We start from the raw sequence: 113,498 nt of genomic DNA, 5'->3' as shown, positions 1-113,498 counted from the left end.
CCGCGAGTCGCCGACGCCGCCGGTCGCCAAGGCCGAGCTGATGGCCCGCAGCTGGGACAGCCAGCTGGTGCGCGAGATGCTGACGCGCGCGCGCGAGGACGGCAGCGTGGTCAATGCCGACGACTACCGGCCCGAGGGCCTGGACAGCACCTACGGTATGGGCGCCGACGGCCTGTACCGCCTGTCGGACACCCAGGCCCAGGAAATCCTGCAGATGCGCCTGCAGCGCCTGACCGGCCTGGAGCAGGACAAGATCGTCGCCGAATACAAGGAAGTCATGGCCGAGATCGAGGACCTGCTCGACATCCTGGCCCGGCCGGAGCGCGTGTCGGTCATCGTCGGCGACGAGCTGACGGCCATCAAGCAGGAGTTCGGCCAGACCAAGCTCGGCGCGCGCCGCAGCCACATCGAGCACAGCTCCTACGACCTCAGCACCGAAGACCTGATCACGCCGACCGACATGGTCGTGACGCTGTCGCACTCCGGCTACATCAAGAGCCAGCCGCTGTCCGAGTATCGCGCCCAGAAGCGCGGCGGCCGCGGCAAGCAGGCGACCAGCACCAAGGACGACGACTGGATCGACCAGCTCTTCATCGCCAACACGCACGACTACATCCTGTGCTTCTCCAACCGCGGCCGGCTGTACTGGCTCAAGGTCTGGGAAGTGCCGCAGGGCTCGCGCGGCTCGCGCGGCCGGCCCATCGTCAACATGTTCCCGCTGGCCGAAGGCGAGAAGATCAACGTGGTGCTGCCGATCACCGGCGACAACCGCACGTTCCCCGCCACGCACTACGTGTTCATGGCGACGTCGATGGGCACGGTCAAGAAGACGCCGCTCGACGAATTCAGCAACCCGCGCAAGGCCGGCATCATCGCCGTCGACCTCGACGAGGGCGACTACCTGGTGGGTGCCGCGCTGACCGACGGCGAGCACGACGTGATGCTGTTCAGCGACGGCGGCAAGGCCGTGCGCTTCGACGAGAACGACGTGCGCCCCATGGGCCGCAACGCGCGCGGCGTGCGCGGCATGGCGCTGGAAGAAGGCCAGAGCGTGATCGCGATGCTGGTGGCCGAAGACGAGGCCCAGAGCGTGCTGACCGCCACCGAGAACGGCTATGGCAAGCGCACGCCGATCGCCGAATACACCCGCCACGGCCGCGGCACCAAGGGCATGATCGCGATCCAGCAGAGCGAGCGCAACGGCAAGGTCGTGGCCGCCACGCTGGTGCATGCGGACGACGAGATCATGCTGATCACCGACAAGGGCGTGCTGGTGCGCACCCGCGTCGGCGAGATCCGCGAACTCGGCCGCGCCACGCAGGGCGTCACGCTGATCGGCCTGGACGAGGGTTCCAAGCTCAGCGGCCTGCAGCGCATCGTCGAGAACGACGCCGGCGAGAACGGCGACAGCGGCGAAGGCGCCACGCCCGCGGGCTGACGCCGCCCTGTCCGGCCCCGGCCTGCGCGAGCGGCCGGGGCTTTCTTCTTCCACGCCAACGGAGTGCCCATGCAGCAGCGCCCCTACAATTTTTCCGCCGGTCCGGCCGCCATCCCCGAGGAAGTGCTGCGCGAGGCCGCCGCCGAGATGCTGGACTGGCACGGCAGCGGCATGAGCGTCATGGAGATGAGCCACCGCGGCAAGGAGTTCATCTCGATCTGCGAGCGTGCGGAAGCCGACCTGCGCGAACTGCTGGCCGTGCCGGCGGACTACCGGATCCTCTTCATGCAGGGCGGCGGCCTGGGCGAGAACGCGATCGTGCCGCTGAACCTCTCGCGCGGCGGCACGGTGGATTTCGTCGTGACCGGCAGCTGGAGCCAGAAGTCCTTCAAGGAAGCCGCGCGCTACTGCAGCACGCACCTGGCCGCCGGCAACGCGGCCGGCCAGCACACCACCCTGCCCGACCCGGCCGGCTGGCAGCTCAGCGCCAAGGCCAGCTACCTGCACATCTGCAGCAACGAGACCATCCACGGCGTGGAGTTCCAGGCGCTGCCGGACCTCCAGGCGCTGGGCTCGGACACGCCGTTGGTGATCGACTGCTCCTCGCACGTGGCCAGCCGCCCGATCGACTGGTCGCGCGTGGCGCTGGCCTTCGCCGGCGCGCAGAAGAACCTGGGGCCGGCCGGCCTGACGCTGGTGATCGTGCGCGAGGACCTGTTGGGCCACGCGCTGCCGATCTGCCCCAGCGCCTTCGACTACAAGACCGTGGCCGACCACGGCTCCATGTTCAACACCCCCCCGACCTATGCGATCTACATCGCCGGGCTGACCTTCCAGTGGCTGCGGCGCCAGCGCGAGGGCGAACTGGCCGGCGTCGCCGCGATGGAGCAGCGCAACCGTGCCAAGGCCGAGCTGCTGTACGGCTTCATCGACGGCTCGCAGTTCTACGAGAACAAGGTCGCGCCGGACTGCCGTTCGCGCATGAACGTGCCCTTCTTCCTGCGCGACGAAAGCCGCAACGAGGCCTTCCTGGCCGGCGCCAGGGCACGCGGCCTGCTGCAGCTCAAGGGCCACAAGTCCGTGGGCGGCATGCGCGCCAGCATCTACAACGCCATGCCGCTGGCCGGCGTGCAGGCGCTGGTGGCCTACATGCGAGAATTTGAACAATCCCACGCCTGACCAGGAGACGCGTGCCGCCATGAGCATTGACGCCAGCATCGTTGCCACCCCCGACCTCGCGGCGCTGCGCCAGCAGATCGACGCGCTGGACCAGGAGCTGCTGGCCCTGCTGAACAAGCGCGCCCACGTGGCCGAGCAGGTGGGAGAGGTCAAGCGCCGCGAGGGTTCGGCGTTCTACCGCCCGGACCGCGTGGCCCAGGTCATCGCCCGGATCCAGGCCGGCAACACCGGGCCGCTGAAGAACGAGCACGTCGGCGCGATCTGGAACGAGATCATGTCGGCCTGCCTGGCACTGGAATCGCCGCAGCGCGTGGCCATCCTCGGCCCGGCCGGCACCTTCAGCGAAGAGGCCGCGCTCAAGTACTTCGGCAGCGCGGTCGAACTGGTCTACTGCGCCAACTTCGACGAGGTGTTCCACGCCACCGCCTCGGGCGCCGCCCACTTTGGCGTGGTCGGCATCGAGAGCTCGGCCGAGGGCGGCGTCACGCGCTCGCTCGACCTGCTGCTGCACACGCCCACGCACATGGTCGGCGAGGTCAGCCTGCCGGTGCGCCACAACCTGCTGCGCCAGAGCGATGCGCTCGAAGGCATCGAGACCGTGCTGGCCCACCCGCAGGCGCTGGCGCAGTGCCAGGGCTGGCTGTCGCGCCACCTGCCCAGGGCCGAGCGGCGCGCCGTCTCCAGCAATGCCGAGGGCGCGCGCCTGGCCACCACGAATCCGGCCTGGGCCGGCATCGCCAGCGAGCGCGCAGCCCGGCAGTACGGCCTGCACATCGCCGCCCATGCGATCCAGGACGACGCCCACAACCGCACGCGCTTCGCCGTGATCTGCTTGCCCGAGACGCTGGACGCGCCGCCGGCCTCGGGCAAGGACTGCACCAGCCTCGTGGTCTCGGTGCCCAACCGCCCCGGCGCACTGCACGACCTGCTGATGCCGCTGAAGCGGCACGGCGTCTCGATGACGCGCTTCGAATCGCGTCCGGCCCGCACCGGCCAGTGGGAGTACTACTTCTACATCGACCTGGACGGCCATCCGACCCAGCCGCCCGTCGCCCAGGCGCTGGAAGAACTGCGCAGCCTGTGCGCCTTCTACAAGCTGCTGGGTACCTACCCGGTCAGCGCCTGATGTTCGAGCGGCTCGCGCTGATCGGCTGCGGCCTGATGGGCGGCTCGTTCGCGCTGGCGCTGCGCGAGGCCGGACTGGTGCGCCGCGTCGCCGGCTTCAGCGCCACGGCCGCGACGACCGAACGCGCCCTCGGGCTCGGCGCCATCGATGAGATCGCCACCTCGGTCGGCCAGGCCGCCCGCGGCGCCGACCTGGTGCTGGTGGCCGTGCCGGTCGCGGCCACCGAGAGCACGCTGGCCGCGCTGCGCCCGCACCTGGCGCCGGGTGCCCTGGCCATGGACGTCGGCTCCACCAAGAGCGACGTGGTCGCCGCGGCCGAGCGCGCGCTGGGCGAGCGCCTAGCCTGCTTCGTGCCGGCCCACCCGATCGCCGGCAAGGAAAAATCCGGCATCGGCCATGCCGAGCCCGCGCTGTACCGCGGCTGCCGCGTGATCCTGACGCCGCTGCCCGCCAACCCGCCGGCGCAGGTCGCGCGCGCGCGCCAGGTCTGGACCGCCATCGGCGCCCGCGTCGTGGAGATGGCGCCGCAGGCGCACGACACCACCTTCGCCGCCGTCAGCCACCTGCCGCACCTGCTGGCCTTCGCGCTGGTCGACGGCATCGTGCAGCAAGACGGTGGCGACGCCATCCTGGCGCTGGGCGGGCCGGGCTTCCGCGACTTCACGCGCATCGCCGCGGCCGACCCGCGCATGTGGCGCGACGTGTTCCTGGCCAACCAAGCGCAGCTGCTGGCCCAGCTGCAGGCGCACCGCGAGGCGCTGGCGCGCTTCGAGGCGCTGATCCTGGCCGGCGACGCCGACGGCCTCGAACGCCTGATCGCACAGGCCAGCGGCGTGCGCGCACGCTGGCAGATGAATTCCTTCACCCCCGGGACCTAAGCATGTTCAGCACCGCCTTTCTGGATCTCCCCCCGCTGCAGGGAGCCGCCGGAACGGTGGCCCTGCCGGGGTCCAAGAGCATCTCCAACCGCGTGCTGCTGCTGGCGGCGCTGTCGGCCGGCCGGACCGTCGTGCACGACGTGCTGGACTCCGACGACACCCGCGTGATGCTGGCCGCGCTGCAGGCGCTGGGGTGCGGCATCGCGCGCGAGGGCAACCGCGTCGCGGTCACCGGCCTGGCCGGCCGGCTGGCCAATACCCGCGCCGAGCTGTTCATGGGCAACGCCGGCACCGCGATCCGGCCGCTGACGGCCGTGCTGGCCGTGCTCGGCGGCGACTTCCGGCTGACCGGCGTGCCACGCATGTACGAGCGGCCGATCGGCGACCTGGTCGACGCGCTGACCCAGCTCGGCTGCGCCGTCGCCTATGCCGGCAACCACGGCTATCCGCCGCTGCAGATCGGCACGCCGGCCGAGCTGCGCCTGGCCGACCCGATCCGCGTGCGCGGCGACGTGTCCAGCCAGTTCCTGACGGCGCTGCTGCTGGCGCTGCCGCTGGTCGCGCGGCAGGACATCGTGGTCGAGGTCGTCGGCGAGCTGATCTCCAAGCCCTACGTGGAGATCACGCTGAACCTGCTGGCGCGCTTCGGCATCGCCGTGCGGCGCGAGGGCTGGCAGCGCTTCACGATCCCCGCCGGCAGCCGCTACCAGTCGCCCGGCGAGATCCACGTGGAGGCCGACGCTTCCTCGGCCAGCTACTTCGTCGCGCTCGGCGCGATCGCCGCCGCGCCCGGCCAGCCGCTGCGCATCGAAGGCGTGGGCGCGGCCTCGATCCAGGGCGACATCCGCTTCGTCGAAGCCGCCGAAGCCATGGGCGCGGCGGTCGAGGCCGGCCCGAACTGGCTGGCCGTGTCGCGCGGCGCTTGGCCCCTGAAGCCGATCGACCGGGATTGCAACCACATCCCGGACGCCGCGATGACGCTGGCCGTCATGGCCCTGTACGCCGACGGCCCGAGCCGGCTGACCAACATCGCCAGCTGGCGCGTCAAGGAGACCGACCGCATCGCCGCGATGGCGGCCGAGCTGCGCAAGTTCGGCGCCGAGGTCGAGGAAGGCCCGGACTTCCTCGCCATCGTGCCGCCACCGCCGGACCGGCCCTGGCCGCCCGCCGCCATCCACACCTACGACGACCACCGCGTCGCGATGTGCTTCTCGCTGGCCGCGTTCCACCCGCTGCGCCCCGGTGCCGCCCCGTCCGACGCGCCGGTGCGCATCCTGGACCCGAAGTGCGTGGCCAAGACCTTCCCGGACTATTTCGAGGCGCTGCTGGCGGTCTGCCGCGCGCCTGCCGAGCAAGTGCCCGTGCTGTGCATCGACGGGCCGACCGCCTCGGGCAAGGGCACGGTGGCGGCTGCGGTCGCGCAGCGGCTGGGCTACCACTTCCTCGATTCCGGCGCGATGTACCGGATCACGGCGCTGGCCGCGCTGCAGGCCGGCCATCCGATCGCGCCCGAAGGCGAGGCCGCGATCGCCCGCATGGCCGCGACGCTACCGGTGCGCTTCGAGAACGGCCGCATCCGGCTGGCCGACGAGGACGTGACCGACGCCATCCGCACCGAGGAGGCCGGCATGAACGCCTCCAGGGTGTCGGCGCTGCCGGCCGTGCGCGCGGCGCTGGTCGACCTGCAACTGGGCTTCCGCCGCCTGCCCGGCCTGGTGGCCGACGGCCGCGACATGGGCACGGTGATCTTCCCGGGCGCCCCGCTCAAGGTGTTCCTGACCGCCAGCGCCGAGCGGCGCGCCGAGCGGCGGCATAAACAGCTGATTTCCAAAGGGATTGCGACTACAATCGCCAGCCTTCGCGCGGACCTGGAAGCACGCGACGCCCGGGACCGGTCCCGGCCCGTCGCCCCCTTGAAGCCCGCTGCCGACGCCCTCATCCTGGACAACTCCGATCTGACAGTCGACGACTGCGTGGATCGGGTGCTGGCCTGGTGGGACCGACGGCAGGGTTTTTCCGGCTCCTGAAGTCCGCCGAAGAACAGGTCCATCGCGCCAGCACGCGCAGCAAGCGCAACGCGCGATGGTGGTGCAACCCAACCGTCGCGGGACGCTCCCCGCAACCTCACCGCCACGACAGTCTTAGAAACCGGCGCAATGGTGCGCAGGTAGAACCTGCTCCGTGGTCAAGGAATCACATGTCTGAATCTTTTGCCGATCTGTTCAACGAATCGCTGCAGCGCACGGAAACGCGCGTCGGCGAAGTCGTGACCGCCGAGGTCGTCCGCATCGAGCACAACTACGTCGTCGTCAACGCCGGGCTGAAGTCCGAGTCGTACGTGCCGATCGACGAGTTCAAGAACGACCAGGGCGAAGTCGAGGTGGAGATCGGCCAGTTCGTGCCGGTGGCCATCGTCGCCATCGAGAACGGCTACGGCGACACCATCGTCAGCCGCGACACCGCCAAGCGCCTGGCCTCGTGGATGGCCCTGGAGAAGGCGCTGGAGTCCGGCGAGTTCGTCACCGGCACGACCAGCGGCAAGGTCAAGGGCGGCCTGACGGTGCTGGTCAACGGCATCCGCGCCTTCCTGCCCGGCTCGCTGATCGACACGCGCCCGGTCAAGGACCTGACGCCCTACGAGAACAAGACCCTGGAATTCAAGGTCATCAAGCTCGACCGCAAGCGCAACAACGTGGTGCTGTCGCGCCGCGCCGTGGTGGAAGCCTCCATGGGCGAGGAACGCGCCAAGCTGATGGAGACGCTGAAGGAAGGCGCCATCGTGCAGGGCGTGGTCAAGAACATCACCGAATACGGTGCGTTCGTCGACCTGGGCGGCATCGACGGCCTGCTGCACATCACCGACATGGCCTGGCGCCGCGTGCGCCACCCGAGCGAGGTGGTGCAGGCCGGCCAGGAAATCACGGCCAAGATCCTCAAGTTCGACACCGAGAAGAACCGCGTCTCGCTGGGCCTCAAGCAGATGGGCGACGACCCGTGGCTGGGCGTGTCGCGCCGCTATCCGCAGGGCACGCGCCTGTTCGGCCGCGTCACCAACATCGCCGACTACGGCGCCTTCGTCGAGCTGGAACCCGGCATCGAGGGCCTGGTGCACGTGTCCGAGATGGACTGGACCAACAAGAACATCGCGCCCTCCAAGCTGGTCTCGCTGGGCGACGAGGTCGAGGTCATGGTCCTGGAGATCGACGAGGACAAGCGCCGCATCAGCCTGGGCATGAAGCAGTGCAAGCCCAACCCCTGGCAGGAATTCGCGCAGAACACCAAGCGCGGCGACCGCGTCAAGGGCCCGATCAAGTCGATCACCGACTTCGGCGTGTTCGTCGGCCTGGCCGCCGGCATCGACGGTCTGGTGCACCTGTCCGACCTGTCCTGGAACGAGCCCGGCGAATCGGCCGTGCGCAACTACAAGAAGGGCCAGGAAGTCGACGCCATCGTGCTGGCCGTGGACGTGGACCGCGAGCGCATCTCGCTGGGCATCAAGCAGCTCGACGGCGACCCGTTCACGACCTTCGTGACGGTCAACGACAAGGGCCAGACCGTGACCGGCAAGGTCAAGAACGTGGACCCGCGCGGCGCCGAGATCGACCTGGGCGGCGACGTGGTCGGCTACCTGCGTGCCTCCGAAATCAGCCGCGACCGCGTCGAAGACGCGCGCAACGTGCTGAAGGAAGGCGACGAGGTCACGGCCGTGGTCGTCAACGTGGACCGCAAGACGCGCAACATCCAGCTGTCCATCAAGGCCAAGGATGCCGCCGACCAGAACGAGGCCATGGCTTCCCTGGCCCAGCAGTCGGCGCGCGAGAACGCCGGCACCACCAGCCTGGGCGCCCTGCTGCGCGCCAAGCTGGACAGCAACAGCGGCAACAACTGATCCAGCGTTGCCCCGGTGCGGCGGCCCTTCCGGGGGCCGCCGCCGGCCCGGTCCCGAAGCAGAACGATATCCATGACCCGATCCGACCTCGTTGAGGAACTGGCCGCCCGCTTCGGCCAGCTGACGCACCGCGACGCCGAACACGCGGTCAAGACCATCCTGGAAGCGATCGGCGACGCGCTGGTCAAGGGCCACCGCGTGGAGATCCGCGGCTTCGGCAGCTTCTCTATCAGCCGCCGCCCGCCGCGCATGGGCCGCAACCCGCGCAGCGGCGAGGCCGTGGCCATCCCCGAGAAACGCGTGCCGCACTTCAAGCCCGGCAAGGCGCTGCGCGAGGCCGTGGACCGCAAAACGGCCGGCCGCGACCCGGGCTGACCGCCTCTTCGGGCTGCGGAGCCCGACCGTAGAATGCCTCCGATGAGGACATTCGCTTCATGAAGAATCTGGTGTGGCTGCTCAAGTGGATACTGAAGGCAGCCATTTTTTTTACCCTGTTCGCGTTCGCGTTGAACAACCAGCAGGAAGGCGCGGTCCGCTTCTTCTTCGGCACCGAGTGGCGCGCGCCGATGGTGCTGGTGGTGCTGGCCGCGTTCGCACTGGGCTTGGCAGCGGGCGTGCTGGCGATGCTGCCGGGCTGGTGGCAGCGGCGCAAGAAGACACGCAGCGTCGCGGACGAGCCCGCCGCCGCGGCCCCGCCACCGGCACCGGCCGCCCCGGTCGCCGCCGAAGCCGCGACGGACACCGCCCTGGCCAGCATCCCGCGCCATGGACTTTGACATCGGCCTGATCCTGCTGGCCGTGCTGGTGGCCTTCGTGCTGGGCTGGCTGGCCTCGCGGCTGGACCTGCGCCAGATGCGCATCGAGAACCGGCGCGCACCCAAGGCCTATTTCAAGGGCCTGAACTACCTGCTCAACGAACAGCAGGACCAGGCCATCGACGCCTTCATCGAAGCCGTCCAGAAGGACCCCGACACCACCGAGCTGCACTTCGCGCTCGGCAACCTGTTCCGCCGCCGCGGCGAGTACCAGCGCGCCGTGCGCGTGCACGAACACCTGCTCTCGCGCGCCGACCTCACGCCCGCCGACCGCCAGCGCGCCCAGCACGACCTGGCACTGGACTTCCTGAAGGCCGGCCTGCTCGACCGCGCCGAGGACGCGCTGCGCAAGCTCGAAGGCAGCCGGTACGAGCCCCAGGCGCTGCTGGCGCTGCTGGCGATCTACGAGCGCTCGCGCGACTGGCCGCAGGCCACCGAGATCGCGCAAAAGCTGCAGGACCACGGCGAAGGCAGCTTCGGCGGCCGTATGGCGCACTACCTGTGCGAGCAGGCCGCGGCCCGCAACGCCGCCGGCGAGACCGATACCGCCGCGCAGCTGCTGCAGCGGGCGATCCAGACCGCGCCGCAGGCGCCGCGCCCGCGCATCGACCTGGCGCTGATGCGGGTCAGGGCCGGGCAGCACGCCCAGGCGCTGGAAGGCCTGCTCGCGCTCGGCGAGGCCGCCCCGCAGGCCATGCCGCTGATCGCCCAGGTGCTGGCGCAGTCCGCCAGCGCGTGCGGCGAGGCCGGCCGTGCGTTGGCCGCGCTGCAGGCCAGCTACGCGCAATTCGCCTCGCTAGACGTGCTGGACGCCATCGTCGCCCTGGAGAGCGCCGACGCCGGCCGCGCCGACGCCGCGCGCCAGCGCTACCTGCAGCACCTGGAGCGCGAGCAGTCGCTGGTCGCCACCGCGCGCTGGCTGGCCGGCGAGAAGCTGGAGCACGAACAGTTCCATCCCCAGGTGCAGCGCGCGATCGAGCACGCCACGCGCCCGCTCACGCGCTACCGCTGCGCCGCCTGCGGCTTCGAGGCCAAGCAGCATTTCTGGCAATGCCCGGGCTGCCAGGCCTGGGACAGCTACCCGCCGCGGCGGGTGGAGGAACTATGACGCCCACGGCCGCGCTGCTGCGCCATCCCCTGCCGACCCGCGAACAGCTCGCCGAAGCCCGCGTGCTGGTGGTCGGCGACGCGATGCTGGACCGCTACTGGTACGGCGCGGTCGACCGCATCTCGCCCGAGGCGCCGGTGCCGGTGGTGCGCGTCACACGCGAGGAGGAGCGCATCGGCGGCGCCGCCAACGTGGCCTACAACATCGTCACGCTGGGCGCACAGGCCGCGCTGCTGTCGGTCGTCGGCGAGGACGAGGCCAGCCACCGGCTGGAGCAACTGGTGGCCGCCACCGGCATCGCGCCCCATTTCGGCCGCGATCCGCGCATGCGCACCACGGTCAAGCTGCGCGTGATCGGCCGCCAGCAGCAGTTGCTGCGCATGGACTTCGAGACCACGCCCGAGCACGAGACGCTGGCCTCGCAGTCGGCCCGCTTCGCCGAGCTGCTGCCGCAGCACGCGGCCGTGCTGTTCTCCGACTACGGCAAGGGCGGCCTGGCGCACGTGGAGCAGATGATCGCGGCCGCCTGCGCGGCCGGCAAGGCGGTGCTGATCGACCCCAAGGGCAGCGACTATTCGCGCTACCGCGGCGCCACGCTGATCACGCCGAACCGCGCCGAGCTGCAGCAGGTGGTGGGCAGCTGGCGCAGTGAGGACGAGCTGCGCGAGAAGGCCCAGGGGCTGCGCCGCCAGCTGGCGCTGCAGGGCCTGCTGCTGACGCGCAGCGAGGAAGGCATGACGCTGTACGACGCGCACGGCGACACCCACGTGGCGGCCCGGGCGCGCGAGGTGTTCGACGTGACCGGCGCCGGCGACACCGTGATCGCGACCATGGCCGCGCTGGTCGCCGCCGGCTGCAGCCTGCGCGACGCCATGCCGCTGGCCAACAAGGCCGGCGCCGTCGTGGTCGGCAAGTTCGGCACGGCCACGGCCAGCTACGACGAACTGTTCGGGAGCGAATGAGATGACGAGATACGTGGTCACCGGCGCGGCCGGTTTCATCGGCAGCAACATCATCAAGGGCCTGAACACCCGCGGCGAGACCGATGTCATCGCGGTCGACGACCTGACCCAGGGCGACAAGTTCCGCAACCTGGTGGATCTGCAGATTTCCGACTACGTGGACGCGGGCGACTTCTACGACCGCTTCGACCAGGGCCGGTACGGCTGCGTCGAGGCCGTGTTCCACGAGGGTGCCTGCAGCGACACCATGGAGACCAACGGCCAGTACATGATGGCCAACAACTACACGCTGACCTGCCGGCTGTTCGAGGCCTGCCAGCGCCAGCGCACGCGGCTGCTGTACGCCTCCTCGGCCGCGACCTACGGCGGCTCCGCCGTGTTCCGCGAGGAGCCGGCCAACGAGACGCCGCTGAACGTCTACGGCTATTCCAAGCTGCTGGTCGACCAGCACCTGCGCCGCGCGCTGGGCATGCAGTTCGAGCGCGCGCGCGTCCAGGTCGTCGGCTTTCGCTACTTCAACGTCTACGGTCCGCGCGAGCAGCACAAGGGCCGCATGGCCAGCGTGGCCTTCCACCAGTACCACCAGTTCAAGGCCGAGGGCCAGGTGCGGCTGTTCGGCGAATACGGCGGCTACGGGCCGGGCGAGCAGGAGCGCGATTTCGTCTACGTGGACGACGTGGTCGCCGTGAACCTGTGGTTCCTCGACCATCCGGACCGCTCGGGCCTGTTCAACCTGGGAACCGGCCGTGCCCAGCCGTTCAACGACGTGGCGCTGGCCGTGGTCAACGCCCGCGGCGCGCAGCTGACGCTGGAACAGGCGCGGCAGCGCGACGCCATCGTCTACACCGCCTTCCCCGACGCGCTGCGCGGCAAGTACCAGTGCCATACCCAGGCCGACCTGACGGCGCTGCGCGCAGCCGGCTGCACGCACGAATTCCTCGACGTGCAGGCCGGCGTGACGGCCTACATGCAGGCGCTGGCGCTGGCCGGCGCTTGAGCGGCCGGAGCGGGCTGGCGTCCGCTCAGCGCCGCCAGCCGCCCCCGCGATGCCGGGGCCCGTGGAACCGCGGTGGCGGCGGGCCGTAGGGCCCGCCATAGAACACCGGCCGCGGCGCATAGACCGCCGGCGGCGGCATGTAGACCACCGGCGGTGGCGCGACCACCACCCGCGGGGCGTAATAGACAGGCGGTGGCGACCGGTAGTAGCGCGGCGCCACGTATACCGGCGGCGCCATGTAGACCGGTGCATTGCCGACGACGACCTGCGCCCCGGGTGCGCCAACGCCGACCGACCACACCACGCCGTGCGCCTGCGCCGGTCCGGCGGCTGCCAGCAGCGCCGCGGCCGTCGCGGCGCCGGCCAACCATTTCCCGAGATACGGGGACATCATGTGCTCCTTTTCGACAGCGTATTGGAACGCGGCAGCCTGTCGTAGTTGCCAGGCATCCGGTTAAAGGCTTGACCAGACGTAACAATCTCGCCCCGCCTCCTAGAATCCATGGCATGAATTCCCCTGCGTCCGCGCCGACCGAACACAAGCACAGCAACTTCCTGCGCCAGATCATCGAACACGACCTCGCGCAAGGCACCTACGCCGGCCGCCACTGGGGCGGCAGCCCCGGCGACGCCGCCCACCACGCCCAGGGGCCGCTCGACCCCGCGCCCGTGCGGCTGCGTTTCCCGCCCGAGCCGAACGGCTACCTGCACGTGGGCCATGCCAAGAGCATCTGCCTGAACTTCGGGCTGGCGCGCGACTACGGCGGCATCTGCCACCTGCGCTTGGACGACACCAATCCCGAGAAGGAAGACGAAGAGTACGTGCGCGGCATCATCGATGCCGTGCGCTGGCTGGGCTTCACCTGGGAAGCCGGTGGCGCCAGCCACCTCTACCAGGCCAGCGACTACTTCGACTTCATGTACCGCGCGGCCGAATACCTGGTGCAGGCCGGCCATGCCTACGTGGACGAGCAGACGCCCGAGCAGATGCGCGCCAGCCGCGGCGACTTCACCACGCCCGGCACCGACAGCCCGTTCCGCAGCCGCACGCCCGCGGAGAACCTCGCCCGCCTGCGCGAGATGCGCGACGGCAAGCTGGACGACGGCGCCGCCGTGCTGCGCGCGAAGATCGACATGGCCAGCCCCAACATCAACATGCGCGACCCGGCGATCTACCGCATCCGCCGCGCCACGCACCACAACACGGGCGACCGCTGGTGCATCTATCCGATGTACACCTACGCGCACCCGATCGAGGACGCGCTGGAGCAGATCACGCACAGCATCTGCACGCTGGAGTTCGAGGACCAGCGCCCGTTCTACGACTGGGTGCTGGAACGCCTGATCGAAGGCGGCCTGCTGGCCGCGCCGCCGCCGCGGCAGTACGAGTTCGCGCGGCTGAACCTCAGCTACGTGATCACCAGCAAGCGCAAGCTCGCCCAGCTGGTGAACGAAGGCCGCGTCAGCGGCTGGGACGACCCGCGCATGCCCACCATCCTCGGCCTGCGCCGGCGCGGCTACACGCCCGAGGCGCTCCAGCTGTTCGCCGAGCGCATCGGCGTCACCAAGAGCGACAGCTGGATCGACTACAGCACGCTGGAAGGCGCGCTGCGCGACACGCTGGATGCCACGGCCACGCGCGCGATGGCGGTGCTCGACCCGGTCAGGCTCGTCATCACGAACTGGGACGCGCTGCACGGCGCCGGCACGCTGGACGCGTGCAGCGCGCCGGCGAACCCGCACGATCCGCACCAGGGCCGGCGCTCCTTCCAGTTCGGCAAGGAACTGTGGATCGAGCGCACGGACTACGAGGACCGGCCGCCCAAGGGCTTCCACCGCCTGTATCCGCCGCAGCCGCAGGCCGATGGCAGCGTCAAGCCCGGCAACCGCGTGCGCCTGAAGTACGGCCACGTCGTGCAGTGCACGGGCGCGGTACGCGATGCCCAGGGCCGGCTGGTCGAGGTCCACGCCGAACTGGTGCCCGACACCAAGAGCGGCACGCCGGGCGCCGATGCCGTCAAGGTCAAGGGCGTGATCACCTGGGTCGGCGTGCACGACGCCGTGCCGGCCGAGATCCGGCTGTACGAGCGGCTGTTCAACGACCCGCACCCGGACGCCGGCGGCAAGAACTTCCTGGACAGCCTGAACCCCGACAGCCTGCGCACCGTGCAGGCCTATCTGGAGCCGGACATGGCGCGCGCCGGCGTGGACGACCGCTTCCAGTTCGAGCGGCACGGCTACTTCGTCGCCGACCGGCACGACCACCACCCGGACCGGCCGGTGTTCAACCGCACGACCAGTTTGAAGGACAGCTGGGGCAAATGAGAAAAGGCCGGGATCGCCCGGCCTTTCTTCTTCGCCCGCGCCCCGCGCGGCGACGGTCATTGCGGCTGGAAGCCGCTCTCCTTGATGATCCTGGCCCACACCCTGGTGTAGGCGCGCTCGCGGCTGGCCAGCTGCTGCTGGGGCATGTAGCCCACGGTCAGGCCCATGGCCGTCAGCTTCTCGCGCACGTCGGGCAGTGCGACGACCTTGGCCAGCGCGGCCGAGAAGCGGTCGATCGCGGCCTGCGGCGTGCCCGCCGGCGCGAACACGCCGTAGTACGGCACGTCCTCGAACCCGGCCACGCCCAGTTCGGCGAACGTCGGCACCTCGGGCATCGCGGCCTGGCGCGCGGAGCCCAGCACGGCGACGACGCGGATCTTGCCGGCCTTGTGGTTCTCGATGAAGTCGGGAATGGAGCCGGTGCCTGCGCTGATCTGGTTGCCCAGCATGTCGGCGATCATCGGCGCACTGCCGCGGTAGGGCGCGGCCTGCAGGTCCATCTTGTATTTGTCGGCCAGGATCTTCACGAGGAACTCCGGCACCGAGGTCGGCGCCGGCACGCCGATGGTGCCCCGGCCACCCTGGCTCCTGACCCAGTTCAGGTACTCGGGCAGGGACCTGGCTGGCGTGCCGCCGGAGACGGCCAGCGCGTTCACGAAGGTCGCGAAACCGGCCACGGCGACGAAATCCCTGGCCGGATCGAAGCCGGCGTTCTTGGTCACCAGCGGCAGGATGGAGATCGTGTGGTCGTGCGAGAGGAAGAAGGTCGTGCCGTCCGGCGCAGCCGCCTTCAGCGCATGGGCGGCGATCTGGCCGCCAGCGCCGCCGCGGTTGTCCACGATCACGTTCTGGCCGAGCTCGCCCTGCAGCTTGTCGGCCAGCAGCCGTGCGATCGCATCGGTGCCGCCGCCGGCCGGGAAGCCGACCAGGATGCGCACGGTCTGCTGGGCCTGGGCCGCACCGGCCGCCAGCAAAGCGCCGACGGCCAGCGCCTGGCACAGGCGTCTACGGATCAGGGACGAAAAGCTCATGCGGTCTCCACGGACGGATGGCAAATAACGGATCGGGGCGAAAAGCAGGAACGATACCAGAGCCCTCTCCCCGGCTTCGGTGCGGTTCCTGCGGACGCCTGCGCCGGCTGCGGCACACTGGCGGCCGAAAGGAGATCCCCATGCAAGTGCAAGTGAACACGACCGGCCTGCCCAACAAGGAGTCGCTGGACCGTTGGGCCGAGAACTATCTGCACGAGGAGCTGGCGCGCTTCCGCCAGGACCTGACCCGCATCGAAGTGCATCTGTCCGAGGAAAGCGCGGCCAAGGGCGGCGCAGCCACCAAGCGCTGCACGATGGAAGCCCGGCTGGCGCACCACCAGCCGCTGGCCGTGCACCACGACGGCGACAACCAGGACGCGGCCCTGCGCGGCGCCACCGAAAAGCTCAAGCGCCTGGTCGAGAGCACGGTCGAGCGCGAGCGCGACAAGAGCCACCGCGAGCGCGACTCCATCCGCAAGGAAAGCCCGTGAGCCGGCAACCGGCCGGGCGCAGCGCGGACCTGGCCTGGAAGAGCGGGATATGCATCGCCATCGGGCTGGTGGTGCTGCTGGCGCCGCGCTTCATGGGCCCGACGCCGCTGCACGACATGATCGCGCAGTCGTCGGTGGTCGGCTGGTTCGCGCTGGTGCTGGGCCTGGCCTTCGGCGTCCTGTACCTGCGCCACCGCTGACGCTCAGATCGCCGCGGCCGGCACCGCGCGGTCGCGGCGGCGCGAGCCGAGGCCCAGCCGCTCGGGCCGCAGGTATTCCTCGCGGTACACGTCGAAGGGCATGGTGTCGGCGGCCTCGATGCGCTTTTGCTCCTCGATCGAGGCGGCCGAGGCCTCGGCGAAACGCCGGCGCAGCACCTCCGGGAACGGCAGCCCCAGCAGCCGTGCCTGCGTGGACTGCGAGCGTTCCAGCACGAAGTGCGCGAAGCTGCCACCGTGCTCGCGCTCGATGTGCTGCAGCACGCGGGCCGACGGCAGCGTCTGCGGCGCCAGCACGGCGGCACGCGCGGCCGCCACCGCCTGCGCATGCGCCTGCCCGCCGTGCGCGGCATCCAGCCGGGCGGCGATCGGCCGGCATTCGTCGATGAGTTCCAGCGCCCATTCCGCCAGCGGCCGTTCGCGCCGGCCCTGCTCCAGCAGCAGGCCGCTCTCGCGCCCGCGCGCGGCCACGCGGTGCTGGTTGCGCGCCAGCGCGGCGATCTCCTGCGGCGTGTCGGGCGGGCTGTCGCTGAGCAGGCAGTGCAGCAGGAACACGTCCAGGAAGCGCATGGTCGTGGCCGAGATGCCCAGCGGCTCGAACGGGTCCAGGTCCATCAGGCGGACCTCGACGTACTCCACGCCGCGCTCGCGCAGCGCATGCAGCGGACGCTCGCCCGGGAAGATCGTGCGCTTGGGCCGGATCGTGCCGTAGAACTCGTTCTCGATCTGCAAGAGGCTGGTGGCGAGCTGGTTGTAGTCGCCGCCGGGGTTGCGGATGCCGACCGCCTCGTAGGGCGGATAGGGCTGGGTCAGCGCCTGCTGCAGCGAGGCACCGTAGCCCTCCAGGCTGTTGTAGCTGACGGCCAGCGAGGACTGCGCGTCGCTCTGGTAGCCCAGCCGCCCCATGCGCAGCGAGGTCGCGTGCGGCAGGTGCATGCTGCACTCGCCCAGCGGCAACAGGCCGTGGTCGCGCCCGTCGACGAAGCTGCCGCACACGGCCGGCGACGCGCCGAACAGCACCAGCGGCAGGAAGGCATGGCGGCGGAAGTTGCGGATCAGGCCGAAGTAGGCCTCGCTCGTGACGCCGGGCATCGACCAGTTGTAGTGGATGCCCGAGATGGTCTGCATGCGCCGGCCGTAGCGGTGGCCCAGGCCCATGCGGTAGACGCTCTTGGCGCGGCCGACGTTGGATGCGCCGTAGCGGCCGATCGGGATGGTCTCGTCGGTCGGCAGGCCGCAGGGCATGCTGGAGACCCACAGCATCTCCTCGCCCTGCTCGCGCAGCACGTGGTAGACGTACTGGTGCACCTCGGCCAGTTCCTGCAGGCAGGCCTCGGCGCTGGCGTGCACGCCGGTGATCAGCTCCAGCTGCGATTCGCTGAAGTCGGTGGTGATGTGCGAATGCGTCAACGCCGAGCCCAGCGCCGCCGGATGCGGCGTCAGCGCCAGGCTGCCGTCCGGATTGGCGCGCAGGCTTTCCTTCTCAAGCCCGCGCCGGATGCCGCGCAGTCGTTCGTGGGTGAGGGCGCCCGCGCGCTCCGTGAGGGGCGTGCTGGCATGCAAGGTCGTTGTGGCCATGTCGTTTCAAGCCCCGGAATCTGTCAGGGGCCGGAAGGTATCACAGGCCTGCCGGCGCTGCAGGCGGGGCCCGAGCAGCCCCGGCGCACGCGGGTTCAGCGCTGCTGCAGGGCGCGGGCGACCTCGCGCTGGCCTTGTTCGGAACCGCTCTGCGGCACGGTCTCGCCCTCGCGTGCGCACACTTGCTCCAGCCGCTCGGCCAGCTGTTCCGGCGCATCCGGGCCAGTGCCGATCCAGGCGCCCTGCGTCAGCGTCACGTGGGCCGACTCGAACGCCCCGGCACCGGCGCACAGGATGGTGCGCGTGGGCGCCTGCTCGGATGCCAGCACCAGCATGGCCGGCACCACCGCGGCCGGATCCAGCGCCTGCAGCACCTGCTCGGGCAGCAGGCCCTCGGTCATGCGCGTGGCGGCGGTCGGCGCCAGGCTGTTGACGCGGATGCCGTGCTTGGCGCCTTCCAGCGCCAGCGTCTGCATCAGCCCGACCAGGGCCATCTTGGCCGCGCCGTAGTTGGCCTGGCCGAAGTTGCCGTACAGGCCGGAGGACGAGCTGGTCATCACGATGCGGCCGTACTTCTGCTCCGTCATCAGCGGCCAGACGGCCTTGCAGCAGTGCACCGCGCCCATCAGGTGCACGTCCAGCACGAGCCGGAAGTCGGCCAGGTCCATCTTGGCGAAGGTCTTGTCGCGCAGGATGCCGGCGTTGTTGACCAGGATGTCGACGCGGCCCCAGGCCTCGACGGCCTGGCGCACCATGGCCGACACGGCCTCGTAGTCCGTCACCGAGGCGCCGCTGGCCAGCGCCTGGCCGCCGGCGGCGACGATCTCGTCGGCCACGGCCTGCGCGGCGCTGGTCGAACCGCCGCTGCCGTCGCGCGCGCCGCCCAGGTCATTGACCAGAACGCGCGCGCCGCGCGCCGCCAGCGCCAGCGCATGCTGGCGGCCCAGGCCGCCGCCGGCCCCGGTCACGATGGCCACGCGGCCCTTGAAATCCAGTCCCATTGCAGGCTCCTCTGTCCTTGAAAGCTGTGCGACACCGGCGCACCATCGCCTCTGCTAGCCTTGCGCCAGCAAAGCCGCCCGACTGTACTGGAGACAACGGACCCCCCATGGAACTGAACATGCACCCCATCCACACCCCGGCGCTCCCGGCCGCCACGCTGATCATGCTGCGTGACGGCCCGGCCGGCATCGAAGTGCTGCTGGTGCGGCGCCACGGCAACTCGGCCCTGCTGGGCGGCGCCTACGTGTTCCCCGGCGGCAAGCTCGACGCGGCCGACACGGAGCTCGACCCCGCCCTGCACCTGGACCAGCCGCCCGACCAACTGCGCGCCAGCCTGCACGACGCCGAACTCGAGGCGCCCCAGGCCGCCGGCCTGTACGTGGCGGCCGTGCGCGAGGCCTTCGAGGAAGCCGGCGTGCTGCTGGCCGCCGGCCCCGGCGGCACCGCGCCCGACCTGCCCCGGGCCGCGGCGCTGCTGAAGGACGACACGCCGTTCAACGCGATGCTGGCCCGGCTCGACTTGCGCGTGCAGACGCAGTGGCTGGTGCCCTGGGCGCGCTGGATCACGCCGCGCCTGCCCTCGGTGATGAACAAGCGCTTCGACACCCGCTTCTTCGCCGCCGTGGTCCCGGCCGAGCAGGTCGCCCGGCACGACGACTACGAGACGGTCGAAACCGCCTGGCTGACTCCGCGCACGGCGCTGCAGCGCTACTGGGACGGCGAGATCGAAATGGCGCCGCCGCAGATCATGACGCTGGCGCAGCTGTCGCACCATGCCAGCGCCGGCGCGGCACTGGCCGCCGCACGGGCCGGCCGGCCGCCGGTGATCCAGCCGGAAAGCATCCACGAGGACGGCGTGCGCGTGGTCTGCTACCCGGGCGACGCCTGCCACCCGGTCGCCGAGCGCGCACTGCCCGGGCCGACGCGGCTGCGCTGGCAGAACAAGCGCTTCGAGCCGATCGACGGCTTCGAGGCGCTGTTCGGCTGAACCTCCTTCCACCACGATCCGCCCCATGCTGCTGACCCCCGCCTCGTTCACGCCCCTGCTGGCCGCCCGCGACCAGGAAACCGCACTGAACTTCGTGTTCTGCGGCGACGAACTGCTGGTCGCCGAAGCGGACCTGGCGCTGCCCGACGCCGCGGCCCTGGCCTGGATGGAACTGCGCGCCACGGAGTTCCTGCCGGTCGGCCTGCTCGGCGCCGCCTACTGCCGGGTGGCCTGGCGCCCGCGCGGCATCGACGTGCCGCCCGGCTACCAGACGCGCCGGCTGCGTGCGCTGTTCGGCGCCATCGACGACGGCCTGCTGGCCGTGGCCGGCCGCGCCTGGCAGATCGCCGAATGGGCCCGCACCCACCGCTTCTGCGGCGCCTGCGGCGGGCCGACCGCGCCGCTCGCGGGCGAGCGCTGCATGCGCTGCCCGGCCTGCGGACATGCGGCCTATCCGCGCATCTCGCCGGCGATGATGGTGCTGGTGCGGCGCGGCCCGTCCATCCTGCTGGCGCGGCACCGCAACTCGCCGTCGGGCTTCTTCACGGCGCTGGCCGGCTTCCTGGAAGCCGGCGAATCGGTCGAGGATGCGGTGCACCGCGAAGTGCAGGAGGAAGTCGGCCTCTCGGTGCGCGAGCTGCGCTACTTCGCGAGCCAGTCGTGGCCGTTCCCGCATTCGCTGATGCTGGCATTCACCGCCGAATACGCCGGCGGCACGCTGCGGCTGGACGAGCACGAGATCGCCGAAGCGGTCTGGGTCGGGCCCGGCGAGCCGATGCCGCCGATTCCGCCGCGGCTGTCCATCGCCGCGCAACTGATCGAAGCCCACCTACCGGGATCGTCGCCGGACCGCTAGAGCGCCCTGGCCGGCGCCGCTGCTCAGCGCCGGCGCAGCGTCAGCAGCCAGGCCAGCGTGGCACAGCAGGCCACCAGGGCCGCATAGCCGGCGATGCTGCCGTCGCGGCCCAGGATCCACAGCGCCCCCAGCAGCGCCAGCACGCCGGCCGCGCTGACCAGCAGCCATTGCGCCCACCAGCGCATGCCCCCACCGCCCCCCAGCAGCCGCGCCGCCAGCGTGGTGCCCAGGGCCACGCAGACGGCGGGCATCACGAAGCCCCCGACATGCAGCAGCGCGACGACGACGTCCATGGCAAGCGAGCAGGACTTGATCGGGATCAAGCCAGGAAAGAAGGGGCCGGATTTTATAATCCGACCCATGTCTGTCTGGGCCCTCGGCATCAACCACACGACCGCGCCGCTGGACCTGCGCGGGCGTTTCGCGTTCGCCCTGGACCAGATCGCCCCGACGCTGCACGGCCTGCGCTCGGCGTTGTCCGGCCGCACCGCGCGCGGACCCGAGGCCGCCCTGATCTCCACCTGCAACCGCACCGAGATCTACTGCGCCGCCGACCCCCAGGCCGTGGACCACACCATGGAATGGATGGCGCAGGCCGGCGGCGTCTCGCCGGCGCTGCTGCGCTCGCACGCCTACACGCTGCACGACGGCCTGGCCGCGCGCCACGTGTTCCGCGTGGCCAGCGGCCTGGACTCCATGGTGCTGGGCGAGGCGCAGATCCTCGGCCAGATGAAGGACGCCGTGCGCGTGGCCGACCAGGCCGGCGCGCTGGGCACCACGCTGAACCAGCTGTTCCAGCGCTCCTTCGCGGTCGCCAAGGAGGTACGCACCGCCACCGAGATCGGCACCCACTCCATCAGCATGGCCGCCGCCGCCGTGCGCCTGGCCTCGCAGCTGTTCGAGGACCTGCGCGAGGTGCGCGTGCTGTTCGTCGGCGCCGGCGAGATGATCGAACTGGCCGCCACGCATTTCGCGGCCCGGAGCCCCCGGGCCATCGCGATCGCCAACCGCACGCTGGAGCGCGGCGAGAAGCTGGCCGGCCGCTTCGGCGGCGAGGTCATGCGCCTGGCCGACCTGCCCGCCCGCCTGCACGAATTCGACGCCGTGGTCAGCTGCACCGCCAGCACGCTGCCCATCATCGGCCTGGGCGCGGTGGAGCGTGCGCTGAAGCAGCGCCGGCACCGCCCGATGTTCATGGTCGACCTGGCCGTGCCGCGCGACATCGAGCCCGAGGTCAAGAGCCTGGAGGACGTGTTCCTCTACACCGTGGACGACCTGGCCAGCGTGGTGCAAACCGGCCAGGCGCAGCGCCAGGCGGCCGTGGCCCAGGCCGAGGTCATCATCGACGCCGGGGTGCAGAGCTTCCTGCACTGGATGGGCCAGCGCGACCCGGTGCACGGCGTGGTGCCGCTGATCCGCCAGCTGAACCAGCAGGCCGACGCCTGGCGCCAAGCCGAGCTGGCGCGCGCACGCAGGCTGCTGGCGCGCGGCGAAGACGTGGACGCCGTGCTCGAGGCCCTGTCGCGCGGCCTGACGCAGAAGATGCTGCACGGCGCCATGGCCGAGCTGCACGCCGGCGAAGGCACTGCGCGCGAGCACGCGGCCGAAACCATCTCCCGCCTGTTCCTGCGCAAGGAACGTTAGCGGCGCCCCTGCGCCGCCGGCCCCGCGCTGCGCGAGGCCCTCTTGCCGCCAGCCCGGGCGGCGTTTCACCGGAATTCCTCTTGAAGCCCTTTCTCCGCCAACAACTCGAGCGCTATGCGCTGCGCCTGTCCGAGCTGGACTTCCTGCTGTCGCGCCCGGACATCATGGCCGACATGAAGCAGTTCATGGCCCTGTCGCGCGAGCACGCCGACGTGGCGCAGGTCGCCGGCCGCTATGCCCGCCACCAGCAGCGCGCAGCCGACCTGGCCGCTGCGCGCGAGATGCTGGCCGACCCCGAAATGGCCGAGATGGCGCAGGAGGAGATCGCCGGCGCCGAGGCCGAGCTCGCGCGGCTGGAGGACGAGCTGCAGCGCATGCTGCTGCCCAAGGATCCGGACGACGCACGCGCCGCCTTCCTCGAAATCCGCGCCGGCACCGGCGGCGACGAGTCGGCGCTGTTCGCCGGCGACCTGCTGCGCATGTACACCCGCTACGCCGAGCGGCAGGGCTGGAAGGTCGAGCTGATCAGCGAATCGCCGAGCGAGCTGGGCGGCTACAAGGAAGTCGTGGCCCGGATCGACGGCGAGCAGGTCTACGGCCACCTGCGCTTCGAGTCCGGCGGCCACCGCGTGCAGCGCGTGCCGGCGACCGAGACGCAGGGCCGCATCCACACCAGCGCCTGCACCATCGCCGTGCTGGCCGAACCCGATGAGGCCCAGGCCGTGCAGCTGAACCCGGCCGAGCTGCGCATCGATACCTTCCGCGCCAGCGGCGCCGGCGGCCAGCACATCAACAAGACCGACTCGGCCGTGCGCATCACCCACCTGCCGACCGGCATCGTGGCCGAATGCCAGGACGACCGCTCCCAGCACCGCAACAAGGCCAAGGCCCTGCAGGTGCTGCTGGCCCGCCTCCAGGACAAGGAGCGCAGCGAGCGCGCCGCCAAGGACGCCGCCGAGCGCAAGGGACTGATCGGCAGCGGCGACCGCAGCGACCGGATCCGCACCTACAACTTCCCGCAGGGGCGGCTAACCGACCACCGGATCAACCTCACGCTGTACAAGCTGGCCTTCATCATGGACGGGGATCTGGACGAGGTGGTCCGGGCGCTGCGCGCCGCGCGCGAGGCCGAGCAGCTGGCCGAGCTGGAAGTGGGCGCGGCCGCATGACGCTGGCCGACGCGCTGGCCGCGGCCGCCGCGCAGGGCCTGGCCCGGCTGGACGCCCAGCTGCTGCTGCTGCACGCGCTGGGTCGCGATCCGCTGGACCGGGCCTGGCTGCTGGCGCACGACGCGGACGCGCTGGACCCTGCCGCGGCGCAGCACTTCCAGGCGCTGTGCGCGCGCCGCCGGGCCGGCGAGCCCGCCGCCTACCTGCTGGGCCACAAGGAGTTCTTCGGCCTGCCGCTGCGGGTCGACGCCCGCGTGCTGGTGCCGCGGCCCGATACCGAGACGCTGGTCGAATGGGCGCTGGAGCACCTGCCCCGGCAGGGACGGGTGATCGACCTGGGCACCGGCAGCGGCGCGGTCGCGCTGGCGCTGGCGCAGCGCCGGCCCGATGCGACCGTCACGGCCACCGACCGCAGCGCCGATGCGCTGGCCGTGGCCCGCGCCAACGCCGCGCGGCTGGGCCTGCCGGTGCGCTTCCTGCACGGCGACTGGCTGCAGAGCATCGACGAGCGCTTCGACCTGATCGTCTCCAACCCGCCCTACATCGCGCCGGGCGATCCGCACCTGGCCGCGCTGACCCACGAGCCCCAGGCCGCGCTGGTCGCAGCCGAGGCCGGCCTCGGCGACCTGCGCCGCATCATCGCCTCGGCCGGCCGCTGCCTGCGCCCGGGCGGGTGGCTGCTGCTGGAGCACGGGCACGACCAGGCCGCAGCCGTCCTCGCCCTGCTGGCCGGCCACGGCTTCGCGGCCGTGGGCAGCCGCAGCGACCTGGCGGGCATCGCGCGCTGCTCCGGCGGCCAGTGGCCGATCCACGGATAATCGCCGCCTGCATTTCGCCGCGAGGATTCCATGAACGACACCCAACAACGCATCGCCGACCTGGTCCAGTCCAACGACATCCTGCTGTTCATGAAGGGCACGGCCAGCTTTCCGATGTGCGGCTTCTCCGGCCGTGCGATCCAGGTGCTGAAGGCCTGCGGCGTGGACGCCAAGGACATCCGGACCGTCAATGTGCTGGAAGACGACGCCATCCGCCAGGGCATCAAGGAATACAGCAACTGGCCCACGATCCCGCAGCTCTACGTCAAGGGCGAGTTCATCGGCGGCTCGGACATCATGATGGAGATGTACCAGTCCGGCGAGCTCCAGCAGGTGCTGGGCACGGCCGCCGCCTGACCCCGCCGCCGTGCCGGCGCCGCGTTGTCGGCTGGCACGGCTTATGCTGAAATTCCGTCACCTCTTTCGTCTCTCATGCAAGGAGCCTCGATGGAATCGCTCAGCACTGCCTTGACGACCACGCCCCTGCACCTGCCGGTGGCCAGCATGCGCAGCGTCTACCAGACCCAGGACGTCGAGCGCCGGCTGGCCAAGCTCCAGTCCAAGGAGCACGACCACCTGCGCAGCACCTACGAGCGCATGCTGGAACGCGGCCCCGAGCGCTTCCAGGTCAAGCCGTCCGGCTTGCCGGAGATGTCCGCGCTCTACCAGAGCCTGCCCAACTTCACCGAGGCGCTGGACGATGTGCGCCGGCACGTCGCACTCGCGCAGGACAGCTCCGACGGCCTGGAAGTCACGCCCATGCTGCTGCTGGGCCCGCCCGGCATCGGCAAGACCCACTTCGCGCGCAAGCTGGCCGAACTGCTGGGCACGGGCATGAACCTGTTGCCGATGAGCTCGATGACGGCCGGCTGGCTGCTGTCCGGCGCCTCCTCGCAATGGAAGGGGGCCAAGCCCGGCAAGGTGTTCGAGGCGCTGGTCGACGGCCAGTACGCCAACCCGGTGCTGGTGGTCGACGAGATCGACAAGGCCGGCACCGACGCGCAGTACGACCCGCTGGGCGCGCTGTACAGCCTGCTGGAGCACGACACGGCGCAGAGCTTCGTCGACGAGTTCGCCGAGGTCGCGATCGATGCGAGCCAAGTCATCTGGATCACCACGGCCAACGACGAGCGCACCATCCCCGAACCGATCCTGAACCGCATGAACGTGTTCAGCATCCCGGCGCCCAGCCCCGGGCAGGCGCGCCAGATCGCCGGCCAGCTGTACGCCGCGATCCGGGCCGAGCATGGCTGGGGCCGGCAGTTCCAGCCCGAGCCGGCCGCCGACGTGCTGGACGTGCTGGCGGAACTGGCGCCGCGCGAGATGCGCCGCGCACTGATGACGGGCTTCGGCAATGCGCGCCTCGACGGCCGCGACCAGATCCGCGTGGACGACCTGCCGCGTCCACCGGCCGCCAAGAGCCGCATCGGCTTCGTGCACTGAGCAGCCGGGCCTGAGACCGGCGGCGGCGGGCCGATGGCTACGCCGCCGCGCCGAGATTCCAGCGCCTGCGAGCCGCCAGCACCGCGTTCGGGTACGGCGCCTGGCCACGCGAGCCGTTGTAGCGCCCCAGGCCCAGGAACAGGTCGCCGCCCTCCCGGTCGAGGTAGTGCCGCAGGATCACGCAGCCGAAGCGCAAATTGGTCTGCATGTGGAACAGGCGGCTGGCATCGCCATCGGCCAGCACGCGGGTCCAGAACGGCATCACCTGGGTGTAGCCACGGGCGCCGGCGATGCTGATCGCAAAGCGCCGGAAGTTGCTCTCCACCTCGATCAGGCCCAGCACCAGCGCGGTGTCGAGCCCGGCGCGGCGGCTTTCGTACCAGACGGTGTCGAGGAATTCGCGCCGCTCGGTCGCGTCCGGCTTGCGGGGCATGAGGCGCTGGCTCGCAGCGCCCAGCCAGCGCAGATAGGCCAGGCGGGCGTCGGTGCTGTCGAACTCGGGGACGGGCGGCGCGGCATGGGCGACAGCGGCGCTGAGCGCACCGCGGACCGCATCCGCCAACGGCTCCTCCAGCTGCCCGCCCGCATGGGCGCTCGCCCCGTGGCCGATCAGGCCGATGCCCAGGGCGCTCCCCAGGACGGAACGGCGGGATAGTCCAGAGGCGGCAGGCGAAGCGGCGTTCAACTCACTCAGGCAGAGGCGGCGGCACCGAGGCGCGATTGTACGAACGCCCCGATCTCCGCCGACGCCACGCGCGTGGCGGCCACATCGCGCCGGTGCTGGTATTCGACCTGGCCTTCCTTGAGCGCCTTGTCGCCGATGACGACACGGTGCGGCACGCCGATCAGTTCCCAGTCGGCCAGCATCGCGCCGGGGCGCTCGCCGCGGTCGTCCAGCACCACGTCGACCCCGGCGGCCAGCAGTTCCTCGTACAGCACCTCGGCCGTGCGCTTCACGTCCGGGCTCCGGTCCGGTCCGATCGGGCAGATCGCCACCGTGAACGGCGCGATCGCATCCGGCCAGATGATGCCGCGCGCGTCGTGGTTCTGCTCGATGGCCGCAGCCGGCAGGCGCGTGATGCCGATGCCGTAGCAGCCCATCTCCAGCAGCTGCGGCTTGCCACCTTCGTCGAGGAAGGTGGCGTTCATCGACTTGCTGTACTTGGTGCCGAGGTAGAACACGTGGCCGACCTCGATGCCGCGCTCGATCGCCAGCCGGCCCTTGCCGTCCGGGGACAGGTCGCCAGCCACCACGTTGCGCAGATCGGCGACCAGGTCGGGCTCGGGCAGGTCGCGGCCCCAATTCACGCCGGTCATGTGGAAGTCCGGCGCATTGGCGCCGCAGATCCAGTCGTGCATCACCGCCACTTCGCGGTCGGCCACGATCTTGACCGGCCGCAGCAGGCCGATCGGCCCCAGGTAGCCGGGCTGGCAACCGAAGTGCGCCTCGATCTCGGCCACCGTCGCGAAACGGAAGCCCGCGTCCAGGCCGGGCAGCTTGCCGACCTTGACTTCGTTCATGTCGTGGTCGCCGCGCAGCAGCAGCAGCCAGACTTGGGGCCCCGCCTCGCCGTCGGTGGCGAGCACCAGCGACTTGACCGTGGTGGACAGCGGCACGCCCAGCAGTTCGGCCACGTCGGCGCAGGTGGCCTTGCCGGGCGTGGGCGTGCGGGCGATGTCCTTCGAGGGCGCGGCACGCGGTGCGGCGGGCGCCAGCGCCTCGGCCTTCTCCATGTTGGCGGCGTAGTTGCTGTCGGGGTTGTAGACGATGGCGTCCTCGCCGGTCGCAGCGATCACCTGGAATTCTTCCGACAGGTCGCCGCCGATGGCGCCGCTATCGGCCGCCACGGCCCGATAGCGCAGACCGAAGCGGTCGAAGATGCGCCGGTAGGCTTGGGCCATGACCTGGTAGCTCTGCTTGGCCGCCTCGGGGCTGCGGTCGAAGCTGTAGGCGTCCTTCATGATGAACTCGCGCCCGCGCATCAGCCCGAAGCGTGGCCTGCGCTCGTCGCGGAACTTGGTCTGGATCTGGTAGAAGTTCTTGGGCAGTTGCTTGTAGCTGCGCAGTTCCTGGCGAGCGATGTCGGTCACGACCTCCTCGCTGGTGGGCTGCACCACGAAGTCGCGCTGGTGCCGGTCCTTGATGCGCAGCAGTTCCGGCCCCATCTTCTCGAAGCGGCCGGTTTCCTGCCACAGCTCGGCCGGCTGCACGACGGGCATGGTCAGTTCGATGGCGCCGGCGCGGTTCATCTCCTCGCGCACGATGGCCTCGACCTTGCGGAGCACGCGCAGCCCCATGGGCATGTAGGTGTAGATGCCGGCGCCGAGCTTCTTGATCATTCCCGCGCGCGTCATCAGCCGGTGGCTGACGACCTCGGCGTCGGCGGGCGCCTCCTTGAGCGTGGAAATCAGGAACTGGGACGCTTTCATGGGCTGACGAAGGACAGGAAAACCAGAGGGGAATACCCGAAACCGGCGCAGCCGCAGCGGCTTGCCGCACAGGCGGCGCTGTGCATAATGGTTTCAAGTTAAGAAATTGGGGTTTGATTATGCTTGACCGGGAAGGCTTCAGGCCCAACGTCGGCATCATCCTGCTCAACCAGAAGAACCAGGTGTTCTGGGGCAAGCGTATCCGCACCCACTCCTGGCAGTTCCCGCAGGGCGGCATCGATCGGGGCGAAACGCCGGAACAGGCGATGTTCCGCGAGTTGCACGAAGAAGTCGGCCTGCGCCCGGAACATGTGCGGGTCGTGGCCCGGACGCGCGACTGGTTGCGCTACGAGGTGCCGGACCGCTTCATCCGCCGCGACGCGCGCGGCCACTACAAGGGGCAGAAGCAGATCTGGTATCTGCTGCAGCTGCTCGGGCACGACTGGGATCTCAACCTTCGCGCGACCAACCATCCGGAGTTCGACGCCTGGCGCTGGAACGACTACTGGGTGCCGCTGGACGTGGTGGTGGAGTTCAAGCGCGGCGTCTACGAGATGGCGCTGACCGAGCTCGCGCGCTTCCTGCCGCGGCACGACCACCGCAACCGCTACTTGCGCAACAGCATGCGAGCGCGCGATGGCGAGCCCACCGACCACCATGCGCGCCGCGAAGCGCCGACCCCGAGGATGGAACTGCCGCCCGGCGGCAGCTTCGAACCCGATCCGCAGACCAACCAGCGGCGCAACCCGCCGCCACACAACCACCATGCACCTTCGTAGCGGCCGCCTGGCGGCCTGGCTGGCCGCCAGCCTCATCGCCGCTGCGGCCAGCGCCGGCGCGCAGTCCATCCTGCCCGACGAGCCCGACTGGGTCGAGGCCGAGGCACCACCGCCTCCAGCGTTCAGCCTGGACAGGCTGGTCGACGTGGACGTCGATCGCCAAGGCAGCCTGCGCTATGGCGTGGACCCCGAGACCATCCGCATCGGCGAGGACGGCGTCGTGCGCTACGTCATGGTCGCGCGCAGCAACACCGGGGCCATGACGGCCATGTACGAAGCTCTGCGTTGCAGCACAGGCGAGTACAAGCTCTATGCGCGCTACAACGTCGACCGCTGGACGCCGGTCGGAACGCCGCAGTGGCAGTCGCTGTGGGAATCCTCGCGTGTCAAGTACCCGCTGGCGTTCGCGCGCCAGGGCGGCTGCGACAACCGGGCACCGCCCACCACGGTGCGGGACATCGTGCACCGGCTCAAGTCGCCGGGCACGGTCCTGCACCCGTTCTGATTCAGCGGATCAGCACCAGGTTGTCGCGGTGGACCATTTCGGGCTCCGCCGCATAGCCGAGCAGTCCCTCGAATTCGCTGGACGGCTTGCGACACAGCAGCCTGGCTTCCGCGCTGGCGTAGTTGGCCAGGCCGCGCGCGATGGTCCCGCCCCGCGTGTCGCGGACGGCGATCACGTCGCCGCGCGAGAACTCGCCCTCCACCGCCGTCATGCCGATCGGCAGCAGGCTCTTGCCCTCTTCGCGCAGCTTGCGCGCGGCGCCCTCGTCGACGACCACCGCGCCGCGCAGCTGCAGGTGGTCGGCCATCCACTGCTTGCGCGCCTGCATCTTCGGGGTCTGCGCCACCAGCAGCGTGCCGATGGACTCCCCCTGCGCCAGCCGCAGCAGCACGTCGCGCTCGCGGCCCCAGGCGATCACGGTGGACGCGCCGGACCCGGCCGCCCGCTTGGCCGCGAGGATCTTGGTGATCATGCCGCCGCGGCCGATGGACGAGCCGGCGCCGCCCGCCATGGCCTCCAGCGCCGGATCGCCGGCGCGCCCGACGTCGATGAAGCGCGCCGCCGGATCCTTGCGGGGGTCGGCGGAATACAACCCCCGCTGGTCCGTCAGGATCACCAGCAGATCGGCCTCCACCAGATTGGCCACCAGCGCGCCCAGCGTGTCGTTGTCGCCGAACTTGATCTCGTCATTGACGACGGTGTCGTTCTCGTTGATGACCGGGATCACGTCGTGCTGCAGCAGCGTCAGCAGCGTCGAGCGGGCGTTGAGGTAGCGCTCGCGGTCCGCCAGGTCCGCATGGGTCAGCAGCACCTGCGCGCTGCGCATGCCATGCTCGCGCAGCTTGGTTTCGTACATCTGCGCCAGGCCCATCTGGCCGACGGCGGCGGCGGCCTGCAGCTCGGGCAGCTCGCGCGGGCGGACGGTCCAGCCCAGGCGCTTCATGCCCTCGGCCACCGCGCCGCTGGACACCATGATCAGCTCCCGCGTACGGGCCTGGTCGGTCACCAGGGCCGCCAGCTGCCGCGACCACTCGCCCACGGCCACCTCGTCCAGGCCGCGGCCTTCGTTCGTGACCAAACTGGAGCCGACCTTGACCACGATGCGCCGCGCACCGCGCAGCACGCCGGAAACGTCGAAAGCGTTCATCGGATCATGCATCGGAAGCGTCGGCGAAGCGCGGATCGACCGGCGCCAGCTGGAGTTCAGCCGACTTCTCCGCATGCACATGCTGGTAGACCGCCTGCACCAGCGGCTCGCAGCCTTCGCGTGTCAGCGCCGAGATCTCGAACACCGGCCCCTTGAAGCGCAGCCGGCGCACGAAGTCCTTGACGCGCGCGGCACGCTCGGACGGCGCAATCATGTCCAGCTTGTTCAGCACCAGCCAGCGCGGCTTGCGGTACAGCGCGGCATCGTATTTCTTGAGTTCGTTCACGATGGCGCGCGCCTGCGCCACCGGATCGACGCCTTCGTCGAACGGCGCCAGATCGACGACGTGCAGCAGCAGCCGCGTGCGCTGCAGGTGGCGCAGGAACAGGTGGCCCAGCCCCGCGCCTTCGGACGCGCCCTCGATCAGGCCCGGCAGGTCCGCCACCACGAAGCTCTGCTCCGGGCCGACCCGCACCACGCCGAGGTTCGGATGCAGCGTCGTGAACGGATAGTCGGCGATGCGCGGCCGCGCGTTCGATACCGCGCTGATCAGCGTCGACTTGCCGGCGTTCGGCATGCCCAGCAGACCCACGTCGGCCAGCACCTTCAACTCGAGCTTCAGGTGCTTCTTCTCGCCGGGCCAGCCCGGCGTCTTCTGCCGCGGCGCACGGTTGATCGCGCTCTTGAAGCGCAGGTTGCCGAAGCCACCGTCGCCGCCCTTGGCGATCATCACCGCCTCGCCGGGCACCAGCAGCTCGAACAGTTGCTCACCCGTGTCGGCATCGCTGATGACGGTGCCCACCGGCATGCGCAGCGTGATGTCGGCGCCTGCGGCGCCGAACATGTCCGAGCCCATCCCGTGCTCGCCACGCTTGGCTTCGTAGCGCCGCGCGTAGCGGTAGTCCACCAGCGTGTTCAGGTTCGGATCGGCCACGGCGTAGACATGGCCGCCGCGACCACCGTCGCCGCCGCTCGGCCCGCCGAATTCCTTGTACTTCTCGTGGCGGAACGCGACGCAGCCATTGCCCCCGTCGCCCGAGGCGACATCGATCGTGGCTTCATCGACGAATTTCATGTTCCACCTCGCACAAGGCCGAGCTCAAAACGAAGAAGCCCCGACGAGCGGGGCTTCGGACCGGAGGGACCGACGTCCTCAGGCAGCGGGTGTGACCACCACCGTGTGCTTGTTCAGCGCACCCTTGGTGGCGAACGAGACATGGCCGTCGACCAGCGCAAACAGCGTATGGTCCTTGCCGACGCCGACATTGCTGCCAGCATGGAAACGCGTGCCGCGCTGGCGCACGATGATGGAGCCCGCGCTCACCAGTTCGCCGCCGAACGCCTTCACGCCCAGCATCTTGGGCTTGGAATCGCGGCCGTTGCGCGTGGAGCCGCCGCCTTTTTTCTGTGCCATGAGCCTTACCCCTTCTTAGCCGGCGATCGCGCCGATCTGCAGTTCGGTGAACTGCTGGCGATGGCCTTGACGTTTCTGATAGTGCTTGCGACGGCGCAGCTTGAAAATGCGCACCTTGTCGTGCTTGCCATGCGCCACGACGGTTGCCGTGACGGTTGCGCCGGACACCAAGGGCGTGCCGACCTTCAGTTCGCTGCCGTTGCCAACGGCGAGCACCTGGTCGATCACGATCTCCTGGCCAACATCCGCAGCAATCTGTTCTACCTTGATTTTTTCGCCGGAAGCAACGCGATACTGCTTGCCGCCGGTTTTTATGACCGCGTACATGTGGAACCTCTGTTGAGCCTCGTTTCGAGGAAAGAGCCTTCGGCGGACGAATTTCCGCGAAGCCCGCGAGTATAGCATCTCCCACCCCTTCACCGAGGCCGGCACCCGCGCGCCCGGCGGGGCGCATTGGCGGCTTCCTATAATTCGACGCAATTACCCTGGGTTACAACTTGTCCGACCACACTTCCAGCACCGCTGCGGCGGTCGCGCTGATCGCCGAAGACATGCGCGAAGTCGACCGGCTGATCGCCCATCGTCTGGCGTCCGGCGTCCCCCTCGTCGGCCAGGTCGCCCAATACATCATCTCGGCCGGCGGCAAGCGCCTGCGGCCGGCCCTGCTGCTGCTGATGTGCGGGGCGCTCGGCACGCGCTCGCCGCAGCGCTTCAACCTGGCGGCCGTGGTCGAGTTCATCCACACCGCGACGCTGCTGCACGACGACGTGGTCGACGACTCCACGCTGCGCCGCGGCCGCGCCACCGCCAACGAAGCCTTCGGCAACCCGGCCAGCGTGCTGGTCGGCGACTTCCTGTATTCGCGCGCCTTCCAGATGATGGTCGAGGCGCAGGACATGCGCATCATGGAAACGCTGGCCGAGGCCACCAACGTGATCGCCGAGGGCGAGGTCCTGCAGCTCGTGAACATGCACGACGCCACGCTGGACGAAGAAGGCTACCTGCGCGTCATCCGCTCCAAGACCGCCAAGCTGTTCGAGGCCAGCGCCCGCATCGCCGCCATCCTGGCCGGCAGCCCGCCCGCGCTGGAGCGCGCCTGCGCCGACTACGGCCAGGCCCTGGGCACGGCGTTCCAGGTCATCGACGACGTGCTCGACTACGACGGCTCGCCCGCCGAGATGGGCAAGAACCTCGGCGACGACCTGCGCGAAGGCAAGTGCACGCTGCCGCTGATCGCCGCGATGCGGCTCGGCACGGCACGGCAGCGCGACACCATCCGCGTCGCGATCGAGCAAGGCGCGACCGAGAACATCGACGAGATCATCGCCATCGTGCGCGGCACCGGCGCGCTGGACGTGACGCGCCAGGCCGCTGCCGCCGAGGCGCGGCGCGCGATGGAAGCCATCGAAGGACTGTCGCGCAATAGCTACACGGAAGCTTTGCTACAATTAGCGGCTCAGCTGTTGCAGCGAAGGTCCTGAAAGACTCTTGCGCAGCAGCGGAACACGGGGTGTAGCTTAGCCTGGTAGAGCGCTACGTTCGGGACGTAGAGGCCGGAGGTTCGAATCCTCTCACCCCGACCAGATTCTTCGAAGAAGACGACAAAACGGCCGCGAATTTCGCGGCCGTTTTGCTTTGTGCCCGCCCCGTCCTGCGGGCCCTGCACGCACTCCCCTCGCCGGCACCCGGCACCCCACCCGGCACGTCGTCGCCGGACGACAGCCGCATGAATCCCGCATGACCGCGCGCCACGGTCTTGTCATGCCGCCGCCACATTCGCCACCTAGATTCGGCCGCAGCTTCCCGACTCTCCACGCAAGGACTCTCATCCATGAAGTTGCATTCGCTCTCCTTTGCCGCGGTGGTGTTGTGCGCAACGCTCGCCGCCTGCGGCGGCGACAACTACCACAGCACCGCCGCACCCGCGCCCCAGAAGAACGTGCTGTTCTTCCTCGGCGACGGCATGGGCATCACCACCCTGACCGCCGCGCGCATCTACAGCGTCGGCGAAGACGGCGAGCTGACCATCGACAGGCTGCCCGAGAGCGCCTTCGTCCACACCTACTCCAACGACGGCCAGGTCACCGACAGCGCACCCTCGATGGCCGCCTACATGACCGGCGTGAAGATGAACAACGAGGTCATCTCCATGTCGGCCGACACCCGGGCCACCGACGCCGACGGCAAGCCCTACCACGTCAAGTACGACAGCACCTGCCCGGCCACCGGCAACGGCTCGCCGGTGGAAACGCTGCTGGAGCAGATGAAGGCCGCCGGCTACGGCACCGGCGTGGTCACCTCCACCCGCATCACCCACGCCACGCCCGCGGCCACCTACGCGCACGTGTGCCACCGCGATGCCGAGAACACCATCGCCGCGGCCCTGGTGCCCGGCGGCGCCGGCTACAACGCCAAGCTCGGCGACGGCGTGGACGTGATCTTCGGCGGCGGCACCAGCTACTTCACGCCCGCCGCCGACGGCGGCAAGCGCAACGACGGCCGCAACCTGATCAGCGAGCTGAAGACCGCCAAGTACGGCTTTGCGGCCGACAAGAGCGCGTTCGACAAGCTGCCGGTGGACGGCAACACCAAGATCGCCGGCCTGTTCACCAGGGACCACATGTCCTACGACCTGGACCGCGACCCGGCCAAGGAGCCCAGCCTGGCCGAGATGACCGGCAAGGCCATCGACGCGCTGTCCGCGCGCAAGAAGGGCTTCTTCCTGATGGTCGAAGGCGGCCGCATCGACCATGCGCTGCACGCCACCAACGCCCGCCGCGCGCTGCAGGACACCGTGGCCTTCGACAACGCGATCAAGACCGCGCTGGAGAAGATGGAGAAGGTGGACCCGGGCCTGAAGAACACGCTGATCGTCGTCACCGCCGACCACGACCACTCGCTGCAGATGAACGGTTATGCCGCCCGCACCGGCAAGACCGAGCCGGGCAAGCCCGGCGTGCTGGGCTTGGTCATGAACTACGTGGACAACAGGCGGCCCTCGACCGACGTGGACGGCAACCCCTACACCGTGCTGGGCTTCGGCAACGGCCCGGGCTACAAGCTGACCCGCGGCCCGATCAGCGATGCCGAGCTGGAGCACCCCGACTACATCCAGGAAGCCGTGGTGCCCATGCCCGCAGGCGGCGAGACCCACGGCGGCGCCGACGTCTTCCTGGGCGCCACCGGCCTGGGCGCCGACCACTTCTCCGGCGTGCTGACCAACCACGAGGTGTTCGGCCTCATCAAGAAGGCCATCGGCCTGTGAGCGGCCGAACACCGATCCATACGCAGGACACGCAGGAACACAGCATGAACCCGACTTTCCGCAAGACCGCGCTCGCCGCCATGGCCCTGGGTTGCGCGTTGGCCGGCACCGCCGCCCAGGCCGCCGGTGAAGCCAAGAACGTGATCTTCTTCCTCGGCGACGGCATGGGCCCGGTCACCGTCACCGCCGCCCGCATCTACAAGGGCGAGAAGGAGATCGCCGCCGGCAACCCGAACAAGCTGGTCAGCAGCGAGCGCGCCAAGCTGCAGATGCAATCGCTGCCCTACGCGGCGCGCATCAAGACCTTCTCGCGCGACGGCCAGACCACCGACAGCGCGCCCTCGATGGCCGCCTACATGACCGGCGTGAAGATGAACAACGAGGTCATCTCCATGTCGGCCGAAACGTCGGCCTACGCGCCCGACGGCTCGCAATACATCCGCGGCGAGGACACCACCTGCCAGGCCGGCAACGGCACGCCGGCCGAGACGCTGCTGGAGCTGTCCAAGGCCAAGGGCCGCTCGGTGGGCGCGGTGTCCACCACCCGCGTGGGCCACGCCACGCCGGCCACCACCTACGCCCACATCTGCAACCGCAACGCCTACAACACGATCGCCGAGCAGTCGGTGCCGGGCCATGCCAACTACAACCCCAGGCTGCTCGACGGCGTGGACGTGCTGATGGGCGGCGGCCAGCGCAACTACCTGCCCAGGGCCATCAACCCCAGCAGCAAGCGCACCGACAGCGCCAACCTGGTCGAGCAGATGCAGGCCAAGGGCTACACCTACGTCAGCAAGGGCTCGGAACTGGCCGCGCTGGACGCCACCCAGACCGGCAAGCTGCTGGGCCTGTTCTCGCAAAGCGAGATGGCCTACGAGCTGGACCGCACCAACCAGCGGCTGGACCAGCCCAGCCTGTCCGACATGGCCACCAAGGCTCTGGACGTGCTGAGCCGCAACGACAAGGGCTTCTTCCTGATGGTCGAAGGCGGCCGCATCGACCATGCGCTGCACGGCAGCAACGCCAAGCGCGCGCTGGAAGACGCGCTGGCCCTGGACAAGGCCATCGAGAACGTCATGGCCTACATGGAAAGGAAGGACCCGGGCCTGAAGAACACGCTGATCGTGGTCACCGCCGACCATGACCACGCGATCGCCTTCAACGGCTATTCCAAGATCGGCAGCCCGATCCTGGGCAAGGTGGTGGACTACCAGACCGGCAAGCTGTCCAAGGCAGCCGACGGCAAGCCCTACACCACGCTGGTGTTCGGCAACGGCGGCCGGCCCAACGCCAGCGCCTCCAGCCAGGTCAACGAAGAAGACGGCGGCAAGCCCTGGGTGGCCCCGGCCCGCGGCGCCGGCCGCGAGGACCTGACCAATGTGGACACCACGCAGGACAACTTCCTGCAGGAAGTCAACGTCAACCTGGGCACGCCGGGCTCCGAAACCCACGGCGGCGGCGACGTGATGCTGTTCGCCGGCGGCGCCGGCGCCAGGATCTTCAAGGGCACCATGGACAACATCAAGGTGTTCGGCAAGGTCAAGGAAGCGGCGGGCCTGTGATGTTCAAGCGCCGACACTGGCTGGCCGCGGCGGCGGCCGCCGGCACCCTGCTGGCCGTGCAGCCGGCGGCCCTGGCCCACGCTCAAGCCCCGGCGGCAACCGCCGCGGCCGATGCCGGCCCGACGGTGCACCTGCTGCTGCAGTACGAGAGCCACTCGATCGGCCAGGACGGCGTGCAGCGCGACAGCCGCCACACCGACCGCATGGTCCGCGACGGTGACCGGGTATGGATCGAGCGCGTGCTGCCCCAGGTGCTGCGCGACGAGGCCGCCCACGGCCACAAGCCCACGCCCGGGCCGCACGCCGGCCATGCGCATGACGAGGCCCAGAACGCGCCGCTGCTGCTGCAGCGCCAGGCCGACGGCCAGACCCTGGTGCAGATCGTGCTGCGCGAGCAGCGCCGCGTGATCGAGGTGGAGAAGGGCCACCACGGCAACGTGGGCTACGGCGGCTCGTGGGCCGCGGCCTACTGGCTGATCGACCCGCAGGCGCTGCAGCGCATGGAAAAGCTGGGCCCGCCGCGCAACGGCGTGCAGCGCTACCGCCTGCAGCAGGGCGAGCGCCGCACCGAGGTGGACTGGGACCTGGCCGGCCGCTACGTGCGCACGCTGGTGCAGCAGGACATGCACGGCCTGTCCAGCCAGCGCCTGACGGTCAAGGCCCAGCCGCTGCCCGCGCGCATGCCCTGGGACGAACTGCAGGGCTACGCCCGCGGCGACTACTCCGACCTGCTGGACTGAAAGCGGCCCGGCCCCTCCCAGCCGGGCAGCGCGGCGGCGTCCTGCCGCCGATGGGCAAGCGGGCCGGCAAGGGCAGCGGGCGGCGGCGCTGGCGCGCCTCTACACTGCCGCCATCCGCCGCACCGCCGCCGCCCCATGACGCCTTCGGACCACGACCATGCCGTCCCGCCCCACGTCCGCCACCTGCGGCAGATCCTGCTCTGGCCGCTGCGCCTGATGCCGCTGCCGGCCGGCGCCGCAGCGCAGGCACGGCCCTGGGAACTGCTGGCCGCCGACCCGCGCTGGCAGGAAGTCGTCGACGAATACACCGGCGACACCAGCCGCTTCCACGAGCGGCACTACAACGAGTTCGTCACCTTCCTGCCCTACGTGCAGCGCTTCCTCTACGGCGAGGGCCGCGGCGCCGGCAGCGCGGGGCCCGACGAGCGCGCGGCCGCCTCGCCGATGCGGGTGTTCCGCCGCCACGACATCGCCGCCGTGCGGTTGACGGCGCGGCCCGGCGACGCGCCGGTCACGATGCAGATCGTCCACGCCGACCTGTACTTCTTCCTCGACGTCGACCTGGTGCTGTTCAACCTGGAGGTCTCGGCCGACGACCTGTCGCTGCCGCATGCGCAGGAACTGCTGTACCGCTTCGGCCGCGGCTATCCGCCGGGCTGGGACGCCGAAGGCCGCGCCCAGCACTGCCTGGCCGACGCCGAATGGCTGGATGCCGAGGGCCGCGTGCTCGCGCGCTCGGACGCGCACCAGCGCGACAACTTCCTGGCCCACGTCGCCGAGCACCGCGCCCCGCGCATCGCCACGCACTGGGCCGCCATGCTGGAGCCGCTGGTGGGCGACCATTCCGGCCAGCCCGGCGCGCTGCGCTTCCGCCAGATCGAGTACTACCGCATGCCGGTCATGGCCTACCTGGCGCTGGACGAACCGCAGGCGCTCACGCGCGCGGACTTCGCGCGGCTGGGCCTGGTCACCGGCTCGGGCGGCCCGCAGGCGCTGCCGTACGCGGACGGCCACCTGGCCGACTTCGAGCAGCGCTTCTGCTACGACCGCTTCTGGGGCCCCGGCGGCGCCGCGCCGTGGACGCGCTACCTGTGCAGCGGGCATTCGCTGATCGTCGTGGGCCAGGCGGATTCGCAGCTGTTCGCCTGCCGCGACCGTGGCGTGCTGGCGCAGTTCCGCCACCAGCACTTCATGCTGTTCCTGATCGCGCACTTCCAGAAGGCCGCGCTGCTGATGGTCTCGGACAAGCTGGTCGAGGCGCTGCGCCGGCTCGACGTGAACGACGCCGACAGCGTGCGCACCTTCAAGCGCGCGATCCGCGCCAGCTTCGAGAGCTTTCTGCGCTTCACCCACCGCTACTGGTTCCACGAGATCTCCGAGCAGGCGCTGGTGCGCGGCCTGTGGCACATGTGCGCGCGCCACCTGGAGCTGGACCCGCTGTACAGCGAGGTCAAGGAGCGCATCGCCGACATGAGCCACTACCTGGAGAGCGACAGCCTGCGCCGCCAGGCCAACACCGTCGTGCGGCTGACCGTGGTCACGATCTTCGGCCTGGTCGGCACTGTGACCACCGGCTTCCTGGGCATGAACCTGCTGGCCGAGGCCGACGCCCCGATGACGCGCCGGCTCGCCATCTTCGCCGTCACCTTCGTGCTGACGACCGTGCTGACCGTCTACACCATGGTCAAGTCCAAGCGGCTGTCGGACTTTCTCGACGTGCTCTCCGACGAGCGCGCCACCGCCTGGCAGAAATGCCTGGCGTTCGCGGCCGTGTGGCGGCGCAGCGGCGACTGATCAGCGCAGCCAGTCCGCCTCCCAGCCGCCGCCCAGCGCCTGGATCAGCGCCACCGCGGCCGTTTGGCGCGACAGCTGCACCTGCGCCAGGGTGCGCCGCGCGGACAGCGCCGACGCCTGGGCGCTGACCACCTCGCTGTAGCTGACCTGCCCGGCGCGGTAGCGGTTGAGCATCTGCTGCTCGGTCCGGTCGGCCGCCTGCGAGGCGGCGCGGCGCAGGCCCTCCTGCTCGGCCAGCGCGGCCACGGCGGCGAGCTGGTCCTCCACGTCCTGGAAGGCCGCCAGCACCGTCTGCCGGTAGCGGGCCACGCTGGCCGCGTGCGCCGCGCGGGCCGCGTCGGTCCTGGCGTCGATCGCGCCGCCGTCGAACACCGTCTGCGCCACCGACAGGCCCAGCGCCCACAGCATGCTGGAGGCGTTGAACAGCTCGCCGACGCGGCTGGTGCTGCTGCCCAGCGACGCCGACAGGCCGATGCTGGGGTAGTGCGCCGCGCGCGCGATGCCGATCTGCGCGTTGGCCGCCGCCACGGCGCGCTCGGCCGCCGCGATGTCGGGCCGCCGCTGCAGCAGCAGCGAGGGTACGCCGGCCGGCACCGCCGGCACGGTCGGGCGCCAGGCAGCCGGCGCGAGCGAGAACTCGGCCGGCACGGCGCCCACCAGCACCGCGACCGCATGCTCGTAGGCGGCGCGCGCGCGCCGCAGCCCCACCCGCTCGGCCTGCGCGTTGACCAACTGCGTCTGCGCCTGCAGCACGTCGCTCTGCGCCGCGATGCCGGCGTCGTAGCGGTTGCGCGTGATCGCGAGCGCGCGCTCGTAGCCGGCGATCGTCTCGTCCAGCAGCACGATCTCGGCATCGGCCTCGCGCAGCGACAGGTAGCTGGTGGCCAGCGTGCCGATGGCCGACAGCCGGGCCGAGGCCAGGTCGGCCGCGCTGGCCTGGGCGTCCGCCTGCGCGCTTTCGACGGCCAGGCGCAGCCGGCCCCACAGGTCGGGCGACCAGTCGGCGCCCAGCGTGGCGGCGTAGGTACTGCCGGCGCCGCCGCCGCGCAGCGCGCCGCTGCGGCGCGCGCTGCCGTCCAGCGACACGCTGGGCAGCAGGCCGGCCTGCTGCTCGCGCACCAGCGCCTCGGCCTGCGCCTGCGCGGCCACGGCGGCGGCGATGGTCTGGTTGGACACCTGCACGCGCGCGGCCAGCTCGTCCAGCAGCGGATCGCCGAAGCGCAGCCACCAATCGCCGCGGTCCAGCGCGTCGCCGGGCCGGGCCGGCACCCAGCCGTCGGCGGCCGGCGTCTCCTTGAACGCGACGGCGGCGCCGGCGGCGGTGTCGGGCCGCACGTAGCGCGGGCCGATGGCGCAGCCGGCGGCCAGCAGGGCCAGCAGCAGCGGCGCGAGGAAAGCGAGGCGCGGGGAAGTGGGACGCAGAGAAACGGGGCGCAGGGATGTCATGCCGATCTCGCGAGCAGGCGTTCGTTGGGCGCGCGGTGGCGCAGCTTGTCCAGCAGCACGTAGACCACGGGCACGGTCAGCAGCGTCAGCAGTTGGCTGGCGATCAGGCCGCCGATGATGGCCACGCCGAGCGGCTGGCGCAGCTCGGAGCCCTGGCCGAAGCCGATGGCCAGCGGCAGCGCGCCCAGCCCGGCGGCCAGCGTGGTCATCAGGATGGGACGGAAGCGCAGCAGGCTGGCCTCGCGCACCGCCTCGGCGGCGGACAGGCCGCGCGCGCGCTGGGCCTCCAGCGCGAAGTCGATGATCATGATCGCGTTCTTCTTGACGATGCCGATCAGCAGGAACAGCCCGATCAGCGCGATGATGGTCAGGTCCATGCGGAACAGCAGCAGCGCCAGCACCGCGCCCACGCCGGCCGAGGGCAGCGTGCTCAGCACGGTGACCGGATGGACCAGGCTCTCGTACAGCACGCCCAGCACGATGTAGATCACCACGATCGCGGCGGCGATCAGCACGGCCTGCTGGCCGCCGGTCTCCTGCGCCGCGCGCGCCGTGCCGGCGAAGCTGCCGCGCACGCGGGTCACGGGCATGGCGATGTCGTTCTCGGCCTGGCGCACCAGGCGCTGCGCCTCGGCCAGCGTCACGCCCTCGGCCAGGCCGAACGAGATGGTGCTGGACAGCTCGGTGTCGTCGTGGCTGATGGAGCTGGGCACGGCCCGCTCGGCCAGCTGCGCGAACGACGACAGCGGCACCAGCACGGTGCTGCGCGTGGCCAGCGCCTGCCCGGTGGAGGCGCCGCGCACGCCCGGGTTGGCGGACGTGACGGTGGAGGTGCCGGTGCTGCTGTCGGTATCCGCCTGCAGGGAGCTGACCACCGTCTGCCCGGTGGCGGCGCTGGTCGCGGTGTTCAGCGTGGACGGCACGTACAGGTCGGCCAGCGCGATGGGCGAGCGCTGGAAGGCCGGCGCCCATTCCATGATCACCGAATACTGGTTCAGGTCGTTGTAGATGGTGGCCACCGAGCGCTGGCCGAAGGCGTCGTACAGCGCGCCGTTCAGCGCCGAGGTGTTCACGCCCAGCCGCGCGGCGGCGTCGCGGTCCACCTGCACGTAGGTCTCCACGCCGTTGTCGGAGGACTCGCCGTCCACGTCGGTCAGCTGCGGCAGCTCGGCCATGCGGTCGGCGAGCTTCTTCGACCAGGCGCGCAGCTCGGCCAGCGAGTCGCTCTTGAGGGTGTACTGGTAGGTGGAGTTGCTCTGGCGCCCGCCCATGCGCAGGTCCTGCACCGGGCCCAGGAACACGCGCAGGCCGGCCAGCTGGTTCAGCTGCGGCCGCAGCCGGGCGATCACCGCCTGCGTCTTCTCGCGGCGCTCGCTGCCGTAGGGCTTGAGGTTCACGAACATGAAGCCGCCGCCGGCGCGCGAGCCGCCGCTGAAGGCCACCACGGTGTCCACCGCCGGGTCGGCGCGAATGATGTCGGCCGCCTGCTTGAGCTTGCCGGCCAGCGCGGAGGAGGAAATGCTCTGGTCGGCCCGGATGCCGCCGTTGAGCTGGCCGTTGTCCTGCTGCGGGAAGTAGCCCTTGGGGATCTGCGTGAACAGCCAGGCGTTCAGGCCCACCACGACCAGCAGCGACAGGACCACCAGCGGCTTGCTGGCCAGCGCCCAGTCCAGGCTGCGGGCGTAGGTGTGCAGCACGCGCTGCCAGCCGCGCTCGCCCCAGCGCGCGAGCGCGCCGCCGATGCGGCTGCCGGGGCGGCCGCGGTAGTGGCTCTCGGCGCGCAGCAGCAGCGCGCACAGCATCGGCGTGGTGGTCAGCGAGACCACCAGCGAGATCAGCACCGCGGCCGACAGCGTGACCGCGAACTGGTTGAACAGCCGCCCGGCCTGCCCGCCCATGAACAGCAGCGGGATGAACACCGCCACCAGCGACAGGCTGATCGACAGCACCGTGAAGCCGACCTCGCGCGCGCCCTGCAGCGCCGCGGCCACGCGGTCCATGCCGGCCTCGATGTGGCGCTGGGTGTTCTCCAGCACCACGATGGCGTCGTCCACCACGAAGCCGGTGGCCACCGTCAGCGCCATCAGCGACAGGTTGTTCAGCGAGAAGCCCAGCAGGTGCATCACGCCGAAGGTGCCGAGCAGCGAGACCACGGTGGCCACGGCCGGAATCACGGTGGCGCGCGCGCGGCGCAGGAACACGCCGACCACGAACACCACCAGCGCCACCGACACCATCAGCGTGACCTCCACCTCGCGCAGCGAGGCGCGGATGGAGTTGGTGCGGTCGGAGGCGACCTGCACCTCGATGTCCTGCGGCAGCTGGGCGCGCAGCGCGGGCAGCAGCGTGCGCACGCCGTCCACGGTCTCGATGATGTTGGCGCCCGGCTCCTGCGTGACCAGCACGATCACCGCCGGCTCGCCGTTGAACAGGCCCACGGTGCGCGTGTTCTCCACGCCGTCGCGCACGCTGGCCACGTCCGAGAGCTTCACCGGCGCGTCGTTGCGCCAGGCGATCACCAGGTCGCGGTAGTCGGCCGCGCGCAGGCCCGGCGCCGGCGTGTAGACCTGCAGCCGGCGGTCGGCGCTCTCGATCGCACCCTTGGGCCGGTTGGCGTTGTTGGCCTGGATCGCGGCGCGCACGTCCTCGGTGCTGATGCCCATGCGGTTCAGCGCGTAGGGCTGCAGCTCCACCCGCACCGCCGGCAGCGAGGCGCCGCCGATCTCCACGTCGCCCACGCCGTCCACCTGCGACAGGCGCTGGCTGACGATGCTGGCGACCGCGTCGTAGATCTCGCCCGGCGTGCGCGTCTTCGACGTCAGCGCCAGGATGATCACCGGCGCGGCCGTCGGGTTGGCCTTGCGGTAGGTCGGGTTCCGGCGCAGCGTGGACGGCAGGTCCACGCGGGCGGCGTTGATCGCGGCCTGCACCTCGCGCGCGGCGGCGTCGATGTCGCGGTCCAGGTCGAACTGCAGCGTGACGCGCGTGGCGCCGGTGGAGCTGGTGGAGGTGAGCTCGTTCACGCCCGGGATCACGCCGAGCCGGCGCTCCAGCGGCGTGGCCACGCTGGAGGCCATGGTCGAGGGGCTGGCGCCGGACAGGCTCGCCGACACCGAGATCACCGGGAAGTCCACCTGCGGCAGCGGCGAGACCGGCAGCACGAAGAAGGCCATGATGCCGGCCAGCGCCACGCCGATGGTCAGCAGCACGGTGGCGACCGGGCGCTGCACGAAGGGGCGCGAGAGGTTCACGCCCGGGCCTCCCCGTCCGGCCGGCCCGGCCGCCGGCCGAAGCGCCGGCCCAGCCGGTCGAACGCCAGGTAGATCACCGGCGTGGTGAACAGCGTCAGCAGCTGCGACACCACCAGCCCACCGAAGATGGCCAGGCCCAGCGGCCGGCGCAGCTCGGAGCCCTCGCCCCAGCCGAACATCAGCGGCACGGCGGCGAACAGCGCGGCCAGCGTGGTCATCAGGATCGGGCGGAAGCGCAGCAGCGCCGCCTGGTGGATCGCCTCCTGCGGCGGGCGGCCCTGCCGGCGCTCGGCGTCGATCGCGAAGTCGATCATCATGATCGCGTTCTTCTTGACGATGCCGATCAACAGGATGATGCCGATGATGCCGATCACCCCCAGGTCGTTGCCGGTCAGCATCAGCGCCAGCAGCGCGCCCACGCCGGCCGAGGGCAGCGTGGACAGGATGGTCAGCGGGTGCACGTAGCTCTCGTACAGCACGCCCAGCACGATGTAGACGCAGACCACGGCCGCCAAGATCAGCCACAGCTGGCTGGTGAGCGACTTCTCGTAGGTGCCGGCCGCGCCCAGGAAGCGCAGCGTGATGCCGGCCGGCAGGCCGATCTGCGCCGCCGCGGCGCGGATGGCGGCCACCGACGCGCCCAGCGCCACGCCGGGCGCGGTGTCGAAGCCCACGGTGGCGGCCGGGTACTGCGCCACGCGCGTGACCTGCAGCGGCGCCGGCTGCTCGCGCACGGTCGCGAACGAGGCCAGCGGCGTGGTGCCGCCGCTGCCGGTCTTCAGCTGCAGCGTGGACAGGCCCTGCACCGATTCCAGCCCCTCGCGCTGCGCCTCCAGGATCACGCGGTACTGGTTGGTCTCGGTGAAGATGGTCGACACGATGCGCTGGCCGAAGGCGCTGTACAGCGCGTCGTCCACCGCGCTGGCGGTGACCGACAGCCGCGCGGCGCTGGCGCGGTCGATGTCCACGTAGGCCGCCAGGCCCCGGGCGCCGGCGTCGGTGGTGGCGTTGCGCACGCTGGCCTGCAGCGCGGGCGTGCGCAGCTGCTCGACCAGCCGGCGCGCCCAGTCGTCCACGGCCTGGGTGTCCACGCCTTCGAGCGACAGGCGGTATTCGGTGGGCCCGGTCTCCGCGTCGATGGTCAGGTCCTGCGTGGGCTGCAGGTACAGCGCCACGCCGGCCACCGCGTGCTGCACGCGCTCGCGCAGGCGCTGCATGGTGGCCTGCTGGTCGCCGCGGTCGGCGCGCAGGTTGATCAGCAGGCTGCCGGTGTTCAGCATGGTGTTGTTGGCCGCGTCCACGCCGGCCACGGCGCTCACGCTCTGCACCTGCGGGTCGTCCAGCACGGCGCGCGCGGTGGCCTGCAGCAGCTCGGCCATGCGCGCGTACGAGACGTCCTGCGAGGCCTGCACGCGGGCCTGGAGCTGGCCGGTGTCCTGCGTCGGGAATAGGCCCTTGGGGATCGCGACGTACAGCACCGTGGTCAGCGCCAGCGTGGCCACGGCGACCAGCAGCGTCAGCGGCTGGTAGCGCAGCACCCACTGCAGGGCCATGTCGTAGCGCGCGACGACGCGGTCGAAGAAGCGCTGCACGGCCTGGCCGAAGCGCCCGCCGGCCTGCGCCTCCGTGCGCAGCCAGCGCGCCGACATCATCGGCACCAGCGTCAGCGAGACCACGGCCGAGATCAGGATGGTGATGGCCAGCGTCACCGCGAACTCGCGGAACAGCCGGCCCACCACGTCCTGCATGAACAGCAGCGGGATCAGCACCGCCACCAGCGACACCGTCAGCGAGATGATGGTGAAGCCGATCTGCGTGGCGCCCTTGAGCGCGGCGGCGAAGGGCTTGTCGCCCTGCTCCAGGTAGCGGGCGATGTTCTCGATCATCACGATCGCGTCGTCCACCACGAAGCCGGTGGCAATCGTCAGCGCCATCAGCGTCAGGTTGTTCAGCGAATAGCCGAGCAGCACCATCAGCCCGCAGGTGCCGACCAGCGAGATCGGCACCGCGATGCTGGCGATCACGGTGGCGCGCAGGCTGTGCAGGAAGAAGAAGATCACCAGCACCACCAGCACCACGGCCAGCGCCAGCTCGATCTGCACGTGCTCGACCGAGGCGCGGATGCCGGTGGTGCGGTCGGACAGCACCTGCACCCGCAGCGCGCCGGGCAGCGAGGCCTGCAGCTCGGGCAGCTCGCGCTTGAGCGCGTCCACGGTGGCGATCACGTTGGCGCCCGGCTGGCGCTGCACGTTGAGGATCACGGCCGGGTGCAGCACGGTCTCGCCCTCCGCCTTGAGGGCCGCCCAGGCGCCGAGCTGCGCGTTCTCCGCCCCGTCGACCACGCGCGCCACGTCGCGCATGCGCACCGGCGCGCCGTTCTTCCAGGCCACGACCAGCTCGCGGTAGTCGGCCGCGGTGTCGAGCTGGTCGTTGGCGTTGATGGTGTAGGCGCGCGTCGGCCCGTCGAAGCTGCCCTTGGCGCCGTTGGCGTTGGCCGCGGCGATCGCGCTGCGCAGCGTGTCGATGCCGATGCCCATGGCCGCCAGCGCCCGGGTGTCGGCCTGGATGCGCACGGCCGGCCGCTGGCCGCCGGCCAGCGTGACCAGGCCGACGCCGCTGACCTGGCTCATCTTCTGCGCCAGCCGCGTGTTCACCAGGTTCTGCACCTCGGTCAGCGGCATGGTGTCGCTGCTGACCGCCAGCGTCAGGATCGGCGCGTCGGCCGGGTTGACCTTGGCATAGACCGGCGGCGCCGGCAGGTCGGCCGGCAGCAGCGAGCTGCCGGCGTTGATCGCGGCCTGCACCTGCTGCTCGGCCACGTCCAGCGTCTGGTCCAGGTCGAACTGCAGCGTGACGATGGACACGCCCGCGGCGCTGACCGAGGACATGCGGTTCAGCCCGGCCATCTGGCCGAGCTGGCGCTCCAGCGGCGCGGTGACGGTGCGGCTCATGACTTCCGGGCTGGCGCCGGGGTACAGGGTCTGCACCTGGATGGTGGGGTAGTCCACCTGCGGCAGCGCGGCCAGCGGCAGCAGGCGCAGGCCGACCAGGCCGGCCAGCACGATGGCCAGCATCAGCAGGCCGGTGGCGACCGGGCGCTCGATGAAGGGACGCGACGGGCTCATGTCGGCAACCGCCGGCGCTCAGCCGGGCCGGCCCGGGCCGCCGCCGCCCTCGCGGCGGCGCTGCTGCAGGTGCTGCCAGCGTTCCAGCGCCTGCGGGTCGCCCTTGTCCAGCGCGTCGAGGAACTGCTTGCGGCGCGCCAACTGCTCGGGATCGCCCTTGGCCGCGTCCAGCATGCGCCGGCGCTGCTCGGCCGTCGGCAGGGCCACGGCCCCGGCGGACGCGGCCGGCCGCGGCGCATCGGCCTGGCGCTCGCCCTGCAATTGCACCTGCGAGCCCTCGCTGAGCCGGTCGCCGCCCTCGGTCACCACCAGCTCGCCGGCCTGCAGGCCCTCGGTGATCACCACCTGCTCGACCGTGGACACCCCGCGCTTGACCGCCCGCATGGACACCTTGCGCTGCGCGTCGATCACGTAGACGTAGGGCCCCTCCGGCCCGCTGCGCACCGCCGTCACCGGCACCACCAGCGCGTCCTGCGTGCGCAGCGTCAACCGCAGGTTCACGAACTGGCTGGGGAACAGCCGGCCGTCGCCGTTCGGGAAGCGGGCCTTGGCCTTGACCGTGCCGGTGGTGGTGTCCACCACGTTGTCCAGCGTGGAGAACACGCCTCTGTCCAGCACCTCGCTGCGGGTGCGCTGCAGGGCCTCGGCCACCAGCTTGCGGCCGGCCGCGACCTCGGCCTGGATCTCCGGGATGCGGTCCTGCGGCACGGCGAACTGCACGTCGATCGGGTTGATCTGGGTGATGACCGCGATGCCGGTCGTGGAACCGGCCGACACCGTATTGCCCTGGTCCACCAGGCGCAGGCCGATGCGCCCGCTGAGCGGCGCGGTGATGCGGGTGAACTCCAGGTTCACCCGCGCCGCGGCCTCGGACGCCTGGTCGGCCAGCACCGAGCCCTCGAGCTGCTGCACCAGCGCGGCCTGGGTGTCCACGTCCTGCCGGGCGATGGAGTCCTGGCCCAGCAGCGTGCGGTAGCGCGCCAGCGTCACGCGCGCGGCGGCCAGTTGCGCCTCGTCGCGCGTGCGCACGCCGCGCGCCTGCATCAGCGCCTGCTCGTAGGGGCGCGGGTCGATGCGGGCCAGCAGTTGGCCCTGCCGGACCATCTGGCCCTCGGTGAACAGCACCTCGGTCAGCACGCCGCCGACCTGCGCCTTCAGCGTGACCGTGGCCAGCGGCGTGACCGTGCCCAGCGCGTCCAGCGTGATCGGGATGCGGGCCCGCACCACCGTCGCATGGCCCACGGTGACCAGGCCGAAGCCGGCGCCACCGGGCGGCGGTCCGCCGGGCGCCCCCGGCATGAAGCCGGCGTGCGGCCCCTCCGCCGGCGGCCGCCTGGCCAGGTAGATGCTGCCGCCGACCAGGGCGCCGAGCAGCAGCAGCGTGAGGAGCACGCCCGGCCAGCGGCGGCGCGCCGGCGGCTGCGGAGGCGGTATCGGGTTCGGTGCGGCGGGCACGGGCGTGCCGGGCGTGGGTCGGTCCATGGACAGGCAGGCGCAGGGAAGCGGGCGCGTAGTAGAGCGCCGCATCGTAGCGGCCATGCCGGCGCTTTCGTGAACGCTCCGTAAAGCCATGGCCGCGCGGCAGAATCGGCCGCATGACGACACGCACCCTGCTGGTCGCCGGCGGCGGCATCGGCGGCATGGCCGCCGCGCTGGCCTGCGCGCGCCAGGGCTGGGACGTGCGGCTGTACGAACGCGCGGCGGCGTTCAGCGAGGTCGGCGCCGGCATCCAGATCGGGCCGAACGTGGTGCGCCTGCTGCAGGGCTGGGGGCTAGGCGAGGCGCTGCGGGCCGTGGCCGCGTTTCCGGCGCGGCTGCGCGTGCGCGACGTCGCCAGCGGCCGCACGCTGGGCGAGCTGGGCCTGGCCGGCATGGCCGGCCGCTACGGTGCGCCCTACGCCACGATCCATCGTGCCGACCTGCTGCAGCTGCTGCACGCCGCCGTGCAGGCCTGCCCGAACGTCGCGCTGCAGCTGGGGCAGGCGGCCGAGGGCTTTGCCGCCGGCGCCGACGCCGTGCAGCTGCAGCTGCGCGACGCCGCCGGCCGCGCGCTGCCCGCCGCCGAGGGCGACGCGCTGCTCGGCGCCGACGGCCTGTGGAGCCGCCTGCGCCAGCAGCTGCTGCACGACGGCCCGCCGCGCCTGACCGGGCACCTGGCCTACCGGGCGCTGGCGGCCCAGGCCGAACTGCCGCCGGAGCTGCGCAGCGACGAAGTCACGGCCTGGCTGGGGCCGCGCCAGCACCTGGTCTGCTACCCGGTGCGCGGCGGCGCCCTGCTGAACGTGGTGGGCTTCGTGCACGGCCGGCTGCCCGGCATGCACACGCCCTCGCCCGATGCGCTGGCGGACTGGGACCACGGCGCCAACGCGGCCGAGCTGCGCGCCGCCTTCGCCGGCGCCTGCGCGCCACTGGCGGCGCTGCTGCAGGCCGTCGGCGCCTGGCGCCTGTGGGTCATGTGCGACCGGCCGCCGATGACGCGCGCCGCGCAACAGGCCCGGGGCCGCGTGGCGCTGCTGGGCGACGCGGCCCACCCGATGCGCCCCTACCTGGCCCAGGGCGCCGGCATGGCGATCGAGGATGCGGAAGCACTGGCCCATGCGCTACGGCAGGTCGGCCCGGCAGGCCCCGACGTGCCGGCCGCGCTGGCGCACTACGCCGGGGAGCGCTGGCAGCGCAACGCCAGCGTGCAGGCGCGCGCGCTGCGCAACGGCCGCATCTACCACGCCGCCGGCCCGCTGCGCCTAGGCCGCGACCTGGCCATGGCCGTGCTCGGCGAAGGCCTGCTGGACATGCCCTGGCTGTACGGCTGGCGGCCGCCGCGCCCGGCCGCGGTCAGAAGCCGTGAATGAACCGACCGTGCCCGGCCCGAAAGGCGATGCCCCAGCCACGGCGGCGGCAATGCGGGTGGACGCGCATCGGGGACCTCGCGCGTGGGCGCGAGGCATGCGGTCACCGCTGCTCAGTTCAGGAAAAACTTGATCAGGCCCTTGGCGGCGAAGCCCAGCATGCCCAGGCCCAGCCCCAGCAGCAGCACGAAGGTGCCGAAGCGCCCGGCCTTGGACTCGCGCGCCAGCTGCAGGATGATGAACAGCATGTACAGCATGAACGCGCCGACGCCGAACGTCATGCCGAACCAGGCGATCTGGGCTTCGGTGTAGCCGAACATCGGTGCTCAGCCCCGTTCGGTGCCGGCCGGCGGCGCCACCAGGTCGACGTAGGCATGCCAGCTGGCGTGCGCCAGCCAGGGCACGGCCAGCACCAGGCCCAGCAGCGCCGGCACCATGGCCACCAGGGTCAGCCCCATCAGCAGCATCGCCCACAGGGCCATCGGCAGCGGGTTTTCCATGACGGCGCGCCAGCTCGTCAGCACCGCGGCCAGGATGCCGATGCGCCGGTCCAGCAGCAGCGGGATCGCGACCACGCTGGAGGCGAACACCGGCGCGGCCAGCAGCGCGCCCAGCACCACCCAGCCCTCGAACAGCCAGCCGGTGTCGGCCAGCACCACCTGGCGCAGGAAATCCTCGGGCCGGGTCACCGGTGCCGGGGCGAAGCCGGTCACCAGGCCGGCCGAGGTGACGACCCACCCAGTGCCGGCGAAGGCCAGCAGCACGCCGAACAGGACCAGCCGCCCGTCGTCCGGATACCAGGCGCGCAGCGCGGTGGCCAGCGTGGCCGGCTCGCCGCGCGCCAGCGCCCGGCTGATCGCGTACAGGCCGGTGGCCGCCAGCGGCGCGACCAGCAGGAAGCCGGAGAAGGCGCCGGCCAGCAGCCAGAAGCGGTCGCGGGCCAGCAGCAGCAGCACGGCGCCGAACAGCGCGACGACCAAGCCGTGCAGCAGGCCCGGCACGGGCGCGCGCCACAGGTCGGCCCAGCCGCGCACCAGCCAGCGCAAGGGCTGGCCCGGCGTGATCGTGCGCACGACGAATCGGCGGCTCTCGTTCAGCGCGCGCGTGGCCGTTCTGTTGGGCATGCGCCATGCTCGCACCGCAGGGCGCGGCGCTTGTTGACCTGGGTCAAGCCAGGATCAGGCGCGGGCGGTCGGATGTCAGGAGGAGCGGCGCGGCGCCTTGGCCTCGACGTCCTCGACGTCCTGGGTGATGGCGCCGGGCGGGCTGTACGGCGAGGGCGCGCCCTCGGCGCGCTCGGCCCGCGCCGCGGCGGCGCCGCGCGGCCGGGTGGCCTGCTGCTGCCAGTCGCGGTAGCGGCGCCAGCTGGCGGCCGGGTCCACGCCCATGCCGCCGAAGCGCACGACGACCGGCCGCCCCGTGAGCCGGGCCCACAGCAGCCGCAGGCCGAACACCACGGCCAGCACGCAGGCGACCAGCACCAGGCCGGCCGCCACCGCCAGCCCCGCGGCCAGCAGGGCCAGCTGCAGCATCAGGCGCACCAGGCCCGCAACGAAATCACCCACGGACCCAGTACTCCTTTCCAGGCAAGCAGCCGGCATCAATGCACCACCCGGTCGAAGCGGAATTCGCCGGGATGGCGGATCGGGTCCACGTCCACCGGGATCACCGACTTGGGCGCGAACCGGCCTTCCAGCAGCAGCTTGGACAGCGGGTTCTCGATGCGCTGCTGGATGGCCCGCTTCAACGGACGGGCACCATACACCGGATCGAAGCCGACCTTGGCCAACTCCGCAAGCGCCGCAGGGGAAACCTCCAGCGCCAGATCCAGGTGCGCCAGGCGGTCGCGCAGCGCACGGATCTGGATGTTCGCGATCGCCTCGATGTGCTTGGCGTCCAGGCCGTGGAACACCACCGTCTCGTCGATGCGGTTCAGGAACTCGGGCCGGAAGTGGTTCTTCAACTCGCCCTGCACGGCTTCCTTGATGTCCTCGGCGTCGCGGCCGACCATGCTCTGGATCAGGTGCGAGCCGATGTTGCTGGTCATCACGATCACGGTGTTCTTGAAGTCCACGGTGCGGCCCTGGCCGTCGGTCAGGCGGCCGTCGTCCAGCACCTGCAGCAGCACGTTGAACACGTCCGGGTGCGCCTTCTCCACCTCGTCGAGCAGCAGCACGCTGTAGGGCTTGCGCCGCACCGCCTCGGTCAGGTAGCCGCCCTCGTCGTAGCCCACGTAGCCGGGCGGCGCGCCGATCAGGCGGGCCACCGAATGCTTCTCCATGAACTCGCTCATGTCGATGCGGATCAGGTGGTCCTCGCTGTCGAACAGGAAGCCGGCCAGCGCCTTGCACAGCTCGGTCTTGCCCACGCCCGTGGGGCCGAGGAACAGGAACGAGCCGGTCGGCCGGTTCGGGTCGGACAGGCCGGCGCGCGAGCGGCGGATGGCGTTGGCCACGGCCGAGATCGCCTCGTCCTGGCCGACCACGCGCTCGTGCAGCTTGTCCTCCATCTGCAGCAGCTTCTCGCGCTCGCCCTCCATCAGCTTGGACACCGGAATGCCGGTGGCGCGCGCCACGACCTCGGCGATCTCCTCGGCGCCGACCATGGTGCGCAGCAGCTGCGGGTGCTGGCTGCCGTCCTTGGCCTTGCCGGCCTCCTTGGCCTGGGCGTCCTTGAGCTTCTTCTCCAGGTCCGGCAGCTTGCCGTACTGCAGCTCGGCGACCTTGTTGAAGTCACCCTTGCGCTTGAGCTCCTCGATCTGGAAGCGCACGCGGTCGATCTCTTCCTTCACCTGGGCCGAACCCTGGGCCGCGGCCTTCTCGCTCTTCCAGATTTCCTCGAGGTCGGCGTACTCGCGCTCCAGGCGCCCGATCTCTTCCTCGATCAGGCCGAGCCGCTTCTGCGAGGCCTCGTCCTTTTCCTTGCGGACCGCCTCGCGCTCGATCTTCAGCTGGATCAGCCGGCGGTCGAGCTTGTCCATCGCCTCCGGCTTGGAGTCGATCTCGATCTTGATCTTGGCCGCGGCCTCGTCGATCAGGTCGATCGCCTTGTCGGGCAGGAAGCGGTCGGTGATGTAGCGGTGGGAGAGCTCGGCCGCGGCGACGATGGCCGGGTCGGTGATCTCCACGCCGTGGTGCACCTCGTACTTCTCCTGCAGGCCGCGCAGGATGGCGATGGTCGCCTCCACGGTCGGCTCGCCCACCAGGATCTTCTGGAAGCGGCGCTCCAGCGCGGCGTCCTTCTCGATGTACTTGCGGTATTCGTCCAGCGTGGTGGCGCCGACGCAGTGCAGCTCGCCGCGCGCCAGCGCGGGCTTGAGCATGTTGCCGGCGTCCATGGCGCCCTCGGCCTTGCCGGCGCCGACCATGGTGTGCAGCTCGTCGATGAAGACGATGGTCTGGCCCTCGTCCTTGGCCAGTTCGTTCAGCACGGTCTTGAGCCGCTCCTCGAACTCGCCGCGGTACTTGGCGCCGGCCAGCAGCGCGGCCATGTCCAGCGACAGCACGCGCTTGTTCCTCAGGGAATCCGGCACCTCGCCGGCCACGATGCGCTGGGCCAGGCCCTCGACGATGGCGGTCTTGCCGACGCCGGGCTCGCCGATCAGCACCGGGTTGTTCTTGCTGCGGCGCTGCAGCACCTGGATCGCGCGGCGTATCTCGTCGTCGCGGCCGATCACCGGGTCGAGCTTGCCCTGGCGGGCGCGCTCGGTCAGGTCCAGCGTGTACTTCTTCAGGGCCTCGCGCTGGCCCTCGGCGTCGGCGCTGTCGACCTTCTGGCCGCCGCGCACGGCGTCGATGGCGGCCTCCAGCGCCTTGCGCGAGACGCCGTGCTCGCGCAGCAGCCTGGCCGAGTCGATCTTGCTGTCGGCATAGGCCAGCAGGAACAGCTCGCTGGCGATGAACTGGTCGCCGCGCTTGAGGGCTTCCTTCTCGGACGCCTGCAGCAGCGTGACCAGGTCGCGGTCGGGCTGGACCTGCTCCTGGCCCTGCACCTGCGGCTGCCGCTTGACGGCCGATTCGGCCGAGGCCAGCAGGCCCTGCACGTTGGCGCCTGCGCGCTCGAGCAGCGGGCGCGGGCCGTCCTGCTGCTTGAGCATGGCGGCCAGCACGTGCACGGGGGTGATGTAGGCGTTGTCGTTCGCCAGCGCCAATGACTGGGCCTCGCCCAGCGCTTCCTGGAATTTGGTGGTGAGTTTGTCGATTCGCATGTTCGAGTTCTCCGGTTGCTCCGGACATGGGGAAGCATGCGCGCATTTCAAGGCCGGCGCCGCCGGCCCCGCCGGCAGGCTGACCTGGATCAAACCGGCGGCGCGTTGCCCGCGGCGATGCCCCAGCGCGCCGCCGCCGCGTCGTCGGCCACGCGCGCGTCGACCCAGCGCCCGCCGTCGGGCGTCTGCTCCTTCTTCCAGAACGGGGCCTGCGTCTTCAGGTAGTCCATCAGGAACTCGCAAGCCTGGAAGGCGGCGGCGCGGTGCGCCGCGCTCACGGCCACCAGCACGATCTGGTCCATCGGCGCCAGCGGGCCGATGCGGTGCACCACGCGCACCCCGAGCACGGGGAAGCGGGCGAAGGCCGCATCGACCATGGCCTCGATCGCGCGCTCGGTCATGCCCGGGTAGTGCTCCAGCTCCAGCGCCGTGACCTGGCCGGCCAGGTCCGGGTGCCGGTCGCGCACGGTGCCGACGAAGCTGCACACGGCGCCGACGCGCGGGTCCTGCGCGCGCAGCGCGGCGATCTCGGCACCGAGGTCGAAGTCCTGGATCTGGATGCGGACGCGGGCAGGCATGGCGCGATTGTCTCGCACGGCTACACTCGCGCCCCATGTTCGCCGCCCTCGCCTTCCTCGCCGCTCCGGCGGCCTGCTGCGCGAAAAAAGCGAACAAACCGCTGCTCGTCTGACCGGAGCCGCGGTTCCGTCGTCGGATGTGCGACGGAACCCCTGCCCTGCTGCTCGAGCTTCGCGCGCGCCTCCTTCGATGGCCGACCCCGCCGGTCCTGCCTTGTTCCATCGAAAGGATTGCCTGTGTCTTCTTCCCTTTTCTCCGGCCTGTGGATTCCGCTGGTCACGCCGTTCGGCGCGGCCGGCCAGGTCGACCATGCGGCACTGGCCGCGCTGGTGCGCGACCTGTGCGGCCGCGGCGTGGCCGGCTTCGTGCCCTGCGGCAGCACCGGCGAGGCCGCCGCGCTGACGGCCGAGGAGCAGCTGGCCGTGCTGGACACGACGCTGGCGTCGGCCAGCGGCCTGCCCGTGGTGATGGGCGTGGGCGGCTACCGCCTGGCCGGCGTGCTGGACGCGCTGCAAGCCGCCTGCACCCGGCCGGTGGCGGGCGTGCTGGTGGCCGCGCCGTACTACATCCGGCCCTCGCAAGACGGCCTGCGGGCTTGGTTCCGCGCACTGGCCGATGCCAGCCGCGTGCCGCTGGTGCTCTACGACATTCCCTACCGCACCGGCGTGCGGCTGGAGCTGTCCACCCTGCTGGCGCTGGCGGAGCACCCGCGCATCGTGGCCCTGAAGGACTGCGGCGGCGACGCCGCCAAGACGGCGGCGCTGATCGCCGATGGCCGGCTGGCCGTGCTGGCCGGCGAGGACGCGCAGATCTTCGGCAGCGTGGCGGCGGGCGCGGCCGGCGCCATCGCCGCCAGCGCGCACCTGCACACCGAGCGCTTCGCGCGCGTCATCGCACTGCTGCGCGACGGCGCGCTGCAGGAGGCGCGCACGCTGTGGCAGCCGCTGCTGCCCTGGGTGCAGGCCGTGTTCGAGGAGCCGAACCCGGGGCCGATCAAGGGCCTGCTGGCGCAGGCCGGGCGCATGTCGGGCACGCTGCGGGCGCCGATGACGCCGGCCTCCGGCGCGCTGCTGCAGCGCCTGCTCAGCCGCCCGTGACGGGTGGGAAGAACGCGGCCTCGGCGCCGTCGTGCAGCGGCGCGGAGGCCTCGCACATCTGCTGGTCCAGCGCCATGCGCACCGCGCGGCCGTGGGCCAGCAGCTCGGCGTAGCGGCCGCCGCGCGCCAGCAACTCGTCGCGCAGCGCGCCCAGCGTCGCGGCCTGCGTCTCGAGCTGCTCGTGGCCCAGGCCCAGGCCCTCGCGGATCGAGGCGAAATAGCGCACGGTCAGCTTCATCCCCACAGGTCCTCGAACGGCAGGAAGCGCACGCTGTCGCCGCGCGCGATCGGCTGGCCGGCCGGCGTGTCGACCAGGCCGTCGCCCCAGGCCACGGAGGTGAGCACGCCGGAGCCCTGGTTCGGGAACAGCTCCAGCGCGCCGTCGGCGTTGCGCCGGGCGCGCAGGAACTCGCGGCGCCGGTCGGCCCGCTTCCAGTCGAAGGCCGCGGGCAGGCGCACGGCCGCCGGTGCCAGCGCGGTGGCGCCCTGCAGCTTGAGCAGGAACGGCCGCACCAGCACCACGAAGGTGACCAGGCTGGACACCGGGTTGCCGGGCAGGCCGATGAAGTGGCAGGACGCGCCGTCGCCGGCGATGGCGCCGTAGGCGAAGGGCTTGCCGGGCTTGATCGCGATCTGCCACAGCTCCAGCCGGCCCAGGGCCTCCACGGCCGGCTTCACATGGTCCTCCTCGCCGACCGAGACGCCGCCGCTGGTCAGGATCAGGTCGTGGCCGCGCGCGGCCGCGCGCAGGGCCTCGCGGGTCGCGTCCAGCCGGTCGGGCACGATGCCCAGATCGCTCACTTCGCAGCCCAGCCGCTGCAGCAGCGCGCGCAGGAAAAAGCGGTTGGAGTTGTAGATCGCGCCGGGACGCATCCGCGCCGGCGGCACCTCGCCCGGCATCACGAGTTCATCGCCGGTGGAGAACAGCGCCACGCGCGGACGCCGCGCGACCGGCAGCTCGGCCACGCCGATGCTGGCGGCCATGCCGAGCGCCGCCGGCGTGAGCCGCGTGCCGCGCGCCAGCACCACGGCGCCGCGCGCCACGTCCTCGCCGGCGCGGCGCACGGCCAGGCCCGGCGCGGGTTGGACGCGGATGCGCACGCGCCCGTCCTCCAGCGCGTCGCAGTCCTCCTGCATCACCACCGCGTCGGCGCCCGCGGGCAGCGGCGCACCGGTGAAGATGCGCGCCGCCGTGCCGGCCGCCAGCGCGGTGCCGACGTCGCCGGCCGCGATGCGCTGCGCCACCGGCAGCACGGTGCCGGCGGCCGGCACGTCGGCGCAGCGCACCGCGTAGCCGTCCATGGCGCTGTTGTCCAGCGGCGGCACCTGCAGTTCGGAGCGCAGGTCGGCCGCCAGCACGCGGCGGTCGGCCTCGAAGGTCGAGACGGTGTCCTGGCCGGCCAGCGGCGCGGCATAGCCCAGCAGCTGGGCCAGGGCCTGGTCCAGCGTCTTGAGCGCGGCGGCGGGATTGTTCATGGGCGTGCGTCGTCGGGGCGGTAGGCGAACAGGGCGGCATTGTCGGCCAGCCAGCGGGCCAGCGCCGCCGGGTCGTCCAGATCCAGCACCGGGCAGGCGGGCGGCGGCTGCAGGCCCCGAGGCGCGTCCGTGGCGACGGCGCGCACCTGCGGATCCGCGGGATAGCGCGCGGGCCGCGCGTCGCCGGCGCGGCGCACCTCGATGCGCGGCAGGTCCTCGTGCTTGAAGCCCTCGACCAGCACCCAGTCCACGCCGCGCCGCAGTTCGGCGATCAGGCCGTGCGCCGTGGGCGCCTGCCCGGCCGGGTACTCGCGCAGCAGCGCCAGGCGGTGGCTGGAGGCCACGATGACCTCCTGCGCGCCGGCCTGGCGGTGGCGCCAGCTGTCCTTGCCGGGCTGGTCGATGTCGAAGCCGTGGTGGGCGTGCTTGATGACCGAGACCGTCTCGCCGCGCGCCTTCAGCAGCGGGATCAGGCGTTCGATCAGCGTGGTCTTGCCGGCCCCCGAGTAGCCGGCGAAGCCGACGACCTTCACTCGGCGCAGTGCGCGGCGATGTAGGCCTTCACGGCCTCGGCATCCGCCGGCACGCGCACGACGCGGCGCGGCAGGTCCTCGATGCCGGCGAACCGGGCCGGGCGCTCCGGCGGGCGGCCCAGCGCCTCGACGATGGTCTCGGCGAACTTGATCGGCAGCGCCGTCTCCAGCACCACCATCGGCACGCCGGGCACTACATGCTCGCGCGCGACCTTCAGGCCGTCGGCCGTGTGCGTGTCGATCATCTGGCCGAAGCGCTGCCAGGTGTCGCGGATCGTCGCCAGCCGGTCGGCGTGCGTGCTCTTGCCGCTGGCGAAGCCGAAGCGCGCGGCGGCGTCGGCGAACACCGGGTCGGCGCCCAGGTCGAAGCGGCCGCCGCGCGACAGCTGCGCGCCGAACAGGTCGGCCGTGCGCGCGGCGTCGCGGCCCAGCAGGTCGAACACGAAGCGCTCGAAGTTGGAGGCCTTGGAGATGTCCATCGACGGGCTGGAGGTCTCGTGCGTGTCGGCGCTGCCGCGCACGCGGTACACGCCGGTGCGGAAGAACTCGTCCAGCACGTCGTTCTCGTTGGTGGCCACGACCAGCCGCGCGATCGGCAGGCCCATCATGCGCGCGACGTGGCCGGCGCAGACGTTGCCGAAGTTGCCGGAGGGGACGGTGAAGCCGACCGGCTCGCCGTCCTTGCGCGTCGCCTGGAAGTAGCCCGCGAAGTAGTACACCACCTGGGCCAGCAGCCGCGCCCAGTTGATCGAGTTGACCGTGCCGATGCGGTAGCGGCGCTTGAAGTCCAGGTCGTTGGACACCGCCTTGACGATGTCCTGGCAGTCGTCGAACACGCCGGCCACGGCCAGGTTGTGGATGTTGGCGTCCTGCAGGCTGAACATCTGCGCCTGCTGGAACGGGCTCATGCGGCCGTCCGGCGAGGTCATGAACACGCGCACGCCATGCTTGCCGCGCATCGCGTATTCGGCCGCGCTGCCGGTGTCGCCGCTGGTCGCGCCCAGGATGTTCAGTTGCTCGCCGCGGCGGCCCAGTTCGTACTCGAACAGGTTGCCGAGCAGCTGCATGGCCATGTCCTTGAAGGCCAGCGTGGGACCGTTGGACAGGGCCTCCAGGTACACACCGTCCTCGAGCGGGCGCAGCGGCACGATGGCGTCGGTGCCGAAGACCTCGCGCGTGTAGGTCTTCGCGCACAGCGCCTTCAGGTCGGCGGCGGGAATGTCGTCGATGTAGAGCGACAGGATCTCGCAGGCGAGCGCGGCGTAGCCCTGCTCGGCATGCACGCGGCGCAGCTCGGCCAGGCGGGCGGCGTCGATCCGCGGGTACTGCTCGGGCAGGTACAGGCCGCCGTCGGGCGCCAGGCCCTCGAGCAGGATGTCGCAGAACTTGCGGGGGGCGGCGCCGCCGCGGGTGCTGATGTAGTTCACGCTGTGTCGATCAGGACGAGGAAAAGGAAGCCGGATTGTCGTCGCGCAAGGCGGCGAGGTTCTCGGCATGGCGGTGCTGGTCGGGGAAGCGCTCCGCCAGCAACTCGTAGATCTGGATGGCCTCGGCACGCGCGGCGGCATCGCTCACGGGGGCGTTCGCCAAGTGGCGCAAAGCGGTGGCCAGGTCTTCCAGCGCCTGGGGCGTGCTCCCCAGGCGCTCCACCAGTTGCCGGCACAGCGCCAGGCTTTCCCGGTACGCGGCTTCGGCCTGCGTCCAGTCGCCCTGGGCCTGCGCCACCCGGCCGACGTTGTTCAGCGCGACCGACAGGTCCCGCAGCGACTCCGGGGTGCCGCCCAGCCGCTCCACCAGCTGCCGGCTCAGCGCCAGGCTTTCCCGGTACGCGGCGTCGGCCTGCATCCAGTCGCCCTGGGCCTGCGCCACCTGGCCGACGTTGTCCAGCGCGACCGACAGGTCCCGCAGCGACTCCGGGACGCCACCCAGCCGCTCCACCAGTTGCCGGCGCAGCGCCAAGCCTTCTTGGTACGCGGCGTCGGCCTGTGTCCAGTCGCCCTGGGCCTGCGCCACCCGGCCGACGTTGTCCAGCGCGACCGACAGGTCCCGCAGCGACTCGGGGGTGCCGCCCAGCCGCTCCACCAGTTGCCGGCTCAGCGCCAGGCCTTCCCGGTACGCGGCTTCGGCCTGCGTCCAGTCGCCCTGGGCCCGCGCCACCCGGCCGACGTTGTCCAGAGAGACCGACAGGTCCCGCAGCGACTCCGGGGTGCCGCCCAGCCGCTCCACCAGTTGCCGGCGCAGCGCCAGGCTTTCCCGGTGCACGGCGTCGGCCTGCGTCCAGTCGCCCTGCACCTCAGCCACCCAGCCGACGTTGTTCAGCGCGATCGACAGGTCCCGCAGCGACTCCGGGGTGCCGCCCAGCCGCTCCACCAGTTGCCGGCGCAGCGCCAGGCTTTCCCGGTGCACGGCGTCGGCCTGCGTCCAGTCGCCCTGGACCTGCGCCACCCAGCCGACGTTGTTCAGCGCGATCGACAGGTCCCGCAGCGACTCCGGGGTGCCGCCCAGCCGCTCCACCAGTTGCCGGCTCAGCGCCAGGCTTTCCCGGTGCACGGCGTCGGCCTGCGTCCAGTCGCCCCGGGCCTGCGCCACCCGGCCGACGTTGTTCAGCGCGATCGACAGGTCCCGCAGCGACTCCGGGGTGCCGCCCAGCCGCTCCACCAGTTGCCGGCGCAGCACCAGGCTTTCCCGGTACGCGGCTTCGGCCTGCGTCCAATCGCCCTGCACCTCAGCCACCCGGCCGACGTTGTTCAGCGCGACCGACAGGTCCCGCAGCGACTCCGGGGTACCGCCCAGCCGCTCCACCAGTTGCCGGCGCAGCGCCAGGCTTTCCCGGTACGCGGCTTCGGCCTGCGTCCAATCGCCCCGCACCTCAGCCACCCGGCCGACGTTGTTCAGCGCGATCGACAGGTCTCGCAGCGACTCCGGGGTGCCGCCTTGCCGCTCCACCAGCTGCCGGCTCAGCGCCAGGCCTTCCCGGTACGCGGCGCCGGCCTGTGCGCCCAGTCGCCCTGGGCCCGCGCCACCCGGCCGAGGTTGTCCAGCGCCATGTGGAGATCGCGCTGGTGCTCGTACGATGGGCCTTCATCGGCGCGCTGCCGCGCCGCGGCCAGCGCATGCACCGCCACGTGCCTGGCGTCCGCGGGGCGGCCCGCGGCGAGCAGTTCGACAGTAGCGCGCGCCGCCGTGGGCAGGTAGACGGCCGTTGCGGCGCCGTTCTGCAGACGCGCCCATTCTTCGTAGGCCGGCAAGGCCATGCTGGCGCTGGTGGTCGCCGTGGCCGAGGCCGGGGCACGTGCCGGCGGCGCCTCGGCCGGCGCGCCGCCTCGGGGTGCACGCAATTCGTCGCTGAGCGCCCGCACGTGCCAGAGATCGGGCGCGATGTTGCGCGCCTCGGCGCGGAAATCGGCCGGCAGCACCAGCACCAGCGGCCGCGCCAGGTCGCGCTCCAGCAGGAAGCGCCGCTCGTTCAGGCGCGCCAGGAACCGGCGGCGCGGCGTTCTCCGCCGGCTTGACGGCATCGACCGTCAACGGCAGCTGGGCATCCTCGCGCACCGAGGGCAGGCACAGCCGCACCAGCCGGAAGAATTCACGCAGGTCGCCGCCGGAACTCAGCGCCAGCTTGTCGAGCGCCTCCGCTTCGAAGATCTCGGTCCAGGCCGGGAACCTGGCCGTGACGACCTGGCGCAGCAAGGCCAGCCCAGCCGGATCGGGATCGCGGCTGCGGTCCTGGAAGATGTGCGTGCTGACCAGCCGCCGCGTGACCGCGCCCCCCATCAGCGAACCGGCACCTGCGGCCAGCACCGAGAGGTAAGGCGGAATCGTGTAGACGAGGTGCAGCAACGGAATCCTCAGGTGCTCCGCATGGCCGAAGAAGAGGTTGCGCACGCGCTCGTAGACGGCCATCGCCTCGTTGCCGACGCCCCGGATGCGCTCCACCGAATCGAGCAGCAGCACCACCTTGCGCTGCGGATCGCGCTCCTGCGCACGCACGTGCTGCACGCTCTCGGCCAGGAAATCGTGGGCGTCGCGCACCAGCTGGGCGACATGGCCGCGCGCCGCTTCCTGCACCTTCTTCTTGAAATCGGGGTCGTTCTTCAGCGCAGCCTTGATGTCCAGGCCCGGCAACTTGATTCCCAGCTCCTTGAACTCGACCTTGGTTGCGAGAAAGTCGCCCAGCCGATCCCAATAGCTGCGGTCGCCCGGCGCGCTGCCATAGCGGCGGTGCAGCTGCTCCGACATGGCCCCGGCGACGGACACCAGGAAGTCGCTGATCTCCACTTCCTTGGTCAGCAACATGAACTCGGACAGGTCGACGTAGAACACCGTCGCGCCGTCGTCCTCCACCAGCCGCTTCAGGCGCCTCAGCTCGGTGCTCTTGCCGGTGCCGCGCTGGCCCGTGAACAGGCAGACTCCGCCGCCGTCCTGCCAGCTGATCTCGGTCGCGATCTCCGCGATCACATCCGCACCGCCGTGCTGGTTGATCTGGGCCACGTACACGGGATCGTCCGGCTCCAGCACGCGGTCCGCCAAAGCGTTGTACAGCGTCTTGAGCTTGTGTTGGGTCGATCGATCGAGCGGCATGGTCGAAGATCCCGTGGAGGGGGCGCGCGGAAGCTTCAGTGCATCAGTTCAGCTCTTCCTTGCGGATCCGCGTGATCGGCGCCAGCACGGTCGGCAGCGCCTGCATCTTCGCGATCGCGGCGTCCATGCGCGCCTCCTGGCAGTCGTGCGTCAGGATGATCACGTCGGTCTGCGTCGAGCCCTCGCCGCCGACCTCGTCGGCCTCGCGCTGCAGCACCGCGTCGATGCTGATGCCGGCGTCGGCCAGCAGGCCGGTGACCTTGGCCAGCACGCCGGCCTGGTCGGCGACGCGCAGGCGCAGGTAGTAGCTGGTCACGACCTCGCCCATCGGCAGCACCTGCAGGTCGCTCAGCGCGTCGTGCTGGAAGGCCAGGTGCGGCACGCGGTGCTCGGGATCGGCCGTGTGCAGCCGCGTGATGTCCACGAGGTCGGCGATCACGGCGCTGGCCGTGGGCTCGCTGCCGGCGCCCTTGCCGTAGTACAGCGTGGTGCCGACGGCGTCGGCCTGCACGACCACGGCGTTCATCGCGCCCTCGACGTTGGCGATCAGGCGCTTGGCCGGCACCAGGCTCGGGTGCACGCGCAGCTCCACGCCGCGGTCGGTGCGCTTGGTGATGCCCAGCAGCTTGATGCGGTAGCCTAGTTGCTCGGCGTAGCGGATGTCCTGCGCCGACAGCCGGGTGATGCCTTCGACGTAGGCCTTGTCGAACTGCACCGGGATGCCGAAGGCGATGGCCGACATGATGGTGGCCTTGTGCGCGGCGTCCACGCCCTCGATGTCGAAGGTCGGGTCGGCCTCGGCATAGCCCAGGCGTTGCGCCTCCTTCAGCACCACGTCGAAGTCCAGCCCCTTGTCGCGCATCTCGGACAGGATGAAGTTCGTCGTGCCGTTGATGATGCCGGCGATCCACTGGATGCGGTTGGCCGTCAGGCCCTCGCGCAGCGCCTTGATGATCGGGATGCCGCCGGCGACGGCGGCCTCGAACGCGACGATCACGCCCTTGGCCTGGGCGGCCGCGAAGATCTCGGTGCCGTGCACGGCCAGCAGGGCCTTGTTGGCCGTGACCACGTGCTTGCCGGCGGCGATGGCCTCCAGCACCAGCTGCCGCGCGATGCCGTAGCCGCCGATCAGCTCGACCACGATGTCGATCGAGGGATCGGCGATCACCGCGCGCGCGTCGGCCACCACCTTGGCGCTGTCGCCCACGAGTTCGCGCGCGCGCTCGACGTTCAGGTCGGCCACGGCCACGATCTCGATGCCGCGGCCGGCGCGGCGCCGGATTTCCTGCTGGTTGCGTGCCAGAACCTTGAATACGCCGCTGCCGACGGTGCCGATGCCCAGAAGGCCGACCTGGATGGGTTTCATGCGAGTGCCGCCTGGGCGGAAGAGGAAGAAGAGGAAGAAACCGGCGCCCCTGTGGCGTGGCGCTTGCGGTAGTGCTCGAGGAAGCTCGCGATGCGGCCGATGGCCAGCCGCAGGTCGTCCTCGTGCGGCAGGAACACGATGCGGAAATGGTCCGTCGCCGGCCAGTTGAAGCCGGTGCCCTGAACCAGCATCACCTTGGTTTCCTGCAGCAGTTCGAGGATGAACTGCTGGTCGTCCTCGATCGGATAGATCTTGGGGTCCAGCCGCGGAAACATGTACAGCGCGGCGCTGGGCTTGACGCAGCTGACGCCCGGGATCGCGGTGATCAGCTCGTAGGCCAGATCGCGCTGGCGGCGCAGCCGGCCGCCCTCGCCCACCAGGTCGTTGATGCTCTGGTAGCCGCCCAGCGCGGTCTGGATCGCCCACTGGCCCGGCACGTTGGCGCACAGCCGCATGTTCGAGAGCATGTTCAGGCCCTCGATGTAGTCGCGCGCGGGCCGCTTGTCGCCCGAGACCACCAGCCAGCCGGCGCGGTAGCCGCAGGAGCGGTAGCTCTTGGACAGCGAGTTGAAGGTCAGCGTCAGCACGTCGTCCGACAGGCTGGCGATGGCCGTGTGCTTGTTGCCGTCGTACAGCACCTTGTCGTAGACCTCGTCCGCGAAGATCACCAGGCCATGCTCGCGCGCGATTCCGACCAGGGACTCGAGCAGTTCGTCGGAATACAGCGCGCCGGTCGGGTTGTTCGGGTTGATGACCACGATGCCCTTGGTGTGCGGCGTGATCTTGGCGCGGATGTCCTCCAGGTCCGGCATCCAGCCGTTGGCCTCGTCGCAGCGGTAGTGCACCGGCGTGCCGCCGGACAGGCTCACGGCGGCGGTCCACAGCGGATAGTCGGGCGCCGGCAGCAGCAGTTCGTCGCCGGTGTCCAGCAGCGCATTGGTGGCCATCACGATCAGCTCGCTGGCGCCGTTGCCCAGGTAGATGTCGTCCAGCGTGACGCCCTTGACGCCCTGCTTCTGCGTCTCGTGCATGACGGCCTTGCGCGCCGCGAAGATGCCCTTGCTGTCCGAGTAGCCGGCCGAGTTCGGCAGGTTGCGGATCATGTCCTGCTGGATTTCCTCGGGCGAATCGAAGCCGAACACCGCCAGGTTGCCGATGTTGAGCTTGATGATCTTCTGGCCTTCTTCCTCCATCTGGCGCGCCGCGTCCATGATCGGGCCGCGGATGTCGTAGCAGACGTTGGAAAGCTTGGCGGATTTCTGGACGGTCTTCATGGGTCTCCCTCGTGGACTCTCAAGAAGCCCGGGATCGAAGCGAAAACCTATAATTTGACCACAGTTCGCGGCCTGCACGGGCCTTTTCGCGCCCTCTACCGCATCCTCCTTCCATGAAGCTGCAGCCCGACAAATCCGACGTCCAGACCATCACCGCCCAGGGGCCGGGATGGATCCGTGTGCAGGCCGACCGCATCGACCACAGCGCGCTGATCGGCTCGCGCGGCCAGCGCATCGCATGGCCGTGCACGCGCTTCGAGGACCTCGGCCCCGAGCACTTCGCGCAGCTCGTGGAACTCGGCAGCGAGGTCGTCATCTTCGGCAGCGGCCTGCGGCTGCGCTTTCCGCAGCCGGCCTGGCTGCGGCCGCTGATCGCCCGGCGCATCGGCCTGGAAACCATGGACACGGCCGCCGCCTGCCGCACCTACAACATCCTCGCGCAGGAGGGCCGGGACGTGATCGCCGCCCTGCTGCTCGAAACGGAGGCCTGACGCCGCCGCGCATGCGTCCGGATCCTGCGCCGAAGAGCGCAGAAAGTCGCATTTCAGGGTAAAATCAAGGGTTGCCGCAGGGGCCGCTACGCTACTTTTTTCCGCAAGTGCGCGCAGTCGGCGCAGTTGGATGTGTGCGGCCGCCGACCACTCTACGACTCCCGAGACTCAACCACATGGCGATCGTTGTCAACAAACCCATTCCTGAATTCGAAGCCAACGCCACGGGCGGCGTGAGGGTCACCAACAGCTCTCACCTGGGCCAGGTCCTGATCCTGTACTTCTACCCCAAGGACAACACGCCCGGTTGTACCACCGAAGCCATGCAGTTCCGGGACAAGTACAAGGATTTCGTGAAAGCCGGGGCCACGGTGTTCGGCGTCTCGCGCGACAACATGAAATCGCACGACGAGTTCAAGGCCAAGCTGGAACTGCCGTTCGAGCTGATCGCCGACACCGAGGAAAAGATGTGCCACATGTTCGGCGTGGTCAAGAACAAGATCATGTACGGCAAGAAGGTCAAGGGGATCGAGCGCAGCACCTTCCTGGTCGGGCCGGACGGCACGCTGCAGGCCGAGTGGCGCGGCCTGAAGGTGCCGGGCCACGTGGACGAGGTGCTCAAGGCCGTCAAGGAGCTCAAGAAGCCGGCCTGAACACCGCCCCGCGCACAGGCGGGAACGGTCGCATGGCTCATGCATAATGGGCCGATGCCTGTCGGAGCATTCCGCGCATTCCCTCGAAAAGCCGCCCTGGCGACCGGGCGGCTTTTCTGCTTCTTGCCCTCCTCCGGAACCACGACGCCCCATGCCTCTGCCTCCGCCTCCTGCCAAGCGCGCCGCCACCCTGTCGCCTGATGCCTTCGACGCGCCCGCGCGCGCGACCTCGAAACCGGCACGCGTCGCCCGCGCGAAGTTCGCGGAGCAGCCGGCCGATGCATCGGCGCAGGTGGCGCGCGAAGCCCAGGCGGAGCGCAGCGTACCCGCGCTGCGCGAGGCGGAATCGGTCGACGCCCCGGTGATGCGCGAGCAGCCCGCCGCGCCCGCGGCCCGCGCACGCCGCAACGCCGTGCCCGACGCGCCGCCGCCCGCGCGCGAAAGCAGCCGCCGGCGCCCCGCCGCCCGGGCCGAGGGCCCGGCCAAGCTGTTCGTGCTCGACACCAACGTGCTGATGCACGACCCGATGTGCCTGTTCCGCTTCGAGGAGCACGACATCTACCTGCCGATGATCGTGCTGGAGGAGCTCGACGGCCACAAGAAGGGCATGAGCGAGGTCGCGCGCAACGCGCGGCAGTCCAGCCGCACGCTCGACGCGCTGGCCGGCACGCCGAACGCCGACATCGGCGCCGGCCTGCCGCTGGACGCCACCGGCCACCGCGAGGCCGGCGGCAAGCTGTTCTTCCAGACCCGCCCGCTGGACGACGTGCTGCCCAAGGGCCTGCCGCAGGGCAAGGCCGACAACCAGATCCTCGGCGTGGTCGAGGCGCTGCGCCGCGAGCACGCGCCGCGCGAGGTCGTGCTGGTGTCCAAGGACATCAACATGCGCGTCAAGGCCAAGGCCCTGGGCCTGGCCGCCGAGGACTACCAGAGCGACAAGACGCTGGAGGACGGCGAGTTCCTGTACTCCGGCGCGCTGGCGCTGCCGGCCGACTTCTGGTCCAAGCACGGCAAGACGATCGAGAGCTGGCAGCAAGGCCAGCACACCTTCTACCGCATCGCCGGCCCGATCGTGCCGAACCTGCACATCAACCAGTTCGTCTACTTCGAGGCGCCGGGCGAGCCCAGCCTGTACGCGCGCGTGACCGAGATCCGCGCCAAGACGGCGGTGCTGAAGACGCTGAAGGACTACAACCACCTGAAGAACGCCGTCTGGGGCGTGACCACGCGCAACCGCGAGCAGAACTTCGCGATGAACCTGCTGCTGGACCCGGAGATCGACTTCGTCACGCTGACCGGCAATGCCGGCACCGGCAAGACGCTGATGGCGCTGGCCTCGGGCCTCACACAGGTGCTGGACGACCGCCGCTACACCGAGATCATCATGACCCGCGCCACCGTCAGCGTGGGCGAGGACATCGGCTTCCTGCCCGGCACCGAGGAGGAGAAGATGGGCCCCTGGATGGGCGCGCTGGACGACAACCTCGAGGTGCTGGCCAAGACCGAGACCAGCGCCGGCGAGTGGGGCCGCGCGGCCACCAACGAGCTGATCCGCTCGAAGATCAAGATCAAGAGCATGAACTTCATGCGCGGCCGCACCTTCCTGAACAAGTACGTGATCATCGACGAGGCGCAGAACCTCACGCCCAAGCAGATGAAGACGCTGATCACGCGGGCCGGCCCCGGCACCAAGATCGTCTGCATGGGCAACCTGCAGCAGATCGACACGCCCTACCTGACCGAAGGCTCCTCGGGCCTGACCTTCGCGGTCGACAAGTTCAAGGGCTGGCCGCACAGCGGCCACATCACGCTGGCCCGCGGCGAACGGTCGCGGCTGGCGGACTTCGCCAGCGAAGTGCTGTGATCAGGCGTCGAGCCTGAGGCCCTTGGGCAGCGGGAACTTCAGCGTTTCCTGCACGCCGTCCATCTTGCGCACGGCCTGCGCGCCCAGCGCGCGCAGGCGCGCGATCACCTGCTGCACCAGTACGTCCGGCGCCGAGGCGCCGGCCGTCAGGCCCACGCGCGGCCGGCCGTCGAACCATTCGGGCCGCAGTTCGTCGGCGCTGTCGACCATGTAGCTCTCGGTGCCGAGCTTCTTCGCCAGTTCGCGCAGCCGGTTGCTATTGGAACTGGTCGGGCTGCCGACCACGATCAGGATGTCGACCTGCGGCGACAGGATCTTCACCGCGTCCTGCCGGTTCTGCGTAGCGTAGCAGATGTCCTGCTGCTTGGGCTCGCGCACGTTGGGAAAGCGCGCGCGCACGGCCGCGGCGATCTCGGCCGCGTCGTCCACCGACAGCGTGGTCTGCGTGACCACGGCCAGCCGTTCGGTCTGCGCCGGCTGCACGTGGGCCACGCCCTCCACGTCCTCGACCAGGTGGATGCCGCTGTCGAGCTGGCCCATCGTGCCCTCGACCTCGGGATGCCCCTTGTGGCCGATCATGATGAACTCGTAGCCTTCGCGGTGCAGCTTGGCGACCTCGACGTGCACCTTGGTGACCAGCGGGCAGGTCGCGTCGAAGATGCGGAAGCCCCGGCGCTCGGCCGCACGCTGCACCGCCCGGCTGACGCCGTGGGCCGAAAACACCAGCGTCGCCCCTGGCGGCACCTCGTCGAGCTCCTCGATGAAGATCGCGCCGCGCGACTTCAGGTCGCCGACGACGTAGGTGTTGTGCACGATCTCGTGGCGCACGTAGATCGGCGCGCCGAACTTGGCCAGCGCGCGCTCGACGATCTCGATCGCCCGGTCCACCCCGGCGCAGAAGCCGCGCGGCTCGGCCAGGACGATCTCGCTGACGCCCGCCATCAGAGCACTCCGATCAACTGGACCTCGAAGGTCACGGGCTGGCCTGCCAGCGGATGGTTGAAGTCGAACTGCACGGCCGTGTCCTTCACCCCGATGACGGCGCCGGCGTAGCTGCCCAGCCCGTCCGGCGTGGGGAATTGCACCACGTCGCCGAGCGCGTACCGCTCGTCCGGATCGCCCAGCTGCGCCAGCAGGCTGCGCGCGACCCACTGCTGCATCTCGGGATTGCGCTCGCCGAACGCGGCGCCGGCGGGCAGCTCGAACCGCGCGTGCGTGCCCTCGGCCAGGCCCAGCAGGTGCTCCTCCACGGCCGGCGACAACTCGCCCGCGCCCAGCGACAGCGTGGCCGGCTTGCCACCGAAGGTGTTGATGAGGTCGCCGCCCGGACCGGCGAGCCGGTAGTGCAGCGTCAGGAAGGAGCCGGGGCGCACCACGGGCGCGGCGGCGGAATCTGCGGTCATGGGAGCCTCGATAAACTGGCCGCCATTGTAAAAACCCGGCCCGTCCGCCCCGCCATGGCGCTGAAAGACCTTCCCCTGGACACCCAGCCGCGCGAGAAGCTGCTGGCGCGCGGACCGCAGGCGCTGGCCGATGCCGAACTGCTGGCGCTGCTGCTGCGCACCGGCATCCAGGGCAAGAGCGTGCTGCAGATGGCCGGGGAGCTGCTCGCGCCGCCGCCGCAGGGCTTCGGCGGCCTGGCCGGCCTGCTGCACGCGACGGCCGCCGACCTGGGCCACATCAAGGGCCTGGGCCCGGCCAAGCGCGCCGAACTCGTGGCCGTGCTCGAACTCGCGCGCCGCGCGCTGGCCGAACGGCTGCGCGCGCGCCCGCTGTTCGATGCGCCGCAGCAGGTCAAGGACTATCTGCAGCTGCAGCTCGGCAGCCGACCGCACGAGATCTTCGCGGTGATGTTCCTGGACGCGCAGCACCGCCTCGTGGCGCTGGAGGAGCTGTTCCGCGGCTCGCTGACGCAGGCCAGCGTCTACCCGCGCGAGGTCGTCGTGCACGCGCTGGCGCACCAGGCCGCCGCCGTGATCCTGGCGCACAACCATCCCAGCGGCAGCGCCGAGCCTTCGCGCGCCGACGAACTGCTGACGCAGCGGCTCAAGGCCGCGCTGGCGCTGGTGGACATCCGCGTGCTGGACCACGTGGTCGTCGCGCCCGGCCAGGCCGTCTCGCTGGCCGAACGGGGGCTGCTGTGAAGGCCCGCTCGCTGCACGACCTGGGCGCCATCCGCCGCCACCTGGCCGAGCAGCAACGCCTGGCGGCCGAACAGGCCGCCGCCCGCGAGGCCGCCGCGCGCCGCGCCGAGGCCGGGCGCACGCTGTTCGCCCGCGCGGCCGGCCCGGTGCAGCCGCTGCGCCAGCCGGCGCGCGTGCGCCTGGCGCCGGAGCCGCCGCCGCCGGTCCCGGTGCAGCAGCGGCTCGACGAACAGCGCGTGCTGCGGGAAAGCCTGAGCGACGAGTTCGACGCCACCACGCTGCTGGACGTGGACGACGCGATGAGCTTCCGCCGCCCCGGCATCGGCCTGGACGTGACGCGCCGGCTGCGCAAGGGCGAATGGAGCATCCAGCGCGAGATCGACCTGCACGGCCTGCGCCGCGACGACGCGCGCGAAGCGCTGTCGGCCTTCGTGCGCGAGGCGCACCGCCAGGGCCTGCGCTGCCTGCGCGTGGTGCACGGCAAGGGCCTGGGCTCGCCCGGCCGCGTGCCGGTGCTCAAGTCGCGCGTGCAGGGCTGGCTGGTCCAGAAGCAGGAGGTCCTGGCCTTCGTGCAGGCGCGCGCCGACGAAGGCGGCGCCGGCGCGCTGGTGGTGCTGCTGAAGCCGGCGAACTGAGCGTCAGACGCTGTGCACGGGTCGATCGCGCCCTCGACAGGCCACGGGCGCAGGCACAGGCCGCCACCCTGGCTTCTCAGCCCGCGCCGCCGGCCTCGTCCAGGATGGACTGCGCCAGCAGCGCGATCGGCTTGTCGACCATCTTGCCGTCCACGGTGATGGCACCCAGCGGCCCCGCGGCCAATGCCGCGACCACGCGGCGCGCCCAGGCCACCTCGGCCTCGGTCGGCGCGAAGCCGGCGTGCACGCCGGCCACCTGCTTCGGATGGATGCACAGCTTGGCACCGAAGCCGAAGCGGCGCGAACGGCGCACGTCGGACTCCAGCTGCGCCGCGTCGTCGATCGCCACCGACACGCCGTCGATCGGCGCGCGGATGCCCGCCAGCCGCGACACCAGCACCAGCTGCGTGCGCACGCCGTTCATCTCCTCGCCCTCGCCCTGGATGCCGGAGTCGGACATGAAGTCCACCGAGCCGAAGGCCAGGCGCAGCACGCGCGGCACGCGCGCGATGGCCTGGGCCTCGAACCAGCCGGCCACGGTCTCCACCAGCGGAATCAGCCACTGGTCCTCGCGCAGCCGGCCGGCCAGCTGCGCCAGGCCCTGGGCGTCCTGCGCCTTGGGCACCATCAGGCCGCGCAGCATGGGCGCGTCCAGCAGGCTGCAGTCCTCGGCGTGCCAGGGCGTGTCGGCCGGGTTGATGCGCACCCAGACCGGCGTCTTCGCCTGCGCCAGCCATTGGCGCACGGCCTCGCGCGCCTGCGGCTTGCGCTCGGGCTGCACGGCGTCCTCCAGGTCCAGGATCACGCCGTGGGCGCCGCTGGCCAGGGCCTTGTCGAAACGCTCGGGCCGGTCGCCGGGCACGAACAGATAGCTGCGTTCTTGCATCGATGAGTCTCCTTGGTCGAAAAAACTTCAGCCGCGGCCGGCACCCGCCGCGCGCGCAGCAGCAGCACGACGCAGCACAGCGCCGTCGGCACGGCCATTGCGGGATAGCCCGCGCGGTGGCTCTGGAACAGGCTCGAGAGGCCACCGAGCATCGGCAGTCCCAGTACCACGCCGAAAAAGGTGAAGACGAGCGTACCACCGGTGGCCGCGCCGGCCATTCCCCGGGGCACCTGGCGTGCCACCTCGGCCAGGTCCACGCCGTTCCAACCCACCGCCGAGGCACCGACCACCACCACCGGCACCGGCACCAGCGCCGGTGGCAGGCCGGCCACCAGTACCACCGGTCGCCCGCTGCTGGCTGCCAGCATCGCAGCCAGCACCGCCCCCATGCGGCGCGCGTCCAGCATGCGGGCGGCCACCCAGCCCCAGAGGATGCGGCCGACCACGCCGCCGAGCGGCGCGACCGACAGCACCAGCCCGGCTTCGTCCAATCCGTAGGCCAGCCTCTCGTGCAGAGAGATCGCGAGGTAAGTCGTCAGCGACAGCCGCACCAGAACGCATGGACCGCAGGGACAGCTGGATTGACCCGCGCAGCACCGCATGTGCACACTGCGGGGCCGCACCGACGCGGACCGGCGCGGCCGGAACCACCCCACAGGACACTTCATAGGACAGAGATGCGAGAACGTCATGCCATCGCGGCCATCGGCCATTCGCCGCAGGAAAGGCGGCGCCTGCACGAGGACGGTGGCGCCGGCGCCGCCCGCCGCCCTGCATGAGCGCGCCGCCAGACACCCCGGTCGTGCTGCTGTTGCCGGGCCTGCTGTGCGACGAAGCCGTCTGGCGCGCCCAGCGCGCAGCGCTGGCCGGAACCGAATGCGTGGTGCCACGCTACGGCTTGGCCGGCTCCATCGGCGAGATGGCGCGCATCGCGCTGTCGGCCACCGACGCGCCGCGCCTGGCGGTCGCCGGCCATTCGATGGGCGGGCGCGTCGCGCTGGAGATGGCCCGCATCGCGCCCGAACGGATCCAGCGCGTGGCGCTGCTCGACACGGGTATGGATCCCCTGGCCGCCGGGGAGGCCGGCGCCCGGGAGGTCGCCGGGCGCCAGGCACTGCTGCAGACGGCGCGCAGCCGGGGCATGCGCGCCATGGGCCTGGAATGGGCGCGCGGCATGGTCCACCCCGACCACCTGGACACGCCGGTGTTCGCGGACATCCTGGCCATGATCGAACGCCGGACCCCGGACGAGTTCGCGGCGCAGATCGATGCGCTCGTCCTCCGGCCGAACGCGCGCGGAGTGCTGGCCGCCCTGCGCTGCCCGACGCTGCTGGCTTGCGGCCGGCAGGACCTCTGGAGCCCGCTGGCGCGCCACGAGGAAATGCAGCGGCTGTGCCCGGCGGCGCGGCTGTGCGTGATCGAGCACAGCGGCCACATGACCACGATGGAGCAGCCGGCGGCCGTCTCGGCGCTGCTGCGCGAATGGCTGTCCGGCTGAGCCCGGCGGCCGTGCGCCGGCAGGCCCGCCGCCCCCAGGTGCATTCGCCGCCATCGCCTGGGTCTGCCGCCCTCCGCGCTTCGCCCTCCGCGCTGCGCCCTCTGCGCTTCACCCTCTGCGCTTCACCCGCCGCGTTTCACCCTCGACGCCTCGCCCGCTGCGCTCATCCGCCGCGTTCAAATCCGACCAGGTCCGCCCCACCATGCAACTGCAGGACGTTCTGTATACCCAGGGATTCGGCACGCGCCGGGTCTGCGCCGGCCTGATCCAGCAGGGCCACGTGGCCGTCCACGACGGCACCGGCGGCCTGCAGCCCTGCACCGACCCGGCGCGCGAGTTCGCGCCGCAGGGCCTGCGCCTGCGGGTCCAGGGGCAGGACTGGGAATACTTCGAGAAGGCCTACGTGCTGCTGCACAAGCCCGCCGGCACCGAATGCTCGCACCGGCCCTCTGCCCATCCCAGCGTCTACACGCTGCTGCCGGCGCCGCTGCGCCAGCGCCCGCAGCGCGGCGCGCTGCAGGGCGTGCAGGCGGTCGGCCGGCTGGACCAGGACACGACCGGCATGCTGCTGCTGAGCGACGACGGCCAGTTCATCCACCGCATGACCTCGCCGCGCAAGGAGGTGCCCAAGGTCTACGAGGTCGCCGTGCGCCATCCGCTGGACGACCGGCAGCTCGACGCGCTGCGGCGTGGCGTGGTGCTGAACGACGACCCGCGGCCCGTGGCGACGGCAGCGGCCGAGGTCGTCGATGCCGACGGCCCGGCGCTGCACCTGCGGCTGACGCTGACCAGCGGCAAGTACCATCAGGTCAAGCGCATGCTGGCGGCGGTCGGCAACCGGGTCGAGGCCCTGCACCGCTCGCGCATCGGCGCGCTGGCGCTGCCGGAAGGCCTGGCGCCCGGCCAGTGGTGCTGGCTGAGGGCGCCGGATCTGGCGGCGCTCGCGGCCGCCTCCTGACCGGCGGCCGCGGGGCGGCGGCGGGCGGCGGATGGGCACGGCTACACTTGCGCGCTTGTTCTGAAGGGCATCGTGAAGTTGTCGTCGTCGCTCCGAGGCCGGTTCTTCGCCGCGCTGCTTGCCGCCTCGCTCCCGCTTTCCGTGTACGCGCAGCGCCCGCCGGTCTTCGTGCTGAACTCCCTGGATGCCTCGGTCAGCGTGATCGATCCGGCCTCCTGGCAGGAGGTGAACCGCATCACCACGGGCAAGGAGCCGCACCACCTGTACCTGACGCCCGACGAGAAGTCGCTGATCGTCGCGAATGCGCTGGGCAATTCGCTGACCTTCATCGATCCGCGCACGGCCGAGGTGCAGCGCGTGGTGCGCGACATCGTCGACCCCTACCACCTGCGCTTCTCGCCCGACATGCGCTGGCTGGTGACCGCCGCCAACCGCCTCGACCACATCGACCTGTACCGCTGGAACGGGCAGGACCTGCAGCTGGTGCGGCGCGTGCCGACCGGCAAGACGCCCAGCCACCTGTGGATCGACCGTCGCAGCACCACGGTGTATTCGTCGATGCAGGACAGCAACGAGCTCGTCGCGCTGGACCTGGCGACGCAGAGCGTGCGCTGGCGCGTGCGCACCGGCGAGATGCCGGCCGACGTCTTCGGCACGCCGGACGACCGGCACCTGCTGGTCGGGCTGACCGGCAGCGACAGCGTGCAGGTGTTCGACGTCTCCGGCAAGGAACCGCGTGCCGTCAAGCTCATCAAAACCGGCAATGGCGCCCACGCCTTCCGCAGTGCCGGGGACGGGCGCCACGTCTTCGTCAGCAACCGCGTGGCCAACACCATCAGCAAGATCGACCTGCAGAGCCTCGACGTCGTGGCCACCTACCCGGCGCCGGGCGGGCCCGACTGCATGGAACTGTCGGCCGACGGGCGGCTGCTGTATTTCACGTCGCGCTGGGCCCGCAAGCTCAGCGTACTCGACCTGCAGAGCGGGCAACTCCTGCAGGTCAAGGTCGGTCGGTCGCCGCACGGCGTCTGGACGCTGGACCATGCCGCGCGCTGATGCCCGCGCCCCGTTCGCCCGCACTGCGCTGGCACTCGGCCTGCTGGTCGCCGCCGCCGGCAGCGCGGCGGCGACCTGCCCCCGCCCGCTGTACCTGACCTTCGACACCGGCCACATGGGCGTGGCGCCGCTGGTGGCCGAGGTGCTGCGCCGGCAGGACGTGCGCGTGACCTTCTTCGCCGCCAACGAGGCCACGCAGCAGGGCGACGGCAGCCTGGGAGGCGCCTGGGCGCCCTGGTGGCGCGAACGCGCCCGCGAGGGCCATGACTTCGCCTCCCATACCTTCGACCACGTGTACTGGAGCGCCGACGTCGCGCCGGCGCGCGACGGCTCGCCACGCTTCCGCGTGCGCGCCTCGGCCGGCCCGCACGTGGGCCAGACCCGGCTGTTCAGTGCCGCGCAGTACTGCGAGGAGATCGCCCGCTCGGCCCGGCGGCTCGAGGAGATCACCGGCCAGCCCGCCCTGCCGCTGTTCCGTGCGCCCGGCGGCCGCACCTCGCCAGCGCTGCTGGCCGCCGCGCGCGCCTGCGGCTATGCGCACGTGGGCTGGGCGCCGGCCGGCTTCCTGGGCGACGAACTGCCGAGCGAGCGCTATCCCAACGCCGAGCTGCTGGCCAAGGCCCTGCGCGACATCCGCCCCGGCCAGATCCTGATGGCCCACCTGGGCATCTGGTCGCGCAAGGACCCGTGGGCGCCGGCCGTGCTCGAACCGCTGATCGAGGGACTCAAGGCCAAGGGCTTCTGCTTCGCGACGCTGCGCGAGCACCCCGAGTTCGCCAAGTGGATCGCGGCGCACAAGGACGAGCTGCCGTGGAGCCGCTGACCGACCTGTTCGGCGCCGCCCAGCAGTGGCTGTTCGAGACCGTGGTGCAGCCGCTGGTGTTCGCCGCGGGGCTGGGCGGCTGGGTGGAGGACGCCTTCGTCGGCACCGGCTGGCTGCTGGTGGGCCTGGTGCAGATCGCCGTGATGCTGCTGGTGATCGGCCCGCTGCAGCGGCTGCGGCCGGTCGAGCCGGTGCGCGACCGCGCCGCCATCCGCACCGACATCCTGTACACGCTGGTGCACCGGCTGGGCCTGTTCCGGCTGGCGCTGTTCTTCACGCTGGAGCCCTGGACGGACAGCCTGTTCGGCTGGCTGCGCGTGGCCGGCCTGCCGGCCTGGCAGCTGGACGACCTGTGGCCGGGCGTGACCGACGTGCCCTGGGTCAGCCTGCTGCTGTACCTGGTGCTGTTCGATTTCGTGGACTACTGGATCCACCGCGGCCAGCACGGCATGCGCTGGTGGTGGAGCCTGCACGCGCTGCACCACTCGCAGCGCCAGATGACGATGTGGAGCGACAACCGCAACCATCTGCTGGACGACCTGCTGCGCGACGCGATCCTGGTCGTGGTGGCGCAGCTGGTCGGCGTCGGGCCGGGGCAGTTCGTCGCCATCGTCGCGCTGACGCAGCTGTCCGAGAACTTCCACCATGCCAACCTGCGGCTGTGGTTCGGCCGCGTCGGCGAGCGGCTGTGGGTCAGCCCGCGCTTCCACCGGCGGCACCACGGCATCGGCATCGGCCACGAGGCGCAGCAGGCGCGACGTCGCCGCGCCGCCGGGCCACTCCAAGGCGCAGCAGCCCCCTCGGCGGGCAGCGCGGCACACGACGTGGCAAGCGTGGGGGCCAACCGTCTCGGCGGCGTGAATTTCGGCGTGCTGCTGCCCTGGTGGGACATGCTGTTCGGCACGGCCGACTTCACGCTGCGCTACGACCCGACCGGCATCCGCGACCAGGTCGAACCGGGCCCGCGCGGCCTGCGCGACTACGGCCGCGGCTTCTGGTCCCAGCAGTGGCGCGGGCTGCTGCGCTTGTTCGGGCGGGCCTGACGCGCCAGCCCGCGGGAGTATCCTCAAGCCATGCGTTTGCTGCTTGATTCCTTCTGGCGCGCGGCGGCCTACTGCCTGCATCCGCGCGTGATCGCGCTGTCCATCCTGCCGCTGGTGCTCATGGCCGTGCTGGCGCTGGGGCTGGGCTATTTCTTCTGGGAATCCACGATCGCCTGGACGCGCGCCTGGCTGAGCGGCTGGCCCTGGTTCGGCACCGTCATGGGCTGGCTGCAGGGCTGGGGCCTGGGCGAGGTCCAGACGCTGATCGCGCCGCTGCTGGTGGTGGCGCTGGTCACGCCGGTGGTGGTGGTGCTGTCGCTGCTGCTGGTGGCCTCGCTGGTCACGCCCTCGGTCGTGTCGCTGGTCGGCGAACGGCGCTTCCCGCACCTGGACAAGCGCCGTGGCGGCTCCTTCGCCGGCAGCCTGTTCGGCGCGCTCTGGGCCACGGTGGTGGCGCTGGCGGTGCTGGTGCTGTCGATCCCGCTGTGGCTGGTACCACCGCTGGTGCTGGTGCTGCCGCCGCTGATCTGGGGCTGGCTGACCTACCGCGTGATGTCCTACGACGTGCTGGCCGAGCATGCCAGCAAGCCCGAGCGCGTGGCCCTGATGCGCGAGCACCGCGTGATGCTGCTGGTGCTGGGCGTGCTGACCGGCTACCTGGGCGCCGCGCCGGCGCTGGTCTGGGCCTGGGGCGCGCTGGCCATCGTGCTGGCACCGGTGCTGGTGCCGCTGGCGATCTGGCTGTACACGCTGGTGTTCGCATTCTCGGCGCTGTGGTTCACCCACTACGCACTGGCGGCGCTGCAGGCCATGCGCATGGCGGAAGCCGCCGACGTGCGGGCCGTCGAGCCGCCCGCCTCCGCCCCGGCGACCGAGCTGCTGGTGGAGCAGGGCCCGGCCGGTTCCCCCTCCTCCACCTCCGCCTATGTCCCTCTGCCTCCCCCCTGAAGTACCGCCCCGGGCCATCGGCCTGGTCATCATCGGCGACGAGATCCTGTCCGGCAAGCGCGCCGACAAGCACCTGGCCAAGGTCATCGAGCTGCTCGCCGCGCGCGGCCTGCAGCTGGCCTATGCCGACTACGTCGGCGACGTGCCCGAACGCATCACCGCCACGCTGGAGCGCGCCTTCGGCAGCGGCGACCTGGTGTTCAGCTGCGGCGGCATCGGCGCCACGCCCGACGACCACACCCGCCAGTGCGCCGGCCGCGCGCTGGGCCGCCCGCTGGTGCTGCATCCCGAGGCCGAGGCGCTGATCCGCGAGCGCATGCGCGACGTGGCGCGCGAGCAGGGCCTGCCCTACGAGCCCGAGCGGCCGGACAACCTGCACCGGCTGAACATGGGCGTGTTCCCCGAGGGGGCCGCCATCATCCCCAACCCCTACAACAAGATCCCGGGCTTCAGCCTGGGCCACGTGCACTTCGTGCCCGGCTTCCCGGTCATGGCCTGGCCGATGATCGAATGGGTGCTGGACACCCGCTACCGGGCCTTGTTCGCCCAGGCAGCCTGGGCCGAACGCTCGGTCATCGTCTACGGCGCCATGGAATCCGCGCTGGTGCCGCTGATGGAAGCCATCGAGCGCGAGCATCCCGGCGTGCTGGTGTTCAGCCTGCCCAGCGTCGACCACCCGGAGCACGGCCACCACATCGAGCTCGGCGTGAAGGGCGCCGCTGCGGCCGTCGCGCCCGCCTATGCGGAACTGCTCGCCGGCCTGCGCGCGCACGGCCTGCCGCTCGGCCCCGAACTGGTGCGTTGAGCGTGCATCGATCTGGTGCGCAACCAGGATCGCACCATTGATGTGCGGAATCGTCCGCCTGAGCAGTAGGATGCGCGGTCTGCCGCCCGTGGAGCCGCAACGCCATGCGATCGGATTTGCCGTTTTTGGTGCGTCGGTCCGTGGCATGGAAACTGCATCCGCATCGCCGTCTTTCTTGTAGACCCCAAACCAACCCCAGGAGCTTTTGATGGCCAAGACCGTCGCAGACGTGATGAAGATGGTGAAGGAGAACGAAGTCAAGTTCGTCGACTTCCGGTTCACCGATACCCGTGGCAAGGAGCAGCACGTCACCGTCCCCGTGTCGCATTTCGACGAAGACAAGTTCACCTCCGGTCACGCGTTCGACGGTTCCTCGGTCGCCGGTTGGAAGGGCATCGAAGCCTCGGACATGCAGCTCATGCCCGACCCGAACACCGCCAACATCGACCCCTTCTTCGAAGAGACCACGCTGTTCCTGCAGTGCGACGTGATCGAGCCGGGCGACGGCAAGGCCTACGACCGCGACCCGCGCTCCATCGCCAAGCGCGCCGAGGCCTACCTGAAGGCCTCCGGCCTGGGCGACACCGCCTACTTCGGGCCGGAACCCGAATTCTTCATCTTCGACGGCGTGCGCTGGAGCAACGAGCCCGGCCGCGTGTTCAGCGAGATCGAGGAATACGAAGCCCCCTGGAACAGCGGCGCCAAGCTGGAGGGCGGCAACCGCGGCCACCGGCCCACGGTCAAGGGCGGCTACTTCCCGGTGCCCCCGGTCGACAGCACGCAGGACATGCGCGCCGAGATGTCCCTGATCCTGGAAAGCCTGGGCGTTCCGGTCGAGGTGTTCCACCACGAAGTGGCCGGCGCCGGCCAGAACGAGATCGGCACCAAGTTCTCCACGCTGGTCGAGCGCGCCGACTGGACCCAGGTGCTGAAGTACGTGGTCTGGAACGTCGCCAACAGCTACGGCAAGACGGCCACCTTCATGCCCAAGCCCTACGCCGGCGACAACGGCTCGGGCATGCACGTGCACCAGTCCATCTGGAAGGACGGCAAGAACCTGTTCGCCGGCGACGGCTACGCCGGCCTGTCGGACTTCGCGCTGTTCTACATCGGCGGCATCATCAAGCACGCCCGCGCGCTGAACGCCATCACCAACCCCGGCACCAACAGCTACAAGCGCCTGGTGCCCGGCTTCGAGGCCCCGGTGAAGCTGGCCTACTCGGCCAAGAACCGCTCGGCGTCGATCCGCATCCCCTACGTGGCCAACCCCAAAGGCCGCCGCATCGAGGCGCGCTTCCCGGACCCCTCGTCCAACCCCTACCTGTGCTTCTCGGCCCTGATGATGGCCGGCCTGGACGGCGTGGAGAACAAGATCCACCCGGGCGAGGCCGCCACCAAGGACCTCTACCACCTGCCGCCGGAAGAGGACAAGCTGGTCCCCACCGTCTGCCACAGCCTGGACCAGGCCCTGGAGTACCTGGACAAGGACCGCGCGTTCCTGACCAAGGGCGGCGTGTTCAGCGACTCCATGCTGGACGCCTACATCGACCTCAAGATGACCGAGGTGACGCGCTTCCGCATGGCGCCGCACCCGGTCGAGTTCGACATGTACTACTCGCTGTGATGCCCTGCACCGGCCTGCTGCAGCATGGCAGCGGGCCGGCCGGTCGCAGCAAAGGACGGCCCGGCCGTCCTTTTTTACTGGGGGCGGCACGGTACCATTGGCCGCGCCTCCAACCCGAACGCGATCCCTGCAGACGCATGAAGCACGCCCTCGTCCTCGCCCTTGCCGCTGCCGTGCCCATCGCCGGCGCCCGGGCCCAGGTCTACCGCTGCGGCAACGAATACACCAACAGCATCCGCGACGCGCGCGAGGCGCAGCAGCGCGGCTGCAAGCTGGTGGAGGGCGGCAACGTCACCGTGATCGAGGCGCCCAAGGCGCGGCCGGCACCGGCGCCGGTGCGCGCGCCGGCGGCCGGTGCCGCGCCGCGTGCGGAAGATCCGGCGCAGCGCGCACGCGACGGCGAGGCGCGCCGTATCCTCGAAGCCGAGCTGAAGAAGGCCGAGGCCCGGCGTGCCGAACTGCTGAAGGACTACAACAACGGCGAGCCCGAGAAGATCGGCATCGAGTCCCGCAACTACCAGCGCTACCTGGACCGCGTGGCCGAGATGAAGGCATCCATCGACCGCGTCGAGAGCGACATCGCCGGCATCAAGCGCGAGATCGCGCGGCTGCCGCCCGCACAGTGAAGCGCGCTTCTCCGCTCGCGCGCGCGGCATCCGCCCCGGCCGCGCGCTTCCACGCCTTCGACCTGCTGGCCACGCTGGTCGCGGTGCTGCGCATCGACGGCGTGGTGCTGTTCGCCAACGCGGCGCTGGAGGACGCGCTGGGCTTTTCGCGCCGCAGCATCGAAGGCTCGCAGTTCCCCGAGTTCTTCACCCAGCCCTACCTGCTGCAGAACGCGCTCGAAGGCGCCGGCGGCAACGAATTCGCGGCGCTGCGCTATGACGCCTGGCTCAAGCGCGCCACCTACGAGCCGCTGCCGGTGCATGTGGTCGTGGCACCGGCCGAGCAGGAAGGCGAGGTCATCATCGAGCTGCTGCCGCTGGAGCAGCAGGCGCGGCAGGACCGCGAGGAGCGGCTCATCGACCAGGCCCAGGCCAACAAGGAACTGATCCGCAACCTGGCGCACGAGATCAAGAACCCGCTGGGCGGCATCCGTGGGGCGGCGCAGCTGCTGGAGATGGAGATCGACTCGCGCGACCTGATCGAGTACACCCAGGTCATCATCCACGAAGCCGACCGGCTGCAGAGCCTGGTCGACCGCCTGCTCGCGCCGCACCGCCGGCCGCACGTGGTGGGCGACGTCAACATCCACGAGGTCTGCGAGCGCGTGCGTTCGCTGATCATGGCCGAGTTCCCGCGCGGCCTGCGGGTGGTGCGCGACTACGACACCTCGATCCCCGAGTTCCGCGGCGACCGCGAGCAACTGATCCAGGCCGTGCTGAACATCGTGCACAACGCGGCCCAGGCGCTGGCCGACCGCATGGCCGCCGGCGACGCCGAGATCGTGCTGCGCACGCGCATCGCGCGGCAGATCACCTTCGGCAAGCAGCGCTACCGACTGGCACTGGAATTGCATGTCATCGACAACGGACCGGGGGTCCCGGAGTCGATCAAGAGTCGCATCTTCTACCCGCTGGTATCGGGTCGCGACGGCGGATCGGGGCTGGGGCTCACACTGGCGCAGACCTTCGTGCAGCAGCACCATGGCCTGATCGAGTGCGAGAGCATCCCCGGCCGAACCGATTTCAAGATACTGATTCCGCTGCCGTGAGGCTCCGTGTCCGGCGCTGCGGCGGGATCACCCCGAGGTGACGAGGACGATGAAGCCGATCTGGATCCTAGACGACGACCAATCCATCCGCTTCGTGCTGGAGAAGGCACTGCTGCGCGAGAACCTGCCCACGCGCAGCTTCACCAACCCGCGCGAAGTGCTGGCCGCGCTGGAAGCCGCCGGCGACGACGAGGGCCCCCAGATCCTGGTCAGCGACATCCGCATGCCCGGCGGCTCGGGCCTTGACCTGCTGGCCAAGGTCAAGGAGCTGCAGCCCGGCCTGCCGGTCATCATCATGACCGCCTTCTCCGACCTGGACAGCGCGGTCTCCGCGTTCCAGGGCGGCGCCTTCGAATACCTGCCCAAGCCCTTCGACCTGCCCAAGGCCGTCGAGCTGATCCGCCGCGCGGTGGACGAGAGCCAGCGCGAGGAAGTCGCCGAGGAGCGCATGTCCGCCGCGCCCGAGATGCTGGGCCAGGCCCCGGCCATGCAGGACGTGTTCCGCGCCATCGGCCGGCTGAGCCAGAGCAACGTCACGGTCATGATCACCGGCGAATCCGGCTCGGGCAAGGAGCTGGTGGCGCGCGCGCTGCACAAGCATTCGCCGCGCGCGGGCGGCCCCTTCGTCGCGATCAACACCGCCGCGATCCCCAAGGATCTGCTGGAGTCCGAGCTGTTCGGCCACGAGCGGGGCGCCTTCACCGGCGCGCAGACCATGCGGCGCGGCCGCTTCGAGCAGGCCGAAGGCGGCACGCTGTTCCTCGACGAGATCGGCGACATGCCGTTCGACCTGCAGACGCGGCTGCTGCGCGTGCTGTCCGACGGGCACTTCTACCGCGTCGGCGGCCACAACGCAGTGAAGGCCCACGTGCGCGTGATCGCCGCCACGCACCAGGACCTGGAGCAGCGCGTGCGCGAGGGCGTGTTCCGTGAGGACCTGTTCCACCGCCTGAACGTGATCCGGCTGCGGCTGCCACCGCTGCGCGAGCGCAAGGAAGACATCCCGATGCTCACGCGCCACTTCCTGCAGCAGAGCGCGGCCCAGCTCGGCGTGGAGCCCAAGCGCATCTCCGACGCGGCGCTGGCCCAGCTCGGCCAGTTCAACTTCCCCGGCAACGTGCGCCAGCTGGAGAATGTGTGCCATTGGCTCACGGTGATGGCGCCGGCCCAGGTGATCGAAGCCAAGGATCTGCCGCCCGAGGTCCTGGGCGCCGGCAGCGCGCCATCGCCGGCCGCCCCTGGCGTGCCCCGGACGGCCGCGCCGGCGGAAACGCCCATGGCGGCTGCGGCCGCCGCCGTGGACGATCCGCACGAGCCGCCGCTGCCACTGGCGGAACCGGCGGCAGCGCCGGCCGCCGCCGGCTGGGAGCGCGGCCTGGAGGCCGAGGCGCTGGAGCTGCTGGCCGCCGACCGCCACGACGTGTGGGACGTGCTGACGCGCCGCTTCGAATCCAAGCTGATCCTGACCGCGCTACACAACACGCGCGGGCGCCGCATCGAGGCCGCGCAGAAGCTCGGCATCGGCCGCAACACCATCACGCGCAAGATCCAGGAGCTCGGCCTGGAGTGAGAAGGTGTGGACGGGCCGTTCACACCTTCTCAGCGTCAGAGTTCGAGGATGACCGGCGCGTGGTCGCTGGGCTTTGCCCACTTGCGCGGCGTCCGGTCGATCACGCAGCCCCGCACCCGCGGCTTCAGCGCCTCGCTGACCAGGATGTGGTCGATGCGCAGGCCGCGGTTCTTCTGGTAGCCCAGCATGCGGTAGTCCCACCAGCTGTAGCTCTTGGGCGGCTGCTCGAACATGCGGAAGCTGTCGGTCAGGCCCAGCGCCAGCAGCGCGCGGAAATGGGCGCGCTCCTGCTCGGTGTGGTGGATGGTGCCGGCCAGGCCCACGGGGTCGTAGGAATCCCGGTCCTCCGGCGCGATGTTGAAGTCGCCCAGCAGCACCAGCTCCGGATGCGCGGCCAGTTCGGCGCGCAGGTAGTTCTGCAGGCCGTCCAGCCAGTTCATCTTGTAGACGAACTTGTCTGAGTCCGGCGCCTGGCCGTTGACGAAATAGCCGTTGACCACGCGCAGCGGCCCCTCAGGCCCGTCCACCGTGGCCGCCAGCACCCGCGCATGCTCGTCGTCGAAGCCGACGATGTTCTTCACCACGTCGCGCACCGGCGTACGGCTCAGGACGGCCACGCCGTTGTAGGTCTTCTGGCCGAACACGGCGGCCGCATACCCCGCCTCGCCCAGCGCGTCGAACGGGAACTTGTCGTCGGTGAGCTTGAGCTCCTGCAGGCACAGCACGTCCACCGGATTGGTGGCGAGCCAAGCCAGCACGTGCTGCAAGCGGGCGGTGAGGGAATTGACGTTCCAGGTGGCGATCTTCATCGCTCGAAATTCTAGGGAGGGACGGGCACCGGCGCCCGCCCACTCCTGCCCCGGCACACGCACCGGGCGGCGGCGGTCCAAAAAACGACCGCGGCGCGCCGAAGCGCGCCGCGTGTCCTGGACCGACGTTTGGGCTTCACCACGCGGAAGCACCTGCCTGCAACCCAGCGCGCAAGGCGGCCTGCATGTCGCTGGGCAGACTGGGACACGCCCTTGAACCACGCCAGGGCCGCCGTTCCGCCAGTGCACGGGGAACCGGCGTTGCGCGGCGGCAGACTGTGGCGAGGACTCGGTGACCTGAAGGACCACCTCGGTTCCACCTTCGACGAGTGCGGCAGAGGACGAGAGCTTGACAACAGGCCCGCGTCCACGGACTTCGATCGCCACGACCCTCGTGAAATCGCCCGGCTGCTCGGCCAACTGCGCGCGGACCGCAGGTGGCGTGAGCTCAGGGACACGACGCAACTCGGTGCGCGCGAAACAGCCAGACTGGACCAGGAAGTCCGCGAGGCCCGTGCCGGCGGCTTGCTCGCGGGCGGCAACATCCTTCTGATCGTGGCGCCAGTGCGGGCCCAAACGACGAGTGCGACCGCCGAGCGGTCGCACACGGGTGCCTGGGGCGAAGGCCGGAACGCGACCGTTGTGCTTGCGCAACCGACCAGCAGGGCAAGGACGGCGGTTTCGGCAAGAGCCCGTACGGGGCTCGTGCCGTGGCTTCCACGGGCCGCCGAACTTGGCGATCAGTGGGCGGCCGGCGCCGCGCCCTTGCGGCCGGCGGCGATCTTGCCGAGCACCAGCACCAGCAGCGCACCGGCCACGCTGGCGCCGTACTTGACCACGTCGGTCTGCGGCAGCTTGAGCATCCACTTCCACTGGTCGGTGTCGGCCACGGCCGGGTCGGTGACCAGCATGCCGCCGGCGATCCAGCCCAGCAGCATGCCGCCGGCGGTGATGATGACGGGGTAGCGTTCCATCAGCTTGATGACCATCTGGCTGCCCCAGACGATGATCGGGATGGAGATCAGCAGGCCCAGGATCACCAGCAGCAGCGAGTGGTCGCCGGCGTTCTGCGCGGCGCCGGCGATGGCGATCACGTTGTCCACGCTCATGACCAGGTCGGCCACGATGATGGTCTTGACGGCGGCGAGCAGCTTGTCGCTGCCCTGGATGTCGCCGTGGCCCTCCTCGTCCGGCGCTAGCAGCTTCACGCCGATCCAGACCAGCAGCAGCGCGCCGACGAACTTCAGGAACGGGATGTTCAGCAGCGTCATCGCGAACGCGATCAGGATCACGCGCAGCACGATGGCGCCGATGGTGCCGAAGATGATGCCTTTCTTGCGCTGCGCCGGCGGCAGCTTGCGGCAGGCCAGCGCGATCACGACCGCGTTGTCGCCGCCGAGCAGGATGTCGATGATGATGATCTGCCCGAGGGCGATCCAGAAGGCGGAAGAAAACAGAAAGTCCATGGTTCCTCGTGCGTTGTCGTGGTAGGCGGCGCAGCCGATTCGGCCGCTGGCTGCAGCCGGGCACCCACGCCGCCCCTCCCCGGGCAGCGGCACCACCGGTCATCCTCTGCGATCGCATGGGCCGCGGCGGCAAAAACCCCTCGATCTGTAGGCCGATGGCGCGCCGGCGCCGCCGTCCGGGCGACCGCGGTCAGGCGCCGCCGATCGCGCCGTCCACCACGGCCTGCGCCTCGGCGAAGATGCGCTGCAGGTGCGCCTCGCCGTGCCGGCTCTCGGCGTAGATCTTGTAGACGTTCTCGGTGCCCGAGGGCCGCGCCGCGAACCAGCCGCCCGCGGTGCTGACCTTGATGCCGCCGATGGCCGCGCCGTTGCCCGGCGCGTGGCTCTGCACGCTGACGATGGGCTCGCCGGCCAGTTCGGCCGAGCCGATCTGCTCCGGCGCCAGCTTGGCGAGCGCCTTCTTCTGCGCCGGCGTGGCCGGCGCGTCGCGGCGGCTGAACACCGGGTTGCCGAAGTCGGCCGCCAGCAGCGCGTACAGTGCGCCGGGGTCGCGCCCGCTGCGGGCCGTGATCTCGGCCGACAGCAGCGCGGCGGCGATGCCGTCCTTGTCCGTGGTCCAGACCGTGCCGTCGCGGCGCAGGAAGCTGGCGCCGGCGCTCTCCTCGCCGCCGAAGCCCAGCGAGCCGTCGAACAGCCCGTCGGCGAACCACTTGAAGCCGACCGGCACCTCGTGCAGCCGCCGGCCCAGGCGCGCGGCCACGCCGTCGATCACGCTGGTGGAGACGATGGTCTTGCCGACGGCGGCCTGCGCGCTCCACTGCGGCCGGTGGCGGAACAGGTAGTCGATGCAGACGGCCAGGTAGTGGTTGGGCGGCAGCAGGCCGGCCGAGGGCGTGACGATGCCGTGGCGGTCGTGGTCGGTGTCGCAGGCGAAGGCCACGTCGAAGCGGTCCTTCATCGCCAGCAGCGACTGCATGGCGTGCGGCGACGAGGGGTCCATGCGGATCTGGCCGTCCCAGTCCAGCGTCATGAACGCGAAGCGCGGGTCGATGCGCTCGCTGACCACGGTCAGGTCCAGGCCGTAGCGCTCGGCGATGGCGGCCCAGTAGTGCACGCCGGCGCCGCCCAGCGGGTCCACGCCCAGGCGCAGGCCGCTGCCGCGGATCGCCTCCATGTCGAGCACGCTGGCCAGGTCGGCCACGTAGTGGTGCAGGAAATCGTGGCGGTGCGTGGTGGCCGCGTCCAGCGCGGCGCGCAGCGGCATGGTGCGCACGCCGGCCAGGCGGTGGTCGAGGTAGCGGTTGGCCGCGGCCTCGATCGGGCCGGTGATCTCGCCGCCGGCCGGGCCACCGTTCGGCGGGTTGTACTTGAAGCCGCCGTCGCGCGGCGGGTTGTGCGAGGGCGTGACCAGGATGCCATCGGCCAGCGCGCCGGTGCGGCCCCGGTTGTGGACCAGGATCGCGTGCGAGACGGCCGGCGTGGGCGTGGGCTCGTCGTTCGCCGACAGCATCACCTCCACGCCGTTGGCGGCCAGCACCTGCATGGCGCTGTGCACGGCCGGCGCCGACAACGCATGGGTGTCGGCGCCCAGGAACAGCGGCCCGGTGATGCCCTGCGCCCGGCGGTGGTCGCAGATCGCCTGCGTGATCGCCAGCACGTGCCAGTCGTTGAACGAGCGGTCCAGCGCGGAGCCGCGGTGGCCCGAGGTGCCGAAAGCCACGCGCTGGGCGGGCACGGACGGGTCGGGCCGGTCGTCGGCATAGGCGGCGCGCAGCGCGGCCAGGTCGATCAGCGTGTCGGCCGGCGCCAGCTGGCCGGCCAGGGGATGCAGGTGGGCGCTCATGGGGATCCTCTCGGTGTGCGCGGGCAGCATAGCAAGCGCCGGGCCGGCCGCGGCGCCCGGTTCGGCCGGAGGGCCGGCGGGTTTGTACACTGCGCGCCCATGCCTGAAGAATCCATGGTCCATGGTTCCGGGGCGGTCCTCAAGAGCCTTCCCGCCGTCGATCGCCTGCTGCGCCTGCCCGGCGTGGCGCCGCTGGTGGAGCGCCACGGCCACACGCTGGTGGCCGGCCAGGCGCGCGAACTGGTCGCCGGGCTGCGCCGGCAGGCCCAGGCCGGCGCGCTAAACGCCGCGGCGCTGGAGCCGCGGGCGCTGGCCGACGCGCTCGCCGGGCGCATCGCCGCCCGCCTGGCGCCGCGCATGCGGCCGGTGCTGAACCTCACCGGCACCGTGGTCCACACCAACCTGGGCCGCGCACTGCTGGCCGCGCCGGCCCTGGAGCACCTGGCGGCCGTGATGGCCGGGCCGAACAACCTCGAATACGACCTCGCCGGCGGCGGCCGCGGCGACCGCGACACCATCGTCGAGGAGCTGCTGACCACGATCACCGGCGCCGAGGCCGCCACCGTCGTCAACAACAACGCCGCCGCCGTACTGCTGACGATCGCGGCGCTGGCGCGCGGCCGCGAGGTGGTGGTCTCGCGCGGCGAGCTGGTGGAGATCGGCGGCGCCTTCCGCATGCCCGACGTGATGGCCGCGGCCGGCGCCACGCTGGTCGAGGTCGGCACCACCAACCGCACGCACCCGGCCGACTACGAGCGCGCGATCAACGAGCGGACCGCGCTGGTCATGAAGGTGCACACCAGCAACTACGCGGTGCAGGGCTTCACCTCCGCCGTCGACGAGGCCACCCTGGCCGGCATCTGCCGCGCCCGCGGCGTGCCGCTGGCCACCGACCTGGGCAGCGGCTCGCTGGTCGACCTCGCGCGCTACGGCCTGCCGCGCGAGCCGCTGCCGCAGGAGATGCTGGCCGCCGGCTGCGACGTCGTGACCTTCAGCGGCGACAAGCTGCTGGGCGGCCCGCAGGCCGGCCTGATCGTCGGCCGCAAGGCGCTGGTCGCGCAGATCCGCAAGCATCCGATGAAGCGCGCGCTGCGCATGGGCAAGCTGCCGCTGTCGGCGCTGGAGGCCACGCTGCTGCTGTACCTGCAGCCCGAGCGGCTGGCGCGCGACCTGCCCACGCTGCGGCTGCTGACGCGCCCGGCCGCGGCCATCCACGCGCTGGCCGAAGGGCTCGCGCCCGCCGTGCAGGCGGCCGTGGCGCCGCGCTACACCGTGCAGGTGGCCGCGATGCAGGGCCAGATCGGCTCGGGCTCGCTGCCAGTGGAGCGGCTGCCGTCGGCCGGCCTGGCCATCGCAACGGCCGCCAAGCACGGCAGCGGCCGCGCGCTGGATGCCCTGGCCGCCGCCCTGCGGGCGCTGCCGCTGCCGGTGATCGGCCGCATCGCCGACGACCGGCTGCTGCTGGACCTGCGCTGCCTGGAAGACCCGGCCCCGTTCACCGCCCAGCTCGGGCAACTGCAGCGACAGCTTTCTCCGGACGCCGGGAGCGCCTCCCCCCATCGACCCTCCACCACGGACCTGCCATGAATCCGCTCGCATCCCTCGAAGACATCGTCGTCCAGTCGGTCGACCCGCTGGCGCTGCGCACCGACGCCGAAAGCCGCTTCCCGCGCGAGGCCATCGACGCGCTCGGCGCGGCCGGCCTGCTCGGCCTGGTCTCGGCCGGCGCCGTCGGCGGCCAGGGCGGTGGCCTGGCCGATGCCGCGCGCGTGGTGCAGCGGCTGGCGCAGTCCTGCGGCTCCACCGCCATGGTGGTGGCCATGCACTACTGCGCAACCGCGGTGATCGAGCAGTTCGGCAGCGAGGCCGCGCGCCGCGCCATCGCCGGCGGCCGGCACCTGAGCACGCTGGCCTTCTCCGAGGCCGAGTCGCGCAGCCACTTCTGGGCGCCGGCCGGCACCGCGCGCGCCGAGGGCGGCGCGGTCGTGCTCGACGCGCGCAAGAGCTGGGTCACCTCGGCCTTCGAGGCCGACAGCTACGTCTGGTCCAGCAAGCCGCTGGCGGCCGACGGCGCCAGCACGCTGTGGCTGGTGGACGCGCGCAGCGCCGGCCTGTCGCAGCCAGGCCGCTTCGACGGCCTGGGACTGCGCGGCAACAGTTCCACGCCGGTGACCGCGCAGGCCACACGCATCGCGGCCGACGCGCGGCTGGGCGCGGACGGCCAGGGCTTCGACATCATGATGGGCACGGTGCTGCCCTGGTTCTCGGTGCTGAACGCGGCCTGCTCCGCCGGCCTGATGGAAGGCGCGCTGGCCCGCGCGACCGGCCACGTGGCGCAGACCCGCCACCAGCACCTGGGCACCTCGCTGGCCGACCTGCCGACCATCCGCGCCTACCTGGCGCGCGGGCGCATCCGCACCGACATGGTCCAGGCGCTGCTGCAGGACACGCTGGGCGCCATCGCCGCCGGCCGGCCCGACACCCTGCTGCGCGTGCTGGAGGTCAAGGCCGCCGCGGCCGAGGCGGCGCTGGAGGTCACCGACCTGGCGATGCGCGTGTGCGGCGGCGCCGCCTTCCGCAAGGAGGCCGGCATCGAGCGCCTGTTCCGCGACGCCCGCGCCGCCCACGTGATGGCGCCGACCACCGACGTGCTGTACGACTTCATCGGCAAGGCCGTCACCGGCCTGCCGCTGTTCTGAGGAAGATGCCGATGTCCAAGGACCTGCTGCTGATGGGCGCCGTGGCCTACGCGCCCAAGGTCGTGATCATCTGGGAGGGCTTCAAGGCCTTCTTCGCCGAGCGCGGGCTGGATTTCGACTTCGTGCTGTATTCGAACTACGAGCGCCAGGTCGAGGCCCAGTTCGCCGGCCAGATCCACCTGGCCTGGAACTCGCCGCTGGCCTGGGTGCGGGCGCGCCGCCTGGCCGCCGCGCGCGGCCTGGACGTGCAGGCCGTGGCCATGCGCGACACCGACTGCGACCTGCACTCGCTGGTCGTGGTGCGCGCGGACAGCCCGGTGCGCACGCTGGCCGACCTGCGCGGCCGGACGCTGGGCGCCGGCGCCATCGACTCGCCCCAGGCCACGCTGATCCCGCTGCAGCACCTGCACGCGCAGGGCCTGGCCGCCGGGCGCGACTTCACGCTGCGCCGCTTCGACGTGCTCGGCGGCAAGCACGGCGACCACATCGGCGGCGAACGCGACGCCGCGGTCGCGCTGCTGGCCGGCGAGGTGGACGCCTGCTGCATGATCGACGGCAACCACCTGGCCTTCGGCCAGGACGGCACGCTGCCGGCCGGCAGCACGCGCATCCTGGCGCAGACCGGCCCCTACGACCACTGCAACTTCACCACCAGCCCGGGTGCGCCGGCCGCCGCCGTGCAGCGCTTCGTGGACCTGCTGCTGGCCATGCGCTGGGACGACCCCCAGGTGCGCCCGCTGCTGGAGCTCGAAGGCCTGCGCGCCTGGAAACCCGGCCGCACCAGCGGCTACGCGCAGCTGGAACGCGCCGTGGACACGCTCGGCTTCCTGGGCCATGACGGACGATTGCTCGCTGCCGACTATCGATACTGAGGCGCTGGGCCTGGACCAGGGCGGCCTGCTGCTGGTGCGCCACGCGCTGGACGCGCTGCCGCCCGGCGCCGCGCTGCGCGTGCGCGGCCGCGCGCCGGGCTGGGCCGTGCACCTGCGCGCCTGGTGCCGCCAGCAGGGCCACGGCCTGCGCTTCGAGGACGAGGCCGGCGCGGCCATCGTCACGCGCCACGGCCAGGCCGACGGCCGCTGGCGCGGCGCGCTGCCGACCGGCCACGCCCTGCTCGCGCCCGGCGCCGAGCCGCTGCCCGAGGCCCTGCCCGAATGGGGCCTGGCCGCGCGCGGCGCGCTGGTCGAGGCCGGCGGGCCGCGGCTGGCCTTCGCGCTGCACCGGCGCGAGGAGATCTGGGCCGCCACGGCCGGCGAGCTCTACCGCCAGGCCGCCGCCGCGCAGTGGGACCCGGAGACCGCGATCGACTGGAACGCCGAGTTCACGCTGGCCCCCGCGATCGAGGCCGCCGTGGTGCAGGTCATGGCCTACCTGGTCGAGAACGAGAACGCCGCGCTGGTGCTGCCGGCGCGCCACCTGGGACAGGTGCATCCGCACTACCGCGAGGTCATGCAGCTGCTGGCCCTGCAGTGCGCCGACGAGGCCCGCCACGTCGAGGTGTTCACCCGCCGGGCCACGCTGCGCGGCGAGCCGCGCGTGCTGTCCACGGCCGGCGGCCAGGCGTCGCTGAACAGCTTGTTCGAGGCGCCGGACTTCTCCACCGCGGTACTGCTGCTGTCGGTGCTGGGCGAAGGCAGCTTCGTGCAGTTGCTGCATTTCCTGCACGACCACGGGCCCGACCCGGTCACGCGGCAGATCACGCGCCTGGCCGCGCGCGACGAGGCGCGCCACGTCGCCTTCGCGATGGCGCACCTCGAGTACCGGCTGGCGGCGCAGCCCGGGCAGATCGACCGGCTGCGCAACGCCATCGAGGAGCGCTACGACGCGCTGGCCGGCACCGCCGGCCTGAACCAGGAGGTGCTCGACGCCCTGGTGCTGCTGGCCGCCGGCGCGCTGACGCCGCAGGCGCTGGGCCGCGGCCATGCCGCCGTGCAGCAGCTGCAGCGCGACATGGCGGCCGGCCGCAAGGCGCGGCTGCTGCGGCTGGGCTTCCCGGCCGGCGAGGCGCAGCGCCTGGCCGCGCTGCACACGCGCAACTTCATGTAGGGGCCGCGGCGCATGATCATCGGCACCGCCGGCCACATCGACCACGGCAAGACCACGCTGGTGCGTGCGCTGACCGGCGTGGACACCGACCGGCTGCCCGAGGAGAAGCAGCGCGGCATCAGCATCGCGCTGGGCTACGCCTTCCTGGACGCGCCGGGGCTGGCCGAACGCATCGGCTTCATCGACGTGCCCGGCCACGAGCGGCTGGTGCACACCATGCTGGCCGGCGCCACCGGCATCGACTTCGCGCTGCTGCTGGTGGCGGCCGACGACGGCCCGATGCCGCAGACGCGCGAGCACCTGGCCGTGCTGTCGCTGTTGGGCGTGGCGCACGGCGCCGTGGCCGTCACCAAGTGCGACCGGGCCGATGCCGCGCGCATCGCCCAGGTGCGCGCCGACGTGCAGGCGCTGCTGGCCGGCACGCCGCTGGCCGGCTGCCCGGTGCTCGAAGTCGCCGCCACCACCGGCGCCGGCGTGGACGCGCTGCGCGCGCTGCTGGTCGAGGCGGCGCGCACCCACCGCCGCCAGGAGACGGCCGGCGCCGCGTTCCGCCTGGCCGTGGACCGCGCCTTCACGCTCACGGGCGCCGGCACCGTGGCCACCGGCACCGTGCACGCCGGCAGCGTCGGCGCCGGCAGCGTCGGCGCCGGCGCGCAGCTGGCACTGGTGCCCGGCCGCGCCGAACGCATGCTCCGCGTGCGCAGCGTGCACGCCCAGAACCAGGCCGTGGACGCCGCGCATGCCGGCCAGCGCTGCGCGCTGGGGCTGGCCGGCATCGCCAGGGAAGACATCGCGCGCGGCCAGTGGCTGGTCGCGCCCGAGGCCGCGCTGGCCACCGTCCGGCTGGACGCGCTGCTCACGCTCTGGCACGGCGAGGACGGCCCGCTGCGCTCCGGCACCACCGTGCACCTGCACCTGGGCGCGGCGGACGTGCTCGCCAGCGTCGCCCTGCTCGACCTGCTGCCCGCCACCGGTGCCGCCACCGCGCCGCAAAGCCTGGCGCCGGACCGCTCCGCCCTGGTGCAGCTGGTGCTGCGCCAGCCGGCCGCCGCCTGGCGCGGCGACCGCGTGGTGCTGCGCGACGCCACCGCCAGCCGCACGCTGGCCGGCGGCATGGTGCTGGACCCGTTCGCGCCGGCGCGCTACCGGCGCACGCCGCAGCGGCTGGCCGAACTGGCGGCCCGGATGCTGCCGGGCGCGCCCGAGCGGCTGGCCGCGCAGCTGGCGGCGGCCCCCTGGGGCCTGTCGCTGGCCGATTGGGCCCGCGCCGAGGGGCTGGCCAGCGGCCAGCTGCCCGCGCTGCCGCCGGGCCTGCTGCGGACCAGCGGCGGCGACGGCGCCGCCTGGGCGCTGGGGGCCGCCCAGGCCGCGGCGCTGGGCGACCGGACGGTCGCGGCGCTGCACGACTTCCACCAGCGCGAACCCGACCGCCTGGGTATGGACGCCGCACGGCTGCGCCGCCTGGCCGCCCCGCGCCTGCCCGAGCCGCTGTGGCAGGCGCTGCTGGCCGCGCTGCAGGCGCAGGGCCGGGCGGCCGTGCGCGGCGCCTTCGTGTTCGAGCCGCAGCACGCGCTGCGGCTGTCGGCCGCGGACCGGCGCATCGCCGAACGGATCGCGCCGCTGCTGGCGCAGGCCGGCAACGAAGGCAGCTGGGTGCGCGACCTCGCGCGCGCGCTGGGCGAGCCCGAGGCGGCGGTGCGCACCAGCCTGGCGCGGCTGGCCCAGGCCGGCGAACTGCACCAGGTGGTGAAGGACCTGTACTATCCGCACCCGCGCGTCGCGGCACTGGCGGCCCTGGTCCGCCGCACGGCGGCGCAGGCCGCGGGCGACGTGACCGCCGCGGCCTTCCGCGACGCCACCGGCCTGGGCCGCAAGCGCGCGATCCAGCTGCTGGAGCACTTCGACCGCATCGGCCTGCTGCGCCGCGTGGGCGACGTGCACCGGCTGCGCGGCGACAGCCGGCTGTTCATCGACGACACGGCCTGAACCGGAACCGGTTCTGGAAGGGAAACGTTCCTGGTGGAACGGCCGGGCTTCAAACCCGGTGGGTGGCGCCAAGCGCCGCCGGGTGGGTTCGACTCCCACTCCCTTCCGCCACGCCGGCGCGGCCGCGTCACGCGGTCGACACGCGCTCGACGATGCGAAAGCCCACGTCGACGATGCGCTGCTCTACCGGCTCGCCGCGGCAGCGGGCGAGCACCAGGCGCGCAGCCTGGCGCCCGATGGCGGGACCGTCGATCAGCACGGTGGTCAGCGCCGGCACCAGGTGCGCGGCGAAGTCGGCGTTGCCGAAGCCGCAGACAGCCAGTTGCCGGGGCACGTGCAGTCCGCGGGCCTGCGCCTCGACCAGAACGCCCTGGGCCAGCTGGTCGGAGCTGCAGGCCACGGCCTGCAAGGCCGGCTCGCACTCCAGCAGCTCGGCCAGCGCACTGCGGCCACGCTCCAGGCTGCTGGGCGCGGGCACCTGGGCCGTGGGCACGCGGCGGCCGAAGGCGGCCTCGAAGCCGTCCTTGCGCTGCAACGCGCGCGGATCCCCCCCGGTGGCGATGCCCACGCGCTGCCAGCCCCTGGCACGGAAGAACGCACCCACCGCCTGCCCGACCTGGGCCTGCGAGAAGCCGACCAGCATGTCCACCGGGTCGGCCGTCATGTCCCAGGTCTCCACCACGGGAACACCGGTGCGGCGCAGCCGCGCACGCACCGCCGCGCCATGCACGAGGCCGGTGAACACGATGCCGTCGGGTCGGCGGCTGAGCATGGTGTTCAGCACCGCCTCCTCGCGCGCCGCGTCGTAGCCGGTCTGGCCCAGCAGCAGCTGGTAGCCCTCGGCGGCCAGCACGTCGGTCAGCGTCTGCACCGAGGGCAGGAACTGGGCCACCGCCAGCGCCGGCACGATGCCGGCCACCATGCGGCTGCGCCGGGACTTCAGCCCGCCGGCCAGCAGGTTCGGGATGTAGCCGGTCGCCTCCACGGCCAGGCGCACCCGCTCGATGGTGCTGGCCGACACCACGCCCGGGTTGCCGAGCGCGCGCGAGGCGGTGATCAGCGAGACGCCGGCCACGCGGGCGACGTCGTGCAGCGTGGCCGGCTTGGATGGAGGCATGGGTGCGTTCATGGACGGACCTGCGGAAACCGCTTGACGACAGGAATGACAACGATATCATCCGCCTCCGTCTAAGTCATCGTACAACTAGGCCATAAAAGCCACCCAAATAACGAAGACATCTGACATCGCCGCAAATGACATCGTTGTCATCCTGTTTTGACCACGTTTTTTTGGAGACACCATGAAGAGACTCCTGTCTTTCGCCCTCGCCGCACTGGCTTTCAGCGCCTCGGCGGACACCTGGCCCGACAAGGCCGTGACCCTGGTCGTGCCCTTCCCGCCCGGCGGCTCGACCGACCAGGTCGCCCGCGCGGTGGGTCCGCTGCTGACGGCCAAGTTCAAGCAGTCCTTCCTGGTGGACAACAAGGCCGGCGCCACCGGCACCATCGGCACCACCTTCGTCAAGCGCGCCGCACCGGACGGCGCCACCTTCCTGGTCACCTCGCTGGGCCCGCTGGTCATCGTGCCGCACCTGCTCAAGGGCATGCAGTACGACCCGCTGAAAGACTTCGACCACATCACGGTGGCCGTGCAGTCGCCCAACGTGCTGGTGGTGAACCCGAGTTCGCCGTTCAAGAGCCTGGGCGACGTGGTGGCCTACAGCAAGGCCCACCCGGGCAAGATGACCTTCGCCTCGGCCGGCAGCGGCTCCAGCGACCACCTGACGGCCGAGCTGTTCTGGCAGCAAACGGGCACGAAAGGCATCCACGTGCCCTACAAGGGCGGCGCGCCGGCCCACACCGACCTGATGGGCGGCCAGGTGGATGCCTCGTTCCAGAACGTCAATGCGGTGCTGCAGTACATCAAGGGCGGCAAGATGCGCGCGTTGGCCGTGACCAGCGCCAAGCGCTCGCCCGTGCTGCCGGACGTACCGACGATGGCCGAGGCCGGCGTGCCGAACGTGGAGGTGACCTCCTGGCAGGCCGTCCTGGCGCCCAGAGGCCTGCCGGCCGACGTGCGCGAGAAGGCCCACGCCGCCTTCACCGAGGCGTTGAACGACCCCAGGATCAAGGACCAGTTCACCAGCATCGGCTTCGAGATGGTGACCAACACGCCGGCCGAGTTCGCGGCCTTCCAGCAGAAGGAGTACGCGCGCTGGAAGCAGGTCATCGAGACCGGCCGGATCACGACCGAATGAGGATGCCCGCCATGACCTCCGACAGCATCACCCATGTCCGCATTTCCTCCTGCTACCTGCCGCTGGCCAACCCGATCAGCGATGCCAAGGTGCTGACCGGCCGGCAGAAACCGATGACCGAGATCGCCATGCTGTTCGCGGAGATCGAGACCCGGGATGGCCACCGGGGCCTGGGCTTCTCCTATTCCAAGCGTGCAGGCGGTCCCGGACAGTTCGCGCACGCCCGGGAAGTGGCCCCCGCCCTGGTCGGCGAGGATCCCAACGACATCGCCAGGCTGTGGACCAAGCTGTGCTGGGCCGGAGCCTCGGTCGGCCGCAGCGGCCTGGCGGTGCAGGCCTACGGCGCGTTCGACGTGGCGCTGTGGGATCTGAAGGCCCGCCGCGCCGGCCTGTCGCTGGCCAAGCTGCTGGGCGCGCAGCGCGACTCGGTGCGCTGCTACAACACTTCGGGCGGCTTCCTGCACACACCGATCGACCAGCTCAAGGCCAACGCCGCAGCCTCGATCGCGCGTGGCATCGGCGGCATCAAGCTCAAGGTCGGCCAGCCTGACGGCAGGATCGACATCCGGCGCGTGGAAGCCGTGCGCCAGCACCTGGGCGACGACGTACCGCTGATGGTGGACGCCAACCAGCAATGGGACCGCCCCACGGCCCAGCGCATGTGCCGCATCTTCGAGCAGTTCGGCCTGGTCTGGATCGAAGAGCCGCTGGACGCCTACGACTTCGAGGGCCACGCCGCGCTGGCCGCAGCCTTCGACACGCCGATCGCCACCGGCGAGATGCTGACCAGCCTGGGCGAGCACGACGAGCTGATCCGCCACCGCGCGGCCGACTACCTGATGCCCGACGCCCCGCGCGTGGGCGGCATCACGCCGTTCCTGAAGATCGCCGCGTTGGCCGAGCACGCCGGCCTGGCGCTGGGCCCGCATTTCGCGATGGAGCTGCACGTGCACCTGGGTGCGGTCTACGCGACCGAGCCCTGGGTCGAGCACTTCGACTGGCTGGAGCCGCTGTTCAACGAGCGGCTGGAGATCGAGGACGGCCGCATGCGGGTGCCGACGCGGCCGGGCCTGGGCCTGTCGCTCAGCGAGCAAGCCCGCGCCTGGACGCGCGAAACTGCGGAAATCGGCCAGAGAGCCTGAAAACTGACGGAGCCACCACGATGAGCACACCCCTGTACATCACCATGCACGAGGCCGACAACGTGGCGATCGTGGCCAACGAGGGCGGCCTGCCCGCCGGCACGGTGTTCCCCGACGGCCTCACGCTGGTGGACAAGGTGCCGCAGGCGCACAAGGTGGCGCTGCTGGACATCCCGCAAGGCGCCGCCGTGCGCCGCTACGGCGTGACCATCGGCTACGCGCTGAAGGACCTGCCGCGCGGCAGCTGGGTGCACGAGCGGCTGCTGCAGATGCCCGCAGCGCGCGAGCTGCAAGGCCTGCCGGTGGCCACCGTGCAGCCCGCGCCGCAGCCGCCGCTGGCAGGCCACACCTTCGAGGGCTACCGCAACCCGGACGGCTCGGTGGGCACGCGCAACATCCTGGCCATCACCCAGACCGTGCAGTGCGTGGCCGGCGTGACCGACTACGCCGTGCAGCGCATCAAGGCCGAGCTGCTGCCCCGCTACCCCCACGTGGACGACGTGGTGGCGCTGGAGCACACCTACGGCTGCGGCGTGGCGATCGACGCGCCGGACGCGGTGATCCCGATCCGCACCGTGCGCAACATCGCGCTGAACCCCAACTTCGGCGGCGAGGTGATGGTGGTCAGCCTGGGCTGCGAGAAGCTGCAGCCCGAGCGGCTGCTGCCGCCGGGCAGCATCCCCATCGTGGACGAGCGCAACGTGGCCGACGTGGGCGACACCGAGGCAGCCAAGCTCGACGTGGTCTGCCTGCAGGACGAGGCGCACGTGGGCTTCATGTCCATGGTCGAGTCGATCCTGCGCCAGGCCGAACAGCACCTGGAGCGGCTGAACGCGCGCCGGCGCGAGACGGTGCCGGCCAGTGAGCTGGTGGTCGGCGTGCAATGCGGCGGCAGCGACGCCTTCAGCGGCGTCACCGCCAACCCGGCCGTGGGCTTTTGCACCGACCTGCTGGTGCGCGCTGGCGCGACCGTGATGTTCAGCGAAGTGACCGAGGTGCGCGACGGCATCGACCAGCTCACCGCGCGCGCCAGCACGCCCGAGGTGGCCCGGGCCATGGTCCGCGAGATGGCCTGGTACGACGCCTACCTGGACAAGGGCCGCGTGGACCGCAGCGCCAACACCACGCCGGGCAACAAGAAGGGCGGGCTGTCCAACATCGTGGAGAAGGCCATGGGCTCCATCGTCAAGAGCGGCAGTGCGCCCATCGCCGGCGTGCTCCCGCCCGGCGAGAAGCTCCAGCACCAGGGCCTGAAAGGCCTGGTCTACGCCGCCACGCCGGCCAGCGACTTCATCTGCGGCACGCTGCAGCTGGCCGCCGGCATGAACCTGCACGTGTTCACCACCGGCCGCGGCACGCCCTACGGGCTGGCCGAGGTGCCGGTGATCAAGGTCGCCACGCGCTCGGACCTGGCGCGCCGCTGGCACGACCTGATGGACATCGACGCCGGCACCATCGCCACCGGCGACAAGAGCATCGAGGAGGTCGGCTGGGAGCTGTTCCGGCTGATGCTGGACGTCGCCAGCGGCCGCACCAGGACCTGGGCCGAGCACTGGAAGCTCGCCAATGCGCTCGTGCTGTTCAATCCAGCGCCCGTCACCTGACACCGCAGCGCCAGACTGAGGGATCATCGCGCCCTGCCCAACAGGAGACCTCATGAGACCCAACCGCCTGCGCACCCTCTGGCAATCCGGCGGCGCCGCCGTCAACGGCTGGCTGGCCATCCCGAACAGCTTCTCGGCCGAGACCATGGCCCACCAGGGCTGGGACAGCCTGACCATCGACCTGCAGCACGGCGTGGTGGACTACCAGGCCATGCTGCCGATGCTGCAGGCCATCGCCACCACCGACACCGTGCCGGTGGTGCGCGTACCCTGGCTGGAGCCCGGCATCCTGATGAAGACGCTGGACGCCGGCGCCTACGGCGTGATCTGCCCGATGGTCAACACCCGCGAGGACGCGCAGAAGCTGGTCGCCTGGACCAGCTACGCGCCGCGCGGCACGCGCAGCTTCGGCCCGGTCCGCGCGCTGCTGTACGGCGGCGCGGACTACCCGCAGCACGCCAACGACACCATCGTGCGCTTCGCGATGATCGAGACCGCCCAGGCGCTGGACAACCTGGACGACATCCTCTCGGTCGAAGGGCTGGACGCGGTCTACATCGGCCCGTCGGACCTGTCGCTGTCGCTGGGCTGCCGCCCGGTGTTCGACGACGTGGACCCGAAGGCCCAGCAGGCCATCGAGCACATCCTGGCGCGCGCCAAGGCCCATGGCCTGGTGGCGGGCATCCACAACGGCAACCCGCAGGTCGCGCTGGCGCGCCAGGCGATGGGCTTCCAGTTCCTGACCGTGGGCTCGGACGCGCGGCTGATGGCGGCCGGCTCGCAGCAGGTGCTGTCCGCCATGCGGGCGCAGGCCGCCGCCAGGCCCGCCAGCGGCTACTGACCCAACCATCATTCCAAGGAGACACACCCGATGCACCGCCGACAACAGCAACGCCGACAGTTCCTGAAGACCGCCGCCGGCAGCGCCCTGGCAGCGGCCGGCAGCATGGCCGGCGCACAGTCCTTCGACTTCAGGCCGGCCCAGCGCTACCCCGACCCCGCAGTCTACATCCTGGACCCGAGCTTCGCCAGGTACCGCATCTACAGCAGCACCATCGAGCAGCTCGGCAGCGGCATGCGCTGGGCCGAGGGACCGGCCTACTTCCCCGAAACCGGCAAGCTGATCCTGTCGGACATCCCGAACAACCGGCTCATGCAGTACGACGAGAAGACCGGCCGGTTCTCCGTGCACAAGGAAGACGTGAACTACGCCAACGGCAACACGCGCGACCGCCAGGGGCGGCTCGTGACCTGCGAGCATTCGGTCACGCGCCGCGTGGTGCGCACTGAGAAGGATGGCCGCATGACCGTGCTGGCCGACCGGTTCGAGGGCAAGCGCCTGAACGCGCCGAACGACGTGGTCGTCAAGTCCGACGACAGCATCTGGTTCACCGACCCGCTGTTCGGCATCAGCGGCGAATGGGAAGGCTCACGCGCCACGCCCGAGCAGGCCACCACCAATGTCTACCGCATCGGCCAGGACGGCAGCGTCCGCGCCGTCGTGACCGACATCGTGAACCCGAACGGCCTGGCTTTCTCGCCGGACGAGAAGCAGCTGTACGTGGTGGAGTGGAAGGGCACGCCGAACCGCAGCATCTGGCGCTTCGACGTCTCGGCCGACGGCGCCAGCCTGTCGAACAAGACCAAGCTGATCGATGCCGGCGGCCCCGGCGCCTTCGACGGATTCCGCGTCGACCGCGACGGCAACCTGTGGTGCGGCTGGGGCTTCACCGGCGCCTTCGCATCGCAAGCCACCGACATTGGCGGCGGCATGCAGGCGCATCTGCCGGTCGGCCGGTCCGACGAGCTGGACGGCGTCAAGGTGTTCAACAAGGACGGCAAGCCGATCGGCTTCATCCGCCTGCCCGAGCGCTGCGCGAACCTGGAATTCGGCGGCCCCAAGCGCAACCGCCTGTACATGGCCAGCAGCCACTCGCTGTACGCGCTGTACGTGGAGGCGCACGGCGCGGTCTGAGCACCGCGCTGGTGTGGGTGGCAGCGGGCGTCGGTCAGTCCGTCGCCACCATCACGCTGGAGGCCTTGATCACGCCGTAGGCCCGCGTGCCCTCCTTCAGGCCGAGCTGGTCGGCCGAGGTGGTCGTGATCGAGGCCACGATCTGCAGCCCGGGCGCGATCTCCAGCGTGACCTCGGTACTGACCGGGCCGCGCACCATCGCGACGACGGTGCCGGGCAGGACGTTGCGGGCGCTGATCTTCATGGAAGACTCCTCGGGGGCCATGGACGCGCCGATCGTACCCTCAAGGCTTGCCGAAGCCGTAGCGCGCCAGCACCTGCTGGGCGGCATCGGAGCCCACGAACGCGATGAAGTCCGCCGCGGCCGCCTTGTTCCGGCTGTCGGCCACGACCGCGATCGGGTAGGACACCGGCGTCGCGCCCTGCGGCGAGGCGACGATCCGCACCTTGTCGCCGGCGATCGCGGCATCCGTACGGTAGACGAATCCGGCGTCGACCTCGCCGCGGCCCACGTAGTCCAGCACCTGGCGCACGCTGTCGGCCTGCACGAACTTGGGCTCCAGCGCGGTCCACAGCTGCGCGGCCGTCAGCACCTCCTGGGTGTAGCGGCCCACGGGCACGGTGGCCGTCTTGCCGACGGCGATGCGCTTGACCGCGGCGCCGCCCAGGTCGTCCAGGCCCTTGAGGCCCACGCCGCCCTGCGCCGGCTCGATCAGCACCAGGCTGTTGGTCACGAAGTTCCTGCGCGTGGCCGCGTCGATCAGCTTCTGCGCGTCGGCGCGGTCCATCGTCGCCTGGTCGGCGCTGGCGAACACGTCCACCGGCGCGCCCTGGCTCATCTGCTGCAGCAGCACGCCGGAAGCGGCGAAATTGGTGCGCACCGACACGCCCGGCCGGGCGGCCTCGAACTTCGCCGCCAGTTCCTTGAAGGCATCGGTCAGGCTGGCCGCGGCCGAGACGGTGATCTGCTGCGACCAGGCCGAGAGCGGCAGAGCCAGGGCCAGGACCAGCGAGGCGATGGAAGGCAAACGCATGCGGGTGCTCCTCATTCAGGGGTGGAACGCGATCGTGGACATCACCATCGCTGTGCTCTGTTGAATATAACAGTGCGCCTTCAGGCCATGCGACCGTCGGCGCGCGCAGCCTCCAGTGCGTCGAGCCGCTGCGCGAACCAGCCGATGCGCTCGGTCTGGCGCACGTCGAAGCGCGGCACGTAGGGCTTGATGTCCAGCACCGGCGTGCCGTCCACCATGTCGTTGCCGGAGAAGCGCAGCACGGTGCCGTCCACCGCCTCCAGCCGCACGATGGACAGCCCGATGCGGTTGGGCCGCGCCGGCGCGCGCGTGGCGAACACGCCGTGGCTCGCCTGGTCCAGGAACGGCACGACCTCCAGCCGCTCGTGCCGGCACAGGTGCAGGTGCGTCAGCACGATCAGGTACTCGAAGCCCTCGATGTCGCGCAGGCCGGCGGCATAGGCCGGGTCGACTTCGATGCGGCCGGTCTCCTGCGGCGCGCCGGCGGTCTGCACCGGCATGCCCTCGGGTGCGGCGAAGCGGCTGCGCACGACGCCGATGGGCCGGCAGACGATCTGGTCGGATGCTTGCACGGTGCGTTCTCCTCGCGCATAGCGCCATGTCATACTGGACACAACGAAAACACAGTATCCACGAGGAGGGACCGCATGCCCACGCAACTTCTTCCACGCAGCATCGTGCTCGCGCTGGCCGCCAGCCTGGCGCTGGCGGCCTGTGGCGGCAGCGACGACGATCCGACCGTCGCCGTCGGCGGCGCACTGGAGCGGCCGACCAGCTTCAGTGCGGGCGCGCTGCGGCAGCGCGAAGCGGTCACGCAGAGCGTGTCCTTCATCAGCGGCAGCGGCGCACAGCAGCACACCTACACCGGGGCCGACCTGTGGGCGCTGCTGTCGGACCTGGGCATCCAGGTCGATGCCACGGCCCGCAACGACCAGCTCAACCGCTACGTGCTGGCCACCGGCACCGACGGCTACCGCGTGGTGTTCGCGCTCGGCGAGCTGAACCCCGCGCTGGGCGGCAAGCGCAGCCTGCTGGCCTATGCCGAGACCATCGACGGCGCCAGCCGGCCGATCGGCGAAGAAGACGGCCCGTTCCGCCTGACCGCGCCCGGCGACGTGCGCGGCGGCCGCTACGTGTCGCAGCTGGTGCGGCTGGACGTGCGGCCGTCCGGCTCGACGGCCGCCGGCACCGGCGGCGGCCTGTCGCCGAGCTTCACGGTCTCCGGCGCCGTGGCCACGCCGATGACGTTCGACCTGGCCGCACTGCAGCGCCTGCCGGCGCAGACCGTCACCGTGGGCAGCAGCACCTACACCGGCGCCAGCCTGTGGGCGCTGCTGAACGGCGCCACCGGCCTGAAGACCGACGCCGCGCTCCACAACCCGCTGCTGGGCATGTACGCCGTGGCCACCGGCAGCGACGGCTACAAGGCTGTGGTCTCGATCGGCGAGATCCATCCGAACTTCGGCAACCGCGATGCACTGGTCGCCTACGCCGTCGACGGCGCGGCGCTGGACCGCAACGGCATGGCGCGCCTGGTCGTGCCCGGCGACGGGCGCGCCAGCCGGTATGTCTCCAACCTGGTCGGCATCGAGGTGTTCGCGGCGCCGGCGGCGCCCTGAGAAGCAGGCGGGCGCCGCCCCCGGAAACGTCAGGTGCCGGCCGCCCAGCGCGCCAGCGCCACCAGGCCGACGATCAGCAGCAGCGCCAGCACGATGGCCACCAGCAGCAGCGGCAGCAGGCCGACCTGCTCGGTGCGCCGGTCGGCCTCGTCGCGGCGGCCGCCCAGGCCGATGAAGCTCCACAGGACGGCGCGCAGCGCGCGCAGGAATTTGTTCATGGCCGTACTGTGCCGCAGTTTCGCGGGGGCGGGACTATGATGCCGCCCGGCGCGTGCCGCGCCTCCCGTCCGCGGAAAGGGCCGTGCCCAGGCTGCATCCCATCGCATCGCGCATGCGACTCCCGGCCCGCCGGCGGACCTGGCCGACGCGCGGAGCTCGTATGTCCACCGACCCCTCGGCCCAGCACGGCCGCATCCACCTCGACCAGCAGCGCAAGCGCGCCAAGGAACTGCTCGCGCGGCTGCGCGCCGGCACGGCACCGGAGCAGCAGGCGCTGCTGGCGCAGCGCCGGCGCGCGCCTGCGCCGCCGCAGCTGGCCGACGCGCAATGGCTGGTCGCGCGCTCGCTGGGCTTCGCCAGCTGGCCGCGCCTGAAGGCGCACGTCGACGCGATCGACTTCGCGGCCCGCCACCCCGGCTTCGCGGCCGACGACGAACCCGCCACCTGGCACTGGCGCTGCGGCAACGACATCGCGCACAGCCTGCGGCTGGCGGGCTTCCGCGGCCGCTTCCAGATGTTCGGCGACCCGCTGCCCATGGGCCCGGCCCCGGCGCTGCCGCCCGACGCATTCGCCACGCTGCGCGCCGGCTTCGTGCACCGCGCCTTCGGCCTGCCGCAGGAGGAGGCGCTGGCACGCATGCGCCAGGAGTACGGGGCGCTGGCCCGCCTGCACACGGCCCGCCGCGTGGTGCTGTGGTGCGAGGCCGACGCCTACGACCAGCTGTTCCTGGTCGCGGTGCTGGCCAGCCTGGCCGCGCTGCCCGAGCGGCTGGAGCTGATCGCGGTCGACGGCGTGCCGGGCGTGCGGCGCTTCATCGGCATCGGCCAGCTCGCGCCGGACCTGCTGGCCTGGCTGTGGCCGCAGCGCCGGCCGGTCACGCCCGAGGCGCTGGCCCTGGCACGCGACGCCTGGGCCGCCTACCGCGCACCCTCGCCGCGGGACTGGGCCGCCCTGGCCCGCGCCGGCACACCGGCCTTGCCCCTGCTGGCGCCCGCGCTGCGTCGCCAGCTGCAGGAGCTGCCCGGCCTGCACGACGGCCTGTCGCTGACCGAGCGCCTGGCGCTGCAGATCGTGCGCGAGCTCGGCCAGCCCGCGTTCGGCCAGGTGTTCGCCGAGCTGCATGGCGTGCGCGAGCCGCTGCCCTGGCTCGGCGACGGCATGTTCCATGCGCTGATGCGGCCGCTGATCGATGCGCCGAACCCGCTGCTGCTGGAATCCGACCGCCAGCTGGACTGGCCGCGCCGGCCGCTGCAGCTGACGGCGCTCGGCCACCAGGTGCTGGACGGCCGCGCCTACTGGCTCGACCATGCGGCGGCCGAACGCTGGGTCGGCGGCGTGCGGCTGGCGCCGCGCGCGCCGCACTGGGCGCTGGATGCGCAGGGCGCGCCCTGCTGGCGCGCCAGCGGCGCAGCTTGCCGGCCAGCGTGACCACCCACAGCGCCAGCGTGAGGCCGGCGTTGCCCTGCGTGCGTCAGCGGCGCAGCCTGCCGGCCAGCGTGACCACCGCCAGGATGACGGCCCCGGCCGCGATGCCGACGCCGGCGTTGGCCAGCATCGGCGTCAGCGCCTCCCAGAAGCCGCCGCCCGGCCACAGCGCGGTGGCATCGGCCATCTGCTCGATCTCGTGGTGCAGCGCCGACACGCCGTGCGTCAGGATGCCGCCGCCGACCAGGAACATCGCGGCCGTGCCGGCGACCGACAGCGCCTTCATCAGCCACGGCGCCGCCACCAGGATGCCGCGCCCCAGCGCGGCCAGCGCACCGCCGCGCCGGCTCAGGTACAGGCCCAGGTCGTCGAGCTTGACGATGCCAGCCACCAGGCCGTAGACGCCCAGCGTCATCAGCACGGCGATGCCGGCCAGCACGACCACCTGGGTCAGGAACGGGCTCTGCTGCACCGTGCCGAGGGTGATCGCGATGATCTCCGCCGACAGGATGAAGTCGGTGCGCACCGCGCCCTTGATCTTGTCCCGCTCCAGCGCCACCAGGTCCACGGACGGGTCGGCCACGGCCTGGCGCCGCTGCGCCTGGGCCTCCTCGTCCTCGCCCTTGTGCAGGAACCGGTGCGCCAGCTTCTCGAAACCCTCGAAACACAGGAAGGCGCCGCCCAGCATCAGCAGCGGCGTGATCAGCCAGGGCGCGAACGCACTGATCAGCAGCGCGGCCGGCACCAGGATGGCCTTGTTGGCCAGCGAGCCCTTGCACACGGCCCAGACCACCGGCAGCTCGCGGTCGGCCTTCACGCCGGTGACCTGCTGCGCGTTCAGCGCCAGGTCGTCGCCGAGCACGCCGGCGGTTTTCTTGGCGGCGACCTTGGTCATCACGGACACGTCGTCCAGCACGGAGGCGATGTCGTCGAGCAGCAGGAGCAGGCTGGTGGCCATGGGTGTCAGGCAGAAGGCGGGGGGGGCGCGATCGTAGCGGCATCCGGCGGCGGCTCCAGCCATGGCACCAGCAGCGCTGTGGCTTGCGCCAGCACGCGCTCGCGCCGCGCCGATCCGCTGCCGGCCTGCTCCCAGTCGGGCCGGCTGCGCGCGGGCTGCACGGCCTGCACCAGCTGGCGCAGCGGCGCGTCCAGCGCCGCGTCGGGAGCCTGGTCCAGCACCAGCTGTACCAGCGCGGCGTGGCCGCGCCGCTCCAGCGCGCGCGCCAGCTGCACCAGCTGCTGCGCGGCCAGGAACAGGAAGGCGTCGTCCAGCGAGAGCTCGCGCACGCCGGTGATCTGGTTCATCAGTTTGCCGCCGATCTGGCGCCAGCCCTGCGAGACGATGCTGCCCAAGGCCCCGCCCAGCGCCGCGCCGGCACCCAGCGACAGGCCGCCCACGGCCAGGTCGGCCAGCACGCCGACCGAGGCGCCGACGGCCGCGCCCATGCCGAGCTTGCGGCCGGCCTCGCGCAGCGCCTCGGGATGGAACAGGTCGCTGTCCCAGCGGCCGTCCTGCCAGGGCAGCCGGGCCAGCTGCGCGTCGTCGGCGTCGAAGCCTTCGATCTGCAGCAGCTCGTCGGCGCAGCCGCGCACCAGCACCAGCGCGATCTGCTGGAAGTCCTGCTCGGCGCGCGCGCGCGCGGCCGGCTGGGCGTGCACCGCCTCGCCGAGTTCGCGCCGCAGCGCGGCCAGCCGCACCAGCGCCAGCGCGATCGCGCGCGCCATGGCCTGGCGGCGCTGCGCGGCCTCGCCGGCCAGGTACAGGCCGATGCGCTGCAGCTGCGCACGGTGCGCGGGCAGCAGCGTGGCCAGGTCCTGGTAGAGGTGCTGCTCGGCGCCGGTGAAGGGCGCCACCGCGTCGAAGCGCACCAGCGCGTGCAGGCCGCCCGCGGCCAGCATGGCCTGCCACTCGCCGGCGCGGCTGGCCGCGTCGCGCACGAAGTTCAGCACCGGCATGACCGGCCGCGCGCAGGAATTGAGGATCTCGATCTCGGCGCGGTGCTTGGGCAGCACCGGCTCGCGCGTGTCGACCACGTAGAAGGCGGCGTCCACGTCCAGCAGCGTGCGCAGCACCTTGGCCTCCTGCTCGAAGGCGGCGCGCGCCTCCGGGCCCTGCAGGAAGGCGCGCACGCGCGCCGGGCGGTCGACGCCCTCGACCGCGTGCTGCAGGTAGTCCCACAGCGCGATGGAGTCCTCCAGGCCCGGCGTGTCGTAGAAGCGCAGCGCCGCGGCCCCGTCCACGCGCAGCTCGGTGCGCTCCACATGGCGCGTGGTGCCGGGGCGGTCGGACACCTCGCCGAAATGGCGCCGGCGCGTCAGCGTGCGCAGCAGCGAGGTCTTGCCGGCGTTGGTGTGGCCGACCACGGCGATGGACAGGATCGCCTCGCTCACGGGAGTACCTCTTCGCCCCTACGGGCTGCGGTGCGAGCCCCTTCGGGAGGCCGGGCGGGGCGCACTGGTGCACCCTCGGGCCTGCGGCCCGGTCCCTCCGAGAGGGAATGAGCCCCTTCGGGCGGCCAGGCGGGACTCATGCCGGCTGCTCCACCGCGTCGAACCAGGCCAGCGCGGCCCCGGCATCGGGCTGCAGCGGGACCGCGGGCAGGTCGCTGCGGGCCAGCCAGTCGCGCCAGCGCTGCAGGTCGGCCTCGGCGCGCGGCTGCAGGGGCCACAGCGCGCAGGCGCCGCACAGCGCGGCGGCCTCGCGCACGAAGCGCTCGGTACCACGGTCGGGGCTGGACGGCGCATGGCAGCACACCAGCAGCCGGCGCGGCACCTGGCGCGCCAGCGCCTGCAGCACCGCGGCGCGCTCGGCCGCCGTGCCGTCGATGCGCTGCAGCTGCACGCCGGCCGGCAGCGCCGCCGGCGGCCAGGGCGCCTCTGGCGGCAGCTCGAAGCCCAGCACCAGCCGCGCGCCGGCGTCGACCGGACCGTGCGCCGCCGGCGGGCTGGCCGGCGGCACGGCATGCTCCTCGTCCACCACCTCGGCCGGCTCCATCGCGGCGAAGCGCGCCAGCAGCCGGCGCACCGCCGGGTCGGCGGGATCCGGGCCCAGCCGGCGCTGGCCGCGCCGCCACATGGCCCAGCACCACAGCAGGCACAGCAGCCGCACCGCCAGGCCGTATACCGCCACGCAGCCCATCAGCCACCAGGCCCAGGCGCGCTGGTCGGCTGCGCCGGCGGCCTCGGGCCGCAGCAGCGTGGCGGCGTCGGGCAGCGGCACGCCCAGCGCCTGCGGCAGCCAGCCGGTCGCGCGCACGAAGTGCAGGAAGAACTCGGCCGGCAGGATCGTCGTCTCCCAGCTCAGCCGGTAGGCGCGCACCGAGAAGCCCAGCGCCAGCCCGGCCAGCAACACGGCGAACGACAGCGACCACACCAGGTGGCTGATGCCGCCGAAGGCCCAGGGCGCCAGCCGCGCACGCCGCAGCACGTCGCCAGTCGCGCGCGCCAACTGGACGGCATGCGGGCCGCGGTCCAACGGCAGCCGCGCCGTGAGCGCCAGCGCCAGCCGGCCGAGCGCGCTGCCGTCCACCGGCCACGGCACGAGCAGGCTGGCCAGCCACAGCGCCAGCGTCAGCGCATGTAGGCCCAGCAGCGCGACGAAGGCGGCCAGCGCGTTGATCTCACGTGCCTGGCCGAGCACGCCGCGCGCCAGCAGCCAGGCCGCCGCGGCCACGGCCACCGCCAGCGCCAACAGCACCCAGCCGCCCAGCCGGCGCCAGCGGCCCCATTCCCGCGACAGGCCCAGCCGTTCGCCGAGCAGCCAGGCGCGCTCGGCCACGCGGCCCGCGTCGTCGCCGCGGGCGGCGAAGGCCTGGCGCATGGCCTGGCCGTCGTCGAGCGGCCCGTCCTCCTCGACCAGCGCGACGGCGCGCGCCACCGCGGCCTGGGCCAGCGGGCTGCGATCGGAATGGACGGGCGGGACGGGCATCGACGACGAGGGGCCGGGAGAATCGGGCCCGCAGCATGCCATAGCGGCATGCGGCCGCCGATAAGGAGCACGATGGCCAAGGATTTCGACGCGATGGAAGACAGCAACCGCTCGGGCAACCCGGCGTTCGAGGCGGTGTCCGACCCGGCGCGGCGCCTGTGGCTGCGCGGCGGCCTGGGCAGCGCGCTGGCCACGCTGCTGCTGCCCGGCTGCGCCACCCCGCCCGCGGGGCCGCGGCTGGGCTTTCGCGGCATCGCCGCCTCCGGTGCCGACGCCGTGCGCGTGCCGCCCGGCTACCGCGTGCAGGTGCTGCTGCCCTGGGGCGACCCGGTCGGCATCGCCGGCCAGCCGCTGCCGGCCTTCCGCGCCGACGGCGGCAACAGCGCCGAGGAACAGGCGCTGCAGCTCGGCATGCACCACGACGGCATGGCCTGGTTCACGCTGGACGGGCCGCACCACGGCCTGCTCGCCATCAACCACGAATACGTCGACGACGGCCTGCTGCATGCCGGCGGCATGGAGCCGTGGACCGCCGGGAAGGTGCGCAAGGCCCAGGCCGCGCACGGCATCTCGGTCGTCGAGCTGCGGCTGCAGGGCGATCGCTGGACGCAGGTGCGGCCCAGCCGCTACGCGCGCCGCGTGACGGCCGCCACGCCCTGCCGCCTGTCCGGCCCCGCGGCCGGCCACGCGCTGCTGCGCACCGCGGACGACCCGGCCGGCCGCACCGTGCGGGGCACGCTGAACAACTGCGCCGGCAGCGCCACGCCCTGGGGCACCTACCTCGCTGGCGAGGAGAACTTCCACTTCTACTTCTCCGGCGGCGCCGCGCGCGACGCCGGCCAGCGCCGCTGGGGCATGGCGCAGGACGCCTTCTTCCGCTGGCCGGAACACGACGCGCGCTTCGACGCCCGCCGGCACCCGAACGAATTCCACCGCTTCGGCTGGATCGTCGAGATCGACCCGCGCGACCCGGCGGCGCCGCCGGTCAAGCGCACCGCCCTGGGCCGTGGCGCGCACGAGGGCGCCTGGGTCGGCGTCGCGCGCTCGGGCCGCGCCGTGGTCTACAGCGGCGAGGACGCGCGCTTCGAATACCTTTACAAGTTCGTCAGCGACGGCCGCGTCGCCGACGGCGACCGCGACCTGCTGGACCACGGCACGCTCCACGTCGCCCGCTTCGACGCCGACGGCACCGGCCGCTGGCTGCCGCTGCTGCACGGCCAGGGCCCGCTGGGCGCGGCGGCCGGCTTCGCCGACCAGGGGGAGGTGCTGGTGAAGACGCGCCAGGCCGCCGACCTGCTGGGCGCCACGCGCATGGACCGGCCCGAGTGGATCGCGATCGACGCCGCCCGCGCCACCGTCTACTGCACGCTGACCAACAACAGCGCGCGCGGCCGCCCGGGCCAGCCCGGCGTGGACGCCGCCAACCCGCGCGCGCAGAACAACATGGGCCAGATCATCCGCTGGACCGAGGACGGCGGCCTGGACGCCACGCGCTTCCGCTGGGACCACCTGCTGCTGGCCGGCGACCCCGCGAACGCGCGGCCCGAAGCCCGCGGCACCGTCCGCGGCGACGCCTTCGCCTGCCCGGACGGCCTGCTGCTGGACGCGCGCGGCGTGCTGTGGATCCAGACCGACGCCCATGCCTCGGAACTGGGCCAGGGCGAATTCCGCCGCCTGGGCAACAACCAGCTGCTGGCCTGCGATCCGGCGACCGGCGAGGTGCGCCGCTTCCTGACCGGGCCGGTGAACTGCGAGATCGCCGGCGCGATCATGGCGCCGGACGGACGCACGCTGTTCGTGAACATCCAGCATCCGGGCGAGCCGCCGTCGGACCGCAGCGCGCCCGGCGAGGCGACCAGGTACTCCACCTGGCCGTTCGGCGGCACGCCACGCTCGGCCACGCTGGCGATCCGGCGCGAGGACGGCGGCCTGGTCGGGACCTAGTCGACCGTGCGCTTGAGCCGCATCTCCTCGATGCGGATGTGGCCCATGGGCGTGGTGCGGGCGGTGTTCAGCTCGCGCTTGAAGCCGGCCAGGTCGAAGAAGCGCAGCGCGCGCTCGTTGCGCAGCGGCACCCAGACCGTCACGCTGGTGCAGCCCTCCTCGCCCAGGCCTTCGCGCGCGGCATCCCACAGCGCCAGGCCGGCGCCGCGGCCCCAGTGGTCCGGGTGCACGTGGATCGCCCAGACCTCGCCGACCGTGGGCTTGCTGCCCTTGTCGCGCGAGCGGTCGAACGCGACGAAGCCGACCACCTTGCCCTCGTGCAGCGCGACGTGGACCTGCGGGTCACCGTACTCGATGGCCTCGCGCCAATGCGCCAGGCGCTTGCTGGCGGGCTGGGAATTGATGTGCTCGTCCGGCACGATGCCGGTGTAGGCCGCCAGCGTGGCGGCGGCGTGGACGTCGACGACGGCCTGGGCGTCGCGCTTCTCGGCGGCGCGGACTTCGTAGAAGGACATGCGATGGCGAAGGAACGAAAAACCCACGATTCTCGCCGCAAGCCGCGCCCTACACTCGCGCCCCATGCCTGCCACCCACCGCGTGCGCCTGCAGCGGCCCGGCTGCGAGGACCAGGAATTCCAGGCGCCGGCCGACCTGCCGGTGCTGCTGGCGGCCGAGCGCGCCGGCCTGTCCATGGAAAGCTCCTGCCGCAACGGCACCTGCCGCAGCTGCATCTGCCTGATGGCATCGGGCAGCGTGGCCTACCGCATCGAATGGCCCGGCGTGTCGGCGGACGAGAAGCGCGAGGGCTGGATCCTGCCCTGCGTGGCCCACGCCACCGGCGATCTGGTGCTGGAACTGCCGCTGTAAACTCTGCGCCCTTTTCGCAGCCCAGCCGTCCCATGGACTACCCCGGCAACCTGATCGTCGTCGCAGCCCCCAGCGGAGCCGGCAAATCCAGCCTCGTGAAGGCCCTGCTGGAACTCGATTCGAAGATCCAGCCCTCGGTCTCGCACACCACGCGCGCGCCGCGCGGCCAGGAAAAGCACGGGCGCGAATATTTCTTCGTCTCCGACGCCGAGTTCGACGCGATGGTCGTGGCCGATGGCTTCGTCGAATGGGCGCACGTGCACGGCAAGCGCTACGGCACGTCCAAGAAGGCGATCGAGGAGCGCATCGCCCAGGGCGCCGACGTGATCCTGGAGATCGACTTCCAGGGCGCGATGCAGATCAAGAAGGCGTTCGCCAACGCGCAGCTGATCTTCATCCTGCCGCCGAGCTGGGAGGAGCTGCGCTCGCGCCTGGAGCGCCGCGGCGAGGACGCGCCCGAGGTCATCGAGCTGCGCCTGAAGAACGCCGCCCAGGAGATGGCCCAGGCCGCGAACTTCGACTTCGTTATAATCAACGAGTTGTTCGACC

General features: G+C 71.4%; 105 protein-coding genes and 2 tRNA genes (2 of these 107 only partly in view). 63 read left to right on the top strand and 44 right to left on the bottom strand.

Features of this window, described 5'->3' with window-relative positions; genetic code table 11:
• The 11 genes from gyrA to rfaD form a co-directional block, all read left to right on the top strand.
• On the top strand, positions 1–1,438 hold the 3' portion of the coding sequence (gyrA, locus tag QM782_RS14180) for a DNA gyrase subunit A (RefSeq protein ID WP_415203547.1). The gene continues 1,190 nt to the left of window position 1, outside the view; the window shows 1,438 of its 2,628 coding nt (coding positions 1,191–2,628); the start codon falls outside the window, past its left edge; its stop codon occupies positions 1,436–1,438.
• Positions 1,439–1,507: 69 nt separating this feature from the next.
• Positions 1,508–2,617 carry a 3-phosphoserine/phosphohydroxythreonine transaminase gene (gene serC / locus QM782_RS14175; protein WP_415203546.1) on the top strand — a complete coding sequence of 370 codons (1,110 nt, stop codon included), beginning with the start codon at positions 1,508–1,510 and terminating at the stop codon, positions 2,615–2,617.
• 19 nt (positions 2,618–2,636) lie between these two features.
• The gene (gene pheA, locus QM782_RS14170; RefSeq protein ID WP_415203545.1) at positions 2,637–3,743 is read left to right on the top strand and encodes a prephenate dehydratase; all 1,107 of its coding nucleotides are present in this window, start codon (positions 2,637–2,639) and stop codon (positions 3,741–3,743) included.
• Entirely contained in the window at positions 3,743–4,621 is an 879-nt protein-coding gene (locus QM782_RS14165; RefSeq protein WP_415203544.1) for a prephenate dehydrogenase, read from the top strand. The genes pheA and QM782_RS14165 overlap by 1 nt, the downstream gene beginning before the upstream one ends.
• 2 nt (positions 4,622–4,623) lie before the next feature.
• On the top strand, positions 4,624–6,648 hold the full coding sequence (locus QM782_RS14160) for a bifunctional 3-phosphoshikimate 1-carboxyvinyltransferase/cytidylate kinase (protein WP_415203543.1): 2,025 nt from the start codon (positions 4,624–4,626) through the stop codon (positions 6,646–6,648).
• Entirely contained in the window at positions 6,615–8,510 is a 1,896-nt protein-coding gene (gene rpsA / locus QM782_RS14155; protein ID WP_415203542.1) for a 30S ribosomal protein S1, read from the top strand. Before QM782_RS14160 ends, rpsA begins: the two co-directional genes overlap by 34 nt.
• Positions 8,511–8,582: 72 nt before the next feature.
• Positions 8,583–8,885, top strand: a complete 303-nt coding sequence (locus QM782_RS14150; protein ID WP_415203541.1) for an integration host factor subunit beta — start codon at positions 8,583–8,585, stop codon at positions 8,883–8,885.
• Positions 8,886–8,944: 59 nt separating this feature from the next.
• Positions 8,945–9,286, top strand: coding sequence for a lipopolysaccharide assembly protein LapA domain-containing protein (locus QM782_RS14145; RefSeq protein ID WP_415203540.1), 342 nt, complete (start codon positions 8,945–8,947; stop codon positions 9,284–9,286).
• Complete coding sequence (gene lapB, locus QM782_RS14140) at positions 9,276–10,433, top strand: lipopolysaccharide assembly protein LapB (protein ID WP_415203539.1); 1,158 nt, start codon at positions 9,276–9,278, stop codon at positions 10,431–10,433. Before QM782_RS14145 ends, lapB begins: the two co-directional genes overlap by 11 nt.
• The gene (gene rfaE1, locus QM782_RS14135; protein ID WP_415203538.1) at positions 10,430–11,395 is read left to right on the top strand and encodes a D-glycero-beta-D-manno-heptose-7-phosphate kinase; all 966 of its coding nucleotides are present in this window, start codon (positions 10,430–10,432) and stop codon (positions 11,393–11,395) included. The genes lapB and rfaE1 overlap by 4 nt, the downstream gene beginning before the upstream one ends.
• A 1-nt stretch (position 11,396) precedes the next feature.
• Complete coding sequence (rfaD, locus tag QM782_RS14130; RefSeq protein ID WP_415203537.1) at positions 11,397–12,392, top strand: ADP-glyceromanno-heptose 6-epimerase; 996 nt, start codon at positions 11,397–11,399, stop codon at positions 12,390–12,392.
• Between the two features lie 25 nt (positions 12,393–12,417).
• Here rfaD and QM782_RS14125 read toward each other — a convergent pair whose 3' ends face one another.
• On the bottom strand, positions 12,418–12,783 hold the full coding sequence (locus QM782_RS14125) for a hypothetical protein (protein WP_415203536.1): 366 nt from the start codon (positions 12,781–12,783) through the stop codon (positions 12,418–12,420).
• A 116-nt stretch (positions 12,784–12,899) separates the two neighbouring features.
• On the opposite strand from QM782_RS14125, the gene QM782_RS14120 reads away from it, so the two are divergent.
• The gene (locus tag QM782_RS14120) at positions 12,900–14,717 is read left to right on the top strand and encodes a glutamine--tRNA ligase/YqeY domain fusion protein (RefSeq protein WP_415203535.1); all 1,818 of its coding nucleotides are present in this window, start codon (positions 12,900–12,902) and stop codon (positions 14,715–14,717) included.
• Positions 14,718–14,773: 56 nt separating this feature from the next.
• Here QM782_RS14120 and QM782_RS14115 read toward each other — a convergent pair whose 3' ends face one another.
• Positions 14,774–15,748, bottom strand: coding sequence for a Bug family tripartite tricarboxylate transporter substrate binding protein (locus tag QM782_RS14115; RefSeq protein ID WP_415203534.1), 975 nt, complete (start codon positions 15,746–15,748; stop codon positions 14,774–14,776).
• Positions 15,749–15,888: 140 nt separating this feature from the next.
• Between QM782_RS14115 and QM782_RS14110 the strand changes: the two genes are divergently transcribed.
• Both QM782_RS14110 and QM782_RS14105 read left to right on the top strand, forming a co-directional pair.
• Complete coding sequence (locus QM782_RS14110; protein ID WP_415203533.1) at positions 15,889–16,239, top strand: HPF/RaiA family ribosome-associated protein; 351 nt, start codon at positions 15,889–15,891, stop codon at positions 16,237–16,239.
• The gene (locus QM782_RS14105; protein WP_415203532.1) at positions 16,236–16,439 is read left to right on the top strand and encodes a hypothetical protein; all 204 of its coding nucleotides are present in this window, start codon (positions 16,236–16,238) and stop codon (positions 16,437–16,439) included. Before QM782_RS14110 ends, QM782_RS14105 begins: the two co-directional genes overlap by 4 nt.
• Before the next feature lie 3 nt (positions 16,440–16,442).
• Here QM782_RS14105 and gshA read toward each other — a convergent pair whose 3' ends face one another.
• Together gshA and QM782_RS14095 are read right to left on the bottom strand one after the other, a co-directional pair.
• On the bottom strand, positions 16,443–18,035 hold the full coding sequence (gene gshA, locus QM782_RS14100; protein ID WP_415203531.1) for a glutamate--cysteine ligase: 1,593 nt from the start codon (positions 18,033–18,035) through the stop codon (positions 16,443–16,445).
• 95 nt (positions 18,036–18,130) lie between these two features.
• Entirely contained in the window at positions 18,131–19,036 is a 906-nt protein-coding gene (locus tag QM782_RS14095; protein WP_415203530.1) for an SDR family NAD(P)-dependent oxidoreductase, read from the bottom strand.
• Between the two features lie 119 nt (positions 19,037–19,155).
• Here QM782_RS14095 and QM782_RS14090 point away from each other — a divergent pair, with 119 nt between their 5' ends.
• Together QM782_RS14090 and nudC are read left to right on the top strand one after the other, a co-directional pair.
• Positions 19,156–20,025: an NUDIX hydrolase gene (locus QM782_RS14090; RefSeq protein WP_415203529.1), complete on the top strand. Its 870-nt coding sequence runs from the start codon at positions 19,156–19,158 to the stop codon at positions 20,023–20,025.
• A 25-nt stretch (positions 20,026–20,050) separates the two neighbouring features.
• Positions 20,051–20,881: an NAD(+) diphosphatase gene (gene nudC / locus QM782_RS14085; RefSeq protein ID WP_415203528.1), complete on the top strand. Its 831-nt coding sequence runs from the start codon at positions 20,051–20,053 to the stop codon at positions 20,879–20,881.
• A gap of 23 nt (positions 20,882–20,904) precedes the next feature.
• Here the strand turns inward: nudC and QM782_RS14080 are convergent, their stop codons facing one another.
• Complete coding sequence (locus tag QM782_RS14080) at positions 20,905–21,174, bottom strand: hypothetical protein (RefSeq protein WP_415203527.1); 270 nt, start codon at positions 21,172–21,174, stop codon at positions 20,905–20,907.
• 67 nt (positions 21,175–21,241) lie between these two features.
• On the opposite strand from QM782_RS14080, the gene hemA reads away from it, so the two are divergent.
• The 5 genes from hemA (at position 21,242) to QM782_RS14055 (ending at position 25,955) form a co-directional block, all read left to right on the top strand.
• Positions 21,242–22,525, top strand: a complete 1,284-nt coding sequence (hemA, locus tag QM782_RS14075; protein ID WP_415203526.1) for a glutamyl-tRNA reductase — start codon at positions 21,242–21,244, stop codon at positions 22,523–22,525.
• An 80-nt stretch (positions 22,526–22,605) separates the two neighbouring features.
• Positions 22,606–23,694: a peptide chain release factor 1 gene (prfA, locus tag QM782_RS14070; RefSeq protein WP_415203525.1), complete on the top strand. Its 1,089-nt coding sequence runs from the start codon at positions 22,606–22,608 to the stop codon at positions 23,692–23,694.
• Positions 23,691–24,512 (top strand): peptide chain release factor N(5)-glutamine methyltransferase, encoded by an 822-nt coding sequence (gene prmC / locus QM782_RS14065; RefSeq protein ID WP_415203524.1) that lies wholly within the window; start codon positions 23,691–23,693, stop codon positions 24,510–24,512. Before prfA ends, prmC begins: the two co-directional genes overlap by 4 nt.
• A 30-nt stretch (positions 24,513–24,542) precedes the next feature.
• Positions 24,543–24,869, top strand: coding sequence for a Grx4 family monothiol glutaredoxin (gene grxD, locus QM782_RS14060; protein WP_415203523.1), 327 nt, complete (start codon positions 24,543–24,545; stop codon positions 24,867–24,869).
• A gap of 90 nt (positions 24,870–24,959) precedes the next feature.
• Positions 24,960–25,955, top strand: coding sequence for an AAA family ATPase (locus tag QM782_RS14055; RefSeq protein ID WP_415203522.1), 996 nt, complete (start codon positions 24,960–24,962; stop codon positions 25,953–25,955).
• 37 nt (positions 25,956–25,992) lie between these two features.
• On the opposite strand, the gene QM782_RS14050 is transcribed toward QM782_RS14055, so the two are convergent.
• Together QM782_RS14050 and QM782_RS14045 are read right to left on the bottom strand one after the other, a co-directional pair.
• Complete coding sequence (locus QM782_RS14050) at positions 25,993–26,640, bottom strand: transglycosylase SLT domain-containing protein (protein ID WP_415203521.1); 648 nt, start codon at positions 26,638–26,640, stop codon at positions 25,993–25,995.
• A gap of 5 nt (positions 26,641–26,645) precedes the next feature.
• Positions 26,646–28,385 (bottom strand): proline--tRNA ligase, encoded by a 1,740-nt coding sequence (locus QM782_RS14045; RefSeq protein ID WP_415203520.1) that lies wholly within the window; start codon positions 28,383–28,385, stop codon positions 26,646–26,648.
• Between the two features lie 119 nt (positions 28,386–28,504).
• On the opposite strand from QM782_RS14045, the gene QM782_RS14040 reads away from it, so the two are divergent.
• Entirely contained in the window at positions 28,505–29,164 is a 660-nt protein-coding gene (locus QM782_RS14040) for an RNA pyrophosphohydrolase (RefSeq protein WP_415203519.1), read from the top strand.
• The gene (locus tag QM782_RS14035) at positions 29,151–29,669 is read left to right on the top strand and encodes a CNP1-like family protein (RefSeq protein WP_415203518.1); all 519 of its coding nucleotides are present in this window, start codon (positions 29,151–29,153) and stop codon (positions 29,667–29,669) included. The genes QM782_RS14040 and QM782_RS14035 overlap by 14 nt, the downstream gene beginning before the upstream one ends.
• 1 nt (position 29,670) lies before the next feature.
• Here QM782_RS14035 and proB read toward each other — a convergent pair whose 3' ends face one another.
• The 4 genes from proB to rplU form a co-directional block, all read right to left on the bottom strand.
• Positions 29,671–30,816 (bottom strand): glutamate 5-kinase, encoded by a 1,146-nt coding sequence (gene proB / locus QM782_RS14030; RefSeq protein WP_415203517.1) that lies wholly within the window; start codon positions 30,814–30,816, stop codon positions 29,671–29,673.
• Positions 30,817–30,820: 4 nt separating this feature from the next.
• Positions 30,821–31,891, bottom strand: coding sequence for an Obg family GTPase CgtA (cgtA, locus tag QM782_RS14025; protein ID WP_415203516.1), 1,071 nt, complete (start codon positions 31,889–31,891; stop codon positions 30,821–30,823).
• A 78-nt stretch (positions 31,892–31,969) separates the two neighbouring features.
• Positions 31,970–32,230 carry a 50S ribosomal protein L27 gene (rpmA, locus tag QM782_RS14020; protein WP_415203515.1) on the bottom strand — a complete coding sequence of 87 codons (261 nt, stop codon included), beginning with the start codon at positions 32,228–32,230 and terminating at the stop codon, positions 31,970–31,972.
• A 15-nt stretch (positions 32,231–32,245) separates the two neighbouring features.
• Entirely contained in the window at positions 32,246–32,557 is a 312-nt protein-coding gene (gene rplU, locus QM782_RS14015; protein ID WP_415203514.1) for a 50S ribosomal protein L21, read from the bottom strand.
• Between the two features lie 170 nt (positions 32,558–32,727).
• Here rplU and QM782_RS14010 point away from each other — a divergent pair, with 170 nt between their 5' ends.
• From QM782_RS14010 to QM782_RS13985, 6 genes are all read left to right on the top strand, one after another.
• Complete coding sequence (locus QM782_RS14010; protein ID WP_415203513.1) at positions 32,728–33,711, top strand: polyprenyl synthetase family protein; 984 nt, start codon at positions 32,728–32,730, stop codon at positions 33,709–33,711.
• 25 nt (positions 33,712–33,736) lie between these two features.
• Positions 33,737–33,813 (top strand) — tRNA-Pro (locus QM782_RS14005).
• Between the two features lie 248 nt (positions 33,814–34,061).
• Entirely contained in the window at positions 34,062–35,495 is a 1,434-nt protein-coding gene (locus tag QM782_RS14000; protein WP_415203512.1) for an alkaline phosphatase, read from the top strand.
• A gap of 44 nt (positions 35,496–35,539) precedes the next feature.
• Entirely contained in the window at positions 35,540–37,057 is a 1,518-nt protein-coding gene (locus QM782_RS13995) for an alkaline phosphatase (protein ID WP_415203511.1), read from the top strand.
• On the top strand, positions 37,057–37,797 hold the full coding sequence (locus QM782_RS13990; protein WP_415203510.1) for a hypothetical protein: 741 nt from the start codon (positions 37,057–37,059) through the stop codon (positions 37,795–37,797). The genes QM782_RS13995 and QM782_RS13990 overlap by 1 nt, the downstream gene beginning before the upstream one ends.
• Positions 37,798–37,932: 135 nt before the next feature.
• Positions 37,933–39,591, top strand: coding sequence for a hypothetical protein (locus QM782_RS13985; protein ID WP_415203509.1), 1,659 nt, complete (start codon positions 37,933–37,935; stop codon positions 39,589–39,591).
• Here the strand turns inward: QM782_RS13985 and QM782_RS13980 are convergent, their stop codons facing one another.
• Genes QM782_RS13980 through QM782_RS13965 form a run of 4 tightly spaced genes read right to left on the bottom strand, consistent with a single transcriptional unit; the run spans position 39,592 to position 48,895 of the window.
• The gene (locus QM782_RS13980) at positions 39,592–41,037 is read right to left on the bottom strand and encodes an efflux transporter outer membrane subunit (RefSeq protein ID WP_415203508.1); all 1,446 of its coding nucleotides are present in this window, start codon (positions 41,035–41,037) and stop codon (positions 39,592–39,594) included.
• Positions 41,034–44,288 carry an efflux RND transporter permease subunit gene (locus QM782_RS13975; protein WP_415203507.1) on the bottom strand — a complete coding sequence of 1,085 codons (3,255 nt, stop codon included), beginning with the start codon at positions 44,286–44,288 and terminating at the stop codon, positions 41,034–41,036. Before QM782_RS13975 ends, QM782_RS13980 begins: the two co-directional genes overlap by 4 nt.
• Positions 44,285–47,413 carry an efflux RND transporter permease subunit gene (locus QM782_RS13970; RefSeq protein WP_415203506.1) on the bottom strand — a complete coding sequence of 1,043 codons (3,129 nt, stop codon included), beginning with the start codon at positions 47,411–47,413 and terminating at the stop codon, positions 44,285–44,287. The genes QM782_RS13975 and QM782_RS13970 overlap by 4 nt, the downstream gene beginning before the upstream one ends.
• 18 nt (positions 47,414–47,431) lie before the next feature.
• Positions 47,432–48,895 (bottom strand): efflux RND transporter periplasmic adaptor subunit, encoded by a 1,464-nt coding sequence (locus tag QM782_RS13965; RefSeq protein ID WP_415203505.1) that lies wholly within the window; start codon positions 48,893–48,895, stop codon positions 47,432–47,434.
• Positions 48,896–49,008: 113 nt separating this feature from the next.
• On the opposite strand from QM782_RS13965, the gene QM782_RS13960 reads away from it, so the two are divergent.
• On the top strand, positions 49,009–50,262 hold the full coding sequence (locus QM782_RS13960; RefSeq protein ID WP_415203504.1) for an FAD-dependent monooxygenase: 1,254 nt from the start codon (positions 49,009–49,011) through the stop codon (positions 50,260–50,262).
• Between the two features lie 110 nt (positions 50,263–50,372).
• Here the strand turns inward: QM782_RS13960 and QM782_RS13955 are convergent, their stop codons facing one another.
• The 5 genes from QM782_RS13955 to QM782_RS13935 all read right to left on the bottom strand — a co-directional run bounded on the left by QM782_RS13955 (position 50,373) and on the right by QM782_RS13935 (position 55,044).
• A complete protein-coding gene (locus QM782_RS13955) occupies positions 50,373–50,579 on the bottom strand; it encodes a DUF2788 domain-containing protein (RefSeq protein WP_415203503.1) in 207 nt (68 codons plus the stop codon).
• 6 nt (positions 50,580–50,585) lie between these two features.
• A complete protein-coding gene (locus QM782_RS13950; protein WP_415203502.1) occupies positions 50,586–51,383 on the bottom strand; it encodes a DUF2189 domain-containing protein in 798 nt (265 codons plus the stop codon).
• A gap of 75 nt (positions 51,384–51,458) precedes the next feature.
• The gene (locus tag QM782_RS13945; RefSeq protein ID WP_415203501.1) at positions 51,459–51,824 is read right to left on the bottom strand and encodes a hypothetical protein; all 366 of its coding nucleotides are present in this window, start codon (positions 51,822–51,824) and stop codon (positions 51,459–51,461) included.
• A 35-nt stretch (positions 51,825–51,859) separates the two neighbouring features.
• Complete coding sequence (gene clpB, locus QM782_RS13940) at positions 51,860–54,466, bottom strand: ATP-dependent chaperone ClpB (protein WP_415203500.1); 2,607 nt, start codon at positions 54,464–54,466, stop codon at positions 51,860–51,862.
• Positions 54,467–54,555: 89 nt separating this feature from the next.
• Entirely contained in the window at positions 54,556–55,044 is a 489-nt protein-coding gene (locus QM782_RS13935) for a molybdenum cofactor biosynthesis protein MoaE (protein WP_415203499.1), read from the bottom strand.
• A 231-nt stretch (positions 55,045–55,275) separates the two neighbouring features.
• On the opposite strand from QM782_RS13935, the gene dapA reads away from it, so the two are divergent.
• Complete coding sequence (gene dapA, locus QM782_RS13930) at positions 55,276–56,142, top strand: 4-hydroxy-tetrahydrodipicolinate synthase (RefSeq protein WP_415203498.1); 867 nt, start codon at positions 55,276–55,278, stop codon at positions 56,140–56,142.
• Here the strand turns inward: dapA and moaD are convergent.
• From moaD to QM782_RS13890, 8 genes are all read right to left on the bottom strand, one after another.
• Positions 56,129–56,380: a molybdopterin converting factor subunit 1 gene (moaD, locus tag QM782_RS13925; protein WP_415203497.1), complete on the bottom strand. Its 252-nt coding sequence runs from the start codon at positions 56,378–56,380 to the stop codon at positions 56,129–56,131. The genes dapA and moaD overlap by 14 nt on opposite strands.
• Positions 56,377–57,618 carry a gephyrin-like molybdotransferase Glp gene (glp, locus tag QM782_RS13920; RefSeq protein WP_415203496.1) on the bottom strand — a complete coding sequence of 414 codons (1,242 nt, stop codon included), beginning with the start codon at positions 57,616–57,618 and terminating at the stop codon, positions 56,377–56,379. The genes moaD and glp overlap by 4 nt, the downstream gene beginning before the upstream one ends.
• Positions 57,615–58,151 (bottom strand): molybdopterin-guanine dinucleotide biosynthesis protein B, encoded by a 537-nt coding sequence (gene mobB, locus QM782_RS13915; protein ID WP_415203495.1) that lies wholly within the window; start codon positions 58,149–58,151, stop codon positions 57,615–57,617. Before mobB ends, glp begins: the two co-directional genes overlap by 4 nt.
• Complete coding sequence (thrC, locus tag QM782_RS13910; RefSeq protein ID WP_415203494.1) at positions 58,148–59,578, bottom strand: threonine synthase; 1,431 nt, start codon at positions 59,576–59,578, stop codon at positions 58,148–58,150. The genes mobB and thrC overlap by 4 nt, the downstream gene beginning before the upstream one ends.
• Before the next feature lie 10 nt (positions 59,579–59,588).
• Positions 59,589–61,097 (bottom strand): tetratricopeptide repeat protein, encoded by a 1,509-nt coding sequence (locus QM782_RS13905; RefSeq protein ID WP_415203493.1) that lies wholly within the window; start codon positions 61,095–61,097, stop codon positions 59,589–59,591.
• A 135-nt stretch (positions 61,098–61,232) separates the two neighbouring features.
• The gene (locus tag QM782_RS13900; protein ID WP_415203492.1) at positions 61,233–62,732 is read right to left on the bottom strand and encodes a hypothetical protein; all 1,500 of its coding nucleotides are present in this window, start codon (positions 62,730–62,732) and stop codon (positions 61,233–61,235) included.
• 43 nt (positions 62,733–62,775) lie between these two features.
• Positions 62,776–64,098, bottom strand: coding sequence for a homoserine dehydrogenase (locus QM782_RS13895; RefSeq protein ID WP_415203491.1), 1,323 nt, complete (start codon positions 64,096–64,098; stop codon positions 62,776–62,778).
• Positions 64,095–65,372 (bottom strand): pyridoxal phosphate-dependent aminotransferase, encoded by a 1,278-nt coding sequence (locus tag QM782_RS13890; RefSeq protein ID WP_415203490.1) that lies wholly within the window; start codon positions 65,370–65,372, stop codon positions 64,095–64,097. The genes QM782_RS13895 and QM782_RS13890 overlap by 4 nt, the downstream gene beginning before the upstream one ends.
• Before the next feature lie 113 nt (positions 65,373–65,485).
• Between QM782_RS13890 and QM782_RS13885 the strand changes: the two genes are divergently transcribed.
• The 3 genes from QM782_RS13885 (at position 65,486) to QM782_RS13875 (ending at position 68,380) form a co-directional block, all read left to right on the top strand.
• Positions 65,486–65,863 (top strand): Mth938-like domain-containing protein, encoded by a 378-nt coding sequence (locus QM782_RS13885; protein ID WP_415203489.1) that lies wholly within the window; start codon positions 65,486–65,488, stop codon positions 65,861–65,863.
• A gap of 176 nt (positions 65,864–66,039) precedes the next feature.
• Complete coding sequence (locus QM782_RS13880) at positions 66,040–66,516, top strand: peroxiredoxin (RefSeq protein ID WP_415203488.1); 477 nt, start codon at positions 66,040–66,042, stop codon at positions 66,514–66,516.
• A gap of 151 nt (positions 66,517–66,667) precedes the next feature.
• Positions 66,668–68,380, top strand: a complete 1,713-nt coding sequence (locus QM782_RS13875) for a PhoH family protein (RefSeq protein WP_415203487.1) — start codon at positions 66,668–66,670, stop codon at positions 68,378–68,380.
• On the opposite strand, the gene ispH is transcribed toward QM782_RS13875, so the two are convergent.
• Positions 68,381–69,322, bottom strand: a complete 942-nt coding sequence (ispH, locus tag QM782_RS13870) for a 4-hydroxy-3-methylbut-2-enyl diphosphate reductase (protein ID WP_415203486.1) — start codon at positions 69,320–69,322, stop codon at positions 68,381–68,383.
• Positions 69,322–69,783, bottom strand: a complete 462-nt coding sequence (locus QM782_RS13865; RefSeq protein WP_415203485.1) for an FKBP-type peptidyl-prolyl cis-trans isomerase — start codon at positions 69,781–69,783, stop codon at positions 69,322–69,324. The genes ispH and QM782_RS13865 overlap by 1 nt, the downstream gene beginning before the upstream one ends.
• Before the next feature lie 54 nt (positions 69,784–69,837).
• On the opposite strand from QM782_RS13865, the gene radC reads away from it, so the two are divergent.
• A complete protein-coding gene (gene radC / locus QM782_RS13860; protein WP_415203484.1) occupies positions 69,838–70,524 on the top strand; it encodes a RadC family protein in 687 nt (228 codons plus the stop codon).
• Positions 70,521–71,159: a Smr/MutS family protein gene (locus QM782_RS13855; RefSeq protein WP_415203483.1), complete on the top strand. Its 639-nt coding sequence runs from the start codon at positions 70,521–70,523 to the stop codon at positions 71,157–71,159. Before radC ends, QM782_RS13855 begins: the two co-directional genes overlap by 4 nt.
• Before the next feature lie 76 nt (positions 71,160–71,235).
• On the opposite strand, the gene QM782_RS13850 is transcribed toward QM782_RS13855, so the two are convergent.
• Together QM782_RS13850 and QM782_RS13845 are read right to left on the bottom strand one after the other, a co-directional pair.
• The gene (locus tag QM782_RS13850) at positions 71,236–72,045 is read right to left on the bottom strand and encodes an HpcH/HpaI aldolase/citrate lyase family protein (RefSeq protein WP_415203482.1); all 810 of its coding nucleotides are present in this window, start codon (positions 72,043–72,045) and stop codon (positions 71,236–71,238) included.
• Entirely contained in the window at positions 71,961–72,596 is a 636-nt protein-coding gene (locus tag QM782_RS13845) for a hypothetical protein (RefSeq protein ID WP_415203481.1), read from the bottom strand. Before QM782_RS13845 ends, QM782_RS13850 begins: the two co-directional genes overlap by 85 nt.
• 224 nt (positions 72,597–72,820) lie before the next feature.
• Here QM782_RS13845 and QM782_RS13840 point away from each other — a divergent pair, with 224 nt between their 5' ends.
• The 11 genes from QM782_RS13840 (at position 72,821) to ntrC (ending at position 84,084) form a co-directional block, all read left to right on the top strand.
• On the top strand, positions 72,821–73,543 hold the full coding sequence (locus QM782_RS13840; RefSeq protein ID WP_415203480.1) for an alpha/beta fold hydrolase: 723 nt from the start codon (positions 72,821–72,823) through the stop codon (positions 73,541–73,543).
• A gap of 202 nt (positions 73,544–73,745) precedes the next feature.
• On the top strand, positions 73,746–74,501 hold the full coding sequence (locus QM782_RS13835; RefSeq protein WP_415203479.1) for a pseudouridine synthase: 756 nt from the start codon (positions 73,746–73,748) through the stop codon (positions 74,499–74,501).
• Positions 74,502–74,642: 141 nt separating this feature from the next.
• Positions 74,643–75,557 carry a YncE family protein gene (locus QM782_RS13830; protein WP_415203478.1) on the top strand — a complete coding sequence of 305 codons (915 nt, stop codon included), beginning with the start codon at positions 74,643–74,645 and terminating at the stop codon, positions 75,555–75,557.
• Positions 75,544–76,380, top strand: coding sequence for a polysaccharide deacetylase family protein (locus QM782_RS13825; RefSeq protein WP_415203477.1), 837 nt, complete (start codon positions 75,544–75,546; stop codon positions 76,378–76,380). Before QM782_RS13830 ends, QM782_RS13825 begins: the two co-directional genes overlap by 14 nt.
• Positions 76,368–77,423 (top strand): sterol desaturase family protein, encoded by a 1,056-nt coding sequence (locus tag QM782_RS13820; RefSeq protein ID WP_415203476.1) that lies wholly within the window; start codon positions 76,368–76,370, stop codon positions 77,421–77,423. Before QM782_RS13825 ends, QM782_RS13820 begins: the two co-directional genes overlap by 13 nt.
• Positions 77,424–77,453: 30 nt before the next feature.
• Positions 77,454–78,371 (top strand): EI24 domain-containing protein, encoded by a 918-nt coding sequence (locus QM782_RS13815; RefSeq protein ID WP_415203475.1) that lies wholly within the window; start codon positions 77,454–77,456, stop codon positions 78,369–78,371.
• Positions 78,349–79,176, top strand: coding sequence for a competence/damage-inducible protein A (locus QM782_RS13810; RefSeq protein WP_415203474.1), 828 nt, complete (start codon positions 78,349–78,351; stop codon positions 79,174–79,176). Before QM782_RS13815 ends, QM782_RS13810 begins: the two co-directional genes overlap by 23 nt.
• Positions 79,177–79,384: 208 nt before the next feature.
• Positions 79,385–80,800: a type I glutamate--ammonia ligase gene (glnA, locus tag QM782_RS13805; protein WP_415203473.1), complete on the top strand. Its 1,416-nt coding sequence runs from the start codon at positions 79,385–79,387 to the stop codon at positions 80,798–80,800.
• A gap of 137 nt (positions 80,801–80,937) precedes the next feature.
• A complete protein-coding gene (locus tag QM782_RS13800; RefSeq protein ID WP_415203472.1) occupies positions 80,938–81,426 on the top strand; it encodes a hypothetical protein in 489 nt (162 codons plus the stop codon).
• A 65-nt stretch (positions 81,427–81,491) separates the two neighbouring features.
• Entirely contained in the window at positions 81,492–82,514 is a 1,023-nt protein-coding gene (gene glnL / locus QM782_RS13795; protein ID WP_415205650.1) for a nitrogen regulation protein NR(II), read from the top strand.
• Between the two features lie 49 nt (positions 82,515–82,563).
• A complete protein-coding gene (gene ntrC, locus QM782_RS13790) occupies positions 82,564–84,084 on the top strand; it encodes a nitrogen regulation protein NR(I) (RefSeq protein WP_415203471.1) in 1,521 nt (506 codons plus the stop codon).
• A 35-nt stretch (positions 84,085–84,119) separates the two neighbouring features.
• Here ntrC and xth read toward each other — a convergent pair whose 3' ends face one another.
• The 3 genes from xth to pgm form a co-directional block, all read right to left on the bottom strand.
• Positions 84,120–84,893, bottom strand: coding sequence for an exodeoxyribonuclease III (gene xth, locus QM782_RS13785; protein WP_415203470.1), 774 nt, complete (start codon positions 84,891–84,893; stop codon positions 84,120–84,122).
• Between the two features lie 740 nt (positions 84,894–85,633).
• A complete protein-coding gene (locus QM782_RS13780; protein ID WP_415203469.1) occupies positions 85,634–86,359 on the bottom strand; it encodes a TerC family protein in 726 nt (241 codons plus the stop codon).
• 190 nt (positions 86,360–86,549) lie between these two features.
• Entirely contained in the window at positions 86,550–88,202 is a 1,653-nt protein-coding gene (gene pgm / locus QM782_RS13775) for a phosphoglucomutase (alpha-D-glucose-1,6-bisphosphate-dependent) (protein ID WP_415203468.1), read from the bottom strand.
• A 99-nt stretch (positions 88,203–88,301) separates the two neighbouring features.
• On the opposite strand from pgm, the gene selA reads away from it, so the two are divergent.
• From selA to QM782_RS13745, 6 genes are all read left to right on the top strand, one after another.
• Entirely contained in the window at positions 88,302–89,789 is a 1,488-nt protein-coding gene (gene selA / locus QM782_RS13770) for an L-seryl-tRNA(Sec) selenium transferase (protein ID WP_415203467.1), read from the top strand.
• On the top strand, positions 89,786–90,901 hold the full coding sequence (locus tag QM782_RS13765; RefSeq protein WP_415203466.1) for an acyl-CoA dehydrogenase family protein: 1,116 nt from the start codon (positions 89,786–89,788) through the stop codon (positions 90,899–90,901). Before selA ends, QM782_RS13765 begins: the two co-directional genes overlap by 4 nt.
• A gap of 11 nt (positions 90,902–90,912) precedes the next feature.
• A complete protein-coding gene (locus tag QM782_RS13760; protein ID WP_415203465.1) occupies positions 90,913–91,773 on the top strand; it encodes a phosphate/phosphite/phosphonate ABC transporter substrate-binding protein in 861 nt (286 codons plus the stop codon).
• Positions 91,736–92,947, top strand: coding sequence for a ferritin-like domain-containing protein (locus tag QM782_RS13755; protein ID WP_415203464.1), 1,212 nt, complete (start codon positions 91,736–91,738; stop codon positions 92,945–92,947). Before QM782_RS13760 ends, QM782_RS13755 begins: the two co-directional genes overlap by 38 nt.
• A gap of 12 nt (positions 92,948–92,959) precedes the next feature.
• Positions 92,960–94,933: a selenocysteine-specific translation elongation factor gene (selB, locus tag QM782_RS13750; protein WP_415203463.1), complete on the top strand. Its 1,974-nt coding sequence runs from the start codon at positions 92,960–92,962 to the stop codon at positions 94,931–94,933.
• A 15-nt stretch (positions 94,934–94,948) separates the two neighbouring features.
• Positions 94,949–95,044, top strand: a tRNA-Sec gene (locus tag QM782_RS13745).
• 16 nt (positions 95,045–95,060) lie between these two features.
• Here QM782_RS13745 and QM782_RS13740 read toward each other — a convergent pair.
• Positions 95,061–96,062 carry a LacI family DNA-binding transcriptional regulator gene (locus QM782_RS13740; protein ID WP_415203462.1) on the bottom strand — a complete coding sequence of 334 codons (1,002 nt, stop codon included), beginning with the start codon at positions 96,060–96,062 and terminating at the stop codon, positions 95,061–95,063.
• Between the two features lie 172 nt (positions 96,063–96,234).
• On the opposite strand from QM782_RS13740, the gene QM782_RS13735 reads away from it, so the two are divergent.
• The 5 genes from QM782_RS13735 to QM782_RS13715 are packed head-to-tail and all read left to right on the top strand — an operon-like array spanning position 96,235 to position 101,912.
• A complete protein-coding gene (locus QM782_RS13735; protein WP_415203461.1) occupies positions 96,235–97,191 on the top strand; it encodes a Bug family tripartite tricarboxylate transporter substrate binding protein in 957 nt (318 codons plus the stop codon).
• 2 nt (positions 97,192–97,193) lie between these two features.
• On the top strand, positions 97,194–98,333 hold the full coding sequence (locus QM782_RS13730; protein WP_415203460.1) for an L-talarate/galactarate dehydratase: 1,140 nt from the start codon (positions 97,194–97,196) through the stop codon (positions 98,331–98,333).
• A gap of 20 nt (positions 98,334–98,353) precedes the next feature.
• Positions 98,354–99,937 (top strand): galactarate dehydratase, encoded by a 1,584-nt coding sequence (gene garD / locus QM782_RS13725; protein ID WP_415203459.1) that lies wholly within the window; start codon positions 98,354–98,356, stop codon positions 99,935–99,937.
• Positions 99,938–99,989: 52 nt separating this feature from the next.
• Positions 99,990–100,778, top strand: a complete 789-nt coding sequence (locus QM782_RS13720) for an HpcH/HpaI aldolase family protein (protein ID WP_415203458.1) — start codon at positions 99,990–99,992, stop codon at positions 100,776–100,778.
• Positions 100,779–100,808: 30 nt separating this feature from the next.
• Positions 100,809–101,912, top strand: a complete 1,104-nt coding sequence (locus QM782_RS13715; protein WP_415203457.1) for an SMP-30/gluconolactonase/LRE family protein — start codon at positions 100,809–100,811, stop codon at positions 101,910–101,912.
• Between the two features lie 34 nt (positions 101,913–101,946).
• Here QM782_RS13715 and QM782_RS13710 read toward each other — a convergent pair whose 3' ends face one another.
• The 3 genes from QM782_RS13710 to tsaA form a co-directional block, all read right to left on the bottom strand.
• The gene (locus tag QM782_RS13710; RefSeq protein WP_415203456.1) at positions 101,947–102,156 is read right to left on the bottom strand and encodes a TOBE domain-containing protein; all 210 of its coding nucleotides are present in this window, start codon (positions 102,154–102,156) and stop codon (positions 101,947–101,949) included.
• Between the two features lie 40 nt (positions 102,157–102,196).
• Positions 102,197–102,946: a molybdate ABC transporter substrate-binding protein gene (modA, locus tag QM782_RS13705; RefSeq protein ID WP_415203455.1), complete on the bottom strand. Its 750-nt coding sequence runs from the start codon at positions 102,944–102,946 to the stop codon at positions 102,197–102,199.
• A gap of 80 nt (positions 102,947–103,026) precedes the next feature.
• Positions 103,027–103,518: a tRNA (N6-threonylcarbamoyladenosine(37)-N6)-methyltransferase TrmO gene (gene tsaA, locus QM782_RS13700; protein ID WP_415203454.1), complete on the bottom strand. Its 492-nt coding sequence runs from the start codon at positions 103,516–103,518 to the stop codon at positions 103,027–103,029.
• Positions 103,519–103,593: 75 nt separating this feature from the next.
• Here tsaA and QM782_RS13695 point away from each other — a divergent pair, with 75 nt between their 5' ends.
• A complete protein-coding gene (locus tag QM782_RS13695; protein ID WP_415203453.1) occupies positions 103,594–104,565 on the top strand; it encodes a molybdopterin-binding oxidoreductase in 972 nt (323 codons plus the stop codon).
• Between the two features lie 29 nt (positions 104,566–104,594).
• On the opposite strand, the gene QM782_RS13690 is transcribed toward QM782_RS13695, so the two are convergent.
• Positions 104,595–104,783: a DUF2970 domain-containing protein gene (locus QM782_RS13690; protein WP_415203452.1), complete on the bottom strand. Its 189-nt coding sequence runs from the start codon at positions 104,781–104,783 to the stop codon at positions 104,595–104,597.
• Between the two features lie 161 nt (positions 104,784–104,944).
• On the opposite strand from QM782_RS13690, the gene QM782_RS13685 reads away from it, so the two are divergent.
• Positions 104,945–106,213 carry a DUF1835 domain-containing protein gene (locus QM782_RS13685; RefSeq protein ID WP_415203451.1) on the top strand — a complete coding sequence of 423 codons (1,269 nt, stop codon included), beginning with the start codon at positions 104,945–104,947 and terminating at the stop codon, positions 106,211–106,213.
• 43 nt (positions 106,214–106,256) lie between these two features.
• On the opposite strand, the gene QM782_RS13680 is transcribed toward QM782_RS13685, so the two are convergent.
• From QM782_RS13680 to QM782_RS13670, 3 genes are all read right to left on the bottom strand, one after another.
• Positions 106,257–107,168 (bottom strand): DUF808 domain-containing protein, encoded by a 912-nt coding sequence (locus QM782_RS13680; RefSeq protein ID WP_415203450.1) that lies wholly within the window; start codon positions 107,166–107,168, stop codon positions 106,257–106,259.
• Positions 107,169–107,173: 5 nt separating this feature from the next.
• On the bottom strand, positions 107,174–108,601 hold the full coding sequence (locus QM782_RS13675) for a GTPase/DUF3482 domain-containing protein (RefSeq protein WP_415203449.1): 1,428 nt from the start codon (positions 108,599–108,601) through the stop codon (positions 107,174–107,176).
• A gap of 136 nt (positions 108,602–108,737) precedes the next feature.
• Positions 108,738–110,138, bottom strand: coding sequence for a DUF2868 domain-containing protein (locus tag QM782_RS13670; RefSeq protein WP_415203448.1), 1,401 nt, complete (start codon positions 110,136–110,138; stop codon positions 108,738–108,740).
• Positions 110,139–110,210: 72 nt separating this feature from the next.
• Between QM782_RS13670 and QM782_RS13665 the strand changes: the two genes are divergently transcribed.
• A complete protein-coding gene (locus QM782_RS13665) occupies positions 110,211–112,082 on the top strand; it encodes a PhoX family protein (RefSeq protein WP_415203447.1) in 1,872 nt (623 codons plus the stop codon).
• On the opposite strand, the gene QM782_RS13660 is transcribed toward QM782_RS13665, so the two are convergent.
• A complete protein-coding gene (locus QM782_RS13660; RefSeq protein ID WP_415203446.1) occupies positions 112,079–112,597 on the bottom strand; it encodes a GNAT family N-acetyltransferase in 519 nt (172 codons plus the stop codon). The two genes, QM782_RS13665 and QM782_RS13660, sit on opposite strands and share 4 nt — an antisense overlap.
• Positions 112,598–112,661: 64 nt before the next feature.
• Here QM782_RS13660 and QM782_RS13655 point away from each other — a divergent pair, with 64 nt between their 5' ends.
• A complete protein-coding gene (locus QM782_RS13655) occupies positions 112,662–112,949 on the top strand; it encodes a 2Fe-2S iron-sulfur cluster-binding protein (RefSeq protein WP_415203445.1) in 288 nt (95 codons plus the stop codon).
• A gap of 32 nt (positions 112,950–112,981) precedes the next feature.
• Positions 112,982–113,498 carry the 5' portion of a guanylate kinase gene (gmk, locus tag QM782_RS13650; RefSeq protein WP_415203444.1) on the top strand. 104 nt of this gene lie beyond the right edge of the window, so 517 of the gene's 621 nt are visible here — the first part of the coding sequence; its start codon is at positions 112,982–112,984; the stop codon falls past the right edge of the window.

Origin of the sequence: Pseudorhodoferax sp., from assembly GCF_047601025.1 — a bacterium.
Classification (GTDB): Bacteria; Pseudomonadota; Gammaproteobacteria; order Burkholderiales; family Burkholderiaceae_C; genus Pseudorhodoferax.
This window is presented reverse-complemented; position numbering and strand designations above follow the sequence as displayed.

Coding starts and splice junctions, on each gene's coding strand:
- QM782_RS13715 (WP_415203457.1), top strand. CDS start 100,809: ATGCACCGCCGACAACAGCAACGCCGACAGTTCCTGAAGACCGCCGCC.
- QM782_RS13720 (WP_415203458.1), top strand. CDS start 99,990: ATGAGACCCAACCGCCTGCGCACCCTCTGGCAATCCGGCGGCGCCGCC.
- nudC (WP_415203528.1), top strand. CDS start 20,051: ATGCTGCTGACCCCCGCCTCGTTCACGCCCCTGCTGGCCGCCCGCGAC.
- serC (WP_415203546.1), top strand. CDS start 1,508: ATGCAGCAGCGCCCCTACAATTTTTCCGCCGGTCCGGCCGCCATCCCC.
- QM782_RS14150 (WP_415203541.1), top strand. CDS start 8,583: ATGACCCGATCCGACCTCGTTGAGGAACTGGCCGCCCGCTTCGGCCAG.
- rplU (WP_415203514.1), bottom strand. CDS start 32,557: ATGTACGCGGTCATAAAAACCGGCGGCAAGCAGTATCGCGTTGCTTCC.
- QM782_RS13875 (WP_415203487.1), top strand. CDS start 66,668: ATGCCTCTGCCTCCGCCTCCTGCCAAGCGCGCCGCCACCCTGTCGCCT.
- QM782_RS14055 (WP_415203522.1), top strand. CDS start 24,960: ATGGAATCGCTCAGCACTGCCTTGACGACCACGCCCCTGCACCTGCCG.
- QM782_RS13685 (WP_415203451.1), top strand. CDS start 104,945: ATGTCCACCGACCCCTCGGCCCAGCACGGCCGCATCCACCTCGACCAG.
- QM782_RS13760 (WP_415203465.1), top strand. CDS start 90,913: ATGTCCAAGGACCTGCTGCTGATGGGCGCCGTGGCCTACGCGCCCAAG.
- QM782_RS14090 (WP_415203529.1), top strand. CDS start 19,156: ATGCACCCCATCCACACCCCGGCGCTCCCGGCCGCCACGCTGATCATG.
- QM782_RS14145 (WP_415203540.1), top strand. CDS start 8,945: ATGAAGAATCTGGTGTGGCTGCTCAAGTGGATACTGAAGGCAGCCATT.
- selB (WP_415203463.1), top strand. CDS start 92,960: ATGATCATCGGCACCGCCGGCCACATCGACCACGGCAAGACCACGCTG.
- QM782_RS13800 (WP_415203472.1), top strand. CDS start 80,938: ATGAAGCACGCCCTCGTCCTCGCCCTTGCCGCTGCCGTGCCCATCGCC.
- clpB (WP_415203500.1), bottom strand. CDS start 54,466: ATGCGAATCGACAAACTCACCACCAAATTCCAGGAAGCGCTGGGCGAG.
- QM782_RS14000 (WP_415203512.1), top strand. CDS start 34,062: ATGAAGTTGCATTCGCTCTCCTTTGCCGCGGTGGTGTTGTGCGCAACG.
- QM782_RS14110 (WP_415203533.1), top strand. CDS start 15,889: ATGCAAGTGCAAGTGAACACGACCGGCCTGCCCAACAAGGAGTCGCTG.
- QM782_RS14095 (WP_415203530.1), bottom strand. CDS start 19,036: ATGGGACTGGATTTCAAGGGCCGCGTGGCCATCGTGACCGGGGCCGGC.
- hemA (WP_415203526.1), top strand. CDS start 21,242: ATGTCTGTCTGGGCCCTCGGCATCAACCACACGACCGCGCCGCTGGAC.
- QM782_RS14035 (WP_415203518.1), top strand. CDS start 29,151: ATGCACCTTCGTAGCGGCCGCCTGGCGGCCTGGCTGGCCGCCAGCCTC.
- QM782_RS13890 (WP_415203490.1), bottom strand. CDS start 65,372: ATGAAGACCGTCCAGAAATCCGCCAAGCTTTCCAACGTCTGCTACGAC.
- rpmA (WP_415203515.1), bottom strand. CDS start 32,230: ATGGCACAGAAAAAAGGCGGCGGCTCCACGCGCAACGGCCGCGATTCC.
- QM782_RS13960 (WP_415203504.1), top strand. CDS start 49,009: ATGACGACACGCACCCTGCTGGTCGCCGGCGGCGGCATCGGCGGCATG.
- proB (WP_415203517.1), bottom strand. CDS start 30,816: ATGAACGCTTTCGACGTTTCCGGCGTGCTGCGCGGTGCGCGGCGCATC.
- ispH (WP_415203486.1), bottom strand. CDS start 69,322: ATGGCGGGCGTCAGCGAGATCGTCCTGGCCGAGCCGCGCGGCTTCTGC.
- QM782_RS14045 (WP_415203520.1), bottom strand. CDS start 28,385: ATGAAAGCGTCCCAGTTCCTGATTTCCACGCTCAAGGAGGCGCCCGCC.
- garD (WP_415203459.1), top strand. CDS start 98,354: ATGAGCACACCCCTGTACATCACCATGCACGAGGCCGACAACGTGGCG.
- QM782_RS14160 (WP_415203543.1), top strand. CDS start 4,624: ATGTTCAGCACCGCCTTTCTGGATCTCCCCCCGCTGCAGGGAGCCGCC.
- QM782_RS13655 (WP_415203445.1), top strand. CDS start 112,662: ATGCCTGCCACCCACCGCGTGCGCCTGCAGCGGCCCGGCTGCGAGGAC.
- QM782_RS13810 (WP_415203474.1), top strand. CDS start 78,349: ATGTCCCTCTGCCTCCCCCCTGAAGTACCGCCCCGGGCCATCGGCCTG.
- prmC (WP_415203524.1), top strand. CDS start 23,691: ATGACGCTGGCCGACGCGCTGGCCGCGGCCGCCGCGCAGGGCCTGGCC.
- QM782_RS13765 (WP_415203466.1), top strand. CDS start 89,786: ATGAATCCGCTCGCATCCCTCGAAGACATCGTCGTCCAGTCGGTCGAC.
- modA (WP_415203455.1), bottom strand. CDS start 102,946: ATGCGTTTGCCTTCCATCGCCTCGCTGGTCCTGGCCCTGGCTCTGCCG.
- QM782_RS13815 (WP_415203475.1), top strand. CDS start 77,454: ATGCGTTTGCTGCTTGATTCCTTCTGGCGCGCGGCGGCCTACTGCCTG.
- QM782_RS13850 (WP_415203482.1), bottom strand. CDS start 72,045: ATGCAAGAACGCAGCTATCTGTTCGTGCCCGGCGACCGGCCCGAGCGT.
- radC (WP_415203484.1), top strand. CDS start 69,838: ATGGCGCTGAAAGACCTTCCCCTGGACACCCAGCCGCGCGAGAAGCTG.
- QM782_RS14080 (WP_415203527.1), bottom strand. CDS start 21,174: ATGGACGTCGTCGTCGCGCTGCTGCATGTCGGGGGCTTCGTGATGCCC.
- selA (WP_415203467.1), top strand. CDS start 88,302: ATGCCTGAAGAATCCATGGTCCATGGTTCCGGGGCGGTCCTCAAGAGC.
- QM782_RS13885 (WP_415203489.1), top strand. CDS start 65,486: ATGAAGCTGCAGCCCGACAAATCCGACGTCCAGACCATCACCGCCCAG.
- QM782_RS13780 (WP_415203469.1), bottom strand. CDS start 86,359: ATGGACTTTCTGTTTTCTTCCGCCTTCTGGATCGCCCTCGGGCAGATC.
- pgm (WP_415203468.1), bottom strand. CDS start 88,202: ATGAGCGCCCACCTGCATCCCCTGGCCGGCCAGCTGGCGCCGGCCGAC.
- QM782_RS13835 (WP_415203479.1), top strand. CDS start 73,746: ATGCAACTGCAGGACGTTCTGTATACCCAGGGATTCGGCACGCGCCGG.
- QM782_RS13665 (WP_415203447.1), top strand. CDS start 110,211: ATGGCCAAGGATTTCGACGCGATGGAAGACAGCAACCGCTCGGGCAAC.
- QM782_RS13680 (WP_415203450.1), bottom strand. CDS start 107,168: ATGGCCACCAGCCTGCTCCTGCTGCTCGACGACATCGCCTCCGTGCTG.
- QM782_RS14040 (WP_415203519.1), top strand. CDS start 28,505: ATGCTTGACCGGGAAGGCTTCAGGCCCAACGTCGGCATCATCCTGCTC.
- QM782_RS13895 (WP_415203491.1), bottom strand. CDS start 64,098: ATGAAACCCATCCAGGTCGGCCTTCTGGGCATCGGCACCGTCGGCAGC.
- QM782_RS13740 (WP_415203462.1), bottom strand. CDS start 96,062: ATGAACGCACCCATGCCTCCATCCAAGCCGGCCACGCTGCACGACGTC.
- QM782_RS13900 (WP_415203492.1), bottom strand. CDS start 62,732: ATGCCGCTCGATCGATCGACCCAACACAAGCTCAAGACGCTGTACAAC.
- glp (WP_415203496.1), bottom strand. CDS start 57,618: ATGAACAATCCCGCCGCCGCGCTCAAGACGCTGGACCAGGCCCTGGCC.
- QM782_RS13880 (WP_415203488.1), top strand. CDS start 66,040: ATGGCGATCGTTGTCAACAAACCCATTCCTGAATTCGAAGCCAACGCC.
- QM782_RS13690 (WP_415203452.1), bottom strand. CDS start 104,783: ATGAACAAATTCCTGCGCGCGCTGCGCGCCGTCCTGTGGAGCTTCATC.
- QM782_RS14115 (WP_415203534.1), bottom strand. CDS start 15,748: ATGAGCTTTTCGTCCCTGATCCGTAGACGCCTGTGCCAGGCGCTGGCC.
- grxD (WP_415203523.1), top strand. CDS start 24,543: ATGAACGACACCCAACAACGCATCGCCGACCTGGTCCAGTCCAACGAC.
- QM782_RS13970 (WP_415203506.1), bottom strand. CDS start 47,413: ATGAGCCCGTCGCGTCCCTTCATCGAGCGCCCGGTCGCCACCGGCCTG.
- QM782_RS13955 (WP_415203503.1), bottom strand. CDS start 50,579: ATGTTCGGCTACACCGAAGCCCAGATCGCCTGGTTCGGCATGACGTTC.
- QM782_RS14125 (WP_415203536.1), bottom strand. CDS start 12,783: ATGTCCCCGTATCTCGGGAAATGGTTGGCCGGCGCCGCGACGGCCGCG.
- QM782_RS13710 (WP_415203456.1), bottom strand. CDS start 102,156: ATGAAGATCAGCGCCCGCAACGTCCTGCCCGGCACCGTCGTCGCGATG.
- rfaE1 (WP_415203538.1), top strand. CDS start 10,430: ATGACGCCCACGGCCGCGCTGCTGCGCCATCCCCTGCCGACCCGCGAA.
- rfaD (WP_415203537.1), top strand. CDS start 11,397: ATGACGAGATACGTGGTCACCGGCGCGGCCGGTTTCATCGGCAGCAAC.
- glnA (WP_415203473.1), top strand. CDS start 79,385: ATGGCCAAGACCGTCGCAGACGTGATGAAGATGGTGAAGGAGAACGAA.
- QM782_RS14120 (WP_415203535.1), top strand. CDS start 12,900: ATGAATTCCCCTGCGTCCGCGCCGACCGAACACAAGCACAGCAACTTC.
- QM782_RS14165 (WP_415203544.1), top strand. CDS start 3,743: ATGTTCGAGCGGCTCGCGCTGATCGGCTGCGGCCTGATGGGCGGCTCG.
- QM782_RS13990 (WP_415203510.1), top strand. CDS start 37,057: ATGTTCAAGCGCCGACACTGGCTGGCCGCGGCGGCGGCCGCCGGCACC.
- QM782_RS13695 (WP_415203453.1), top strand. CDS start 103,594: ATGCCCACGCAACTTCTTCCACGCAGCATCGTGCTCGCGCTGGCCGCC.
- QM782_RS13670 (WP_415203448.1), bottom strand. CDS start 110,138: ATGCCCGTCCCGCCCGTCCATTCCGATCGCAGCCCGCTGGCCCAGGCC.
- gshA (WP_415203531.1), bottom strand. CDS start 18,035: ATGGCCACAACGACCTTGCATGCCAGCACGCCCCTCACGGAGCGCGCG.
- ntrC (WP_415203471.1), top strand. CDS start 82,564: ATGAAGCCGATCTGGATCCTAGACGACGACCAATCCATCCGCTTCGTG.
- QM782_RS13985 (WP_415203509.1), top strand. CDS start 37,933: ATGACGCCTTCGGACCACGACCATGCCGTCCCGCCCCACGTCCGCCAC.
- QM782_RS13660 (WP_415203446.1), bottom strand. CDS start 112,597: ATGTCCTTCTACGAAGTCCGCGCCGCCGAGAAGCGCGACGCCCAGGCC.
- QM782_RS13935 (WP_415203499.1), bottom strand. CDS start 55,044: ATGCCTGCCCGCGTCCGCATCCAGATCCAGGACTTCGACCTCGGTGCC.
- QM782_RS13950 (WP_415203502.1), bottom strand. CDS start 51,383: ATGCCCAACAGAACGGCCACGCGCGCGCTGAACGAGAGCCGCCGATTC.
- QM782_RS13865 (WP_415203485.1), bottom strand. CDS start 69,783: ATGACCGCAGATTCCGCCGCCGCGCCCGTGGTGCGCCCCGGCTCCTTC.
- QM782_RS13980 (WP_415203508.1), bottom strand. CDS start 41,037: ATGACATCCCTGCGCCCCGTTTCTCTGCGTCCCACTTCCCCGCGCCTC.
- lapB (WP_415203539.1), top strand. CDS start 9,276: ATGGACTTTGACATCGGCCTGATCCTGCTGGCCGTGCTGGTGGCCTTC.
- cgtA (WP_415203516.1), bottom strand. CDS start 31,891: ATGAAATTCGTCGATGAAGCCACGATCGATGTCGCCTCGGGCGACGGG.
- QM782_RS13965 (WP_415203505.1), bottom strand. CDS start 48,895: ATGGACCGACCCACGCCCGGCACGCCCGTGCCCGCCGCACCGAACCCG.
- QM782_RS13730 (WP_415203460.1), top strand. CDS start 97,194: ATGCCCGCCATGACCTCCGACAGCATCACCCATGTCCGCATTTCCTCC.
- QM782_RS13755 (WP_415203464.1), top strand. CDS start 91,736: ATGACGGACGATTGCTCGCTGCCGACTATCGATACTGAGGCGCTGGGC.
- QM782_RS13825 (WP_415203477.1), top strand. CDS start 75,544: ATGCCGCGCGCTGATGCCCGCGCCCCGTTCGCCCGCACTGCGCTGGCA.
- QM782_RS13735 (WP_415203461.1), top strand. CDS start 96,235: ATGAAGAGACTCCTGTCTTTCGCCCTCGCCGCACTGGCTTTCAGCGCC.
- pheA (WP_415203545.1), top strand. CDS start 2,637: ATGAGCATTGACGCCAGCATCGTTGCCACCCCCGACCTCGCGGCGCTG.
- QM782_RS13840 (WP_415203480.1), top strand. CDS start 72,821: ATGAGCGCGCCGCCAGACACCCCGGTCGTGCTGCTGTTGCCGGGCCTG.
- xth (WP_415203470.1), bottom strand. CDS start 84,893: ATGAAGATCGCCACCTGGAACGTCAATTCCCTCACCGCCCGCTTGCAG.
- QM782_RS13995 (WP_415203511.1), top strand. CDS start 35,540: ATGAACCCGACTTTCCGCAAGACCGCGCTCGCCGCCATGGCCCTGGGT.
- moaD (WP_415203497.1), bottom strand. CDS start 56,380: ATGAAGCTGACCGTGCGCTATTTCGCCTCGATCCGCGAGGGCCTGGGC.